We start from the raw sequence: 115,343 nt of genomic DNA, 5'->3' as shown, positions 1-115,343 counted from the left end.
TCATAGATTTCACAATGTCATTGTTCCTGGAAGGCTGCATGATGTTGAAGAAAGGATGCAGCGCGCGGTAAGTATCCCAGAGCGAAAACGTCGTATAGTTGACAAAGCCATCCGCCTGATGTACGCCCTGGTCAAGCCCCTTATATTCCCCGTTCCGGTCAGCATAGACAGTAGGATTGATAAAGGCATGATACATCGCTGTATAAAAATTCACCTTGTCCGGTTCCGACGCATCGATCTTTATCTTTTCCAGTTCCCCGTTCCATTTTGCCTGCGCCTGCGCCTTTACCTGGTCAAAGTTCCAGCCATTGGTTTCTGCACGCAGGTTCTGCAGCGCATTCTCCTGGCTCACCGGGGAGATCGCCATCTTCACACCGATCTTTTCCTGCTCCTCAGTGTCAAAATCAAAATACATCCTGATCTTCTTTCCGGCGATCTCAGGGAAGTTCTTTGTCTGGTCAAACTTTCTCCAGAAGCCCCGGTAAGGCTGTACCCCATCGTAATTTTGCTGTCCGTAACCTTTAAAAGCCTTAGAGAACGACATGGCAAAATAGACCGTACGTGTCCTTGCCCAGCCATTGGTCTGCCGGTAGCCCGTCAGCAGCGTATCGTTCACTACGCGTACATAAGTCCAGACCGTTTTGCCATCATAATTATAAATGCCCGACATCAGGTCCAGGATAATGTGTGACTGATCAGATTTCGGAAAAGTATAACGGTGCACGCCCACCCTGTCTGTCGCAGTCAGTTCTGCGGTAATATTGTCATCATCCAGTTTTACCTTATAGTAACCCGCCTCCACCAGTTCATTCGCGTGTGAAAAAGCCGACCGGAAACCCGACCTCGGGTTGTCCGCCGTTCCGGGGTTCAGCTGCAGTTTTCCCTGTGTCGGCATCACCAGGAAATCTCCGAGGTCAGAATGCCCTGTCCCGCTGAAATGCGTATGGCTGAAACCTACGATGGTCTTGTCCTCATATTTATAGCCGGCGCAATATTTATATACATCCCCATTGTATTTTCCACCGACTTCATAGGGAATCGTATCTGTATCCGGGCTCAGCTGTACAGCCCCAAACGGCACTGTAGCGCCCGGGAAAGTATGTCCCATTTTCTCCGTACCAATGATCGGCTTCACATACTTTGCCAGTCCGGGTGCAGCACCTGCACGACCGACAGCGGCGTGGATATCTGCACCATCGTTTTTGTTCCCGGCTTTTTTCTGGGCAAAGACAATCCCCGGCCCCATGACCAGGCCGTATAACAGTATTTTTTTCATCATTTTCTCCGTAAAGACAAGTTGTTCAGAATTAGTTAGTTTAATGTTCGGTTTTATCCTGATACCTCATCGCTTCATCAGCTGGCACCATGCCGCTAAATGTAGGAAAAATAAGCTTAAAACAACAGCATTACCCGATTGAAAAACTGCATTCCCGATGTTGCTAATACGTTTGATCTATACCAGGCAAGCAGAGTTCGACCGTACAGGTCCAGGTACCGCCAGATAAGTATTACAAGCCCCTGACCCCTTCTTTCCGGACATCCCGCTAAAAAACGTACCTTTGCAGTAAAATTTTCATTAAAAAGATTAATCGCCGGGCCTTGAACCCGCGGCAGCATTAACAACATGAGTAAACACGGAAGAATTCTGGTCGCCATGAGCGGCGGCGTAGACAGTTCGGTAGCATCGGTCATGCTCCACGAACAAGGTTATGAAGTAATCGGTCTCACCATGAAGACCTGGGACTATTCTACCTCCGGCAGCAACAGCAAAGAGACCGGCTGCTGCAGCCTGGACAGCATCAACGATGCACGTGCCCTGGCCGTAGGTTATGGCTTTCCCCATTATATTCTGGACATCCGCGACGAGTTCGGCGATTTCGTGATCGACAACTTCGTGGACGAATACCTCGCGGGACGTACACCCAATCCCTGTGTGCTCTGCAATACCCACATCAAATGGGAAGCCTTGCTCAAAAGAGCCAACAAACTTGACTGCGAGTTCATTGCCACGGGACATTATGCCAATATCCGCCTCCAGGACAATGGCCGCTATGTCATTTCCAAAGGCAAGGACGAAAACAAAGACCAGAGCTATGTACTCTGGGGTGTTTCCCAGGAAAACCTGGCCCGTACTCAATTTCCCTTAGGCTCCTTCACCAAGGCCGAGATCAGGCAGATGGCCCTCGATATGGGCCAGGAAGAACTCGCCAGGAAAAGCGAGAGCTACGAGATCTGTTTCGTACCCGACAACGATTACCGTGCTTTCCTGCGGCATAAGGTCGAAGACCTCGATGAGCGCATTGGCCCCGGAAACTTTATCCTGAGCAACGGTATGGTCGTCGGCCAGCACAACGGCTATCCTTATTATACCATCGGCCAGCGCCGCGGGCTGGGCATCGCTTTAGGCGAGCCCATGTTCGTGACCCGCATCCTGCCCGAAAGCAATACCGTCGTGCTCGGCCGGGCCGATGAACTGGAAAGCAGCGAAGCCATGGTCCGCAACCTCAACCTGGTCAAATATGAAAGCATCCATGAACCGATGGATAATGTCGTTACCAAGATCAGGTACAAAGACGCAGGCACTCTGAGTACCATTGTACAGGAAAAAGACCAAATGCGGATCGTATTTGACCACAGTGTTTCGGCGATTGCGCCGGGACAGTCTGCCGTTTTCTACGAAGGCAGCGACCTCCTTGGCGGCGGTTTCCTGTGTTAGCTATCCGTTAGTGATTAAATAAGGCGCAGCAAACTTCACGTGGCTGCGCCTTTTCTTTTCAAAGTAATAATCGATCCGGCCCAGGTTGATCCCTGCAAATCCTGCCTGATTGATCGTCGTCACACCCCCAGCCAGGTTTTTTACATCCTCCGGCACCTCCATAAACGTATGCGTATGCCCGCCGATGATCAGATCGATATTGCGGTTACCTGCGGCCAGCACCTGGTCGGAAACCTTCTTATTCTCATAGCTGTAGCCGAGGTGTGACAGGCACACTACCAGGTCGCAGTCCAGTTCGTTTCTCAGCAGATCTGCTGTTTTATTGGCGGTTTTCAACGGGTCGAGATATTGCGTAGCCCCGAAATTGACATCCGCAACGAGGCCCTTCAGCTCAATACCAATTCCGAACACCCCGATCCTCATCCCACCTTTCCTGAACACCTGGTATGGCAAGGTTGCGCCCTTCATTAAGGTGTCTGAAAAGTCATAGTTGGTACACAGGATGGGAAACCCCGCGTGCGGCAGCTGCTTGTGAAAACCCTCAAGGCCATTGTCAAAATCATGGTTGCCCATTGTCGCTGCATCATAGCCCATGGCCGTCATCAGCTTCATTTCCACTTCGCCTCCGTACAGGTTAAAATATGGCGTGCCCTGGAAGATATCCCCTGCATCCAGCAACAGTACATGCTGCTCTTCCGCTCGGATCCTGCCGATCAGCGCCGCCCTGCGCGCCGCCCCACCCAGTCCCTGGTATTTTGAACCGTCCATTGGAAAGGGCTCCACCCTGCTGTGCGTGTCGTTCGTATGCAAAATGGTCAGTTTCACCAGCCCGCCGTCTTTCAGCGCTGCCCTGGCGTCAAAGCCCGTTGCACCGGATATGCCGAAACCCAGGGCTGCGCCTGTGGCCTGCCGGATGAAATTTCTCCTGCTCTCCTTAAACTTGTGGCACTTATCCATATTTGTACTGCTATAATTTCACAATCCTGCCATCAAGTGATGAACTTAACAATTTTCCCTGTGCCTCCATTTCCCTCACATAGCCCATCAAGGCGTCACGTATCTTTAAACCCAGAGATTTACGATCTTTAATGTCCTTAAAAACAGGAACTTTATCCCCTCCACCTCCAATATAATCTGAAGTAAGCACGCGGTAGGTCTTTGCAGGATCTATCTCCTGTCCGTTCACCTTTGCCGTGATCAGTTTCCTGTCCTTTATTTTCAGCTGCAACCCCGTAACGGGCTGACCATTCGTAGCGGCTACAAAATCCAGCAGCTCCCTCACCTGCTGTCCACTCAGCTGATAGACCACGACCTCATTCTCAAAAGGCATCAGCTCAAAAATATTCGATACGGTCACATTACCTTCCGGCAGATCAACCCTCAGGCCACCCTTGGTTGAAGGAATACCGAAATCAATCGATGGATCAACCTTCTTTGCCTCGAGCATCACCGCATCCGCAAAGAAATTGCTCAACAAGCTTTCCGGCAAAGTATCGCTGCTCTTCTTAGACATCAATATTGCCGAATGGCCGATCACCTGGCTCATCTCCGCTTCCATCTTCGCCTTATACGGCAGGTATGCCTTGATGACAGTACTGTCTGCGCCGGTTTTCTGATCTATGACATATTCCTTCCGGTTGCTTTTGCTGAGCTGATAACCTGTCGAACAACCCAGGGAGGTCATCAGCAACAACCCGGCCGGCAACCAGTTTATAAACCATATGCGTTTGTAAAAAAACATCATCATAAAAAAAGGAGGCTGAGCCTCCCTTCCCGTTAAAGATTCTTAACAATGCTTTCGTCAAGCGGTTTTACTGCTGAACGGTACCTGTGTTCCAGCTGACCCTTTTCATTGATCAGGAATTTTTCGAAGTTCCACTGGATATCACCGGTGAAGTCAGGGTTTTCGGCCGAAGTAAGGAACTTAAATAATGGAGTTATATCCGCTCCCTTGACACTGCTCTTCTCTGCCATCAGAAAAGTCACGTTGTACTTGCCGGTGCAGAATTCCTTGATCTCGCTGTTGGTCGCCAGTTCCTGCCCGCCGAAATTTCCGGCAGGAAAACCGATCAGCACTACTTCCTTGCCATATTTCTTATGCAGTTTTTCAAGCTCTTCGTATTGTGGCGTAAATCCACATTTTGAAGCGGTATTGACGATCAGTATTTTCTTGCCCTTGAACTTAGAGAGTTTGATTTGTTTGCCATCAATGGTTTTGAAGGAAAAATCATAAACGCTTTTTGCCGGCGGTGTAAAGAACAGGCTCAGCAGGATAAGTAGTGTAGTCATGGTTTTATATTTATTATTCTTTACGAAGTTACGTACAATTTGGTTGTCTTAATGCAATATTTACAGGAGACTTCGGTCTGGTCTATCACCCGTTTTTGGACTGGTATCCGACTGGTATTGGTCTGGTATCGGACTGGTCACCATCTGGTCAGACCAGTATAAAAGCAGTTTAAAGGCGGTTTTGATACAGGGAGAGATCAGCTTCAATACCGGTCGTAGCCTGGTGGTAAATGGAATAATTAGCTTACCTTTGGCGCTCATCTAAAAACAATACCTATGGGAAAATTCAGTTTCGGACCTTATGGGTCCTTCTCCGGTAAGCTCGGAAATATTGTGAGCTACCTTTGGCGGGGCATCAATGTCAACCGCATCAGGCCCAGAAAAAGCAGTAAAAAGGCGACGGAGCCGCAGCTGGCTTCGCGGAAAAAGTTCAGCATGGCGCAGAAATTTGTGGCACCCCTGAAAGATTATGTAAGCGTAGCCTTCCATCCGGAAACCAGGGGGCAGGCCCGCATCCCGCAGAATGCGGCCAGCAAGTTGTTTCGCCAACATGCCATTTATGGTGAATATCCTGATTTCCAGGTAGACTGGAGCAAAGTCATGATGAGCAAGGGCAGACTGTCGGTGCCGGCGGATACTTCAGTATCCTTGCAGGGAAACGTCCTGACCTTCAACTGGAAAAGTGATCTGGGCAACCGCAGGCAATCGAAGACAGACCAGGTCATGATGGTGGCTTACTTTCCGGACACGTTAAGCGCGGAGTTCGACGTATGTGGGGCCATGAGGTATACAGGTACCGATACCCTGGAGATCTGGCCACAGGACAAGGACAGGGTCGCCGAAACCTACCTGGCCTTTATCAGTTATGACCGCCAGGAAGTTTCCGACAGCGTCTACTGTGGACAGGTCGTGTTATAGCAACGTATCATTGCAAGGGTACCGGTTATAAAATCCGTTTTTGCTATTCCTGGCTAAAGGCGTAAAGTTAAAGGGATTAGCTGAATGTAAAGCGGGCCGGCTTCATCGACTTTGACATAAAATGAAGGGTGGATTTTGATATTAGTGTCAATAATAGCTTTATTTGCAGAAAAACAAGACTTGAATGCCGAAGAACTTACTCATTGTCGAATCTCCCGCTAAAGCAAAAACCATCGAAGGATACCTGGGTAAGGATTTCCTGGTCAAGTCCAGTTACGGACACATCCGTGACCTGGTTAAGGGCGATATGGGAATAGATATCGGTAATAACTTTGCGCAGACCTATGAGGTGCCCGCCGATAAGAAACAGGTGGTGGCCGAACTGAAGAAACTGGCGAAGGACGCGGAGATGGTCTGGCTCGCATCCGATGAGGACCGCGAAGGAGAAGCCATTTCCTGGCACCTGTATGAGACGCTGGGGCTGAAGGAAAACAAGACCAGAAGGATCGTTTTCCATGAGATCACGAAACCGGCCATTCTTAAGGCAATTGAGACACCGCGGGGTATCGACTATAACCTGGTCTATGCGCAGCAGGCGCGCCGGGTACTGGACCGGCTGGTTGGTTTTGAACTTTCGCCCGTGCTGTGGAAGAAGGTGAAACCTTCCCTTTCTGCGGGCCGGGTACAATCGGTGGCGGTCAGGCTCATTGTAGACCGGGAACGTGAAGTGAACGGCTTCAATACCACCGCGGCATTCAAGATCACTGCGGTATTTTCTACGGGAAAGGGCCGTGAGCTGGTGCGTGCGGAACTCCCTCAGCGTTTTGAAAAAGAAGCAGACGCCGAGACTTTTCTGAAAGATTGCAGCAGCGCTGCCTTTTCGGTGGCTGCTCTGGAAACCAAACCTGCGAAACGTAACCCTGCAGCGCCTTTTACTACTTCCACCTTGCAGCAGGAGGCTTCCCGCAAGCTGGGTTATTCGGTGTCGAGAACGATGCAGATCGCGCAGCGCTTATATGAAAGCGGAAAGATCACGTATATGAGAACCGATTCGGTGAACTTGTCGGAGACGGCCCTTCAGGGTGCGGCGGCGGAGATCCGTTCTTCCTATGGCGAGAAATACCACCAGAGAAGGGTATACAAAACCAAATCTGCAGGCGCGCAGGAAGCGCACGAGGCGATCAGGCCGACTTATTTCAACCAGCATTCGGTGACCGGTGACAGCTCCGAGCAAAGGCTTTATGACCTGATCTGGAAGCGGGCCATTGCATCGCAGATGAGCGAGGCACTGTTTGAGAAGACGACCGCCCAGATCTCGGCCAGCACACGCAGCGAGCGGCTGGTGGCCGAAGGTGAGGTATTGAAGTTTGACGGTTTTCTCAAGGTCTACCTGGAGTCTTCCGACGAAGAAGATACGGACGATCCGGAAAACAACAACATGCTGCCGCCGCTGGAACGCGGCCAGGCCCTGCAGCTCAATGAAATGAATGCTACGGAACGCTTTTCAAGGCCTCCGGCAAGATATACCGAGGCCAGCCTCGTTAAAAAACTCGAAGAACTGGGCATCGGCCGTCCTTCTACCTATGCACCGACCATCTCGACCATCCAGAATCGCGGTTACGTGGTTAAGGAAGACCGCGATGGCCGCCAGCGTTCCTATACCTGTTATGCGCTCAAGAACGGCGAGGTGAAGAAACAGGTAAAATCGGAAGTGACGGGCGCGGAAAAGGGCAAGCTCTTCCCTACCGATATCGGTGAGGTGGTCAATGATTTCCTGGTAGAACACTTTAAAGGAATTGTGGACTTCAACTTCACGGCCAACGTAGAGAAGGAATTTGATGAGATCGCTCAGGGGCTCCAGGAATGGACCAAGATGCTCCATTCTTTTTACAAGCCTTTCCATGTGGAGGTAGAGACGACACTGGAAACTGCAGACCGTGCCAACGGAGAAAGATTGCTGGGAACAGATCCGGTATCGGGTAAGAACGTTTATGTGAAGATTGGCCGTTTCGGGCCGCTGGTACAGATCGGCAATAATGATGACGAGGAAAAGCCGAAATACGCGAGCCTGACCAAGTCGCAGACAGTTGCCGGGATCACCCTGGAGCAGGCACTGGAGCTGTTTAAGCTGCCTTTCACGCTGGAGGACTACCAGGGCAGGGAGGTTTCGGTCGGGGTCGGTCGTTTCGGTCCTTATGTGAAATGGGGCGATGTGTATATCTCTGTACCCAAGAACGAAGATCCTTTGTCGGTAGACCAGGAACGCGCACAGCAGATCATTGATGAAAAGATCGCTGCCGATGCGCCTGTCGCCCATTATGAGGGACTGCCGGTCACCAAAGGTACCGGTCGTTTCGGTCCGTTCATTAAATGGAATGACCTGTTCATCAATGTGCCGAAGGCTTATAACTTCAATCAGCTCAGCGAGCGTGACGTCGAGGAACTGATCCTGAAAAAGCTCGACAAGGAGGCAAACCGCTTTATCCAGCAGTGGCCGGAAGAAAAGATTGCGATCGAAAACGGGCGCTGGGGTCCCTTCATCCGTTTTGGAAAGGAAATGCTGAAACTGAGGAAAAACCCGGCTACCAACGATAAGTATACGGGTGAGGAACTTGCGGCAATTTCGCTTGACGAGGTAAAAAAGCTCATCATAGAACAGGTGCCGGACGCTTTTACACCAAAGACAAAGAAGCCGGCAGCTAAGAAAACGGCTTCCGGTAAGGCAGGAACAGGGGTAAAAAAGACTGCGGCAAAAGCAAAGAAGTAAATGAAGAAGGACCTTCCTGAAAATATTGTAGAGGACATTGCCATTTGTGTGGCGCTGGAGGGTGAGACTCCCGAGAATAAGAACTGGACGGTCTACCTGGTCAACCTGAAACAGGTGACGCTGGATAATGTCATGGTCAGTTCCAAGGGCTACGGCGAGAAAGACGGTAAGCAGGTAAAGACCTCTGTCCTCAGGCATTTCATCGGTGAGGTGAAGCCGCGCAGCTATGCCGGTGTGGAGGCGATCGATACCCAGGTGTTTGGCCTGACCAATGAATACTGGCTCAGCTATTATATCGGGGGTACAATCTATGACAAGAAGTTTATCTTTCTGCCGGAAAGTATTGTCGATAATAACCTGATCCATATTCCGGTGCTCGACAAACCAGGTGTGATGATCTGCTGACCGCGCTGTTGATAACATTTTCCTGCTACTGAAGGAATTTATAAAGGATTGTCATTAATTTACGCTACTATCTTAATGAAAACAGCAAACTATGACATCCCCATCCTCTGGCAAAAAAGCACTTACCGGTATTGTCGCCGCTGTGCTGGTCCTGGCTGTGGCCTTTGGCGCTTTCTTCTTTTTCCGCAAGCACAGACAGCGGGAAGATCAGCAGAAATACAGTAAATACATTGAGGCCTTTACTTCGGGCACTGTCTCCAAAAAGAGCTTTATCCGTGTGCAGCTGGCCGGGCAGGTAAAGACCGTGAATGATATCGGCGTGGCTGACCAGCGGGACCTGTTCCACTTCTCTCCTTCAGTAAAAGGCAAAACCTTCTGGGTCGATGCGCACACCGTAGAATTCAGGCCGGATGCGCAGCTGGAACCTGGCGAAGCATATGAGGTAAGTTTTGACCTGGGCAAAGTGACCGAGACCGAGGAAGGACTGGAAGCATTTGATTTTGATTTCCGGGTCATCCGGCCTGGGCTGAGCCTCTCCCATCACGGACTGGTATCGCAGAACAATACCTCGATGGATTACATGAAGCTTTCCGGGGAGATCAGCACTTCCGATGAGGAAAGCCCTGAGGCAATTGAAAAGACACTGAAACTTGATTTTCCGCAGGACCTGAAACTACGCTGGCAGCACAGCCCGGCGACACATATCTCTGTATTTACCATCGACAGTATACGCAAGGGAAATAAGGCCGCCCAGCTGAAACTGAACTGGTCTGGAGATGCGATCGGTGCAGATGCGAAAGGCGAAAAGGAACTGGAAGTGCCCGCACTGGGTGTATTTAAGGTGCTTGACATCAGAGCGGTACAGGAACAGGACGATCATGCACTGGTGCAGTTTTCTGAACCGGTCGGCCTGACCCAGGATCTCTCGGGCCTGCTGTCCCTGGGAGGCATTACCGATCTGCGGTTTACCACAGAGGGCAGCCAGGTGAAAATTTATGCACCGGTAAAGCTCGAGGGAAATTATACGCTCACGGTGAATGCGGGTGTGGAGAACATGAATGGGCGAAAGATGGCTTCCGGGAAAACGGCCGGCATTACCTTCGAAAACAAACTGCCGTCTGTGACCATTTCCGGCAGCGGTACGATATTGCCCAACTCGGGCAGACTGGTGCTTCCCTTTGAGGCGGTGAACCTGAAAGCAGTGGATGTGACCGTGATAAGGATCTATGAAAACAATGTACGCCAGTTCTTTCAGGTGAACGGTTATAAGGATGGTTATGAACTAAGACGTGTGGCCAGACCGGTGGTGCAGAAGACCATCCGCCTGGACGAAGATAAGGCGCTGGACCTGCACCGGAAGAACCGCTTTACGCTGGACCTGGACAAACTGCTGAAATCAGAACCGGGGGCGATCTACAGGGTGACCATTGGTTTCCGGCGTGCTTATCATATGTTTCACTGCGGAGGGGACGCTTCGGGTGCTGTCGAAACCGGTGAGGAAAACCATGGCTATGGTGAGCAGATCGATGAAGACGACGATTTCTGGAACCGCTATGGCGGGTATTATCCGGATGATTACCGCTGGGAGGACCGGGACGATCCCTGTACTCCTTCCTATTACACCAGTGACAAATGGGCCAGCCGCAACCTGATGGCCTCTAACCTGGGGCTTGTCGCTAAACGCGGCAATGACAACAGCATGCTGGTTGTCACGACAGACCTGCTGACGGCTAAGCCGCTGGGCGGCGTGACCGTTGAGTTGCAGGATTATCAGGGACAAGTATTAGAAACGGTCAGGACAGATGCAGACGGCCTGGTCACCTTTGAATTGAAACGCAAGCCTTTCCTGCTGATCGCCAGGAACGGAGACGACCGGGGATATCTGAAACTGGACGATGGCAATTCGCTGCCGCTGAGCCGCTTTGATGTGGCAGGAGATGTAGTGCAAAATGGTCTTAAAGGCTTCATTTATGGTGAACGTGGGGTCTGGAGGCCAGGAGATTCACTGTATCTTTCCTTTATCCTGGAAGATAAGCTGAAGCAGCTGCCGGGAAATTACCCCGTTACCTTTGAGTTGTATAACCCGCAGGGGCAATTGATCAGACGGAGCATCAATGGCAAGCCGCTGAATGGCTTTTACGCGTTCCGAACGGCTACAGAGCGGACCTCTCCGACCGGCAACTGGCTGGCTAAGGTAAAGGCGGGCGGTGCAGTGTTCAGCAAGACGATTAAGATCGAAACAGTGATGCCCAACAGGCTGAAGATCAATTTTGATGTGGGCAGTGCCGGCTACCTGGGCACTGGTGGTGCTGGTTATGCTACCCTTTCGGCTGCCTGGCTGTTCGGTGCCCCGGGCAAGAACCTGAGGGCCAAGGTAGATGTAAACCTGAACCCGATGAAGACGACTTTTAAGGGTTTCAGCGACTATGTATTTGACAATCCCACAGTCTCCTTCCATGCGCAGCTCAGGACCATATTCGAAGGAAGTCTCAATGATGAGGGCAAGGCTAAAGTAAATACCTCGCTGGACGGCAATCAGTCTGCGCCCGGTATGCTTAAGGCTAATTTTACAACGAAGGTATTTGAGGCGGGCGGCAATTTCAGTATCGATAATTTCAGCATTCCTTATCATGTGTATCATGACTACTATGGCATCAGGACACCGGAAGGCGAAAAGCTGAGCGGAATGCTCGTGACCGGTAAGAACCACCAGGTAGACATCGTGAACGTGGACCGGAACGGCAGGCTGCTGGACGGCAATAAGGAAATAGCCATAGAACTTTATAAGGTACAATGGCGCTGGTGGTGGGAACAGGATGATGAATATACCTTCGCGAACTTCACCCAGAACTCGTATAACAAGCTGGTGAAAAAGGAACTGCTAAGGCTGGTTGGCGGCAGGGGAAAATGGACGCTGCGCATCGACGAACCGGAGTGGGGCCGTTACCTGGTGCTGGTACGCGACCTGAATGGCGGGCATGTGACCGGAAAGGCAGTTTATGTGGACTGGCCGGGATGGGCGCAGCGGGAACAGGCCAATAACCCGACGGAGGCTTCAATGCTGTCCTTTACCAGCAACAAACCAAAATACCATGTGGGCGAAGAAGTGGTGCTGACGATTCCTTCCGGTAAGGATGGCCGGGCGCTGATCTCTGTAGAGAACGGTAGCCGGGTGCTGAAAACTTTCTGGACCGGGACCCAGGCTGGACAGACGCAGTTCCGCTTTAAGGCAGAGAAGGAAATGGCACCCAATGTTTTTGTGAACGTGACGTTGCTGCAGCCGCATGCGCAGACAGTGAATGACCTGCCGATCCGGATGTACGGGGCCATTCCGTTACTGGTGGAAGATGCGCAGACCGTACTCAAACCAGTGATCAATATGGCAGATAAACTCAGACCGGAAACGGAAAACACGGTAACCGTGTCTGAACAGTCGGGAAGGGCGATGACCTATACCCTGGCAATGGTAGATGAAGGATTACTGGATCTTACCCGGTTTAAAACGCCTGATCCTCATTCAGTTTTCTATGCAAAGGAAGGACTTGGCGTGAAGACCTGGGACTTGTTTGATTATGTGCTTGGTGCATGGGGCGGCAACCTTGAGCGGATATTGAGCATCGGCGGTGACGGTTCGGTGAACCGCAACCTCAATCCGGCCAAGGCCAACCGTTTTGTACCGGTGGTGAAATATATGGGGCCTTTTACCTTGGGTAAGGGTGAAAGGAAAACACACCGTTTTAAGCTGCCGCAATATATAGGCGCAGTACGGGTGATGGTGGTGGCTGGCCAGGACGGCGCTTACGGGGCTACTGAAAAGTCGGTACAGGTGAAAAAGCCGCTGATGCTGCTGGCGACGTTGCCAAGGGTGATCGGGCCGGGCGAGACTTTTACCCTGCCGGCTACGGTGTTTGCGACGGAACCTAACCTGAAACAGGTGAGCCTGCAGTTGCAGGCGCAGGGACTGGAAGTAACGGGTGGTGCCGGCAGACAGCTCCGTTTCGGACAGCCGGGTGAACAGCAGGCTTATTTTGAACTGAGGGCTCCTGAACGTACGGGTGTGGCGAAGATCAGGCTGATGGCACAAAGTGGCGCTGAGAAGGCCGTGTATGATGTGGAACTGGATATCAGGAATCCCAATCCTTATATAACGAATGTGATGTCTTCCGTGATTCGGCCTGGTGACAGCTGGAGCACAGCTTATGCGCCCATCGGTATGGCTGGCAGCAATTCGGCTACGCTGGAGGTTTCGGCCATTCCGCCTGTAGACCTGAAGAAACGGTTGGGTTACCTGCTCCGGTACCCTCACGGTTGTGTGGAACAGACCACTTCTTCGGTATTTCCGCAACTGTTTCTGGGCAGCCTGACCGCACTTACAGAACAGCAGAAAGCAGAAACGGAAAGGAACATTAAGGCGGGCATCAACAGGTTACGTGGCTTCCAGACACCGGATGGCGGACTCTCCTATTGGCCCGGTGAGGGGGCTGCTGACGAATGGGGCAGCAATTATGCAGGTCATTTCCTCATTGAGGCGCAGCGGGCAGGTTACAGCCTGCCGGTAGGTATGGCCGAAGAACTGCTTCGTTACCTGAAGGCAAAGGCTTCGTCCTGGGTGCCGAACAGCAATAATTTTTATGGCGGAGATCTTTCGCAGGCCTACCGCCTGTATGTACTGGCACTGACCAAACGTCCGGATATGGCGGCCATGAACCGGCTAAGGGCTTTTGAGTATTTGTCGGTGGCAGCCAGGTGGCGTCTGGCAGCAGCTTATCAGCTGGCCGGGCAGAGCAGTGCCGCGGCAGGCCTGGTGAACGGTTTGCCGGTTGAAGTTAAGGCTTACCATCAGCTGGGCGGCACCTATGGCTCCGATTTCCGTGACCAGGCCATGATGCTGGAAACCATGACAATGATGAAGCGTACGGCTGCTGCTGCCCAGCTGCTGCAGACTGTTGCGTCCAGGCTGGGCCGGGATGAATGGTACAGTACGCAGGAAACGGCATATGCCCTGCTTGCGGTGGCGAAGTTCTGCGGACAAACACGCAATGGCCCTGCATTGAAATATGAATTCCTGGCAGACGGTAAAAAAGGAAAGGTGAATACTTCCCAGTATATCCAGAGCATGGCACTTGGCTTCAATGGAGGTATTTCTTTACGCAATACCAGCGAACGCGTATTGTTCGCAAGGCTGATCGTACAGGGGCAGCCATCTGCCGGCCAGAATGATTTCCTGCCTGCGAATACCGGCTTGCTGGAGATGAGTATTGTTTATAAGTTACTGAACGGCAAGCCAGTTGACCCCGTTCGGTTAAAGCAGGGCACGGACTTTTATGCAGAGGTAACGGTGAAGAACCCGGGCCGTGCCGGCAGTTACGAGCAGATGGCACTGACCCAGATCTTCCCTTCCGGATGGGAGATCATCAATACGCGGCTGAACGACAATGAAAGCATCCTGGCAGCCTCTCCCTATACCTACCGGGACATCAGGGACGACCGGGTATTTACTTATTTTAACCTGAGGGAACATGAGACGGTCGTTTATAAGGTATTGCTGAACGCTGCCTACCTCGGCAGGTATTATCTGTCGGCGGTACAGTGCGAGGCGATGTATAATAACAATATCAGTGCGACGGAAGGCGGAAAGTGGGTACAGGTGATCAGGTAAAGGAGCCGCTGTATGATCTGCAGCGGATGAAAAGATTGGTCATTTCAGATCTGTTCTGCCTGCTGCTGTTGCTTGTTTTCCTGCTGGCACTGCCCGGACGCCTGTTTGTGAGCCCTACTTCTTTTGTACTTGAGGCCAGTGACGGACAATTGCTGGGCGCGGCGATTGCAGCTGACGGACAGTGGCGGTTTCCCCCAAGTGGGAAGGTGCCTGATAAATTCGGGAAATGCATCATCGCCTTTGAGGACAAGCGATTTTATCACCATCCGGGTATTGACCTGCTGGCCATGGGCCGGGCGATGCGGCAGAACTGGCGGGCGGGCAGTGTGGTCAGTGGAGGCAGTACGCTGAGCATGCAGGTGATCCGGCTGTCGCGCAGAAAGGGCCGTACCCTTTGGCAGAAACTGACGGAAGTGCTGCTGGCGCTTAGGCTGGAGGCCGGGCACACGAAGGCGGAGATTTTACAGCTGTATGCCGCAAATGCCCCTTTTGGCAGCAATGTTGTCGGACTTGATGCAGCTGCCTGGCGTTATTACGGCAGGTCACCGGAAAGTTTGTCCTGGGGAGAAATGGCAACATTGGCGGTCTTGCCGAACAGTCCTTCGCTGGTGCATCCGGGGAAAAATTCTCCGCAGCTGGTTCGCAAACGAAATGACCTGCTGGATAAAATGGCTGCGCTGGGTATGATTGACAGGGAGACAGCCAGCTTATCGAAGCTGGAACCCTTACCGGGCAAGCCACTGGAGCTGCCCCGGCATGCCCCTCACCTGCTGAACCGTTTCCGTTCGGAATACCTTCATTCGGAAAGGAACGGCAATGCGGCGACGACCAGGTTGAGGACAAGTGTTGATTATACCCTGCAACTGAGGGTCAATGCGCTGCTGAGCCGTTACCACAACCGTTACCGCGCCAATGACATCAATAACATCGCAGCACTGGTGCTGGATGTACAGCAAGGATCGGTAAAGGCCTATGCAGGCAATATCTTTCATCCGGAGAACCGGGAACTGGAGAGTCATGTCGATATGATCAGGGCACCAAGGAGCCCAGGAAGTACCCTGAAACCCTTACTGTATGCAAGCATGCTCAACGATGGATTTATCATGCCCAGGACGCTGATCGCCGATGTGCCTACTCAGATCGGGGGTTATTCGCCGCAGAACTATGATCTCGGTTATGACGGGGCGATCCCTGCTGACCAGGCGCTGAGCCGCTCGCTCAATATACCGGCGGTGAAAATGTTGCAGCAGTACCGCTATCCCCGGTTTTATGAGAAGCTGAAACAATTGGGTTTCAGTACATTGAATCGTCCTGCTGACCATTATGGCCTCTCGCTGGTTTTAGGTGGCTGTGAGGTGACCATGTGGGACCTTGCCTCGGCCTACATGGGGCTGGCCAGGTCACTGAACCATTTCAATCATTACGGTGGCCGTTATAACCCGCATGATTATGCGCATCCGGATTACCGGGATAAGCACCGGGATACCCGGTTTGACCGCTTCGAGACTACTCCTGATGCCCGGTTGGACCATGGATCCGTCTGGAATATGTTCAATGCAATGGAAGAGGTGATGCGGCCCGGCGAGGAAGGATTGTGGGAACAGTTTTCATCTTCTGAGCGCCTGGCCTGGAAAACAGGCACAAGCTTTGGCTTCCGTGATGCCTGGGCAGTGGGTGTGACGCCAAAGTATGTGGTCTGTATTTGGGTAGGGAACGCCGATGGTGAAGGAAGGCCCGGGCTTACCGGCATCGATGCGGCAGCGCCGGTATTGTTTGATGTGTTCAGGTTGCTGCCCTCAGGGAAATGGTTCGTGACCCCAAAACATCAGCTGAAAACCATGGAGGTATGCCGGCAGAGTGGTTATAAGGCTGGCGAGTATTGTGAGGACCGGGTACGCCAGCTGGTGCCGCCAAACGCAGACCGGACGGGCCTTTGCCCCTATCATAAACTGGTTTTCCTGGATTCGGAGGGTATGTTCAGGGTGACGGACCAATGTGAACAGCCTTCCCGGATGCAGCGCAGAGCCTGGTTTGTACTGCCGCCGGCAATGGAATACTATTACCGTATCCGGAACAGTAATTACCGGCCCCTGCCCGATTTCAAACCGGGTTGTGGGGACCCGGGCAATGGCGGTGTCATGGAAATGATCTATCCAAGAAACGGGGCAAAGGTGTACATTCCGCTGGAACTGGACGGAAGCCGGGGTAAAGTGGTGTTCAATGCCAGTCACAGAAAGGCAGGTATACGGGTATTCTGGCATATAGACGATGCTTATGTGGGCTCAACACAATACGAACATCAGATGGCATTGAGTCCGGCTCCCGGCAGGCACACGATGACCCTGGTAGACGAGGATGGCGAAAGGCTGGTGCAGGTATTTACAGTGCTGGACAGGTAATCAGGGCTTATTCAGTAATTTTCGCGTGATGGCACCCATGGTAATCAGGTATTGCGCAGCGATATAATTGCCTGTAATGAACAGTCCCGCTTCAGGGAAGGGATCGCTGAATTGATGAACAGCCAGTAAGGCAGCAGCAACAGCAAAGCAGCTCGCTCCCGCCAGGACAAAACCTAAGCTTTTGCGGTTGACACGCTGATTGCGAAATGCAGCCATCATGACCATCATGGTCATAACGAGACTATACCCAAGTACGGGCAGGCGCATGGCACCCAAGTGCGGCCTGAGGTAGAAATAGAAACCGGTGCATAACACCCCGCAGATCAGGATCGCTATCCTTGCTCCTCTTTTGTCGAGCTCAGGTGCAGATTTAAAATCCAGGTAAAACGCACTGATGTAGCACAGGTGACAGATCAGAAAAGCGGAAAAGCCATAAACCAATGACGTATTGCCGGGTTGCAGCAGGAAAATATCACCGGCCAGGGCAAATAACAGCCCGGCGAAGATGCGTTTGTGGAATTTGCCGCTAAGCCTGGTGCTGAAATACAATACCAGAAGCAGCAGAATGGGAACCAGCGGCCTGGTCGTCTGCTTCAACCGGATGAGTTGCTGGTATTCGGCCAGCAGCTGCAGGAAAAATACCGAGGCGTACAGGAACTGGAACTTAAGGTGTCGCTTCATGCCTGACAAGTTTCAAGGTGCCAATATAACCCTTTTCGCCATAAAATGCATGTCACGCATGACCAGGCATTTTGACATATTAACAGGTGATGGTTGCACGTGTTTGTCATAGAAATGTTTTTATTATGCGGATCGAAAACATTTAGGCAATCGCTATCGTTATAGGTTCAGTTTGTTTGGTTTAGGTTGGTCTGTGGTGGACCAACCATCTATATACGGGGACGGACCTGATGGTTTGTCCCCGTTTCTTTTGGCTATCAATACTGATCATACAGGTAGGTGTTATATAAGTTTATTGTAATTTTTATACTGGAAATTAATATATTCAATCCTGCTTCCTTTTCAAAGTTTTGTTTTGTGTGGTGAGGATACTAGATTTGGAAAGTTTTATTTATTGGCATAAATGTTGATTTTTAAAATCATCTAAATACTTACATACTAGAATGCGCAAAAAATTACAGGATAGAATAGCAGCCTTTCAGGATGCTAATGCGATCAAGGAAAAAGGGATTTATCCTTATTTCCGGGCGATCGAATCGGGCCAGGACACAGAAGTGATGATTAACGGGAAGCGGGTGCTGATGTTTGGTTCGAACTCCTATCTTGGCCTTACCAACCACCCTAAAATTAAAGAAGCTGCTAAGGCTGCAATAGAAAAATACGGCACTGGCTGTGCAGGTTCAAGGTTTCTGAATGGTACACTGGATATTCACATTGAGGCGGAACGGAGACTTGCGGATTATGTGGGCAAAGAAGCGACGGTGTTGTTCAGTACGGGGTTCCAGGTAAACCTTGGCGTGATCTCCTGTCTGCTCGACAGGAATGATTACCTGATCCTGGATGAGTATGACCATGCTTCGATCATTGATGGCAGCAGGCTTTCGTTTTCGAGAAGTATCAAATATGCGCATAATGATATGGAAGACCTGCGTAAGAAAATCAGCAGGCTGCCTGAGGATGCCGGTAAACTGATCGTCGCCGACGGAATATTCAGTATGGAGGGTGACCTGGTAAATTTGCCGGAGATCGTAAAGATCGCTGATGAATTCGGGGCGAACATTATGATGGACGACGCGCACAGCCTTGGTGTAATCGGTGAGCGCGGTTCCGGAACGGCTTCTCACTTTGGCCTGACCGACAAGGTAGACCTGATCATGGGTACCTTCAGTAAATCGCTGGCCTCACTAGGGGGATTCATTGCCGCAAACGAGGAAACGATCGAGTTTATCAAACACAGGGCAAGATCGCTGATGTTCAGCGCAAGCATGCCCCCGGCAGCGGTGGCCAGTGTGATCGCCGCACTGGATATCATTGAATCTGAACCGGAGCGTATTGATCAGCTCTGGGCAAATACCAATTATGCAAAGAAATTATTGCTGGACGCAGGTTTTGATATAGGCCATACCGACAGCCCGATCATCCCGATTTACATCCGTGACAACGATAAGACTTTCCTGATCACTAATGAGTTGAGCAACAACGGTATTTTTGTGAACCCGGTAGTTTCCCCGGCAGTACCTTCCGACGCTTCACTGATCCGGTTTTCGCTGATGGCGACGCATACCTTTGCGCAGATCGAGGAAGCAGTGGAAAAAATAGCGGCAGCGGCTAAGGTGATACAGGTTAAAACCTTTCCGATAGCTATATGAGAAACATCGTTGCCGTAAGCACCAAGAAACAGCTGGCCGATTTTATTGATTTTCCGCACGAACTTTATAAAGACGATCTGAATTATGTTCCCGAGTTGTTTATCGCTCAGCGGGACTTGCTGACCACCCACCCTTTCCATAAACATTCTTCTCTTCAATGCTTCCTGTTGTATGACGAAGGCAGGATCATCGGACGTATTGCGGCGATACTGAACAACACGCACAACCGGGTGAACCTGGCAAGCGATGGTTTTTTCGGTTTTTTTGACTGCATCAACGACCAGAATGCTGCGGATCTCCTTATCGGGATTGCGGTGAACTGGCTGAAGGAACGTGGTGTGAAGGACAAGCTCATGGGCCCGGTGAATTTTTCGACCAATGAGAGCTGCGGATTGCTCGTAGAAGGTTTTGATATGCCACCGGTGGTAATGATGCCTTATAATGCCGCTTACTACCCTGCCCTGCTGGAAGGTACCGGCCTGGCCAAGAAGGTAGACCTGCTGGCCTGGAGATTTACCGGAAAGAATTACGACGACCGTTCGGTAAGGTTGATGGACCGTCTGGAAGAAAGGCTGAAGCGATCGGATATCGTGATCCGAAAGATCAATATGAAACGTTTTAAGGAAGAAGCCGATAAGCTTCGTGAAGTGTATAATAAAGCCTGGGACAAGAACATGGGCTTTGTACCACTGAACGATGAAGAGTTTGATTATCAGGCTAAAGACCTGAAGCTGGTCCTGGACCCGGATTTCTGCCTGGTCGCCGAGCAGGACGGTAAACTGGTTGGTTTCGGTGCGGCGATCCCGGATATGAACCAGATCCAGAAGACGATTAAAAAGGGACGTTTGCTGCCTACCGGTATCTTTAAGCTGTTGTTTGGCAAGAGCAAGATTAAGGGCATCAGGATATTGCTGCTTGGGGTAATTGACGGTTACCGTAAGATGGGTATTGAAGCTTGTATCTATGCGCGAATTATCAAGGCTTATCAGCAAAAAGGAATGACTTATGCGGAGGCCAGCTGGACGCTGGAGCACAACGATATGGTGAACAATGCGATTAAGGCCATTAACGGGGAAGTTTACAAACGATATCGCATTTACGAGAAGCAGATATGAGTGAGCGGGTACTGATCACGGGGGCTACAGGCTTCGTGGGGTATCACCTGGTTGCTGAGGCTTTGGCTGCCGGGCTCGAGGTCTTCGCTGCTGTGCGCGAACATACGGACAGAACGCATTTGCAGCAATTTGACATCCGGTACGTTTACGCGGATTATACTTCGGCAGCATCCTTACAGCTGCTTCTGGAAGAACACCGTATTGATTATGTGGTGCATGCCGCCGGAATTACCAAAGCGAAGACACCCGCAGAATATAACCTCGTTAATGCAGATTTCAGTCGTAACCTGGGTGAAGCCGCGCTCAGGGTTAATTTAAAAAAATTCGTATTTGTGAGCAGTCTTGCGGCGCTTGGTCCCCTGGATGGGCTTGAGGGTGAACTTACCGAAGTGAGTATGGCAAAACCTGTGACGGCTTACGGAGCCAGCAAACTGCTTGCGGAGCGGTACCTGAGCGGGATCAGGGGTTTGCCACTGGTCATTATCCGCCCGACTGCTGTTTATGGCCCCAGGGAAAAAGATATCTTCATTTTATTTAAGAGCATAAGCCGGGGCGTGGAACCTTATATTGGTAATTTCCGGCAGCAGCTGAGCTTCGTTTATGTAACTGACCTGGCGGGGACCATCATCAGGGCGCTGTTTAAGGGGGTTCCTGGACGTGCCTATAATATCTCCGACGGAAAGGCATATGACCGCTATGCACTCGGGGCTTTGGCCAGAAAGGCGCTGAAGAAACGGACGCTTAAGTTCCATCTGCCGGTGGGATTGGTTAGCATGATTGCCGGGCTGATGGATAAACTCTATGCGCACCGGAAAGCCACCCCTGCCCTTAACCGGGAAAAGATGGCTGAGCTGACTGCGGTGAACTGGGCATGCAGTATTCGGGCAGCGGAACGCGATCTGGCTTACCATCCTGCATTTGACCTGGAAAAGGGTATCGCGGAGACGATCCGCTGGTACCGCGAAAATGAATGGATATAACGTTTTTTCGCGCAATCGTTTTCGTAATTTTTCAAGGGTAAATGGTTCTCTTGTAGGTTGATTGTACCCTAAGAAAGGTATATTTAACTATTGGTTCTTGTTTAGACGGGACCACTTGAGACCAGATATGAAACACAAGGTTTTGATTTTCACTTGCTGTGCGCTGTTGTCTGCAGCCGCACAGTCCCAGACCGTAAAACTCATCCGGGACGATGCCGGTAAAAAGGTGGACATTCTTGTTGGAGGCAAACCGTTCACCAGCTTTATTTACCCCGATGATCTGGAAAAGCCCGTCTTATACCCGATCAGGGCAGCGAACGGTACATTCGTGACCAGGGGATTTCCGATCGTTCCCCGGGATGGTGAACGTAATGATCATCCTCACCATATCGGACTCTGGCTTAACTATGAAAGTGTAAACGGATTGGACTTCTGGAATAATTCTTATGCGATTCCGGCAGCAAATAAGGCCCGTTATGGCTGGATCAGGAAGGTGCGGGTGGCAAAGGTGACTGAGGGCAAGCAGGGCCGCCTGGACTACAGTGCCAGTTGGGAAAACCAGGCAGGAAAAGCCTTATTAAGCGAACATACGTATTTTATTTTCAGCGGAAAGGGCAACAGCCGGACAATAGACCGGGTGACCACGCTGAGGGCTCAGCAGGATTCGGTATTTTTCAAAGATATTAAAGACGGCATGCTTGGTCTCAGGGTAACGAAAGAACTTGAAATGCCTTCTGATAAGGTAGAGGAATTTGTAGATAGCCAGGGTAATGTCACCAAAGTTTCTGCATCGGGTAACGGTGCCAACGGAAGCTATCTGACCAGCACGGGAAGGCGCGGTAATGATGCATGGGGAACTCGCGGTACATGGTGTCTGCTTGCGGCAAAGAAGGAAGGAGTGCCTTTGTCTGTTGCGATGATCGACTATCCGGAAAATCCGGGATATCCCACTTACTGGCATGCCCGTGACTATGGATTGTTTGCAGCAAACCCGCTGGGACAGGCCATTTTCAGTAACGGCAGGGAGAAATTGAACCTGAAGCTGGCCCCTGGCCAGTCCGTAACATTTAAATACAGGATACTGGTGACTTCCGGAGCGGAAGTTACGGCTGAACAGCTGGACAGAGAGGCCGCTGAATTTGGCAAACAATGAGACTAACAAAAAACAATACAAACGGAGCAATGAAAAAAAATCAACTATTGGTATTGGCGGCCCTGTTGTTCGGATCGGTTTCCGGTACACAGGCCCAGGGGGGGAAATGGCAGCAATTGTTTAACGGTAAAGACCTTAATGGCTGGAAGCAGCTGAACGGCAAGGCTAAATATGAAGTGGTGAACGGAGAGATCGTGGGCACTACGGTATCAAACACGCCCAACTCCTTCCTCGCTACAGAGAAAGACTATGGCGATTTTATCCTGGAAGTGGAACTGCTTGTAGACAATTCGATGAATTCAGGTATCCAGATCAGGAGTCAGAGCAGTCAGGATTACCAGAACGGCCGTGTACATGGATACCAGGTAGAAGTTGATCCCTCAGACCGTAAATGGAGCGGCGGAATCTATGATGAGGCGCGTCGTGGCTGGCTCTATCCTCTGGAGATCAACCCTAAGGGGCAGGCCGCTTTTAAAAGGGGCGAATGGAATAAATACAGGATAGAATGTATCGGAAGCTCAATCAGGACCTGGATAAACGGTATACCGACAGCTAGCCTGATCGATAACCTTACCCCTTCCGGGTTTATCGCGTTACAGGTGCACGGCATAGGCAGCAATGACCAGCCGGGAAAACAGATCCGCTGGAGGAACATCCGTATCCAGACCACAAACCTTAAACCTTCCAAGGCTGATGATACTTATGTGGTGAACCTGGTTCCTAATGATCTTTCTGCCCAGGAGAAGGCACAGGGTTATTCGTTGTTATGGGACGGTAAGACCACTAAGGGCTGGATTGGTGCATACAAGGATAAATTTCCTGAAAAAGGCTGGGAAATCAGCAATGGAGAACTCAGTGTAGATAAAGCCAATGGTGGTGAATCTACCAATGGAGGCGACATTGTAACTGAGAAGGAATACGGGGCGTTTGAACTGAAGTTTGATTTCCGGTTAACGGAAGGTGCGAACAGTGGTGTAAAATATTTTGTGACCTTATCAGAAGGTAACAAGGGATCGGCAATCGGTCCGGAATATCAGATATTAGATGATGTGCGCCATCCGGATGCCAAACTGGGAAAGAATGGCAACCGTACCCTGGCTTCTTTGTATGACCTGATTGCGAGCAAGAAAATACCGGCTTCCCAGAAGAAGATAGGTGAATGGAATCAAGGATTGATCAGGGTATACCCCGACAACCGAATTGAATATTGGCTCAATGGCTTCAAGGTAGTAGAATACACCCGTGGTTCGCAGGAGTTCCTTGACCTGGTTGCGGGCAGCAAGTATAAAGACTGGAAGAATTTCGGAATGGCGCCAAAAGGACATATCCTGTTGCAGGACCATGGTGACAGGGTGTCTTTCAGGAGCATTAAGATAAAAGAACTCAAATAATCCAAATCGTACAGATCATGCAGGAATCAAGAAGGAAATTTATAAAGCAGGCGGCAATAGCCACCGCCGGTGTTTATACCGGTGCAATGGGCTTCAGTGCAAAAAGCTATGGTAAGATCATCGGGGCCAATGACCGGGTACGTGTAGGTATCGTCGGTTTTTCTGACCGTTTCAAAGATGCCCTGCTACCCAGTTTCATGAACCATCATAAGGAAATGAATTTTGATGTGGTCGCACTTTCGGATCTCTGGCGCCTGAGACGTGAGGAAGGTACCGGAGTACTGAAGTCAAAATTCGGGCATGATATTACGGCATGCCGTAACAATGATGAACTTTACGGGCTTAAGGACATTGATGCAGTCATCATCAGTTCGCCGGATTTTGCACATGCCCTGCATACTGCAGAGGCGGTGAACAACAAATGTGATGTGTATTGTGAGAAGCCATTTGCGGAGACTATGGCCGATGCACGTATGGCACTGAAAGCCGTTAAGGCTTCGAAGCAGATCGTGCAGATCGGTTCTCAGAGACGCAGTGGTGACAACTACCACGCAGCCGAAAAATTCATTAAGGATGGTAAGTTCGGAAACATTACGATGGTAGAGCTGAGCTGGAACGTAAACCAGCCGGGCCGCTGGCGAAGACCCGCACTTGTGGAGAAGCTGAAACAACAGGATACCGACTGGAAACGCTTTCTGCTGAACCGGCCCTTCGAAGAATGGGATCCGAGAAAATACCTGGAGTTCCGTTTGTTCTGGCCTTTTTCATCAGGAATGCCGGGCCAGTGGATGTCTCATCAGATTGATACCGTACACTGGTTTACAGGCCTTAAACATCCACGCAGTGTAGTTGCTAACGGCGGTATCTACCAATGGAAGGATGGCAGACGCAACTGGGATACAACGACTGCCGTATTTGATTATGGAAAAGAAAATGACCCGTCGAACGGCTTCCAGGTCGTGTTCACCTCAAGGATGCACAATGGTGACGAAAACCCGGCTGAAATCTATTATTCTAACGGCGGAGAGCTGAACCTGATCACCAATACCGTATCTCCAAGGGGCGGGCTTACCGCTGGTGCTGCAAAGGCGATGAACATGCAGCCGAATCTGTTGCCTGAACTGAAGCTGACCGACCTGGTTGAGAAAGTAGCCGCTTCTGCAAATACCGGTGGGGACAAGCTGACCTCTGCCCATATGAGAAACTGGATGGAATGTGTGCGCAGCCGCAAGGAGACACATGCTCCCGTTGAAGCGGGATATTACCACTCGATTGCGAATATAATGACGAACGCTTCGGTGAGGACCGGCCAGAAGGCGACCTTTGACGAAAAGACCCAGGAGGTGATGGTGGGCGGCAAGGTATTCAAGTATTGAACAGAGATTCTAAGCGGATCACAATAAGAAGGCCGGCCTGAATATCAGACCGGCCTTCTTATTTACCATATTACAGGGTTTTCTTCTGGTTTACCAGAATACCGTATAAAGTGCAACAAGCATCAATATGATGATCAGCGATCCGGCCGCAAATGAGCTGGATACATTGAACATTTTGGTGTCTACCTCCAGGCCTTTGGGTACAATCCCCTTTCTGTTCTCGGCAGTACTGATGAAATACATGCCAACGATGCAGATCACGAATACGATCAGCATCCTGTCCATGAACGGAATTTCATAGATACCGCTGGAATTGGCTACTGCCCATCCGTAATCGTACAGGAAGGAAAGGTCTATCCAACCGGGAAGGAACTTAAGTACTACTGAGGCGATGAAACCGCCTATGGTAGCAAACAGGGCCGCGTTTGAGGTTGTTTTCTTCCAGAAGAAACCCAGGATGAACATGGCGAAGATACCAGGTGAAACGAAACCTGTGTACTCCTGGATGTACTGGAAGCCTTGCTTGCCCTCACCCATGAGCGCGTCGCCGATAGCCAGTGACAGCAAAACGGCCAGCAGCATAGACACGATAACGGTAACCTTACCTACATTGACAAGGTTCTTCTCTCCTGCCTCGCGGTTCATGGCTTTTTTATAGATATCCAGCGTGAATATCGTTGCGATACTGTTGGCCTTTCCAGCCAGAGAGGCTACGATGGCCGCAGTCAGCGCAGCAAAGGAAAGTCCTTTCAGGCCAACTGGCAACAGACCTAATAAAGCAGGATATGCCTTGTTGGGATCCTGTACGCCTGAAGAAGTAAGCAGACTGTCCGGGCTGATCGCCGGAATGTTCTCTTTAATAATATAATAAACGGCAATACCGGGGATCACGACGATGATCGGCATCAGCATTTTCAGGAATGCGGCAAAGAGCAGGCCTGAGCGCGCCACGGGAAGTGATGCGCCTAAGGCCCTTTGGGTAATGTACTGGTTACAGCCCCAGTAGTTCAGGTTGGCGATCCACATACCGCCGATCAGTACGCTGAGACCGGGAAGGTCGATATAGTTGGGATTATCCTTTTTAAAGATCAGGTGGAAGTGCTCGGATGCGCCGCTGGTCAGCGTCGCGAAGCCTTTCATGACGCCTTGCTGACCTGAAATGATGTTCAGCGCAATATAGCTGGCGACCAGTCCGCCCAGTACCAGGAAAAACACCTGGATGACATCGGTATATCCGATAACCTTCATACCACCCAGTGTAATGACGATCGCAAACACTGCCAGGCCGAGGATACATACCGTAATATCGATACCTGAAATGCCGCTGATGGCAAGTGCACCGAGGTACAGGATGGACATCAGGTTGACCACGATATACAATGCCAGCCAGAAAATGGCCATGATCATGGCTACGGTACTGTTGTAGCGTTCGTTAAGGAACTGCGGCATGGTAAAGATCTTGTTTTTCAGGTATACCGGCATGAAAAACACGGCGACAATGATCAGTGTAGCTGCTGCCATCCATTCGTAGGCGGAAATGGCAAGTCCAAGTTTAAAACCCGAGCCGCTCATCCCGATCATCTGTTCGGCAGAGATATTGGAAGCGATAAGGGAGGCGCCGATGGCCCACCAGGTCAGAGAGCCTTCTGCCAGGAAATAATCTTTTGAGTCGCTGGTTGCCGACTTTTTCTTGTAGTAGATCCAGAAACCGTAGGTAGCTACGATTATAAAGTATACGAAGAATACAATGTAATCGTAAGAATGAAGTGTACTCATTTTATATAAAAAGGTTTATTTGATTAAGGCGGTTAAAGTAAAAAAAAAATGGGATAATCTATGAAAGACTATCCCATTTTATTTGAAGCAATAACTGCATTCTTATTTTGCCAGGGAGTTGATCCAGGCCGCGATCTTAAGGCCGTCAGCCTTGGTGACCTGAGGCATTGGCGGCATTTCTGTCGCGTAACCAGGCCAGTTCTGAGGCTGAGGATTGTGGATCAGCGAAACAATCTTTTCCGGAGTGTACTTGCGTTTGGCAACGTCTGCAAAAGCAGGGCCGATCTGACGCTTGGTCGGATTATGGCATGCTGTACAGGTATAACTGGTCAGCAAGCCCTTTACCTGTGCATACGTAGGTGCAGCGGTAGTGATCGTCTTTTCTTTCGCATCGTCAGCAGCTCCTCCGTTGGGATCGTCAGGATTAGCTTTCGCAACAGTCTTTCCTTTGGTAGCAGTGGTGCTTGCTTTAGGTTTAAGGCCTGAGTTCCTGGTGCTTACTTCGCTCATGGAAAGCTTGCTGCCGGTAGGAATGCTGTTTAGCGTGTAATAACCGATCGGATGCATCAGGGAAGAAGCACCGTCCTGGTCAGTTACGCCATCGGCAGTAATGGTATGGATGTAATATTGACGCAGACCATCAACCACTAACCTTGCACGCAGTCCGTCAGCAGACAACTTTACCCCTTTTACCTTCAGCGTCTCCTTGTTAACGGGAGGCGATCCGTAAACCGGATGGTATTTATAGAGATAGCTTTCGACGTTATAGGATGCCAGGTCTTCAGCTGACTTTTTGTCGACAGGTTTGGTAAATTCGATCTCGAATCCATCAGGCATAGCCCTGATTGCACGCATTTCGAAAGGTACTTTGCTGTTGTCATAAACCATACGTTCCAAACCTTCGTTGGCATCACCTGCAGAACCCCATCCGCGGTTGGTCTCACCCACGAACAGTGAACCGTCCTGGCCCCATGCCATACGGAGTACACCAGAACGGAAGCCACTTCTGAAGAGGAAGGATGCTCCTTGCTCAACGCCATTGACGGTCTCCATGAATACCCTTGAAATGATGCTCATTCCCTGATCGCCGATAAGCAGCTGGCCGGAAAACGGACCAAATGCCCCTTCGGGAATCTTTACAGGCTCAGATGTAGAGATGCCCAGGATACCATAAGGCAGCCATACAGAAGGTAATCTTAGCTCAGGAAAATCTTTCTTCATCTGGAACAGCATCTTGAACTCTTCATCGACGCGGTTTTCCGGTTTGATTGCCCTTCCGTTGGCATCGACGTTCCTTCTCTCGTCAATCTTAGACCTGAACTGCTCTTCAGTAAGTTTCACCGGAGAGTCTGAACGACCGGTCCAGCGGAGTCCTGCCGGGTGGCCGATAAAGTCTCCTTTTTCTACTCTCCAGATGGCTCCTGAACCAACCCAGTCACCCTGATTATCGGTATAGTATAACTTTCCGTCGATAACTGCAGGACCGGCGGGTGAACGCATTCCGGTAGCCCATGGTCTCATGATGCCATCTTCAGTGATGTTCATGGCCCATCCGCGCATAGGAACGCGGCTTTCTCCGCGATACCACATCTCGTCGCCGAATGCTACGTTACCGGTTACGAAAAACGAACCATCGGGTGCAATCTTGGGACCAAAGCTATACTCGTGATAGTGCCCGCTCAGCGGCCAGGCATAAACTGTTTCGTAAACATCTGCCTTGCCGTCTCCGTTCTTGTCGATCAGCTTGGTCAGTTCTCCCCTTTGCGCGCAATACAGGGCGCCGTCTTTATAGGCAAGCCCCAGGATCTCATGAAGACCTGAAGCGAATTTGCGGACATAAGGCCTGCTGCTGGTCGGGTTCTCTATAATATATACCTCACCGCGTCGTGTGGAAACGCCCAGGTCTCCGTTTGGCATGGTAACAAGGCCACCCACTTCCAGGATCGGTCCCTCGGGCACACGTACCTTCACGACTTTATAAAAATCTTCCTCTTTAGGCGTCTGCTGGGCAAAACCCGCAGAAAAACTAAAGCTTAAAGCCAGCATTGCCAGCGTTTTAAAAGTATGTTTCATTGTCTGACTTCTCTTAGAATAATATTGAATAATTTAACTTGCCACGAACCAGGACTACCAGTTCCTTTCCGCCATTGGCATCCCTGATCACAGGTTTGTCTTTGGCATCGTCAAATTTTATGTAATAAGATTGACCGTCCAACAAATAAAGGCCCTTTCCTGCTTCAGTAATATCACTTGCAGTGGCTACCAGTGCATAAACATTATCTACTGGTTTTTCAAGGCTGATCTCCCTGGTCAGGCCTTGTCCGTTTGCCACAGGTTTGATGGCGTCGGTTACTTTGGTGCCGTAGATGTTATAAACGAAGGTAGGACGGTTTGCACCATCAATGGTATATCCTTTTGTCCTGAAACCGGTACCTGTGGTATCGGCTATCCAGGCCGCTTTTGCGTCTGTAAGTTTGGCCAGGGCAGGAACAGGTTTTCTGCTGAAAGTAACTACAGCTCCTCTTGGTCTTGAAGTTCCGTTGCCCCTGTCGTGCCACATAGGTGTAGCATCAATGAAGTCGCCGTGCCATCCCTGAAACAGTAAGCCGTTATCCAGGTCGTAGCTGTAATGTATTTCTTCCGGGCTGGCTACTGAGATGGCATGAACTACCCTCGGACCACCGTTTATATCAACGAAACTACGGATCAGCGGGGTATTCAGCGGGTCGATATAGATCGGGTCGGTGTTGTCTCCGCCTCTGCGTGCCGTTGCATTGGCAGGCAGCTTGGATATTTTGATATTCCTGAAAGCTACAGCGCCGTGATCTCCCTGTAAACGGAGTGGTGCCAGTGCTTTTTCAGGGCCTGCTGCCCCTCTGGTAGCACCAAAAAGCTCTACGTCATCATGGATCAGTACACCATTGAGCTCTATTCCGATCATCCTGGCGTTTTCAGTTTTTTTACCTGAGGCATCAAACTTAGGGGCCTGGAAAGCAATTCTGATATGCTGCCAGGTACCGGGAGCCTTACCTGCGTTCTGGCGCGGTGCATGGCCTTCATAACCCTGCATTCCCGCTGGCCTTGAATCGTCCCAGCGCGGATAGATACCGCCGAGATTACTTGAGGTCAGGTTTTTCATGCCCCATACGTCTTCCAGCTGGATCTCGTAATTGCCCTGAAGATAGATTCCTGAATTGGCGCCTTTGGCCAGCAGGAAATCGAGTTCAAGGACGATGTCACCATGTTCTGCTACGGTGAACAGGTCTGTTCCATGGTCTTTCTTCCCGACCTGGTTGACCAGGACTCCTGTACCTTTGGTTACGATGAGCTTGTTCTGCTCATTTAAGTCTGCCGTTACACCACCGGCGATCGACCATGACTTTCCCGGGTCTTTAAATCCCGAAAGGTCACTCAGGCCGATTTCTGACTTGTCAGTCAATTGCTGACCAGCCACAAGTGTAGTCCCCAACAGCCAGACAAATGCCGTTGTTCCAAACCTTAAGTAATTAAGTTTCATGTTGTGGTTTTTTGGTTATTAAAAGTTTAAAAGTAAACAATTCCCGTTTGATTAAAAGGAATCGCAAAATAATGATTTTGTTACAATAAACAATAGCGCTGTTAATGAATAAAATACGCTTAATGAATTTGCTAAAACTATTTACCCGAAAGTATTTAAAATAATACCGAGAAATCGATTGCAAAGGTGTATTTTTGATTTCGCACATGCATTAAAAACCAAATACAGCACGCAAAATCAAAACACCTAAATGAAGACTTCATTAATAGTATTGCTTTCGGGTATCGCCTTAAGTGCGGTGATCCCGTTTTCACAAAACAAAATGGCAGAAACCCGTTCAGCTGCTTCACAGGGACAAAGGCAGACGGTGTTGCGCATCGACACCCCCGACCAGGACCGGTTCGTAAAAGTGGATCTGGTACATGGTCAGTTTACGGAGCCGACCGAGCTTGCTGTTCTTCCGAACCTCGATATCCTGGTATCTCAGCGCAGGGGAGAATTTATGCTTTATAAGAATGCCACAAAGACACTGACGGAAGCAGGAAAACTTGATGTTTATTCCAAGACCCATACGGAAGGTGTAAACGCGGAAGAGGGTTTACTCGGAATTGCCGCGGACCCAAACTTCGCAAAGAATCAGTACATCTATGCACTTTACAGCCCTGTGGGAAAATCTGTGAACCGGCTGTCGCGGTTTAAACTGGTCAACGACAAGATCACGACTGCGACAGAAAAAGTGATCCTGGAATTTTATTCCCAGCGTGAGATCTGCTGCCATACCGGCGGATCTATAGCTTTCGGACCTGGCGGCCTGCTTTATGTTTCGACAGGAGATAACTCTACACCGTTTGACGCGCCTAACCAGCAATATGTGAACAAAGGATATGCTCCGCTGGACAATCGCGAGGGCCTTCATCAATATGATGCACGGAGATCGGCAGGAAACACCAACGACCTCCGGGGAAAGATACTCAGGATCAAGGTCAATGAAGACGGAACCTATGATATTCCTGAAGGTAACCTCTTTCCTAAGGGAACTGAAAAAACCCGCCCTGAGATCTTTGTGATGGGCAACAGGAACCCCTATCGTATTTCTGTAGACCAGAGGACCGGCTTTCTTTACTGGGGCGAAGTTGGGCCGGATGCCAATAATGACGATCCTAACCGTGGGCCGAGAGGTTATGACGAGGTCAACCAGGCTAAGAAGGCTGGTTTCTTCGGCTGGCCGCTGTTTATCGGTAACAATTATCCTTACAAAGCCTATGATTATACAAACGGCACCAGCGGAGCACCTTTTGATCCTGCTGCAGGCATTAATAACTCGCCTAACAACACGGGGCTTGCTACGCTTCCTCCTGCCCAGCCGGCTTTTATCTGGTATCCTTATGGTGAATCTAAGGAATTTCCGCAGGTCGGTGCTGGTGGCCGTACCGCAATGGCGGGCCCGGTTTACTATACTAAGCCGGGAGCATCTCCCTACCCTGCCTATTATAATGGCAAACTGTTGATCTACGAATGGATCAGGGGCTGGGTAAAAGCGGTAACTATGGATGCGAATGGCGATTATAAAAGTATGGAGCCTTTTATGGCAAATGTTCCGCTGAACGCGCCTATAGACATGGAACAGGGTCCGGACGGTAAGCTTTATATCCTGGAGTATGGTAAGGGCTGGTTCTCAAAAAATCCGGATGCCGGCCTGGTAAGGATAGATTACCTGGAGGGTAACCGTCCACCGATCGTAAAAAAACTTAACATAGAAAATGCCAGCGGTTTGCTGCCTTATAAAATGACTGCAAAGGTAGAGGCAACAGATCCTGACGGTGATGCGCTGACCTATATCTGGAGCCTTGGAGCGGGTCTTAAAAAGACAACCACCACGCCGGTGCTGCAGCATACTTTCACCAAGGCAGGCAATTATGCTGTCAGCGTACTGGTAGTGGACAAAAATAGGGCTTCTTCAAAGAGCCAGACGATCAATGTTTCTGCCGGCAATGCGCAACCTAAGGTAGATATTGTACTGAGTGGCAACAAAACGTTCTATTTTCCAGGTAAACCGGTAAATTACCATGTACAGGTGACAGATCCTGGTGCTACAGTGAATAAAACACGCATATATGTATCCAGCAGTTATCAGGAAGGATTAGACCTGGCGGGCGCAAAACTTGGCCATCAGGAAGCTGCACAGACCATGGTCGGAAAAGCCCTGATGCAAAAAAGTGATTGCAGTACCTGTCATAAGGTGGACGCTAAATCCATAGGTCCGATGTTTAAGCTGGTCTCTTCAAAATACCAGTCTAAAGCGGATGCACCGTCCTATCTGGCCGGTAAGATCCTTAAGGGCAGCAGCGGTGTATGGGGCGAAGTAGCGATGCCTGCACACCCGACGATGAAGGAGTCGGAAGCCAGGCAGATCGCAGAATGGATTCTGTCGCTGAGTGCAACCTCTTCCGCCGGACCGTCATTGCCTGCAACAGGTAAAATTGTCCCTCCTGCGGAAGTCAATAAAAAACAATCGGCACTTAGCCTTAAGGCTTCTTACGCAGATGCCGGATCAGCTGGAGTGAAACCACTTTCAGGCAATGACGCCATTGCTCTGCGTAGCAATGAAATTGATGCGAAGGACATAAAGGATGTGGCTGAGTTTGCGCGCAGGGACAATAACGGGAACCAGCTACTGGTACTTCCGCAAAAGAACGGATGGATTAAGCTAAGCCAGATTGACCTGACGGATATTTCCGCTATCCAACTGGTGCTTACCGGTAATGCTGCTTACAGCATCGAGGTACATGTTGACGGCCAGGATGGCAGGTTACTGGGTTCAGCCGCAAACAGCAGTGCTGATATTGCGCTGGCCGCCGTAACAGATGGCAAGCTCCATGACTTATACATTGTCTTTAAGAATACGGCAGATGAGGCGAAGGACAGACCGTCGCTGAGCAAAGTGATCGTAAAGGCAAAATAGTACTGCTCATCATGTCAGTTCAGAGAAGCCCGCCGGAATATGGCGGGCTTCTTTATTTCAGCGTTTTGCCGCCTACGTTGACGACGGCACCGACAGTAAAGATGGAATTGCCGGCATTCATATATTTGCGGCTGTTCAGCCCGAAGTTTCCGCTGGTGGTATATTGAAGCTGGATCTGGTCTGAGAGTTTCATCCTGGTAAAGAATACGGGTTCGAGGAATACATTTCCTTCACGCAGCTGGCCGATGTCATTGATCATGAAGGTTTTCATTTCTACAGAGCTGATGCGTAATGCCGTGCCATAACTGATCGGAAAATTGCGCCCGAAAAGTTTCAGGTTATCTGATTTTCTTGAACTGTAGTTTACCTGGAAAAAGGTTTTGCTGTAAGTCACTTTTTGCAGGTCTGATCCTGTCAATATATTCTGGTCATCGTAATGGCGAAAGACACGGTCTGTGCTGCCGCCGCCGTAACCAGCATATACTTCGATGATCCGGTTGTCGTCCGGACCAAAAGTGTTGAAATAACCACCTCCGACTTCCAGCAGATTATGCTTATAGTCTTTTTTCTCCCATTCCCTTTTCATATGGCTTCCGCCAAAGATTACGCCAAAGTGATCGGCGACGGCATAGGCGCCGTTAAGGCTGGCATTGCCGCGTAGTGAGATGTGTGCTCCCCCGCTGAGCTCGCCCCGCTGGCTCAGCATAGGCGTATTGGGTACATTGGGCATGTACATGCTTGAACAGGAATTCAGGAGAACAGGCAGAAGGATAAATGCGGCTAGCTGGCTTTTGGTCATAAATACTTGGTGTTTTGACGAGCAGTTCTGAACAAATTTAACGCCAAGATCAGTTTATATTGATTAAGCGACTATTCCTAATAAGCAATTAATTTAATCTTTCAAAAACAATACTGGCCTGAAATGGTTTTAATGGTGTATATGCCGAATAAGAATAAGACCATTATTGTATCTAACCGCCTCCCAGTCAAGATTTCAGAACAAAACGGAGCGTATGTTTTAAGGCCCAGCGAAGGCGGGCTCGCTACAGGGCTCGGGTCCGTATATAAAACAGGTGACAATATCTGGATCGGATGGCCTGGAATAGAGGTCCCGCCCGAGCGTCAGAAGGAGGTTTCGAAAAAACTGGCTGCCTTTAACCTTATCCCTGTATTTCTCAGCACTGAAGAGATCAACCTGTATTATGAGGGTTTTTCCAATGAAGTGCTATGGCCTGTTTTTCACTACCTGGTCACTTATGCAAATTTTGAGCAAAGTTACTGGGATACTTACCAGCGGGTAAACGGGAAGTTTCGGGACGCGGTCGTACAAAACCTTAGGGATGGTGATACCATATGGATACAGGATTACCAGTTACTTTCGCTCCCGGGAATGATCCGGACCGAACGTCCGGCCGTCACGATTGGTTTTTTTCAGCATATCCCCTTCCCCTCCTATGAGGTTTTCAGACTGATCCCCTGGCGTGAAGAGTTGATCCAGGGTATGCTTGGCGCGGATCTGCTGGGTTTTCATACTTTTGATGACGTCCGGCACTTCCTGAGTGCCGCCTCTCGCTTGTCTTCCGGGAAAATGGCAGATAATGTGATTATTCACAAGAACAGACATATTGTGGTAGAGGCTTTTCCTATGGGTATAGACCATGAAAAATTTGAACAGCTTACGCTGCATCCAAAGGTAGCCCGTTACTCTGCTGCATTCAAGGAAAGCCAGAAGGACCTTAAGATTATCCTGACGATAGACCGGCTTGATTACAGTAAGGGTATCCTTCAGCGTCTTCAGGCAATGGAACTGCTGCTGCAAATGCATCCGGAATATCTGGAAAAGGTGGTGTTATATATGATCGTCGTTCCTTCAAGGGATACGGTACCCCAGTATAAGGAACTCCGGGACAGAATAGACCAGTTGGTAGGCAATATCAACGCCAGGTTCAGGACGATGAACTGGGTGCCTATCCATTATTTCTACAAGTCCTTTTCTGTAGAGTTCCTGTCCGCGTTGTACAGCACTTCGGACATCTGTCTCGTAACACCGATGCGGGACGGAATGAACCTGGTCAGCAAGGAATATGTTGCGTCAAGGACCAATAACGATGGTGTGTTGATCCTCAGCGAAATGGCCGGGGCGTCAAAGGAACTGAACGATGCACTGATCGTTAATCCAAACAACATAGGTGATATGATGCGTGCAATGGTGCAGGCTATCAATATGCCTTTTGAAGAACAAGTTGCCCGTATGAGCAGTATGCGTCATATTGTGCGGAAATTCAACATTAACCTGTGGGTAAAGAACTTTATGGATAAACTTGGGGAGGTAAAGGAGTTACAGCAGTCGTTGCTTACGCGTCATGCTGCCCAGCCAGTCCGCGAGCAGATCGCCAGGCAATACGCCGCGTCCCGCGACCGGTTTATTTTCCTGGATTATGATGGCACTTTAGTGGGGTTTAAGGGAGACATCGACAAGGCAGCCCCTGACGATGACCTTTATGACATCATTCATAAAATGACCGCGGATACAGCCAATCATGTGGTCATCATCAGCGGACGGAACTACCAGACGCTTGAAAAGTGGTTCGGGCACTGTAACCTGGGTTTGATCGCCGAGCATGGCGCATGGCAGAAAAGGTCCGGACAGGAATGGAAATCGGTTCCCCTGCTTACGGATAAATGGAAGCAGGAAGTCAGGTCTGTCCTTGAGGTCTATACGGATCGCACGCCGGGATCTTTCATAGAGGAAAAGAGCTTTTCGCTGGTGTGGCATTACAGGAAAGCGGAAAAAGGACTTGGTGAATTCCGCGCCGGAGAAATTGTCAATCATTTGCGCATGTTTGTAGCAGACAAAGGGCTGCAGATCATGGAGGGCAATAAAGTGATCGAGTTTAAGAATGTTGAAGTGAATAAGGGAAAAGCAGCCTTAAACTGGCTGCATGGCCACCATCCTGGTTTTATCATCGCTTTTGGCGACGACCATACCGATGAAGATATTTTCAAGTCACTTCCGGAAAGTGCCTACACCATCAAGGTAGGTGGCAATATGTCTGCCGCACGTTATTACCTGCGCGATTTCCGCGAGGTCAGGGACATGCTGATGATGCTGGTCCAGTATGAAGCAAGTCCGATGCCAGGTGACAAATCTGGTCGTAAGCCTGTGGAAAAGCAGCAGCGATCGCTGCTGCGCAGGTTTTTTTCATCGTTTGGCAGGAACGGCAACTGACTTTGCTTTAGAGAAAGATTGGCCGGTCGAGTTTAATGGCAATGCGGTGCGCAGCGTTCATCAGCCCTACATGGCTGTAAGCCTGGGGAAAATTGCCCCACTGGCTGCCATCTTTCTCATCAACATCCTCACTGAACAGCAACAGGTGGTTAGCGTAACCGATAATGGACTCAAATTCCCGGATCGCATCGTCCAGCCTGCCCACACAGGCCAGTGCTTCTACGTACCAGAATGCACAGATGAGGAAGGTAGTCTTTGGCCTGCCGAAGTCATCTGTATGCAGGTAGCGGTAAAATAAGCCATTTTCAGCTTTGAGTTCCTTTTCGAGTGCAGTGAGGTGGTCTCTAGCTTTTTCGGAGGCCGGATCCAGGTAGTTCATGAGAATGAGTTGTAACGTGCTTGCATCCAGATGCGGACTACCTGCTGCATGTGTGTATACTTTACGCACAGGATCATAACAGTCTTCAATATGCTTTGCCGCTTTGTTGATGAGGATAGTGGCGCGCTCTTCGTATACTGCATTCCCGATGGTCTTTGCCATTTTCAGTGCGGCATTTGCCCCTGCCCACTGGAAAAGGTTGGTATAGCAGTGGGTGTGCGCGATATTCCGGAATTCCCAAAGGCCGGCATCCTTCTCGTCGATTGTCCGCTCGATCTTGCTGAGCAGGTAGTCCAGCCAGGTAGCGGAATCCTGTCTTTCCCTAAAGATGAAACGGTGATCGGTATAAAGCGGCAGCATAGAAACGAGTACCTGACCATAAATGTCATTCTGAATGTGTTCGTAGGCCTGGTTACCAATGCGTACTGGCGTATTGTTCTGATAACCGGAAATGTGTTTCAGGACGCGTTCGGTCAGAATGCGCTCACCGGCGATACCGAAAAGCGGTTGATACCGTTTGTCGTCCCTGAAGGAAATGTCGGTAATGTAGCCAAAGTACTTTTCCATTTCTTCAAAATGGCCGATATGGTTCAATGCTGTTATTACATAATAGGTATCGCGCATCCAGCAATAACGATAATCCCAGTTCCGTTTGCTGCCTGGTGATTCGGGCAGACTGGTTGTACTGGCAGCGATGATCGCGCCGGTATCCTCGAACTGATGGATTTTCAGCACGAGTGCTGAACGAATGACCAGGTGCTGGTAAAAACCTGCAATGTTCGAATGCTTGATCCATCGTCTCCAGTAACGTATGGTTTCTGAAAGAAAGCGCTCAGCCGTACTGTTGATCGGCGCATTCAGCTCATGTCCGTAGGTCATGATCAGGTATTTTGTTTCGTTCAGGGCGAAGTACCTGTCATCTTCTATATAACTCAGTGGAATATTGGTACTGAGCTGCATGTTTTCGGCACAGCCGGTATACAGGATATGGTTGCTGCCCCGGTGTCCACGCTGATGGCTTTCACCATAATTACACACCGGTTTACAGATAACCCTGACTCTTGGATTGCCTTCCAGAGGTTCCACTTTCCGGATGAGCATAAGGGGTTTGAAATAACGTTCGTGATGATAAAAGCGCGGTGCGAAATCTGTTACACGGTATTTTCCTTCGGGATTGGTGACTTCTGTCACCATGATATTGGTATTTTCAAGGTAATACTGCCGGGAGGTGAATTCGCCGTGAGGTTTGATGGAGAACTCCCCTCCTTTTTCCTGATCAAGCAGCCCGCCGAAGACGAAACTGCTGTCGAAACGTGGCCAGCAAAGCCAGTCTATATTTGTATTCTTATTGATGTGTGCGAGGTAGGCACAATTGCCGATGATACCTGTCTGATAGGTATGTCTCTCTGTCATATGAAGCTTGGATTGGTATTGGGAACATAACACCTATCCGCCCGTTTTTGTTCTGAAAAGACAAACGGTAAAGGTTAATCGCTAAAGAAGGTTGAGCCTTTCGCTGATCCTGAACAGTATAGGAAGATTAAAGCGGTAGGTCCCGCTGAGCCATTCTCTGACAACAGACAGGTCTTCACCCATTAGTTCTGCAAACTGGGCTTTGCTGAGATTGCGTGCCCTTAGCACTGACTTAATGGCTTCTGCCATTTCTATTGATTTTGTTAATTCCTTCATATCTTTCAGGACACTTGTAATATACCCTGTAAAGCAGGTTCTGTGCCATCCGGTAAAAATGGGCGTTCTAGTCCATTGAGCCATATCAGTGCTGTTGGCGTAATTTCCTTGGGGAAAAATCTCATCAGTTTACCGCCGGATGCTGTGGATTTTATTACTATCTTGTATCTGACCAGTGTACCACGATATGAAAATGTTTCAGCAAAGAATTAAGCTGCGTGAAAGACGGCGCGGATTTCATCTCATCACTGAAGAGGTACTGAAGGCTCTCCCGCAGATCAGGGAAATCAGGACAGGTATTTTTCAGGTATTTATCCAGCATACTTCGGCAAGTCTTACCATCAATGAAAATGCAGACCCGACTGTACGTCAGGATTTCGAAATGTATTTTAATAAATCGGTGAGGGAAAATGATCCGGATTATGTGCATGACTATGAGGGCGCAGACGATATGCCAGCGCATCTGAAGGCTTCCATTTTAGGCACCTCTGTTCTTATTCCTGTCAATGAGGGACGGCTTGCATTGGGGGTATGGCAGGGCATCTATCTCTGCGAGCACCGTAACCGGGGCGGGGAACGCAACCTGGTAATTACAGCCTGGGGAAACTGAAAAACAAACAAAATATTTATGAATCAAGAACGTATCTCCAGAAAGCAGTTTGTCTGTCTTACCGCAATGGCTGCTGCCACTGTGCCTTTTAAGGGTATGGCATCTCTGATACCGGATGAAGAACTTGGCAGAAATCCATTGCAGGCAGGCCCCAGCATCAACATTTTTTCCAAACACCTGCATTGGCTGGGTTATCAGGAAATGGCTGCGCTGGCAAAAGATATGGGATATGAAGGTATCGACCTTACAGTAAGGCCACAAGGACACGTACTACCTGAAAAAGTTAAACAGGATCTTCCAAAGGCGGTGGATATTATCCGGAACGCTGGTCTCGGGGTTTACACGATCACAACGGACATCGGTAAGGCAAAAGACCGGTATACGGAAGATATCCTGAAAACTGCGGCATCGCTGGGGATACCGAATTACCGGATGGGATGGTACAGTTACAGTGGCCGGGGAATTGTCAGAGACCTGGAAATATTCAAAAGGGATTTGAGGGAACTCGCGCAACTGAACAGGAAATATGGTATCCATGGTGACTACGAAAATCATACAGGAAGGTTCGGCGGACCGGTATGGGACCTATGGATGGTGCTTAAGGATCTGGATCCCAGGTGGTCAGGTATACAGTTTGACATCCGGCATGCGAGTGTGGACGGCGCCGAGGCCTGGCCGGTCAATCTGGACCTGATCTGCAGCTATCTTGGCTCTGTAACCGTAAAAGATTACCACTGGACGCAAAAAAACGGCAAATGGCTGACACAGAATGTACCACTCGGACAAGGCATGATAGACTATCCGCATTACTTTAAATTGTTAAAGGATTATGGTTTTAATAAACCCGTTTCCCAGCATTTTGAATATCCGCTTGGAGGAGCTGATGCTGGCGCCAGCCAGCTCAGCATATCCAGAGAGGAAGTCATCAGTCATATCCGTGAAGATTTAAAGACCCTGAAAGCGATGATGGCGGCTTCAGGACTGCGCTGATCCTATTTTAACTGTTCAAACAGAAATACACCTTTTTTGTTGACGACCACGATATCCGGTAACTTGTCTTTATTGATGTCTGTCACGATAGTCTGCAATCCATTTCCGGAATCTGAATCAATCAGGTGTGGTGTCCATGACGGTGTCCTGCCTGGTTTATATTCGAGCCAGTACAATACCGCGGGTTCACGTTCTCCGGGATCATGTCCCTGATGTGCCCAGAACCGCTTTCCGGTGACGAGGTCCGGATTGCCGTCTTTGTTCATGTCGACCAGACCAAGACCGTGGGTTTGTGAGAAGGTTTTCAGGATATCATGATGTTTCCAGCTTATATTTCCCTGGCCGTCTGTGACCTGTTCGTGCCACCAGATGCCATAGTTGTGTGCAGATGCACTGATGACATCCATATCACCATCCTTATCCAGGTCCATTACGTACATCTGAGAGGCATCATCGCCTAAATCAGCCTCATGCCATTCCCAGTTTGACTGCCTGGGATCAGCAGGTGATTCCCACCATCCTGTCCTGATGATCACGTCTTTACGTCCGTCTTTGTTCATATCCCCAAACCCAAGACCATGGGTAAACTGATGTGTGCCCCTGTCCTTTACATCACTGATCACATGTACCGTCCAGGCGGTATCCCCTTTTTTCTTTGGCGACTCCAGCCAGACCATCCGGTTTCCCTTGGAATCGTTGCACAGCAGATCCGTCCTGCCGTCGCCGTCCACATCCACAAATGCAGGAGATTCATTACCTACCGATGAGTATAACGGATAGGCCTTCCAGTGCCCACCTTCTTTTCCCGGATTCTGATACCAGACAGCGGCTTCACCCGGAAAATCTACCCGGATATAATCTACCCATCCATCCTGGTCTATATCCATGGCATGGTTCAGAAAGGAATCGCTGTAACCCGTATTCCAGTCAAACTTCCCTGGCGTATAAATTTCATGCCTGGTCCATTTGGGTGCTTCGTACCAGAATGCACCTGCTATGATATCGGGACGGCCGTCTTTGTTGATGTCTGCTACTGCAGCTCCTTCTGAAAAGAACTCGGTGCTAATCACTGTCTTCCTGAACTTCAGTTCCTTGGATTTCTGTGCATTTGCCATGTCGCTATGGAAGGTCAGGCCTGCCAGAAATGCTATTGTTATTGTATGGTATTTCATCTTCATTGTTTTTATTGAGATTCTCGTTATAAGTTGTTTTGTTTATTCTTTTGTGGCCAAAAGGAATTTGAGCAGTGCGTCAAAGTCTTTCCTGGCGATCGTATTTCTGAACTGGTCTGGCATCAGCGTGTATTTTGAGGGAATACGCTGTTTGATATCGGCTTTGGCTACTGTGAATTCCTGTCCTCCGGGATTTGCAAACACAAGCACTTCTCCTTCTTCGCGCCGGTAGAGACCGGAAAGCGTTCTGCCATCTTTCAACGTGATGTTATACGTGCGAAAAGCTTGTGAAATGTTCCGGTTGGGATCAAGTATCTTTTCGGTGAGTGCCTTTTGTCCCCAGTTGCCTATACCATCCAATTGCGGTCCGATCATTCCGCCATTGCCCTTTATCTGATGGCACATACTGCAATTCTGCATAAAAATCGCCTTTCCTTCTTCTGCTGTTACCGATCCGGGATCAAAACTGTTCAGTCTGGCTTCGATCAGTTGTTTTCTTGCCTCGCTTTCAGAAGCTCTGCCGGCGGATAACTTTTCCAGGATTTTTTGTTGCCCAGGCCCGATATTCATATTCAGGCGTTCCTTTACAGCCACTTCAGATAACAGCTCGAATGGTATATCTCCCTGTTGTACTGACTGAAGCAGCAGGCCTATCCCCTGTTCCGAACCGGCCATAATGGAAGCAATGGTGAGCTGCAGGCTCCGCTGGCTGCCGGCCAGGCCCTTTTGCAAGGCGGTGAACTTGTTTGCCGAGCTGCTCTGGCCCAGTACCTGTGCCATTTTTTCTTTAATTAGCTGGCTTTCGTTGAGATCTGTAAGGATGTCTTCCACTAATCTGCTGTTTCCGGCTGCGTGGATAGACAATAAGGCTGAGGCAGCAGCAGTCCTGATCCGGTAATCTGTACGTTTAGTGAGCAATAGCTTTTTTAGTGCAGGCTCAAGTGTGTTTACACGATAAATACCTGCAATTTCCGCTGCGCGAGTATAACGTTCAGCCTGCGCTGCCAGCCCTGCATCTGGCAAACGCAGGACTTCAGGTTTCAGACCTCCGATACCTACAGATCCCGTCTTTGTGCTGTCGGTAACCTCTATATAGCCCGCTTGTCCGGCATATGTCCTGAGGTCAAAGGGGACCTGCTGCATCAGATCCTTCATTTTCATCGGCTTTTTAAAGGCAGAACGATATTCTGCGATCACCTGGCCCGATTTTGCCAAACGGATACGGACCGTATTTTTCGATATACCCATTTTTTGTTCTGTATTGTGTACATCGTTATCGAAAACACTGATTTCGAGAGATGAGGGGAGCTTGAATACCGGGGAAACAAGCGTACCTATCGGCGTATACCAGTTGTGTTCACTCCAGATTACCCTGAGCCTTGGCAGCTCACCGACGATCTGCCGGTCGATGACTTCCCATGGATTTTCAGGGTCTCCGGTCTCTGCCAGCGGGCGGTTATACCATACCGAGACGGGATCTATATAGCCGTTATCTTCAGGACCAGCCTGTAATCCTTTTAATGCGCTTTCGGCTAGGCTGATCCCCCATTCCCGCATTGCAGGGACTTCTCCCGCTCCTCTTTGCCTGAGCCCCTGTTCAATAGTAGTATATAATTCATATTGTGCGTTTACGTCTCCGGTGAACTTCTGACGAATGTAGCTGACTGAACGGCTTAGCTGTTCTGGTCTGATATAACGGCCAATATATTCAAGACTCGCAAGCAGGTCCGAATTCGGTACTTCATATTTTTCCAGATATTTCATGGCAAACCCGGCAGCCACGGAAGACGGTACGTCACGTATTACCTTCATCAGTACACCGGCCTGGGCAGGCTGCCAGTCAAGCACCGATATTTTCTGCATGACCTGCTGGTCCCGGAGATGATCGCGTAATGCCAGTAAAACGGTGTACTTCAGGTGTGTATCCGTAGTTAGCGAATTGTTGTATAATTTCAGCAAGGCTGGTACACTGACAGCATCAGGATTTTTTCCAAGTACTTCTGCGGCAACACGGCGTACGTGTACATTTGGATCTGAGAGCGCGCCTAAAACCAGCGTTCTTTGCGCTGAACTGACCTGGTTTTGCTCGGAAAGTATTCTGCAGGCATGTACTCTGAGCAGTGCGCTGCTATCCCTTAATGCTTTGTCCAGCAAAGTTTCTTCCAGGGCATCGAGTCTGTATAAAGCCCATAATGCCTGTACCCGCGCCTTTTCACCAGCACCCGAACCAGCTAATTTCCGCAGTGGGTCTATTGCGGATTTTCCATACCGTTGTACCAGCTGATTTGCTATAGCCATCCTGATGTTCAGCTGCGGATAGTTCAGATTACGGATAAGGTCTTTCAGGCTGGCGCTCGCCCAATCTTTTGGTTTTCTGTTTTTATGTTTCTGGTCGCCTACATAGGCAATTCTCCAGATACGCCCGCTCTGCCTGTCACGCAAAGGGTGATTTAACGGCACTTCATAATGGCCGATAATCCTGTTGTAGAAATCTGCTACATACAGGGCGCCATCGGGGCCTTCTTTAATGGATACCGGTCTGAACCAGGGATCGGCACTAATGAGGAAATCTTCTTGTCTTTGTGCCTCTGGAGAAGACCCGCTAAATGACATCGTGTTACGGTTGATGCGACAAGTTACCACATCGCCATTATAAAAGCAGTTCCGGTACGCTTCAGGAAATTGTTCGCCCAGGTAATAATCAAGGCCGGAAAGTGCTGTAGATCCAAGTTCATAACTCATCATTTCCGGAGCGTATCCCATTGCAGGGCTCTTCTTGCCGAAGTGAGGATATTCTCCGCCCCTGATCAGCTGATAGATTGGCTTGGAATGGCAGTCTACTGAATAAAGGTATCCCCATTCGTCAAATGTATAGCCGAATGGATTTACCCTTCCGTACGAAGTCTGCTCGATCCGGCTTCCGTCTTCTCTGAAGCGAAAAGTATTGCCAGAGACCATTTTAATGGAATCGCGGTCTGTTCCTGCAACGACAGAGGTGTTTGTAAATCCGTGACAGGCATAGATCCAGCCGTCAAATCCCCTGATGAAATTATTAACCATACCATGCGTGTCCTGGTAACCGAACTCACCCAGGATTACTTTACGGTCGTCTGACCGGCCATCTCCATCCTTATCGGTAAAGCGGTATATATTCGGGATGCTGAAAGCGATCGCACCCTGCTGAACGGGTATGATTCCTATAGGGATGTTTAATTCAGTTGCAAATGGTGTAAATTTATCGGCACGCCCATCACCATCTGTGTCTTCAAGTATGGTAATCCGGTCGTTCCCCTTCATTGGTGCAGCGGCCATCGGATATTCGGAAGACTGGGTAACCCAAAGACGACCTTTCTCATCAAAATCCATATTGATAGGCTTACCGATCTCGGGTTCAGCTGCATAAAGTGTGATCTCAAAACCTGGAGGAAGTTTAAACCCGGCCTGTTCCTGTTGCGGAGTTTGAAATTCGGTAGTACGGATATGATCTGCAAATTTCTCGGGTCCCGGATAGGGTATCGGCGGCAGGTTGCTGAGACTTGCCTTTACCTGTTTTTTTTTAGATATGTTACAGCCCGGACTACCCAGTATAGATGAGCAGAGCAGCAGCGGCAAGATACTTAACCTGTTTAGTTTTATCATGTGGTCAAATCCCCTTAGGAGTCTGGTTGTTTAATGACCGGTAAGGGCCAGGTGTACATTTGGTGTTATTCATATGAAATTACAAAAAAAGAAATAATGGAGGAAGAAAAAAGAAATCGATTGCATCGTTTATTAAAACAGTGAAAACTTGTTACTTTAGTAAACGTATCAGTCCATATGCTAGAACTAGAACAGGAAAGAAAAAAAATCAGGGAGAATCCTGATCTTCAGGCTATCTACAACCGGTATAGCGGTATGTTGCTGGGTTACCTGACGGAGATTGTAAAGGATAACCGGAAAGCTGAGGACCACCTGGTAAATATATTTTCTGAGATTTCGAAACTTCCGCCGCAGCAAATCCAGCAGCTTTTTAACTGGAACCGCCTGCGCAGGTTTACCCTTCTTCAGCTTCCTCCTCAGAATACCATATTATCCGGACGCGGAGGAGTACACGCTGTACTTTCTAATGAACAGCAATATGTATTTGACAGTGTTTATTACAGTAATTTGTCCCTGGCAGAAATCGCAGAGCGGATTGGTCAACGTGAAGAAACTGTGAGGAAGATCTTAAAAGAGGCTTTTAACTTAATGAAAGGCAAAAGTGAATATTAAGGACTACCTGGAGAGCGGCACACTGGAAGCCTTTGTGCTGGGCTCGGCGTCTGCAGCCGAAGCAGATGAATTGCAACAGCTTAAAGTAAAGCATCCGGAAATAGGGTATGCACTGGATGCCATTGAGGCTGATTTGGAAATGATCGCGCAGCATATGGCCATTATGCCTCCCCCAGGCATGCTGGAACGTATAGAGGACCGTATCCATGAACTTAAAAGGCATCCTGTTGCGGAACGTCTTCCAGATCAACTGAGAGATCACGGACAAAGGAGCGAAAAAGACAAGGGGCAATACATAGAGGTAGAAGGTGCCTCCAGCCACATGCGTATCCATAAAATATGGAGATGGATATTTGCTGCTGTCTTTATCCTGGGTAAGATCTTTCTTGGATTTGCTATATACTTCTATCTGGAGAACCGCCAGGCCCGTGAGGAGGTAAAAGAGTTAAAAAGGGAAATCAGGCAACACCATACGATTATCGGCCAGCAATAAAGTATTCAGAATATCAGTGGTTTAAAACCAAATGACGTTAGTCATTGTTAATAAAACATAGTTTTTTAACCACAATTTTAAACCCAATACAAATGAAAAACTTTCTTACGCTTGCCATACTTGGGGCTGCCTTACTGATGTCCTCATGCAACAACAAAAAAAACGGCAGTATTGCCTCTGCTAAACTTTTTACTACGGCAGATAATAAGGAGATCGGGCATGCCAAGTTTTATGATGCCGGAGATGGTAAAATTAAAATGGATCTTGAAATTGACTTTCCTACAAGAGCAGACAGTACAGTCGCCGTGCATTTTCATGAACACGGTGATTGCAGCAATATGGGAGAAAATACGCATGGGCATTGGAATCCTACTAACGAAAATCATGGTAAATGGGGTTCTGCAGCTTACCACTCAGGTGACATTGGTAATATTCAGTTGGACGGAAAAGGCCATGGCAGCGTAAGTGTAACTACCGACCGCTGGAGCATTGAAGCAGATCATATCGACAATATCATTGGCAGAGGTATTATCGTACATGGTGGTACGGACGATTACAGTACCCAACCCAGTGGTAATTCCGGCCCTCGCGTAGGTTGTGGTGTGATTACTAAAGATGAACAGAAGTAACCCTTCCTACGGAAAAATGAGTTTTTTACAAACCTTTAAAATTTCGTCTTGTTGTCTTTAATACATCAAAACCTATAACCATGGAAAACAACAAAGCAAATGCAGACATCTTAAATGATCTCGTTCAGATCAACAATGACAGAATTGCAGGTTACGAAAAAGCGCTTAAAGAGTTAAGGCAGGAAGACGATGATTTAAGGCCCTTATTCCTGGAAATGATTGCCCAAAGCCATAGGTTGAAGTCTGCACTGGTGCAGGAAATACAAGTGAACGGTGAAGACGCCAGCCAGGGTACAACGACTTACGGGAAGATATACAGGGGATGGATGGACTTAAAAGCAATTTTTACGGGACATGACAAGGAAACCGTACTCAATAATTGTGAGTTCGGAGAAGATGCTGCTCAAAAAGCCTATCAGATGGCTTTGGATGAAGACACGCTTAGCGCAAATCTGAGGTCATTGATCTCGTACCAGAAATTTGAGCTGAAAGGATCGCACGATGAGATTAAAGCACTGAGAGACCAGGTGGCTCAACACTGATTGAATTGATTTTTTAATGAAAAGCCTGGAATATCAATCTTCCAGGCTTTTGTATGAATAGACATTTCTTATTTTCCTGTTAAAATAACGTCCTTTAGATATCGATGCCCCTAACGACAGATAGACATCCTGCGGTACGTCTATGTACCTGTAAGTTTTACCTGACCGGAATATCACTGTAAGCCACCTGCGGTCGGCATCATAAAAAAACTTATCAATGACAGTCGATGGCATAATTAGACTTCTGGAGAGATAACAAAATGCCGGTGAAATTGTTATGCTATTAAACAGGTAAGCGGTAATATTATGAAAACTCATATTAAGGTAGGTTTGATTTGCGCTGTGATGCTGCTGTTGTTACAATCTTGCGGAAGTACCAGGCTGGTATCGTCCTGGACAGCCCCGGGAACGGCAGAGCAACATTTTGACAAAGTTCTGGTTGTGGGACTGATGGGTAGCAAGGACAGAATGCTAAGAGAAAATGTAGAAAAGATCATCGTGCAGCACCTTCGCAACAAGGGCATTAATGCAGGTTCAGCATTTGAAGAGTACGGGCCTAAGACATTTGAAGGAAAAAACGAGACATCTGCCGTTAAAGAGCTGAGGGATAAAGGATATGATGGCGCCATTACAGTCGCACTTCTAGATAAGAAGAAGGAAAGGAATTACAATCCAGGTGGCGTAGGTTTTTATCCAATGCCTTATCCTTACCGCTTCTGGGGGTATTACAATCATATGTATGGTCGCATTTATGAACCGGGTTATTATACCGTAACCAATAGTTTTATGCTGGAGGCGAGTTTGTATGACCTGAAGAATGACAAGCTCCTGTATTCGGCACAAACGAGATCTGTAAACCCGGCAAGTCCGCAATCGCTTGCTTCGGAATTTTCAAGTAAGATATTTGAAAATATGAGTAAGAGCCGGGTCATTAAATAGCTGATATGAGAGTTTTCCCTATAATATTTAAAGCAGGTTGTGTAGAATTAGATGCGATTGTTACGGTGTCTGACAATGAGCAGCGTTTCAAAGTAGAAATGGTAACAGGAGAACCTGACCCTATTATTCTGAAGCGTACTGAAAATTCATGGATCATTGAAAATTATGGCGGCCGAACTTTCTCCGGAGAGGTTTTTCAGGATATTGAAAAAAAAATAGAAGCCTTTCTGGCTTCTATCCGCTAACTTGTGTTTGGGTATGATGATATGATCAGAATTCAGTTGCGAATTCCTTAGTATATACTTTGAGGTTTTTTTTCAGTATGCCCCTGGCAATATGTATACGTGTTTTTACTGTACCAATTGGAATATTCAGCATGTCGGCAATTTCATGATACTTAAAACCTTCGAAATATTTCACGAAAGGTGTGAGATATTCAGGCTGTAGTTTTTTCATTGCGTTCTGTATATCTTCCCGTACAAATTTATTTTCACCCGTATTTCCTGTAGCACTGGTTTGCAACTGGGCAGCGGGAATATCATCATGGATGGTAATAAGCGAGCGGGTTTTTACCGCCCTGCGATAGCCATTGATAAATGTGTTCTTCATGATGGTATAGAGCCATCCTCGAAAGTTAGTTCCTTCCTTAAACTGCTCAGAATAGCGCATGGCCTTAAGTAAGGTGTCCTGTACCAGATCATTGGCATCTTCGTAATCCTGCGTAAACTTATAGGCAAAAGTTTCCAGGGCAGATTGATTGCTGCTGAGTTGTTGGTTGAAATCGATTGTGTTCATAATAGGGATTTTGGGGAGTTTTTTGTTACTACTTTAAAATCTGCAAGCAGATCTGTATTCAGCATCAAAAATCCGTCAAAACACGTACCAAAAACCTGTCTGCAAGTAACCTAACTAATTGAGGGAAAAGATATTCCCTTGATCTTCCTGAACATCTCCACCGCATAAATATCGGTCATTCCGGAGACGAAATCCAAAATGGTCTGTATTTTCGAGTAACTATCTGAATTGCCTGTAAGAAACTGCTGAGGGATGAGTTCTATAAGTTTTTTATGATATTTTGAGGTATTTTCCAGGTATGCAGGGATAAATTCTTCCAGTAAGCCTCCCATAACTTTATAACCTGCCACTTCAATCTGTACGACAGACGAGTAATTATATATTTTCTTTACCGAGATATCGGCTATTTTTTTCATTACGGAAAGAAAAGGGTCCTCAATCGAATCCATCAATGAGGCATTGAAAGTTCCATTCAGCAGATCATGCTGTTTGGTATAAAAGACATTTGCACACTGGCTGATCAGTGTGCTGATGGCTTTGGCACGCATCAGCGTAATTCTGGCATCGGCATCTTCTATTGCGGAAAGCCGGTCTGACATATTGGTGTCATTACACAGGGGCAGCAACAACTCCTCGATCTCTGCATAGGTCAGGATTTTCAGCCTGTGCGCATCTTCCAGATCAATGATATTATAACAAATATCATCTGCCGCCTCTACCAGGTAGACAAGCGGGTGACGTTTATAAACCAAGGGGGATTCCTGCTGTCTGATGAGACCCAGTTCTGTGGCTACTTTTTCAAAACCTGCCTGCTCTGACTGAAAAAAGCCATATTTCTTAGTGAAGATATTACTTTTATCGTGACCCGCCGGAGATGCACAGGGATATTTTGCAATTGCCGCAAGCGTAGCATAAGTTAATGCAAATCCGCCGGTACCTTTTCCGGCAAATGGGTGGGTAAGGATGCGCAGCGCATTGGCATTTCCTTCAAAATGGGTTAGATCTTCCCATTGATGCGGACTGACTTGTTTCTGGTAACTTTTGCCGTCTCCATTTATAAAGTAATGGGAAATGGCAGACTCACCTGAGTGACCGAAAGCAGGGTTGCCGAGGTCATGGGCCAAGCAGGCAGATGCGACAATGTTCCCAGTCTCACTCATTAGAGGAAAGTCATCGTCTATCTGTTTGTAATGATCTTTCATCCTGTTATAAAAAAGCGTACCGAGCGATCTGCCCACACTGGCCACTTCAAGGCTGTGCGTAAGCCGGTTATGTACAAAAATGCTTCCCGGAAGTGGAAATACCTGAGTTTTGTTCTGTAGCCTGCGAAAAGGGGATGAAAAGATGATGCGGTCGTAATCTCGCTGAAACTCGGACCTGGCCTCCTGCTGGTTACCCGAAAACCGTGCTTCGTTACCCCATCGCTTAGCGGATAACAATTGTACCCAATTCATAGACATATGTTTTAATACCGATGCGAAAATAGGTTATTTCCTGAAAATGCGAATTGTTATCTGAAAGTCATATAACTTAGTGTATTTTGTACACTATATAAAAACATATATATTTGTATGTCTTCTTAAAGAAGCAGACAATTAAATAAGAATTTCAAAGCGATCGAAAATTGGTACAGAGATTGCTATAAAGAGAAAAACCGTTCATACAGGTTTATATTTGGTTAGAAAAGGGTAGTGTCCGGATGGAGCAGCCCTTTTTTTATATACAGCAATTTGGTTCTATATTGGTTAGTCTGTGATTAAATAAAGGGAGCAGAATAGATTCCGGCCCCCTCTATAATCATCCCTATTGTTAACGATGACAAAGATATAACTATCAATTAATTAAGCAAAAATATCTTTACATTTTTTATAGCTTGTCTAGTCAACTGGAGATTTCTGAAGAAAGCGGAAGGTCTCGCTTTTAGCTGCCAGGCTATCTGAAAATACCATCTCCGTAATTGCTGTTAACCTCGGAGAGATCTTTTCCCGGCTCTGGTGTGTATGAAAGACGTATTGATATTTGCCATTCTTATCTAAAAACAAGTCTCCGTGGCCAGTACCATTATGAGATAATGTTCCTCTGCTGATGAGAGGATTACCTGAAAATTTCTTCCATGGGCCTGTAGGAGATGACGATGTGGCATATCCTACGGCATAGTCTTTATTCCGGAAATCATTGGCGGAATAGATCAGGTAATAGATATTTTTTTGTTTAATGACTGTAGGGCCTTCTGTTACAGGCCATGAAGTATGCGCCGTATTTTCCCATGGCTGGTCTCCGTAAAGACATTGTCTTGCTGAGCCGGGAATAATATCTGAGAGATCGGGCTTCATTTCAGCAACATAAATGCGGTTACCTTCTTTAAGACGCACGTGATACAGGTAAATTTTTCCGTCGGTATCAAAAAAAATAAAAGGATCAATCTGTTTACCTTCTCCTGAAAGCGGCTTAAGTACATGTTGCCGGAACGGACCGGCAGGGCTGCTGCCTTTTGCTATTGCTATTTGTTCATCCGCAGTATAAGCCATATAGTAGCTTCCTCTGTGACGGAAAACCTGGGGTGCCCAGAAACCGGCTTCGCCAAAGGATTCTCCTTTCTTCAAAGCTAGCCCCTCTTTCGCAGAAGTGGGAATATGCCACCTTTTAAGATCTTTCGACTGGTAAACCGGAAAGCCTGCGCTGCTCCCTGTACCGTAAAGGTAATATTGGCCATTATCCACAAAGATAGTTGGATCTGCAAGGGTAATCACTGGTTGCTGCTGCCATTGAAAATAATGCCAGAGACCTATTCCAAGGCTTGCCATGCTTAATAATAATGCTCTCAAGATATTGATCAGGTTTGTGTAATGCCAATATCGGAAATTCAGCAGCAACCGGAAAATCTATTTTGATGAAATGCCTGTATCTTCAGGGTATTCAAGACGTGTTCTCGGCAGACTTTCGGGATGATGGGTACGTATATAAGTGATCATGTGCTCTCTTACATCACAGCGAAGGTCAAAAGCTGCTGATGAACTTCGGGCACTCATCAGAAACCTGAGTTCGATACATTGGACTTTATTATCGGTGACCTGCACTACACATACCCTTTTGTCCCATAATTTATGATTTTGAACAAAACGGGAAAACTCTTCGCGTATCACGCTTACCGGAGTGTTGTAATCCAGGTACAGAAAAACAGTACCCAGTAATTGTGCGGAGACCCGTGTCCAGTTTTGGAAAGGCTTCTCTATAAAATAAGTAATTGGCAATATCAGTCTGCGTTCGTCCCATATACTCACGACTACATAGGTAAGCGTAATCTCTTCTATCCTGCCCCATTCTCCTTCGACAATGACTACATCGTCTATACGTATAGGTTGGGTAAAGGCGATCTGAAAACCTGCGAGCAGGTTACCCAGTGATTTTTGTGCGGCAAAACCGATAATAATACTGCCAATACCTACACCGGTCAGCAAGCCCGCTCCTATTTTGCGCATACTTTCAAAACTGAGCAGGACTATAGCGGCAGTAATGATCACAATCAGCGAGATGGCAAATTTACGGATGAACTGTAGCTGTGTCCTCACTTTACGTTCCTTCAGATTGTCTGCCTTGCTCAGGTCGTACTTATGATAAAAGTAGTCTTCCATTACTTTAATGGTGCGTATCAGCAAAAAGGCCACCAGGACAGCCATTAATATCTCTTCGAGTTTTTCGGCAGACCGGTAATAAATGGGCTGAAGCTTCATGAAGGGTATCACTGCATTGAGACAAAGCAGGGGTATCAGAAAGTTGACTGGTCCGCGCAGGTGTTTTACAATGGCATTAATGACAAACGTGAGCCAGAACCTCGAAAAGAATATAAAGATCTTGCGGATAATAAAGCTTAGGAGCAGGCCTATGCATATAGCAGCTGCAAACAGTAATAAATTATAGGTAATAACCGGAAAGCGTTCGAGTAGTTTATCAAAATCCATTGCTGATCTGCTAGTATCTTGATTTCAACAAAGGAACAGGCAAAAGGTTTAGGTATTTGAATTTGGGACGCTTTCTGTAACACGGCTGGTTCCAAAACTATTCGAATACCACCGTCTTATTTCCGTATACAAAAACTCTGTCTGCCAATACAAGACGCAATGCCGCAGCCAGTACGGCAGTCTCGATTTCCTTGCCTGCCCTGACCATGTCTGAAACGGTATGTGAATGGTTTACAGGAATGATCTGCTGCGCGATAATAGGTCCTTCATCAAGGTCATCGGTTACGAAATGGGCTGTAGCACCAATTAATTTAACCCCGCGTTCGAATGCCTTTCGGTACGGGTTGGCACCAACAAAGGCAGGTAAAAAAGAATGGTGTATGTTGATGATCTTATGAGGGAACCCGGAAATAAAACGTGGTGAAAGGATGCGCATGAACTTTGCCAGAACGATAAAGTCCGGTGCGTAGCGAGCTAACAGATCCATCACCTCGTGTTCGGCGGCGTTTTGCCGGTTGTCGTAAGGTACGTGATGAAAGGGCACTTCAAAACGTTCGCATAGTCTTTTTAATATTTCATGGTTACCAATTACGCAACTTACGGTAGCGCCCAGTGTACCAAATTCATTCCTTACGAGTATGTCTGAAAGACAATGGTATTCCCTGGTCACCAGTACCGCAATTTTTTTGTCGGGTACGGGGTTTACGTGTACTTCCGCACCCTGTGGCAGTATCGCAATCAATTGGCGGGTCAGTTCTGTCTCATTTCCGTTGCCATCTACCTCAAGGCGCATGAAAAAACGTAATGCTGTCCTGTCTACATGTTCGCGCATGGAAACAATGTTCAGGCCGGCCTGGGATAAGAGTCTGGAAATGCTGGCTACTAAGCCGATCTGGTCTTTACACTGGATAATGATAATCATGCCCTAATGTAAAAAAACTATATATTTGTTAGATCATGAACAGAATAAAATACATTTTACTGTGGGTATGCCTGGCGGGTTGTCTTGCTGCCTGTAAAAAGAACAATGTCATTGAGTTTGACGAGGTTGCGCAATTTCAAAAAGATACGGTACTGATCAGGGAGTATGTCAGGGAAAAGGGGCTAGACATGGTGAAAAACGAAGATTATGGTATATTCTACCAGATCCTTGCTCCCGGAGAGGGGCCTTCCATAGACGGACTTTCAGTAATTACTGCTGATTATGAAGGTAAGATCATGAACGGCGATGTATTTGAGACCGGCACAAATTCAACTTTTCCATTAAAGAATGTGATATCATGCTGGTATTTTGCCCTGCAGCAGGTCAAAAAGGGAGGAAAAATTCGCTTCATTTCTCCCTCTTTTTATGGCTATAAGAATATTGCCAATAATAAGATACCGGCAAACTCCATTCTCGACTTTACAGTAACCGTCACAGACGTTAAATAATTTTACCGGTAATTTTCAACGATTCGCCGTTATTTTAAGGTCGTCCTGCGCTTCATTATCGCAAGAGCCATATTCATTTTTCAATTTTACATCATCAGCTTTTTGATGAGACCCTAAAAAATGAATATGGCTATTTTTAAAACATCTCTGGCAGACAAAAAAGACCTTTCCTTAATAGCGCCTGTATTTAATATTCTTTTTGGTGAAAAGAACTGGCTCTTTGCGTTTGAAAACAAAGTGCTCAGTGTCGTTTCTTCTGTGCCCTGTGTGGAAGTCGTTCGTCATCTCCTTAAAGAGCGGGGCTTTTCATGTGAAGAGATGAATGCCTATGCCCTTGTTTAAATTTCGTCGGGGGAAGGGCTAATTACAGACCAGCCTCCATCGATGACCAGGGTATGCCCAGTAATTTGCCTGGCCTCTTCTGACACCAGGAAAAGTGCGGCGTTCGCAATATCCAGGGCAGTAGCCGGGCGGCCCATTGGCGTAATTTTCGACCATACAGATACATAATTCGGATCGTTCAGCGTACGTTCTGTAAGCGTTGCACCCGGAGCTACCGTATTTACATTGATCTTAAAGGGAGATATATCCAGTACAAGATTGCGGGCCAGCATTTCTATGGCAGCTTTTGTCATGCCATATGCCGCAAGGTCTTTATGTGCCTGATGACCGGTTACCGATGATGTGAATAGCAATGATCCTCCGCGCCCCTGCTTCTTCATTTGGTTTGAAGCAGCCTGTGCCAATAAGAAAGTGCCGGCAATATTTACGTTCAGCACACGGTTCAGAGAGGCTTCCGGATAAGTAAAAAAATCACCAAATAAGGTAATTCCTGAATTTGCAATAGCAATATCCAGTTGTCCGCCCATCCTCAGGGCTTCTCCGATCATATGCTCAATAAAGTCTTTGCTGGCTGAATCACCCGGACAAGCCAGGCAATGCCCTCCCTCAACCCTGATCTTATCGGCCGCGGTTTCGGCCAGATCATTGTCAATATCATTAAGTATAACATTGGCGCCTTTAAGGGCCAGGTTTCTGCATATTTCGAAACCGATGCCCTGACCGGCACCAGTAACAACTGCTGTTTTGTTTTTAAATGCTGTAGCTGACATAGTTTTAAGGTAATAACCAGTTAATGTGAATCTCTCAATACTTCGCTGCCTGAACTTCCTTTCAGGAAGTCGAAATCTGCACCAAGATGGGCTTGCTCGACATGCTGTACATATAATTTGCCATAGCCGCGTTCGATAATGTTTGCGCTGCCCATCAGTTTACCTGCACGCCTTATATTAAGTTCCTCTTCACTAACCAGCAGGTTTAGTTTTCTTGCGGGAACATCCAGCTCAATAAGGTCGCCGTCCCTCACAAATGCAATGGCACCCATTTCTGCAGCTTCAGGAGCAACATGGAGCACTACAGTCCCGAATCCGGTACCACTCATCCTCCCATCCGAGATACGTACCATATCTGTTACCCCCTTATCCAACATTTTTTTTGGTAGACCCATATTACCTACCTCCGGCATTCCCGGATAACCTTTCGGTCCGACATGTTTGAGTACCAGTACGCTGTTTTCATCTACTTCCAGGTTTGGATCATCAATGCGCCTTTTATAATCTTCGATATTTTCAAAAACCACAGCTTTTCCGGTGTGCTGCATTAATTTCGGATCTGCTGCTGATGGTTTTATGATACCAGCTTCGCAAAGGCTACCTTTAAGTACCGCAACTCCTGAATCTAATTTAAAAGGATTTTCAAAATTGGCGATCACCTCCTTATTAAGCACCACGGCACGTTCGATATTTTCGCCGATTGTCCTTCCGTTAACAGTAATACAATCTGTATGTAATTGCCGGCACATCTGTTTCATGACCGCCGGGAGCCCCCCTGCATAATAAAGATCCTCCATGAAGTGTTCTCCTGACGGCTGCAGATTGGCCAGTAAGGGCGTTCCACTGGAATGACGGTCAAAATCGTCAATATTGAGGTTTACACCTATCCTGCCTGCAATGGCCAGCAAATGGATCACAAAATTTGTAGATCCTCCGATCGCAGCATTTACCCGGATGGCGTTTTCAAAGGCCCGCCGGTCAAGAATGGCCGAGGGTCTGAGGTACTCCCCTACCATATCGACAATTCTGCGGCCTGATAACTGGGCAAGTACCTTTCTGCCGGCATCAGCTGCTGGAATGGCAGCATTACCCGGCAGTGAGAGCCCAAGCGACTCGACCATACAAGCCATTGAGGATGCGGTGCCCATTACTGCGCAATGTCCCCTGCTCCTGCACATTCCGGCTTCAGCAAGATTAAATTCCTCTTCAGTCATCAAGCCGGAGCGTACATTCTCGGAGAATTTCCACAAGTCACTGGTACCTACATTTCTGCCTTCATATTTACCCGTAAGCATGGCACCCCCGGAAACTACCAGCGTGGGTATATCCACACTACAGGCACCCATAACCAGTGCGGGAGTAGTTTTATCGCAGCCACACAGCAATACTACGCCATCTAACGGATTTGCTCTGATAGATTCTTCGACATCCATACTGACCAGGTTACGGTAAAGCATTGTGGTCGGTTTCATCAGCGTCTCGCCGAGAGACATTACCGGGAATTCTACGGGGAAACCGCCTGCCTGAAGGATTCCGCGTTTCACAGATTCGGCCAATTCACGGAAATGTGCATTGCATGGTGTTAGTTCTGACCAGGTATTGCATATGCCGATGACGGGTTTTCCCAGAAACTCATCATCTGGTATGCCCTGGTTCTTCATCCATGCCCTGTAGATAAAGCCGTCTTTTCCTTTTTTCCCAAACCATTCCTGGCTTCTCAGTTTCTTTTTCATGATCAATTATATACTTGCTTTGTATGTTGGAATTCCCTTGATTTTAGTTTCTGTGATAAATATATTCCCGCTTTCGGGGTACATGGCCAGCATCTCCGCAGACATTCCTTTTCTTGCGGTGGTAATGACCAACTGATTAAGGTCACTGCCGACGAAACAACATGAAGTAACGTTTGGAGCAGGTATAGCTATAAAGTCATTCATTTTGCCGTTCTCCGGGCTGAACCTGCCAAGGCCATAGCCATTCCATAATGCAATCCAGATAAAACCTTCGCTATCTACAGCCATTCCATCGGGTAAGCCTTTTTCATCAGGAATTTGAATAACCGTATCCCTGGAAATGATGTTTCCCGTAAGCGGGTCTGTATCCAGGGCGTAAACCTCATTCTTTACACTGTCGGTATAATATATTTTACGGTTGTCCGGCGACCAAACGATACCATTAGGAATAGAAATGTCCGTAACCTGTGTCCTTAAGCCACTTTCCCTGTCCAGACAGAAAATGCTTCCTGCCCCTGGTTTGTGATCGAGTTCAGTAGTGCTCACCCATATCCTTCCATGGATATCCGCACCTCCGTCATTGCATCGAAAGCTGGTCCAGTCTGTATCTAACTGTGAGATCCAGGACAAATGTCCATCTGATAGCCTGTACCTTGCGACTCCTCCCTGCATACCTAATATCAGCTCCTCCTTCCCTGAGGGAATGATCAGTGATACCTTATGGCCGGGCTGAAAAATATTTACATCTTTATTTTTAAAAACATACTCGTAAAGAATACCTGTTTCGATATCTGCCCAGAAACACGATTCCCTTTCCTGGTGCCAAACGGGTGCTTCACCCAAAATACAATGGGAGCTATATAAAATGCTTGCCATAACAGATGATCTCGTATTTGGTTTTTTTCAGCCGACCTTCAGGATCAACTTGTAGAGACAAGTTATGATTTAAACTTAAGATACCAAACAGAAACGAGCATTATTTGCAATCTTTCAGTTCAACAACAACCATTACCGGAAAATGATCTGAAGGCAATCGGGCCTCGTATTCCTGGAGACTTACTTCCTTAGGGAAGTTTCCGGAAGTACTGATATTCCTGCCGCCATTCTTCATCGTGCGGTAGCTGTCTGTAAGCACGCCGTAACGTTTTACGACAATACAGGGAGTGTGCAATATATGGTCAATCCTGCTGTTTGTTTTGGTATTGATGTCAAAGTGATTGAAGGTGCCGTTCAAGGCATACTTAAAATGGGCGGTCTCATAGGTATCCTGTAATACGGAACCGGTAAGTATATCATAAATCTCGTTGGTCTGGTCGACATTGAAGTCACCGGTTAGAATGGCGGAATGATCGCCTGCGAGTTCTCCTATTTTAGAAAGTATCAGTTTTGCGCTTTCCCTTCTTGCCACCAGGCCTACATGATCAAAATGGGTATTAAAAAAGAAGAATTTTTTCCCGCTTGCGATGTGCTCAAACTGGCCCCAGCTACAAATTCTTGGCAATGCAGCATCCCAGCCCCTGTTTGGTTTTTCCGGCTTTTCAGAAAGCCAGAAATTGCCACTGCTGATCAGCTTGAACATATTCTTTTTATAAAAGATCGCCGCATGCTCTCCGGCTTCCTTGCCATTGTTTCGGCCTACTCCGACGTAGCTGTATTCAGTAAGCTTACCTGTAAGGTCCAGCAGCTGCTCATGCAGTCCTTCCTGTGTGCCGAAAATATCAAAATCATGAAAGCGGATCAGATCTGCAATAACCGGCATTCTTTGCTCCCAGCCATTCCCTTTTCGTTCATCACCGTTATTTTTATATCTCAGATTAAATGTAGCGATGTTCAGTTGCTGGGCATGGCCGCTTAAGACAAAAAGCGAAAACAGGAAGATGGAAAATAATCTTTTGAACATTGTGGTATCGGGTTATAACTGCAAGATAGATAGAAATAAATCAAAGTGCCGCAGTAATTGTAAAGTCATGGTTACCGGGACCAACGGCAATTTCCGCATACCTGTCACTGGTATGTTGTCTTGCTTTGATCATTTTGCCATTGAGCCTGACTATATTTTTCCCCTCAATTACCGGTAGCGCTACCATTGCAGACGAGTTTGCCGGAACGGTCAGGATAAGACGATAGGCTTCACCGTTTTCTACACGTACCTTAATACTCCCCCGGATAGTAGGTATAAGGGATTCTGCATATTTAAGCACACCTGTCTGAGGCCTGACTGAAAAGATTTGAAAGCCGGGTTTCATGGGCATAACCCCCATGAGCCTGCGGGGTATTATGTTGGCGGGGGCGGCGCCCCATGCATGGTTCCAGTCCTGGTTTGGCTTAAATTTATTGTCCCAGGCTTCAAGGGTAATCGTCGACCCGACCCTGATCATATTGTACCAGCTTCGCTCATCTCTGGAAGTCAGCAGGGACAGTGCAGCGTCTTGTCTGCCCGCATCATATAAGGCATCCATCAGAAACTGAGCACCATAAACACTGCAGGCCATTCCCTTAGAAACGATAAAATCGGCCACAGAATTACGCATTTCTGCCGGGACCAGTCCAAAATGAAGTGCAAACATATTGGCGTGAAGTGAAGCATGGGCCGTGGTATCACCATCTTTGTAAATACCACGGCTTTTGTCAAGAAAATACCGGTTATAGGTCTCCTTAAGCTGCTTGGACAGCTTACTGAACAATAAACGGTCCGGCGTCTTATCCAGTGCTGAGGCTATCTTTTCCATGAGGATCAGTGCCTGGTAATGATAAGCGTTTACGACCGCATTATATTTACAAAAAATAAAGCCATCTGTTTCGGGAACCGGCCAATCAACAATGTCCCTGATTTTACCTTTGAAATGAATGGACTTGGAGAAGTTCTCATCCTGGCCCACAGCAGTACTGATCAGACCCGTACTATCCCTGAGCTGTAATAAGGTACGGCTTTTCAATAAGTCATAGTTCGACTGTAGGACCCTGTTGTCTCCGGTATACAGATAGTCGTTCCAGGCAATAATGGGTGCCTGAAGTATCCATTCAGTAGGCCAGGTCGGGTATTGCAACAGATATTCCAGGCTGCGCCTTGCCATTGAAAATTCACGGTCGGTCCCGTAATGTCCCAGTTGGTTGATCAGGGCATCGGCCTCATAAGGAATACGTTCCCTGTCACCGTCAACATAAATACCTGCAAAGGAAGTGGCTTTCATTGAATACCTGCATAGTTCCCAGATGGCATTTAACAGGGTATCACTGCTTTTGAAATAAGCTGCCTTGTCGTCAAATGGATAGTGTACCATTTGTCTGCTGATGTCTTCTTTTTGAAGATGACCCTTATAACCTCGTATAGAAACGTAGCGAAATGGAAATACCTCTCCTATATATTCCGGCATTTTTATGGCGGCAGGACCTGTATTGCGTTGATCTGGCCTTGTCTTGACTTCATAATCAAACGTACCCTGCTCTAAGGGTAAACGGATTTCCTGAAAACGGATCGTGCCACCTGGATTGGCATGGATCTGCTTTCCTGAAATCACTTCCCCTAGTTGCACCGTGACGGTATCATGACCGGCAGCTGAATACAATTTCAACCGAAGCTGGCTAAACGCGTCACGACCAAAGTCTGCAAGTAGCGTATGGTCATTATTATTTTGAAGACTGACCGGATATTGTGTGGTCTTCTCAAGTTCCTGCCATGCCGCCGCGTACGGTTTTAAGTCAGATGAAGTTTTAAAGGCTACGATATCTGACCAGCCACCCTGACTGGCTGCGCTGGTCATGCTGCGTACCTTCCAATAATAAATCTTATCTGGCTGAAGTGAGGGGCCTGTGTAAGGCACTGCAACAGAATTAGATGAGTGTACCTCTTTACTGTCCCAGATATTTCCATTGTTCTTTTCTATTTCTCCGACAGCATCTGCCACCAGGATACGATAACTTAGCTGGTGTGCGCCCAGCTTAGTCCCAGGTACGGTCCAACTGAAAAATGGGCTGGTGGAATGGATCCGGGGATATTTTGCTGCCTTCTTTTTGCCGGCCAAGGATACTGGCGGTATCAGGTCTGTAAGCAGACCACCCGGACCTTCCTGAGCATCAGCATAATTTATAGCTATGAAAAAAAATGCAATGCAAATTGCCACTGCAAATTTGGTTAAAAAGACGTTCATACGAAGGCAAAATAATAACAATCACTTTAAATCTTCGTATAAACTTCTTTACAATATACACCTTAACTTATTCCTACCCGTGAAAAAAGGCAATAATATCTTTATAGGTCAGGTTACTATAATCGCTGATATATCCGTCGCAGGGAGGCAGCTCATCCGGGGTATGCGAGGTGAGTACACCGATCACCTTCATTCCGGCGTTTATAGCAGCCGAAACGCCGGAAAATGAATCTTCAAATACCACACACTGTCCGGGAGAGACTCCGAGATTCCGGGCCGAGGTCAGGTAAACTTCGGGGTCCGGCTTATGACTTCTGACATTTTCGCTGGCCAGCAGAGAACCTAGCCTGGGTTCTATATGTACCTTACTCAGGATGAGATCAAGATTAGCCTTGGGAGCGGAAGTCGCTACTCCTAACTTTACCTCGTTTTCGTAAAGCGCTTCAACAAATGGGACAAATCCCTTTAAAGGCTCAACATAAGGCTCATAAATTTTTCTGAACAGGCTCTCTTTTTCATCTTCAAGCTTCAGTAGTTCCTCTCCGGTAACAGGCCTTTTTAAAAAATGGCTTAAAATGTAACTGTTGCTTTTGCCAAACATGTGTTCAGCAAATTCCTCGTCAGTAGGATTCAGGTTTCGGGTAGCAAAAAATTCACGGAAGGCAACGGAATGATAAGGATTGGTATGACAGATTACCCCGTCCATATCAAAGATAACAGCTATTTCATTTTTCATCCTCCAAAATTAGCGATTTCAGGCCCAGGGGATTATATCGTTAACGTGATATAAATGTAAAATAATCTTTTTCTATTTTATTGATTTATGCTATATTTGCATCCGTTAAGCGGTTTAATCACTGATTAGCACCATGCCCGGATGGCGAAATTGGTAAACGTTGCGGTCTCAGAAGCCGTTGGAGTAAGATCCTTGAGAGTTCGAGTCTCTCTTCGGGCACCAAATGAGAATTAATCTCAAAAGTATAGGCCTCATCGAAAGCGATGAGGCCTTTTTCTTTGGACTTCTGTGGGGGCTTTTAATTTCATTGTTGACAGCGTATGGTATTGTTCATTCCCGTACATCAGGCGTTCAAAAATGGACAACAAAAGCAAGAGATATAATTTATAATACTGTTTATCAAATAGTTAATTTTACAAAATCAATTGGCATCTGGTTAGTATAAATGGTTTATACATTTATAAAACCTGACGATTATGTTTAAAAATTATGTTTTAACCACACTAAGAACTTTTAAACGGAACAAGTTCTATACGTTGATCAATGTCGCCGGGTTAGCATTGAGCATTGCATGCGCAGTTGTTATCTTTTCATTAATCAGGTATCACCTTAGCTTTGACGGTTTCCATAATGATACCAAACATGTCTACCGGATAACTACAAATCTGAATATTGGTGAAACCAAACACATTACCGGTACGCCTTATCCACTGGCAGATGCTTTCCGTAGTGACTATCCATTCACCGATCTGGTCACCCGTGTTTTTCATGAAGAAAATTTGCTGGTCACGATTAATCCCGGCACAACTGAACAGAAGTTTGAGGAAAAAGTGGCCTTCGCAGATCCTGATTTTTTTAAAATGTTCAATTTTCCCATGTCAATCGGGACGGCTGAGGTTTTAAGCAAGCCCAATTCAGCCATCATTTCCCAAAGACTGGCAAATAAGTATTTTGGTGGGAACAATGCAATTGGAAAAAGCATACGAATCGACGGAAAACTTGAGGCAGTGATAGCTGCAGTGATGAAGGACCTCCCGGTAAATACAGACCGTACCCAGGAAATCTATGTCTCTTTCGCTGATCTGAAAATATTACAGCCATGGCTGACGACTGATAAGTGGACTAGTGTTAATGACAACATGCAGGTGTTTGTTCGGCTTAAACAGGGGGTAACTGCAGAAAAAATAGATGCAGTGTTCCCTGCTTTTATACGGAAGTACTATGCAGAAAAAGATGCAATACAATGGGCGTTCAAGCTCCAGCCACTCGCCGACATTCACCTGGATACTGAATTTGGCGCCTCAGTTGGCAGAGAAAGTTTAGTGGCGCTGGCTTGTATAGGTTTGTTTCTGGTAATGGCAGCCTGCTTCAATTTCATTAACCTGGCTACTGCGCAGGCAATCAGCCGTTCAAAGGAAATTGGGGTGAGAAAAGTACTGGGTGGCACCAGATCGCAGCTATTCTGGCAGTGTATTGTGGAAACAGCAATGATCAGCATTTTAGCATTGATTATAGCATTGGCGTTTGCGGAACTTGTGCTCCCTTTTGTCAACCAGTTATTCCAGGCTAAATTAGATATCAGCTTATTTACAGATTCCTATCTTATCGGTTTCTTGGCCTGTTTATTGGTATTTACGGTCATTTCCTCAGGATGCTATCCTGGTTTGATTCTCTCAGGAATACAACCTGTGCTTGCTTTAAAAGGAAAAATCTCTCATGGCAGTTCTGGATCGATGCCACTCCGTAAAGGATTGGTTGTTACTCAATTTGCTATTTCCCAGCTGCTGATCATCGGTACCATAGTTATTGTGAACCAGATGCATTACGCACAACAGGCTGATGTGGGTTTTATAAAAGATGGCATTGTTATCCTGCCACTGCCAGACTTTCAGGCCTCCAAAATCGGCATTATGAAAACAGAGATGGAAAAAATCAAAGGTGTAAAAGGCCTGACCTATTGTTACGGACCACCAGCTTATGAGGATGCCAATCTGACGAAAATAAGGGTGGGGAACCATTCAGAACCAGAGAAATTCCAGATCTCCTTCAGAGCAGCTGACGCTAATTATGCAAGTGTATTTGGGCTGAAACTCATGGCAGGCAGGAATGTATTTCCTTCAGATACCGTTAAAGAATTCCTGATTAACCAAACTACAGTGAGAATGCTGGGTTTAAAGTCGAATAATGAAGTGTTGGGTAAACAAATTGAAGTCAATGGTTATAAGGGAGAAGTTGTGGGTGTGGTCAAAGATTTTCATAACAAATCTTTTCACGCAGCGATTGAGCCATTAGCATTGACAACCTTCAGGGTCTGGTACAGCAGTTGTGCAGTTAAAGTAGATATGGGCAATTTAAAGGAAACCCTTTTAGCATTAGAACGCACCTGGAAAAAAAGTTATCCAGATCATTTGTACAAACAGGAATTCATGGATGAGCAAATAGCTAAACGCTATGAAAATGATGAGATGATGATGACCCTGATACAGGTTTTCACTTTCATCGCCATATTTATCGGGTGTTTGAGCTTGTATGGCCTGGTATCTTTTATGGCTACCCAGAAGAGGCGTGAGATTGCTGTTCGGAAAGTCCTGGGCGCGAGTGTAAAAAGCATAGTCCTGCTTTTCGTCCGGGAATTCGGATTGCTGATGGTGATTGCATTTATGTTTGCGGCTCCATTGGGATGGTGGGTAATGCAGAACTGGCTGCGGAACTTTGCTTACAGAATTGATCTTGGACCAGGTATATTCTTACTAGCGCTTGGAATTACCTTCTTTGTAGTCGCATTAACAGTAGGCTATAAATCAGTTGTCACTGCATTGGCTGATCCATCTAAGTCACTTCGTGCTGATTAGATAGCCTTTACTTAATGTAATCAATAAATATTTACCGCTTAAGACAACAGGTTCATCTTTCTGCGCTTCAGTGTCTCACCAAGCAATTCTACAAATTCTGCATCTTCAAGTTGTTCTCTGAACTCTGCCAGTTCCTGGGCCGAGGCATTTATAAGTTTATGATACAATAAGTAAAATTCGTACCTGAAAGTATACACATGGTGATAGGCCTGGTTATAATCTGACTTACTGATCTGCACATCCGGGAGGATCAGTTCATTTCTAAAATCAACGTAGAGACTTTTTTCCTTTAAGCCATCTGCACGACCCCACCAGTAATAATGCTCCTTGCCCTTTACAATCCCAGAAACCCCAATAACCAGCATATTGAACATTTCTTTGAGCGTATATTCGTGTTTTGCCTTTCGAAGGTCGAGTATTTCCCTAATGCCCAGCCAAAAAGAAAAAAAATCTTTCAATAAGGAATTGTTTTGCCCGCTGCCAAGCTGAAGATTGTATCCAGTAAAGTTCTTGACGGGGATCGATCTGCTCCTGAACAATAGTAATGTGGCCTTCACGAGTTCCTCTGCTCCTATTACCAGGTGTGCAACCGCATTTGGATACTCATTGATGGTAGCGATCTGATGGGCGACAGAAAAATGCCTTTCAGCATTATCAATTACTGAAGGAAAAACCTCCGCACATTCCTTTGCATTTAAATTCCTGAACCTCTTGTCATGATCCATAATCTTGATGGCAAAGCCCTAATATATAAAAAACCGGCCTGACATCCATCAGGCCGGGCACATAAAAAAACAAGTTATTCTTATTTATAAGAAAACTTAGTGACTTCAGCAGCACCTGCATTACCTCCTGCAGGAGTTACTGTCTTTTTAGACTCTTTTGGATACCCATCATTATTGTAGGTATATTCATAGTTAACAGTTTCTTTCAGGGAGCCGTCAGGTTTTGAAACGGTTTCTTTGGTAATATTGTGTAAGCTTTGCAAAGGAGCAATGGCCATAAATACACTGCCTGCGGCTGCAAGCGGGTTATTTTTGGTATCGTATTCATAAACCGTACTTTCGGAAACCTGCCATTTATTCACAGCCCAAAGTTCCACGGTCAGCTTCTTGATATCTCCGTTGGCATAATACTCATATGAACTCCGGATATAAGGTGTAAGGATTGGGTCTTCACCTTCTTCTTCAGACGGCACAAGAAAACTCATTACAGATTGCTTTACCTTGTTGTTCTCATAAGTATATTCAACCTTACCGCTAGCTTCTTCTCCTCCTGTTGAAGTCAGGATATCAATTTTGGATACGTTATTTCCATTGTAGGTATAGGTCATTTTTGATTCCGGAGTATTTACTTCGGTTACCTTGCTCCCATTGTAGGTAATGGTGTTTACAATTGATTCGCCATCTTCGTTCTCAACGATTTTGATCAGCTTTCCGGCTGCATCGTATTCTAATGTTGAAAATTCATTTGCACCGGTCTCAATTTTGATCAGTTGTGCACCGGAGCCGCCGCCATTGTCCGGCAGATTGTTTTTGTCTTTTTTACACGAAGCGGCCAGTAAAACTACCATGGCCATTAAAAGGGTAAAAGTTTTTCTAAGGGTTTTGTTAGGTGTCATTTTTATATGGTTTTCTTTAAATTAATTCCGGAAGATTTACCTTAAGGCCTGAATCCTGCGCATCAAATACAGGCCTGTTTGTTCCTTCCAATCAGAGACATAGACGCAGCTAATGAAAAAACCGTTACATTAGTTTTTTATCAAACTGATAATCAGCATTATATTTTATAAATATTTTAATTGAGCTATATTTAACTGTTTTTTTTTGCAAAAAATGAAGCCTGTAATCCTCTTTCTTTCTGCATTATTTCTGTCACTAAGCTTACGGCCTCAGGGAAGCGGACCTGCTGGTTTACCGGGCCAGGAAGTCCCGCTCGCTCAAAAGTATCCTGGAGACCAGGGGATAGAAAATGATTCCGATGTACTCTATGCCGAAAAGTTTAATGATGGTATGCGGCATATACTTAATCGTTATTCAGATGTACTTAATCCTGAAGGGATGAGTATTGACAGTATAGATGTTCCGGCGGGAAATACGTTTTCACTGAAGATGACGAACAAAGGTGGAGTGAATGACGGCGGGCATCTTTTCAGGCAGTTTTCACCGGGTATAGATGGGACCGTGTTTATTCGTTATTACGTCAAGTATCCTTCAGATTCAAAGGGTTATATACACCATGAATCGGTATGGATCGGGGGCTATTCACCCGCTACAAGATATCCGAATCCAAGGGCAGGAATATGTGGGCTTGGGGATCAGCGCATTTCCATTGCTTACGAACCTGTCAATGCACCAAATATGGATACTTATCTCTATTGGGGAGACATGAAGGCAGGCGCACGTGGAAGATGCTATGGAAATGATATGATCAATAACAGTCCCTCTGCCCAAAAATTAGAATGGGACAAATGGATCTGTGTCGAATTGATGATCCGGTTAAATACACCTGCAAACGCGTATAACGGGGAACTTAAAGTATGGCATGATGGAAAAGAAATAGGACATTGGGGGCCTGGCTTTCCGAATGGATACTGGGATGCAGACTCATGGATCAATGATGCTGCAGCAAAGCCATTTGAGGGTTTCAGATGGAGAACTGACGATAAGTTAAACCTTAACTACCTCTGGATCGAATTTTATGACGATACGACACCTTCAGGGCAATCGCATCACATCAAATTCTCTAACCTGGTTATATCCAGAAAATATATTGGTCCTATTGCCCGTTAACCAGCAATATCATACCCGTTTATGATCAGGAAGCCAGTTTTTAATATGCTTCTTAATCTGATCTGGAGAAAGGTCTTCTTTCAACACCCGTTGTACCAGTACGGGGAGTTCGTCATCAGGAGCAAACCGGAGCGCTGCAATCTGTCCGAAAGTTAACTGGTCCTCAAGCAGTTCCAGCCTTTGGCCGGTAAGCACGTAATAGCGGTAACGCATTTCCGTAACTACCAGCCGGTTCTGCAATGTAAGTGCGTAATGCTGACGCAACATAAAAGACAACCAGCCAAATAAGAGGAATATAAAAGCAAGGCAATACCATACCGGTGAATTTTCAGCATGATGAAGTGCCCGAAAGACTGAATATATTGTTCCTGCAAGAATAACAGGATAAAACACAAAATGGTGCGGTATATAATAACGCCTGTGGTTATTGTAGTTTTGCATAAATAGGTATCAGGTTAAACACCAGGATCTAAGATACGTTTATTTAAATTAATGCAGTCCTACATACTGCGACATCAATAAAATCATATTCTGTAACAGAAGGCAAAAACTAAAATTATTAGTATTATATTTGCTAATAACTTTAGATATAAATATAATTTCCAGTTCAGTCTATGATTATGGAAGTAAACAGGAAAGCGATCATTCAGCAGTTACAACAACAAATCCTGGTTTTGCAGGGAATGGGGCGACCTTCGTCGGCAGAACCTGACAGTCTTGGGCTGGGAACAATAGAAGCAGCCTTTCCAGGCGGTTGTTTCCCATGTGGACACCTCCATGAATTCATTTGTGGTACTGTTGAAGAAACAGCCGCCGCCGCCGGCTTCATTGCCGGGCTTCTTTCAAGGATAATGAAAGGAAATGCTTGTCTTTGGATCAGCCGTTCAGCGATTGTTTTTCCTTTAGGTATAGGCAGCTTTAATGTTGATCCTGAACGCATTATTTTCGTTCACTCCATCTATGAGAATGAAATTATATGGGCAATGGAGGAAGCACTGAAGTGCAGCGCGCTGTCCGCAGTGATTGCAGAATTACCTGAGATCAGCTTCAACCAGTCAAGAAGACTGCAGCTTGCAGCCGAGAAAAGCAACGTAACAGGGATAATCCTGAGAAATACACCAAAAAATGCCGGTAATACTGCCTGTGCTGCCCGCTGGCAGGTCAGTCATCTGCCTAGTTATACAGAAGATGGCCTGCCTGGCGTAGGTTTCCCCAGCTGGCAGGTAAAGTTATTAAAGGTACGCAACGGCCGCCCGGGCATTTTCAGGATCGTGTGGAATGGAGGTCACTTCCTTGACCTGCCACAACCGCATCACAATTTTGTATTTCAACGTCAGGAGGTGGGGTAAAATGCCGGCAAGATTTGTTTACATATGGTTTCCTGAATTAAAAACAGACTGGCTGATCAGAAGAAGGCCAGAGTTGAAAGACGCCTGCTTTGTGCTTACCATAAAACAGCATGGCCGTATGGTCATTAGTGCAGTCAGTCCTGCTGCGAGGGCCCAGGCCATCCGTACAGGCATGGTGCTTGCGGATGCCAGGACGATAGTACCTGACATACTTTCTTTTGACGATCATCCCGGACGATTTTCAAAACTGCTCGAAAAACTTGCCGAATGGTTTGTCCGTTTCAGCCCGGTTGTAGCGACAGACGGCACGGACGGCCTCATACTGAACAGTGACGGTTGCAGTCATTTGTGGGGTGGAGAAGAAAACTATCTACGCATCATTCTGGAAAAGATACGCAGTATGGGATACCATTGCCGCGGTGCAATTGCCGGTACAATCGGAGCAGCATGGGCAATAGTACATTACACAGACAACGCAGCAATACTCACAGCGCATACCCAACTGGAGCATCTTTTGTCACTGCCGCCTGAAGCCCTAAGGCTGGAACCAGACACTGCACAACGTTTAAATAAACTTGGATTACGGCAAATCGGCCAGTTCATACAGATTCCTCCCCGGGTATTGAGAAGAAGGTTCGGGCCTCACCTGCTGACAAGGATCAGGCAGGCCCTGGGTACAGAAGACGAGCCTTTACATTCAATAATCCCGGTACCTCCTTATGAGGAGCGATTGCCCTGCATAGAACCCTTAATTACCGGCACAGCAATTGAAATTGCCATAAGTCAATTATTGAAAATGATCTGCAGCAGGCTCAGAACAGAAGGGCTTGGCGTCAGGTCTGCAACGCTGACCTGTTACCGGATAGATGGGAAAAAACTATCAGTTACCATTGGTACCAGTCGTAGTTCCTCCAGTGAAGCACACCTGTTCAGGTTGTTTTCGCTGAAGATCCCCACCATTGACCCCGGACTGGGCATTGAACTGTTCAGTATGGAAGCAAATAAGACGGAACCCGTCCGGCTGGCCCAGGAAAAGTTATGGAACCTCAAAGCCGAGCTTCAGGACGAGGGACTCGCCGAACTACTGGACAGACTTACAGGAAAGACCAGTACCATCAGCATCAGGCGCTATCTTCCCCAGGAACATTACTGGCCGGAGCGTTCTGTCAGAACTGCAGAAGAACTGGAAGAATCCTGCAATACTACCTGGAGAACAGATAAATCAAGACCAGTAAGGATATTTGCGAAACCAGAACCAATAGAGGTAAGTGCACCCATCCCCGACTATCCGCCTATGAATTTCAGGTATAAGAATAAGTTGCATCCTGTTGTTAAAGCAGACGGACCCGAACGTATAGAAAGAGAATGGTGGCTCGAGGACGGAGAACACCGAGATTATTACACTGTTGAAGATCATCAGGGACACCGCTACTGGCTTTTCCGGTCGGGCCATTATGATGAAGAGGGTTCTCAGTGGTTTATTCATGGTCTGTTTGCCTGAACAATATGAGTTACGCCGAATTACAGGTTACAAGCAATTTCAGCTTTCTCAGAGGAGCCTCAGGCCCTGAAGAATTGGTTATACAGGCTGCTAAGCTTGGTTATAAGGGTATCGCCATTACAGACGTAAATACGCTCGCGGGCATTGTGCGTGCCCATGTAGCTGCTAAAAAACACCATATAAAATTTATTCCAGGTTGCAGGCTGGAGTTGCAGGATGCCCCTCCTCTACTGGCTTATCCTACCGATCAATCTGCATATTCGCGCCTGTCAAAACTCCTGAGCATAGGAAATCTGCGTACAGAGAAAGGACAATGCCTTTTGTACAGGAACGATGTCTTTCTTCATAAAGAAGGCATAGTCTTTATCGCACTTCTTCCGGCCGTATTGAACAACCGTTTTGATTTCGATCCGGACATCAGGGAAGCACTTGCCGATTATAAAAGCGCCTTCGGAAACAACCTGTATCTTGCCGGTTCACGCAATTACCTGGGTTACGACCAGAAGAGAATGTTCCGTATTTCGAGGTTATCCGAAGAATTAGACATTCCAATAGCAGCAGTAAATGATGTCGTTTATCATGAACCTAAACGTCGTGAGCTTCAGGATATACTTACCTGCGTACGCGAAAAATGTACGATCTATGATGCAGGTTACCTGTTGCATCAGAATGCAGAACGCCATTTAAAGTCTGTTTCCGAAATGCAGCGGCTGTTCTACCTGTTACCGGATGCTATAGAAAATACCATTAAGATCGCAGACCGATGCCAGTTCAGCCTAGATTCACTTAAATACATTTATCCTGAGGAGCTTACTTCGGAGGGCCGCAGTCCAATGGAAGAACTGATCCATTTAACCTGGTTGGGTGCCTGTGAGAAATTTGGTACTGAAATCACAGAGAAAATCAAAGAAACCATAGCGCATGAACTGAAATTTATCCGCGAAAAGAACTACGCCTCTTATTTTCTGACCGTTCATGACCTCGTCCGGTTTGCCCGTTCTCAAAAAATACTTTGTCAGGGCCGGGGTTCAGCGGCAAATTCTGTAGTATGTTTTTGCCTGGGAATCACTTCCGTAAACCCAAAGAAAATCGACCTGCTGTTTGAACGCTTCATTTCCTCGGCACGCAATGAACCTCCGGATATAGATGTTGATTTTGAACATGAACGGCGTGAGGAAGTGATCCAGTATATCTACAATAAATATGGCCGTGACCGCACTGCTATTGTCGCTACAGTGACGCAGCAACGGCAAAAAGGTGCCATACGTGATGTGGGTAAAGCTATGGGTCTTTCCGTAGATACCATCAATAAGATTTCTGCTGCCGTATGGCATTTTTCCGATAATATTTTTGACGGGAAAAGGCTGAAAGAACAGGGACTAAACCCTGAAGATCCGCATTTGCATAAAGTACTGGAACTGACTGCGCAGATGATTGGCTTTCCCAGACAGCTCGGCCAGCATACCGGTGGTTTTGTCATCACGCAGGGTAGGATCACCGATCTCTGCCCCATCCTGAATGCCCGTATGGAAGACCGAACCAATATTGAATGGGATAAGGACGATATCGAAGCACTCGGTTTTCTTAAGGTCGATGTGCTGGCACTGGGTATGCTTACCTGTGTACGGAAAGCCTTTGACCTGGCCAGGGCCCACTATGGCTTAGACCTGAATATGGCCGGGATATTAGGAAAAGAAGAAACGGAAGAAGGTAAGCCTGTATACGACATGATCTGCCGTGCCGATACCATGGGTACCTTTCAAATCGAAAGCAGGGCTCAGATGTCTATGCTTCCCCGTTTGAAGCCAAGAGAATTCTACGACCTCGTCATTGAAGTGGCCATTGTCAGACCAGGGCCGATACAGGGAGATATGGTGCACCCCTATCTGAAGCGTCGTGAAAATCCGGAACTCGTTGATTATCCATCTCCGGAACTCAAAGATATACTTAAAAAAACCTTAGGTGTGCCTTTGTTCCAGGAACAAGCCATGAAGATTGCCATTGATGCAGCAGGTTTTGCACCTGCTGAAGCCGATGAACTGCGGCGAAGTATGGCCACTTTCAAAGCCAAAGGTAAGGTAGAAGAGTTTGAGAGAAAGCTGATCGGGGGCATGTTGAAAAACGGCTACGAGGAAGATTTTGCACGACGGGTCTTCAATCAGCTGAAGGGCTTCGGCAGTTATGGTTTTCCGGAGAGCCATGCCGCCAGCTTTGCACTGCTGGTATATGTATCCTGCTGGTTAAAGCATTATTACCCTGATATTTTTCTTGCAGCACTACTGAACAGTATGCCTATGGGTTTCTACCAGCCTGCTCAGTTGGTAGCTGATGCCAGGGCCCACGGGGTCGAAGTCCGGGAGGCAGATATTAACCTATCCTGCTGGGACAACAAGCTGGAGGAAACACAGCCAGCTAAGCACGCTGTAAGGCTGGGTTTCAGACAAATAAAAGGGTTAAATGAAGCAGAAATGCAGGCGCTTGTTATGGGCCGTAAGAAAGGTTATACTCAGATGTATCAGTTGCTGGATGCGGGTGTCTGCATGGAAGCCCTGGAAAAACTGGCAGACGCAGATACATTCCGTTCATTGGGCATGGACCGGAGACAAGCTTTGTGGGAAGTAGCTGCACTGGGTGACCGTCCGGTCGCTATTTTCAGCGAACAACCTTCTGCAAGCAGTTTTGAAACACAGGTTGAACTTCCGCTCATGACACTGGCAGAACATGTCATACAGGATTATGCATCGACGACCTTGTCCCTGAAGGCACACCCGCTTAGCTTCATACGGGAAAAGTTGATCCTGCTGCAGATTACAAAAGCATCACAGCTGAAAGATATCGCTGATGGAGGCCTGGTAAAAGTTGCAGGTCTTATACTGGTCAGGCAGCGGCCCGGCACTGCTTCGGGCATCTGCTTCATTACGCTGGAAGACGAGAGCGGTTCCTGTAATCTCGTTGTCTTTCAGGAACTATTCGAGAAATACCGGAAAGAAATCCTTCAGTCCCGTTTGCTCATGGCCGAAGGCAGAATGCAGCGCGAAGGACATGTCGTCCATATCATCGTCCAGAGATGCTTCAATTATAACGGACTTTTAAACAGTATAAATGTCTTTCATTCAGGAAGAAACTTTAAATAACGGCACCTGTGTCTGTTAAAATTTGTTAATCGTATACTGGTTTTCGGAATTAACTATATCTTTAGTCCACCAATTAACCACCCGTATGACCAAACACGCGCTCTTCAGCATTATCACCTGTACATTTTTAAGCAGCCAGCTGATGGCCCAGACCGGCAAAATCGACAGCACAGGGTACAGGACACTTCGGATAGATCCTGATGCTGCCCGCGGCGCTTCAGTTTCTCAAATCTTTGATGAGGTAAAATTCATTCCGCTCGAAACTACCAAAGAAAGCATGTTCGGTTCCATTAGTCAGCTTCGTGTTACGGACGACAGGTATATCATCTGGGATTATGATACTAAGTCCATCCTTATCTTTACAAAGGATGGAAAATACAAAGCAAAGATCAATGGCAGTAAGATTGAAAAAGATCCTTCCAGCAAACAAAGCCAGGAATTCTGGGGATTTACGCTTAGAAACGAAAACAACAATCCGGTTATCCAAGTTTCAACGGGTAAAAACATCCATTACTTTGATATTGACGGAAATCTCATCCGTAAGGAGAAATATGAGGAAGGGAAGGTTTATGGTTATCAGCGTCAGTTCAGTGACGGAACTATCGTTGACCAGGGTTATATGGAGAAGCAGGATAAAGACAGCATTTATTATGAAGTCAGCCTTGTGAAAGACAAAAAAAAGATCGCAGGCTATTTCCCCTATTCTCAAAAAAGATATAAAGACGACCAGTTTTACAGTGGCGGTGAATCTGTCACCGACTACGGTGTCAGAGATGAACTCTTTTTTGTCAATTATTATGATTACAACATTTACAGGCTGACCCCTGCCAAGCTATCTCTTTCCTACAGACTTATCTTTCCGGTCAACAATTCATTACCTCCGGATTTTAAGGATAATCCTGTCTACAAGGGAAAACGCGCTGAATACTTTGAGAAGAATCCAAAGGTGTTTTTTGCCATAGGCAATCCTTATCTGATTGGCGACAACCTGTACCTCAAAGGCTCAAACTGGAGTTGGGGAGCCAATTCAAGAAAGGCGTTTATCTATAATCTGAAAAGCAATTTGATCACTTCAATTTCAGACATAGAACCCGACACGCTTTCACAATTCCTGCCGGTTACTGATGCAGGAATGCACTATGATTTCGCCAACAAAGGATTTCTCCTTTTTGATAAAACCTATTTTTATACGAGTTATTCATCACTCGCGTTGTTTTCGTTTAAGGAGCAGAATGAAGGTAAAAACAGAGTATATGATCCTGTACTCAGCAACTATTTTAAAACCCAAAACAAAAAAAGCAATCCCGTTATCATCCAGCTAAAACCCAAGAAAAATTAACTGCTCCATGTTCAAATCCATTTTCCTGACGCTACTGTGCCTGTTGAGCGCATCAGCTTCCATTTGTTACGCTCAGCAAGCCAACACACCGGCAAATCCGGGAAGTGCAAAGGGCATTGTAAGGGATACTGCTCAGAATTACGTACTCAAATCGGCTACTGTATCCATCTACAAAGCTGCTGACAGCACACTGCTCAGCTACCAGGTCACCAATAATTACGGAGAGTTCAGCTTCAGGAATCTTCCGGTCAGCCTGCCTTTGAGACTGGAGATCAGTCACGTCGGCTATATGACTGGCCGAAAAAACTTTACCATACCCGCCAGCAAGAATTTCATTGACCTGGAAACCATTATCGTCAACAGACAGGACATTACCCTGAAAGATGTGGTAATCTCAGTCCCTCCGGTAAGTATTAACGGAGATACACTGGAGTTTAACGCTGCAGCCTTTAAACTGGACACCAACGCTACAGTGGAGGATATGCTCCGGAAGATACCAAATATTACGCTATGGGGGGACGGACTTATTACTGTCAATGGTGCAGAAGTGAAAAGTCTGAAAGTAAACGGGAAGACCTTTTTCGGAGGCGATGCCAAAGTCGCCATTCAGAACATTTCAAAAAATGCGCTTCAAAAGGTACAGGTATACAATACCGTGAAAGATCAGAGCAATCCGCTCGACTCGACTCTTGAAATGAACCTCAAACTTAAAAAGGGCAAGGATATCGGCTTTTTTGGCAAGATCAGCGCAGGCTATGGAACAGATAACCGGTATGAAATGGATGCCAGTATTAACATGTATACCCCTAAAATGCAGCTGGCAGTAATAGGAGCGCTCAATAACATTAATAAGACGCCGAATAGTATCAATTCTCTTATGGCTAACAGTACTTTTAAGGGCGTTGGTACTAATGTGGAGTATCAGCCGGATTTCAGGGCAACGGGACTCAACAGGCCTGGCGCGGCTGGAGCCAGTCTGACCTATAATTTTATAGAAAACCCTACCTATCAGAGAAAGAGTACCTTAAAGTCTAATTATTTCCTGCAGGACAGAAGCAGTGATTTCCTGTCAGAGACCAAAACAACTACCTCTGTCAGCAGCAGTGACAAGATCATCGAAAACAGCAACAGTAGTAATTCGTCTTCAAATACACGCCATCGTTTTGATAACAGCTATGAATATGGGAGTCGTGGGCATGACCTTAATTTTACACAGTCAGTCAATCTGGACCGTGAGGAAAATACGGAACAGAACCTGCGCTCCGCAGAAAATCTCCAGGGAGAACTCACCAGTACTAATAATTCCTCAAACTACAATAAATACAATAACCGAAACTTCAACCTGAAGGGAGATTACAGGTATTCGCCTTATATCATCACATCAAAAACCCGTTTCAGGGGATTATCAGCAATCTATGACTTCTCATTATATGAAAACGAAGGACAGCGCATCAACCGGACTGAATTCAGGTCTCTTACCGATGCAACCGCAAACCGGGTCTTCAACAGGAAATACGACACCAACAGCGATGGCAGCAGACAGGAGATCAACATCACCGTTCCCGACCTTAAAACAATTCTCCTGGGCAATAAACAAATGGCGGGTATCAGTTTTGATGTTACCAATAAACTGGTACTGAAGACAGATAAAAATAACAACAGGGTACAGGACCTGGATACATTGACGAATATCTATCAGGAAAATTCCTACCTGAGCAACCGTATTCAGACCAATGAGATTGAAGAAACACCCGGGCTTAGGATACAGAGGTCGTTCCGTAAAAGCCTTTCCAATCGCTTCTATACCAACCTCACCTTCAGGTTCCATCCCAAAATAATTATGATGGACCAGGATAATAAGTCAGACCGCGCATTTCAGAATATCAGAAGGAACTACCATAAGTTCGTGCCCGATGCCGGAATCGATTACAGCGACAACCAGTATGGAGAATATTACAGATCTGTAAGTCTGAATTATTTTACTACGCTGCGCATTCCAAATATCCAGCAGCTGGCTCCGCTTACAGACAGTACAAACCTGTATTACCTTCAAAGAGGCAACCTTAACCTGCGCGCCGGTGTACAACAGGAGCTCTCCCTCAACCTTAATCATTATGACCAGAGCAATAAGAACAGCCTGAACTTTTATTTTAACGTCAGGGCTGGTCTTGTCAAAGACAACATTGTCGACAGTATTTTTATCGACGCGCAAAACCGACGTACTGTATACCAGATCAATGCAGACGGACACAGGTATATCAATTTCTACGGAGAGGTAAGAAAGGCGTTTAAACTAAAGACATCTGAACTCCAGTTTAGCCTGAACAGCAGCATGAACGCAAACCGGAATCCAGGCTATACCAATAACCAGTTTACCTTTTCAAGCAACCTGAATACCTATAACAATGCAAGTGTCAACTACACATACAAAAGTATCTTTGCATTTGTCCTGGACGAATCATTCAATACCTATTCATCAAAGCAGCAGGAGTTCAATACCGGGTACAGCGGAAAAAATCTTGGCACCAACTTCAGTACCACCTATAATGTGACCAAAAAGTTAACCTTATACAGCAATGTCAGCTTTAACCAGAGTTCCTCCTCCAGTGCAGATAACATCAATTTTACCATCTGGAATGCAAGTGCCATCTACCGGTTCCTTAAAGGCAATAATGCGGAAATCAAGTTTTCCGCACTGGACCTCCTGAGACAGAACAGCAGTGTAATCAACTACGGAAACTCAAACAGCTTTACCATAGGTACTCAGAATGTGCTCAAACAATATTTTATGACAACTATTTCATACTATCCCCGCCAGTTTGGTAAGAAATCAAAACCTGCTTCCAAATAACATAGCCTTCCCCGGGCCTATAAGACCCTATACCCGGGATCGTCGATTACATTCACCTCAATCACCGGGGCTGCATTTCTTAGCAGCAGGCGACAATCGTCACTGAGATGCCTGAGATGAAGTGTCTTTCCGATAGCAGCATACCGCTCCGTCAGCTTATGGATCGCATCGATGCCACTCATATCGAAAATCCGGCTTTGCCTGAAATCGATGATGACGGTCTCAGGATCACCTGCTACATCGAACTTTTCGTTAAAGGCAGCGACCGATCCAAAAAACAGCGGACCGAACAGTTCATAATGCTTAACTCCATTGTCATCAGTATATTTTTTTGCCCTTATACGTTTTGCGCTTTCCCAGGCAAATACCAATGCAGAAATGATCACGCCGATTAATACTGCGAGCGCCAGGTTGTGAAGATAAATGGTTATTGCAGCAACCAGAATACCTATGATGATATCCTGCTTAGGCATTTTATTGATAATCCTGAAACTGGCCCATTCGAATGTTCCTATAGCAACCATGATCATTACACCTGTCAGCGCGGCCATAGGCAGGCGTTCTATTACAGGCGAACCAAAAAGAATAATGAGCAGGATAGTAAAAGCTGCGATAATGCCGGATAACCTCGCCCTGGCTCCGGCAGACAAATTGACCAGCGTCTGTGCAATCATTGGACAGCCTCCCATACCAGATAATAAGCCATTTGCAATATTCGCAGTGCCCTGGGCCAGGCATTCCCTGTTGCCGTTTCCCCTGGATGCGGTGATCTCATCTACTAGATTAAGTGTAAGCAAACCCTCTGTAAGCCCCACTCCTGCCATGATCAGCGCATAAGGAAATACCGTCTGCAGCGTTTGCAGTGTAAAAGGTACCTGAGGGATATGGAAAGGCGGAAAGCCGCCATTGACATCGGCAATATCCTTCACGGTCCGGGTGTCTATATTAAAGATCAGCACCAGCAGGAAAACGACCAGGATGGCTGCAAGCGACGGCGGAATTGCTTTTGTGATCCTGGGAAAGACCAGCACTACAGCAATGGTCAGTAATACAAGACCTGCCATAACAAACAACGGCATACCCGTCATCCAGTGTAATGTACCTGCCTCCGAAATTTTAAACTGCTCCAGTTGGGCAGTGAAGATAACTACTGCCAGGCCGTTAACAAAGCCGTACATTACGGGCTGAGGCACTAAGCGGATGAACTTACCAAGTTTAAAGAGGCCTGCTAAAATCTGGAAAATCCCCGCAAATACGATCGCAGCAAAGACATATTCAATTCCGTGGCTTTTCATCAGGGCAATCAGTACAATCGCAGTTGCGCCCGCCCCGCCGGAAACCAGTCCTGGCCTGCCACCGAGTACAGAAGTAACCAATCCCATTATAAATGCTGCATAAAGGCCTGCAAGCGGTGGAAAACCCGCCAGTATTGCAAAGGACAATGATTCTGGCATCATCGTCATCGCTACGGTAAGTCCGGCCAGGATCTCATTTTTATAATTGATCTTTTGAGTGAAATCAAATAGGTTCAGGTGCGTTTTCATTTTAAAACGCAAAACACGAGATAAAAAGCCGTAGTATCAAATACTTTTCATGTGGACTATGGCCTTCAGATCAAAACCTTCAGTAACGTATTGTTCATCTGAGCCTGTACCAAAACACATATAGGAGGCGATTCCGTCAGGGCTGATCATCATCAGATGGGTATCCAGGCGGCTTTCCGTCATTTCAAACAAGGCGAAATCTGTTGACAACAGGTCAATATATGCCCAGGTCTTACCATCCAATACTACACTGTCAACCAGACTTATACAATCCTGATCCGACATGTGGTCAGCATCTGTATCGCTGTTCAGGGCCACACGGCTCCTGAAATATCCCATTGGCGAATCCCAGTAAGTGTGACAATACACTGAGGTATTCTCCTTAAACGGCTCCAATGCTTCGAGCCGCTTTCTCATAATCACTTTCCAAGCTTCTGTAACGTGCAATAAAGCAAACTCACACCGGTCGGCATCACTTCTTGTTCTTGCCTTCAGCATGACAAAGTCTGTTGGTCTGTTGGCCCTCTTCATCCTTTCGTTTACAATATCTATTTGACTCCCTTAATGAATCCTGTTAATGCTTAGATTAAGAATTCGGGAACTTTAGGCAAAAATTCAGCCAAACAGGAAATTACCGGATGTGACGAATTTCTGTACTCAGGTCCTCCTGTAACGATAAAATAATGTAAGGCCTGCGGTTAACAATAGAATGCACGATGCGACCATGGAAATCTGGTCCCCGATCAGATAAGAAGCAGGTTCAAATTTAAATTCCAGCTGGTGTGAACCAGACGGCAGCTTAGCAGACCTTAACACATAATTTGCCCGGATATAAGGTATTTGCTTTCCGTCCAGATATGCAGTCCAGCCTTTGTCATACCAGATCTCGGAAAATACAGCGAGCGCATCCTTACGGATATGGTAGGTATAAACCAAATGATCAGGATGATAGCTTTTTAATACAATTTCCGCCCCACTGTCCTTTTGAGGAGAAATCGCACTGATTTGTTGTCTGAATTCCTGATCTACTATAGCAACAGTGGCCGGGTCAAATGCAGAAATCGCCTGCATTTCTTCGTCTGCGTTTCGTACGTACCTGATGCTGTCGACAAACCAGGCATTTCCAAGTACGCCTGGCCTCCGAATTGCCCTGGGAGCCGGTGATACTGAGTCTGAGACTATCACATATTTCGTATTCAGCATGTCCAGCACAGGTTCGTTCATCTTCCCGTCGAATTGTATACGAACCAAATCATCGTAACGTCTTAACCTGGCAGAATGCCTTCCCCCTACCGATTTATGCAGATAAGAAGCAGAAGCGTCAAAAAATGGGTTTCCCCGGGTCAGGTCCAATACCCGAAAATCAAGCGCCTTATCTGCCAGTATCGCCTTATCGGCAGCAGTAGGCTGAAAACCCTGTTCCAGCTCCTCTTTATTAAAGAAATTCTTGTCATTGAGATACCTGCGGTCTACCATCCACATATCTGCCAGGATCAGTAACCCCAGTATAATGCCTGTATTCTGGCTGTTCAGCTTTGCTTTCAGCATAAAATAAATCACTGCGAAGCCAAGACCTGCAAAGATCAGTGATCTGAGTGCATCCGCCCTTGCCATAGAAATACGGTCTTCCACCAGGCCATTGCCGATCACGTTAGCCATTGCGGAATTACCTCCGAGTGCCTGGGTCAGGTGCGTGATAAGCTCGTGGTGATCAGCAGCACGAAAATCAAACAGCAGCGTAGGAAGCACTAAAACAATTGCCAGCAGGCCTGCAGTAATATAAAACGAATATAAAAGCTTCTTTATCAGGTCACCGCGTTTCTCTCGTTGTATGATCAGTTCCTGTAACGCCATAAACCCAAGCATTGGAAAAAGGAAGGCGGGTATGGCCAGTGCAAAATCTACCGATCTGAATTTGTTGTACATCGGCACATAATCAAAGAAAAGATCAGAAACCAATGGAAAATTCCTGCCGAAAGACAGGAATATAAACAGAAAGGCCGTAACCGCTATCCACCATTTCAAGCGGTTATTTACAATAAACAGCCCCAGTATGAATAAGAAGATCACTATGGCCCCGAAGTACCAGGAACCCGCAGTACCTGGCTTGTTGCCCCAATAGGGCCTCAGGACTCCAGCTTGTTCCAGCTGACTGGTCAGGTTCGAAGCCTGCACCTCATCAAGGCCGTTTTTGATCAGGCCGGCTTTAACGGCAACCGGGCCATCGGGGAATTTACTACCCGACGCCCTGCCGTAAAGATCAGGTATAAGAAACGTACCCGTCTCGCCAACACCCTGACTGTACTGATAGGCATAACTTCGGTCAAGTCCGGAATCATTCGTAACCCCTTTATCCGAGAGTATTGCCTTTCCCCGGATGGATTCCTGTGCATATTCCCAGGTAGACCATAAAGTCCCTGCATTAATAGCTATGGCAAGTAGTGCAGATGCAACCAGGTAGCTCAGTGACTTCAGAAAACCCGTCATCTCCTTAGCAGTTATCGCATGGTATAATTCGATCAGTACGAGTATCAGGACTGCAATAAACAGGTAGTAAGTCATCTGGATATGGTTTGTCCGGATCTCCAGCGCCAGAAAGAACGCGGTAAGGACACTTCCTATCAGCAGATGCGGTCCTCCCCTGAGTGTAAGCAATATAGCACCGACTATCGGTGCAAAGAACGCCATGGCCATCGCATGGTTGCTATGCCCCGCCAGTATGTAAATGAAGTTGTAGGAACTAAAGGTAAATGCTACCGCTCCGGCAGCAGCAACCCAGGGTTTCAGCCGGAGTACATTTAATAAAAAGTAAGCGCCCAGAAAGAAACAGACAATGATATCGACCGGTTCCGGAAACACGGTCTTTAGTAAATCAATTACATAAGTGGTCATGTTCCCGGGATACTTCGCCCAGATCTGAAAAGCGGGCATCCCACCAAACATGCCGTTTGTCCAGAGCGGTGCCTTGCCCGTCTTAGCCTTCACATTCATGATCTCGCCGGCCATGGCCTTTGCTTCCATCACGTCGCCCTGGAAAAGCACCTTTCCATCCAGCACAGGACTGAAATAGACGAATGACAGCGCTACAAAAAGGCCGCAGATCACGAAATGCAGATAATTGGCAAGGAACCATTTCTTCATAATGTAAATTTTAAAAGCTGACCAAATATAGTCTCATTTAGCATTCTGGTGAATTATAAGCAGACATTCTTTGCCGGTCCCTGATAAAATTGAGACGCATACGCTAAAGCTTGATACAAAAACGCAGCCCGGGCATCTTCAAATCGTGTATTTTTACAGCTTATAACCAAAAATCAAATCATACGGTAAACCAACCTACACACATGATGAAAAAAAACAGTAAACTAATGTTTCTGAGCTTGTTCGCCTGTATTTTCACAGCCGGCCAGACCAATGCGCAGGAACGTAAGGCACCATCCTATCCCCTGATCACCCACAACCCGAATTTCAGCATCTGGTCTAATACCGACAAGCTAAATGCTTCTACCACCACCCACTGGACGGGTGCAGACCATTCGCTGCTCGGCCTCATCAGCGTCGACGGAAATATCTACCGTTTCCTGGGAAAAGAGGAGGCCAGCTATAAGACCATCCTGGAGACTTCCGATGAGAAACCCTATACAGTAGCGTATATCGAAACAGCCCCTCAGGGCGACTGGAAATCAGTAGGTTATACCAATATCGGATGGAAAACCGGTTCGGCTCCCATTGGCGACGATGCAAAACAGGTAAAAACACTATGGAAGTCTGACCATATCTGGGTAAGACGTAATTTCAATATTACCAACCCGGCCAGCATTAACGAATTGCTGCTAAAAATGAACCACGACGACAATGTAGAAGTATACCTGAATGGCAAGAAGGTATATGAAAAAGAGGGCTGGACCAGCACATTTCAATATTTTCCGATCAGCAAGGGCGATCTGAAGACCGGGAAAAATACCATAGCCATTCACCTGGCCAATACAGCGGGAGGCAGATACCTGGATTTCGGCCTGGTGGACAAGCAGAAAGACAACGCAGCCAGGATCCAGCTTGCAGAACAAAAAAATGTAGAAGTTACCGCTACTCAGACCGTTTACAACTTTACCTGCGGTAAGGCTGACCTCAAACTGACATTCACGTCTCCTTTAATTATGAGCGATCTGGGCATATTGTCACGTCCTGTTTCTTATATAAGCTACCAGGTGCAGTCTAACGATGCTAAGAGCCATGCAGTAAAAGTATTCCTCAGCGCATCTTCAAACATCGCCGTATACAGGCCGTCGCAGGAGGTCAGTGCACAAAAATATGCGACCGCTAAATTGGCGGTACTGAAGACAGGTACCACAGAACAGCCTGTACTGCAAAAAGGTGCGGACGACATGCGTATTGACTGGGGATATTTTTATGTAGCCGCCCCTAAGTCCAGCAATGCCGTGCAGTTCATTACCCATGGCAACGCAGCTGCTGACGCTTTCAGGAACGGTACTTCTGCTTCTACCGTTTCTAAAGGTAGATCACTGGCTTTAAATACAGTGATCCCTTTTGGCACTGTAGGTAAAACACCGGTAGAGCGCTTTATAGCGCTGGGTTATGACGAGGTGCTTTCTATCCAGTATTTCAAGAGAAACTTAAGGCCGTGGTGGAATACTTCTGGTAAAGAAACAATTGAAGGTCAGCTTACAGCTGCTGCAGACCAGTATAAGGAGATCATGCAGAAATGCGATACCTTCAATAAATCAGTATATGCCGATGCCCTGAGATCAGGTGGGGAAGAATACGCGCACCTTTGCGCACTCGCTTACCGCCAGAGTATCGCAGCACATACTCTGGTAAAAAGCCCTGAAGGTGAAATACTGTGGCTGTCTAAAGAAAACAACAGCGGTGGTTTCATCAACACAGTCGATGTAACTTATCCATCTGCTCCACTTTACCTGATTTATAACCCAAGTCTGCTGCAAGGTATGCTCAATGGCATTTTCTACTTCAGCGAAAGCGGTAAATATCCACACCCATGGGCGGCGCATGACCTGGGTACCTATCCAATTGCCAATGGCCAGACTTATGGCGAACCCATGCCGGTTGAAGAATCAGGTAACATGGTTATACTTACAGCAGCGATCACCAAGGCGCAAGGTAATACCAGCTATGCCAAAAAACACTGGAAAACCCTCACGACATGGACCGATTACCTCGTCAAGGAAGGACTGGACCCTAAGACCCAGTTGTGTACAGACGACTTCGCCGGTCACCTTGCAAGGAATGCAAACTTATCCGTAAAGGCGATTGTTGGTATTGCTTGTTATGCACAGATGGCAGAAACACTGGGTTATACCGAGACTGCGAAAAAATACAGGTCTATAGCTGAGAGCATGGTCCCTAAATGGATAGAAATGGCAGACGCGGGGGATCACTATGCACTCACCTTCGACAATAAGAATACCTGGAGCCAGAAGTACAATCTGGTTTGGGACAAAGTACTTGTTCTCAACCTGTTCCCACAAAAGATCTATGACACCGAGACCAAATACTATCTGACCAAACAGAACAAATTCGGGATACCCCTGGACAGCAGGAAAGCTTATACCAAGAATGACTGGATCTTGTGGACAGCTACCTTTGCCCCTACTGAAGAAGAGTTTAAGGCACTGGTACATCCGGTTTATATCCATGCTATAGAAACTGAATCCCGTGTTCCGCTGAACGACTTTTACGATTCCAAAACCGGTATCCGGGAAAACTTCAAAGGAAGAAGTGTAGTCGGCGGTTTCTATATGAAGCTGTTTAACGACAAACTGAATAAAAAATAAATTAAAAAAGGGCGCCCAAGCGGGCGCCCTTTTTTATTCCGGTAATAGCGGTGTTACTCATCAACTTATCAGTTCCCCGCATAGATCTGGCTGAAACGTTTCAATATCCCTTTCCAGTCCTTACCAAACTGGACGTTCAGCATTCGGCCATTTGGAGCAATGAGAATTTTAGATGGGTAACCGGTAATCTTATAGTCCCGCTGAATCTTATTATCTGATAATGCGACCGGGATCTCATATTTATTTGCCGCCAGGAAACCATTGACCTTGTCTTCAGTATCATAGCAGGCTACACTCAGGAAATTAAGCTCACCATGTTTACCTGCTGCGAGTTCAGTATAAAACTTGTTCACATCTGGTAACTCTTCTCTGCACGGTCCGCACCAAGTACCCCAGAAATCCAGTATCAGCCATTTATTTTTGTACTGAGCAAGTGTATTTTCCTTACCAGAGATATTCTTGAGCTTGAAATCCGGCGCCTGTACCCAGGTATCTATCACATGGTTTATTAAAAAGTCTCTGAAACTTCTTTCTGGAAATTTGGTTTGAAATCTTTTCTGCATTTCCTCCAGGGTTTCAGGACTTGAATTAATCTGTAAGGCAAATAGCTTCATTGCTTCAGTCTCATGGCCACCGTTCAGTAATTTTTCAATATAATCATCTCTGTAGCTCTCCTTGGACTTCAGAAAAACCCTGTCGTAAAAGCTACCATATGCCTTCTCCCAGTTATTTTTTGGTGAATAGTCAGCTGCCTGGGCAAGATATTTCATTGCGTTTACAGAATCCTTTTGAATCAATGAAAGGAACTTCAGATAATATGCATGTGCCAGCAGGTTATGGGCTTCATATTTATCTTCATTTACCACTGAATCTGACGAATACCGGGAAAGTCTGGTAATGGTATTGTCGAGCAAAGTATCGGCTGCCCCTATTCGGTTTACATTCTTCAACAGATTGTATACCAATAAAGCATACCTTCCGCCATTCCCTTCTCTCATTTCCCTGTCACTCATTTTATTGAAGACAGCAGCAGTTTGCAGTTGCAAGGCTTCATTACCCGGGTCAGCCTTGGCCTTAACCCACAGGCTCAATGGTCCGGACTTCTGGCGGTATATCGGATCTTTGTCCGTAACGAACATATTGAGCAGTTCAGCACTTTTCCTATCCTGTTCCTTACGTCCCTCAAAATCGTGCTCCACAATAAAATTTTGTGCAAATGATTGCTGCAACCACTGCGAAAACGTCGGTTTGTCGTAAAGGTAGCGGCTTACCGCATATGCGTCTGCAGCAGTGCCTTTACGCAAGGCTTCTCCAAGTTTATTATGCAAATGACTGTAATGCCCCTTTAGATATGCATTGGGCACCTGCATGAGCGCATCATCGTACACCTGGTAATTATCTCTGCTTCTGGTTTGCTGAATCAGGCTTAATTTGGCTACATTATAAGTAGCATCATTTTTAAATTCAGCATCATAGACACTAAACATCCTGAATATCTTTACCGTATCATATTCGCCGCCTGTCTTCATGCTGTTGCTCCAGTAACTCAGTTGCGCTGCCATATTGGACCAGGCTGTATCCGACCGGGTCTGCGTCTTTGCGCCAGTCAGTTTCTTCATCTGGACGAGCTCGCCTTTTTTCGATCGCTCAATACCATTTTCATCTGTCTGCTTCGCAACAACTTCTGTGATGTCAAGTTCACTGAGCATCAATCCTGTGGCCGGATCAAATGACCGGGTTGTCTTTTTCCTGCGATCATTTTCTTTTTCTTCGGTGACCAGTTTCAGGGTATGGTCCCTGCCCTTTGTCAGATTAAATTTAACACCAGAGTCTTTATCAGTCCAGGTTGCCTGGTTATTATTAAGTTTCCTTTCAGGAAACTGATAAAACAAACCCTGCATATCGGCTATAAAACCCTTATCATAGTTCTGATTAATTTGCTCCCTGATCTCTGGCTGTATATCCCATTTGGCAAGGATCGGGTTCAGTTGCTCCTTCACCCTGGCGACCCCCACCACCTTACCCTTTTTGTCCAGCGTCAGTGTAAACGGCCTGTTAAACATTGCAAGCGGGAACAACACACCACTCGACATGAAGTCTGTTTTCCTGATTGAGTCTGTATTGAGCAGTGTTTTTTTATCATACTCGATCAGCGCCCTCACAATCCTGCATTCCAATACAGTATTACCCTGCTCGTCCCTGCCTAATGATTTAAACACATAAGTTGTCGACTCATCAGACGAGCCGATCAATGTATCAATCTTCCGGCTTGTTATTTCAAAGGATTTGTTTTTAACAATGTTTAGTTGCTGAGCAAAGCATTTTCCTGCAATCAGTACTGCAGTTAAGAGCGTTAAGTAGGTCTTCATCTTTTTTAAATCTGTTAACAATAAGCTCTCCTAATTTATCAAATTTCCAGACAAATCCAATTATGCGCTCAGGGTGCTGTCTCATGAGTGCTGCCGTACCCCTATCCTACTGTCAGATGAAAATAAAATAATAAAAGATATTTTTGTCCTCTATAGAATATTTTAACCTTTGTGTATGAAAAATGACATCGTCCAATTAGAAGACATCCAGCAGCTCGTCGATACTTTTTACGGACGGGTGCAGCAAGATCCGTTCATCGGAGTAATTTTCATGCGCATCATTCAAGACTGGCCAACCCACTTGGCTAAGATGTACACGTTCTGGCAGACGGCCCTCTTGCAGGAACACACTTACCAGGGCAGACCTTTCCCTCCGCATATGAAAATGGACCTTAACCCTGCGCACTTCGATCGCTGGCTTGATATATGGCGTGACACCATAGATACCCTTTTTAAAGGAGAAAAGGCGGAAGAGGCAAAATGGCGGGGACAGGCTATGGCTACTATGTTCCTTTCAAAGATCGAATACTATAAAGGCACAGATAAGCATCCACTGATATGAGCAGAAAAGCAGCAACAGCAACCGTGTTTATCTGGATAGGATTTATCGGGGCCATCAGTTTTATGGAGGCCTGGTTAAAGTTCAGGGCTCCGGGCGTTACCCTGCCCATCGGCCTGAGCATAGGCAGGCTTGTTTTTGCTGCGCTTAACAAAGTAGAATGGGTGTTGCTCTTGGGCATTGGAGCCTCGTTGTTTCCATACCAAACTTCAAAACGCATTAATAGCTTATTTTTAATCGCTGTATTGGTTGTAATTGTACAAACCATATGGCTACTTCCAATACTCGATGAACGTGCACAGTTATACATCACTGGTGCCTCCGTGCGGCCCAGCCATGTTCACTTATATTATGTGATCGGAGAGATCGTTAAAATGATCGCTCTGCTTTCGTTAGGTACGGCGTTATTTAAAAATGCCCACGATTAAACTGCTAAATACCTTTAAAATCAACATGATGAATATCGCGTCACTTTTAGAAGATATCGAATACCTGCAGGATAAACCTGCTGTCAGGGTTCTTTTAAACACCCCCGCTGTAAAGGAAATCAGGATTGCCTTAAAAAAAGACCAGGAAATGAAAGCGCATAAAGCAACTTACCCGATTGTCGTCTCTGTTGTTGAAGGATGTATCGACTTTGGTGTCGGAGAACAAAGGCACCTGCTGGAGAAGGGCATGCTGGTTGCGCTGGATGCAAATGTCTCTCATGATCTTGTTGCGAAAAGGGACAGTATTGTACGTTTATCGCTCAACAAGTATGGCGATTTAGCACGTATAGCACGGTCTAATCCCCAATAGCTATCCATCAGCCAAGTGGCTATCAATTGCTTTGCCTACGCTTATTGCCAGTGCCTCGCTCAATTCCAGCTCAATCTCCTCGTGTTGCCGGTGGGGTTCAAACAGTGGCAGCTCACCCGCAGGGACTTCATCAGGCGCAACAGTTCCCCAGTGGCCCCTGTTTTTTTTTACTGCACCTAAAATACCGCCGTAATAGATCACTTTAAAAGCGTTACTCCCATAAGGCAAAATTGTAAGCGTTACTTCCTCTCCTTGCTCATTGATCCTGATATTGAACGGTTCCATAAATGTCATTTTGATTTTTTCATAACCAAAAAGCTCGCTAAAAGTTTTCCGGGACTTGTTTCGCAATTGGTTATATACTTTAACTGACCAGGTTAAAAAATGTTAATTTATACTTCAGGTTACCGGAAGCGGGCATATTTCCACTATTTTAGGCTTACTTAACCAAAAACACCGTGAAAAAAATTACCGCCCTTATCCTGCACAGGTTTGTCTTCCTGCTTACTTTTTGTTTCGTATTAGGATTTAACAATGGTGCTTATCCCTTCCTGGAATACCTGCAACGTGTCCTCATTCCATTGCTGCATCAGTTTATTCCATGGTTTGCCTGGAAGTTTCTCCAACTTGGTTACCCGATAACGGTATTCACTAACGGCAGCGGTGATACGACCTATGACTATGTCCTGCTGTTTGTCGTAATGCTTACCGCTATTGCGGGCACGGTGGTCTGGTCTGTCCTTGACCGTAAAAGGAAATCCCATGATCAGCTCTTTTACTGGACAACGGTCATTCTCAGGTTTTATGTCGGTTCAATGCTTGTACATTACGGTCTAGCAAAACTAAATAACGGGCAGTTTCCCGGACTTTCGCCCAGAACACTGATGTCCAGCTACGGTGAATCCTCCCCTATGGGCCTGGCCTGGCGCTTCCTTGGGTTTTCGGAAGGTTATAAAACCTTTATGTTCATCGCAGAAATGATGGGCATCCTACTGTTTTTCAGAAGAACAGCAACACTCGGTGCGCTGCTGTGCCTGATGACCAGCCTGAATATCATGATGATTAATTATTGTTTTGATGTTCCGGTAAAGTTGCTCACCACCGCATTGGTCTCTATGTGCCTTATACTGCTTTCTCCAGATATCGTGCGTCTTTTCCGCCTATTCTTCCTTGGTCAGACCATAGCGCTGAATAACCCAAAAGCGCCTGAATTCCGGAAGAGATGGATGAAGATCACTAAACTGGTACTTAAGTATGTCTATATCGCCGTATATATTGCATTACCTTTTTTAATGAGCATAAAAGTAATGGTCAGCGGAGAAGCGCAGGTAAACCGGTCCGCCCTCTATGGCGCTTATGAAATTGAAGGGATAGACTGGAAAGAGCGGCCCGATCCTGATGACGAGGCAGAAGCAAGATCCTGGGAAATGCTTGCCTTTGATGTTAATGACTATGCAGTCGTTAAAGAACAGAACGGAGAAAAGGTATGGCTTACCCACCAGGTAGATACGGTAAAAAAGACGCTCAAGATACAGCCCTCCGTAGATCCGGAGACCAACTACATCTTCACTTATCACCGGCCGGATCATGAACACCTGGTCTTGGATGGGAAACTCTTTGGGAGAAAGGTAACCATACGCCTCCTGTTGAAGAAGTATCAGTTGACAGAAATACCTTTCCGCTGGATCAATGAATATCCCTACAACCGCTAATGCATACAAACCATTTGTGCGGAAGCTTGTTATCAGGTCTAAAGAATTGCAATTATGAATTTTATCAAACAAGCCCTGATAGGCATCGCCATTTACGAGGCCGTCCGGTTGATCACCAGACGCGCATTTACTGTTTATCACGCTGATGAGTTGCCCCGCAGCTTCGTAACGGAACCAGGTGCTGATCCGGAGGCTACTCTTTCTGGTTTACAACATGCGTCCGAAACCGATCCCTGGCAAAACTCTCTTGCAGACGATCAGCTGAGGGCGCCAGATGCCTGAATAAATAATCCTAATATTTATTGAAAATCAAAAAAACATATGATACTGCAATACCTTACAGGGGAATTCGAACATGAAGTAGAAAGTACCCGAAAACTACTGCAGGCCGTTCCTGAAAAAGATCTCGGCTACAGACCCTCTGAAATTTCCTGGACCATGGGTGAACTGGCCCAGCATATTGCTACTATCTATTACTGGTATGCCGGTACCCTGACCCAAGACGTCTATGATATCGCTGCCGATCACCTGGAACGTGGAGCGCCAGGGGACATCACGGCCACGCTCGCACTCTTCGAAAGCAATGTACAAAAAGCAAGGAATGCAATACAATCCCTTACGGAACAGCAGCTGCAGGATAACTGGACCATGAAAGCAGGTGAACATACCATTCTGGGACCTATGCCGAGAGGTATTGTGGCACGTGGCTTTTTGTTCAACCATATTTATCACCATCGCGGCGAACTGATCGTTTACCTGCGGGCAACCGGGAACAAAGTGCCCAGTATGTATGGCCCAACCTATGAGGATAGCAAGAAAAAATCCCAATAGTTAGCACAAACAACACATTTTTTTTAAAAAAATAGCTTAAATGCTATGACTATTAAATTAAATGTGTACTTTGTACACTAAGTATTGGTATTTACTAATTCAAAATCAACATAAAACCATAAAAACTAAATAGTTATGAGTAAGATACGATCTGAAGACCTGGTTTTTGCATCCCCCAGCCCCAGTTATTATGAAGAGGTAAGCATCGGAGATGTAATCTTGTACAGCAAATCACGATTTGAAGCAGGTCTTTCCGTGATATCCGGTTTTGCCGGAAGTTTTGACGACCACTATGCGCAGTTTAAATTAGAGATTGGCAAATATGTCGACTTCGTAGAACGGTATTCCGCAGATGAAGGGTATGGTGGCATCGCGGTTACGAATGTTAAGCGTCCGTTACTGGCTGTTGGCCGTCGTTAGTTACCCGCATTTTCCGGCAACCTGCAGACGGCTAACCACCGTCCCCTACCTGGTTTCCGTCTTAAAACAACTGCATTCCGTCGACGGAGATAGTTTATTCAGCAGGTTTAAGAAAAATTTGCAGTAAAAACTACTGTAATGAAGAACAATCTCCTTAGATCTGCATCGTACCTGATGTGGATGTTTTTACTCGTGATGAGCGCCTGCAAAAAGAGCGGCAATAAAGTCGAAGATCCCTCTGCAAAGCCCGGTAATGATAAACCAGCTCAGCATGCGCCAAAGTTTCCGCACGGTACAGCTACGGGGCCGCAAACTGAAAAACAGATCGGTCCTGAGGGTGGTACCATTGCCTTTCCTGATGGACGGATGAGCATGACCATACCTGCAGGTGCGTTAAGCGGACAGACTACCTTTAAAATAGCGGTAGTCAGCAGTACCCTTCCGGGAACATCCGGCCCGGTGTTCAGACTAAGCCCCGAAAACATCACCTTCCAGAAGCCGGTCGAACTGACATTCAACTACACCGAAGAAGACTTTGCCGGCTCTGCTGAAGATTTTCTGTACCTGGGATATCAGGATGCCGAAGGCTACTGGCACAAAATCCAGAAAACGGAACTGAATAAGCAAAACAATACCCTCAAGGTAAAGACCACACATTTCAGCGATTGGGCAATGCTGCGCGAATTCTTGCTTGAGGTAGATAAAGACCTAGTCAGTGCAGGCGAAAAAGCCAATATAAAGGTAACCTGGCTTGACGTCGACAATGAAGACAACCTTTTTGACCTTCTTCTGCCGGTGACTGAGGTACTCGATGCCAATGTCGTAAACTGGAAGCTGCATGGCGTGGGCAACATTTCCAACAAAAAAAGCCTGGAAGCCATTTATACCGCGCCGGAAACTGTAGATAAGGAAAATGAAGTTACCGTGGAAGTTACACTTAAGGGAGTAATTAATAAGAACGACCCTCGTGAACCCGGTGAAGACGGGATCGTCATCCTTCTGGCGCCTATCAAAATCATGCCTGGCGAATACTTTAACTGGGAAATTTCCGGCGAGAAATTTGCCGGCGCCGGTTATGCCGCTTCGGTAAGTAACGGTCAGATCTTTATCACGGGCATGCACCAGAACGGGTCTGTATCTATCGGCATTAAGTCAATGGAAGCCGGCACCTACAGTTTTGGCCAGGATGAAGAAGGCAAGGGCGGTTTGCTTGTTGTTTACGGCAACAAAGGGTATAGCTCCAGTTACGAAAAATGCGATAGTGGAGAGGACGTCTTCAGCGATGGCTACGTGAATGTAGAATCGATCGGCCAGGTTGGAGGTTTCATTGAAGGAGGCTTCAGCGCTACCCTGTACCATTACGAAAAATGTGAGGTCACCGCGAAAAAAGCGAGGGGCAACTTCAGGATAAGGCGTGCTGGAATGTAAAAGGAGGCGAGCGGAGTCTGAAAAGGAATCCGCGCCATTTTGGAGTAAATACAATCTGCTAAACCTTCCGCTTTTTATTCCGCTTGCCCCACCAGATCAAAAATCCGGAAAGGGGAAGTGATGCGCTGATCAGTGAACCCAGAAAAGCCAGGATCTGCGTGGTGCCGCCATACAGCCTGCCTGTATGGAGTTCCAGGTTCGAATTTCTCCACTTCATTCCCAGCGTCTTCTTTTCGTGGGGCATGGCATCGATTAGATCTCCGGTCCTTCCGTCATAGAAATAATAACTGATGCCGCGCCAGGCATCCCTGTTGCTTGCGATCTTTACGAATGACATGGATACCTTATCCTTCTCCCCTGGTATGCCCAACCCTATTTCCTGCCAGTCACCGTCTAGCTTTTTAAGCAGTCGAAAATGGATGAGGTCAATTTTGTTCAGGGTCGTATCACTGGCAGTAATCTGAGGCAGGGGTCGCGAAAAACCCGACTTGCCTTTATCGCCCAATATCCGGTAAATACCGGTTTCCCACCACTTAAATGACCATACCAGTCCCGTTACCGCTATGATGATGGCTACAGGCAGCATATAAAAACCCAGGGTATTATGCAGATCATAATTGACTCGTTTCCATTTGCCTGTCCATTTGATGGAAAGTCTCTTTTTAAGCTGGTTATATTTTTTGGGCAACCATAGGATAAACCCGGTAATCAGCATGAGCAGGTACAGCAGGACGCAGGTGCCAACCAATGGGCTTCCTACGGGTTTTACCAGAAGTAATTGTCTGTGCAATTGTTCCACAACGTTAAAAAACTCGTAACGGACATCTACAACCCCCAGTACCTGCCCGGTATATTGATTAATATATACCTTATCCATGTACTCAAACTGGCTAAAATAAGACAAGTTAATCTTTTTGCGGTCATTGATCTTGTAACCTGAAAACACATAGGTTCTATTGTCCGCAGCGATCTTGACATTGCTCAGCTCCTTCCCTGTTCCTACCGCTTTCTGTGCATTGGAAAGTAATTCAGAAACCGGCCTTGCGGGGCCGGTTTTCTGTACATAAACGATATCACTGTGCACCATATCATAAATTTCCTCATCCCAGACAAAGATACACCCGGTAATGGACACGATGAATACGATGAGACCCGTGGAGAGCCCGATCCATAAATGCAGCCAGCCTGCGACTTTCCTGAATCTGCGCTTCGCCATTAGAATGAATAGCCGATGGTGAACATATAGTTTTCAGGCTGACCCGGGAACAGGCGCAGGTAATCATATCCGCCGACCCAGTGTTTCTTATTTCCAATATTGTTCGCGTTCAACTGCAGTTGCAGTTTGCCGATGTTATAGAACAGAGCAGCGTTGAACAATGTGAATGATGGGATCGTGATCTGGTCTTCCGGTGAAAACTTAGCATCATAGATCAGGTTGCGCTTATCCATGTAATTGACACCAAGGGCAACACCAAGTCCGCTTACCGGGCCACTGATAAAATTGTACCGTGTCCACAGGTTGGCCGTGTTCTTAGGTGAATTTGGCTTTTGCAGACCTTCTTCGCCCTCGGTTCCGCTTTCAAGAATCTTCGCCCTGTTGTAAGAATAGGACGCAATGACGTTCCAGTTGGGCAGTATCTTACCAGTCACATCAAATTCAAATCCCCGCGATTGTTCATCGCCGACCTGCCTCAACACGTCCGGCACGCCCGGAGTCGCATAGAGGGCACCGGTTTGCTTAATCTGGTAAACAGCTGCGCTGATACTTAACTGATCGCGGAACCAGCTCGTTTTCGCACCGAACTCAGCCATGTTACTCTCCAACGGGTCAAACGGTCCGCCAGCATTCGGGTTGGCTATCGTCGCGGCCGATTGCGGGTTATACCCTTCAACATAGCTGCCATAGACATTAATACTGGGGATAATGCTATAGACTGCCCCGAACCGTGGCAACCAAGCATGAGAGTTGGTCTTCGCTTGCGTCGGCGTCTTGTAATTGGCAAAATCAGTATAATATTCATAACGGACCCCGGCCAGCACTTGCAAGTTCCCGATCTTGAACTGATCCTGGATGTAGCCTGAATTGAGATAGTAATAAGTTGGGGCCACAATGGACTGGGTAAAGAAAAGCTTGCTGTCGTCCTGCATCCTTTGTGACGAAAGCGGGTCACTCAGATTGAAGTGCGGTACGTTGGGTACAGGATTTCCCGCTGCATCCAGTAAATATTTTGACTTATTGGCCGCGACATAGGTAGCGATCGCCCCGTTATTGGCCGCATTGCGGTAACCGCCTGCGGTAAGCTGCGAGCCGCCCACGGGCAACTTTTCACTTCCAAAGTCGTATCCCGCGACGATCTTATGCTCAATGATACCGGTAGTTGGCGTATAGTTGATGTATCCCGAAAAGTTATCGATAAAGCGCTTACGCTTTCTCAATTGTACGATCATACCGGCCATGTTGTTGATCGGTGCACCGTTGGCGTCTACGCCGTAAGCATTGGAGGTACGGTGCTCGTTTAGATCCTCTGAATAACCTGTTTTCAGGTAGGATGCGTTCAGGCTCAGGTTGTCGGCAAGCTTGTGGGATATTGAGAAGGTAGCGTTATAGGTAAGTTCGTTTAAATAGTCATTACTGGTGTTCAACGACAGGGACTGAGGTGTAGAGTTCAGATCAAAACTGCCGAAGATCGGCTGCCCCCTGTCCAAACGGCTTTTCGAATCGGTATATACCAGGTCGAAGTTGATCCTAGTCCTGTCTGAAGGTACAAAGGTCAACGAGGGAGCCAGCACAAAGTTCCGGTCAAACATCAGGTCTCTGAAGGTCTCTGCATTTTCATAACCAAGGTTCAGGCGATAAAGCAGCGAACTGTCCTTTGTTGCGGGGCCGGTGAAATCTGCCAGAGCTCTCAGGATGTTGAAACTTCCCAACGTGAGGTTAACGGATCGCCGAGTTTCATCCAAAGGCTTTTTGGTCACCCTGTTCACAACGCCGCCAGGGCTGGCATTGCCGAAAAGAGCGGACGACGGGCCTTTCAGCACTTCAACCCTTTCCAGGTAATTGGCCAGCGATTGCTTCCAGAAACCGGTGCTTGTCCTCAGGCCGTTGAGCAACTGGGTATTGGTCTGCCCATTCACCCGAAAACCACGAATGGTGAGGTCATCATAAAAGCTGAATTGGTTCACGCCGCTGAAATTCTTCACGACTTCGCCAACCCGCATCAGACCCTGGTCAGCAATAAGTTCTTTACTGGCATAAGAAACGGATTGAGGAATATCTTTAAGTTCATTCTCGATCTTACCAATAAAGGTTGACTTGGTTTTGTAGGTCTTCTCTTTGCGCCCGGTGATTTCAACCTGCTGAAGGTCGCCGCTTGATTGGTTGAGCACAATATTCTCTTCGATGTCACCTCCCCCAAGATCAAGGCTTTTAACAATATCATGAAACCCTACGAAATGTACACGCAAAACGATCTCGCCAGGGTTGACCTGGAGCTTGTAGTTCCCGCGGTTGTTGGTGGATGTAATGGCATTGGTGCCATCAACGCTGACCGTCGCACCGGTTATGGCTTTCCCATTCGCATCCCGAACTGTCCCCTGCAACACTGCCTTCTGCTGTGCAGCGGCATGCCGTGTAAAAAGACCTATAAAAAGAATTAACAAAAGGGATCTGGTAAAAGCTATTCTCATTTCGCATTAAACTTATTTAGACTGATTTTAATTAATACTCCAAAAATAGAGGAAGTTTTTGAAATCAAAAACTTATTTATACAAAATCTAAATAATGACATTCATGCTTGTTTATCTGAATCCCATAATACCTACCACGTGACTGGATTATAGCACGCTATTAACAGCCGGTCAGCATATGTGCTGTATGTCTTCATTTCATACCTGAATACATCGCTCAATCACCCCTGATATTAGCTAGTTAAAATTTCCGAAAAGGTACCACCAATCGGGCAGATTTTGCCTATTTAGTTGGGTTTGCCTAAATGCTTTTGATCAATATCCCCAAGATAGCCGCTGCTGCATGAGGTACGGTTCCTGTAACTTCTTTACATAAATAAGCGCCAGTCCGGTTGCCACAGCGATCAAAGCGGTCGGAATATCGACAATAGAACGGCTGGCAATAACGATCACCGAACCCACCAGCGCACCGATAACAGCCGCGGTGATCCCGTCTACAAAGGCTTTGATGCTGGCATTCTTCGCAATCTTTTTAAAGTAAGGTGCTAGGATGACCGTGAACAGGAAGCATGGCAGAAATGTGGCTAAGGCAGGAGTGGCTGCGCCGGGAAGTCCGCTGACCAGGTACCCGATAAAACCCACCGTGATCACTACCGGGCCCGGCGTGATCATTGCGACTGCCACGGCATCGACAAACTGGTTTTCTGTCAGCCAGTGATATTCGTTGACCACACCACTATGCAAAAAGGGAACAATAGCCAGGCCGCTGCCAAAAACAAATGTGCCCGCTTTTAAAAAGAACAAGCCGATTTCAATAAGCGTGTCTTTAGAATAATCCCAGAACCCGGTGCTGGTCAGCAAAATAGCTGGTGCGGCACTTGGCCTCTTTAGCCAGACAGGCGGTGCTTTAATGGCCATATAAATTAACCCGCAACCGGCAAACAGCAGGATTTGTTCCTGGTGCGTGACCACGGTGATCGCTACCGCAACCAGATAAAAAAGCCACAGCAACCAGTTAGCTTTGATCGCATCCAAGTTGACTTGGCTGACCGATTTGAGCGTCAGTTTATAGGTGCTGATGCTGATAATGCCGATCACCGCTGCCCCGACACCATAAAACACTTCCCGCATCCAGCTGAGGCCGCTGTATTGCTGGTAGATCATACCCAACAGCGTGACCATCACAAACGATGGCAGGACAAAAGCCAAGCCTGCTAATGTTGCACCCAAAAAGCCGTAATGAACAAAGCCGATATAGATACCCAGTTGCGCGGCCAACGGGCCGGGTGCCAATTGGGCCAATGCGATACCCACTTTATATTCTTCCTCTGTCAGCGATTGTTTCTGCTCTACCAAGTCGCGGTGCATATAGCCGACTAAGGCGACCGGTCCCCCGAAACCCCAGGTGCCCAGCTTCAGAAAGTAGAGGGTCAGTTGCCGTAATGTATATTTCTTATTTTCCATAATCAGAATGCGATACCGAACTGGAAGCCTATACCGAACGATGTTGGTTTATCATTACCGAAACGCAGCGGCAGGGGAACTGCAGCAAACAGGCTGCTGCTTTTACCCTTGATCATGGTTTTATTCAATACGGGTGTCAGGCCATAACGGCCCGAAGTTTCAAAAGCGGCACGGCCGGCAAAAGTCCAGTCTTTACCTAAAGCTACCAGAACACCAGGATGAAAAGTGAAGTTGGTCATTTTACTGGTGTTGGCGTCAGCCCGCACCGTGGGTACAAACTCAGCTGAAAAACCAATGCACTGAATTTCCAGATATTGATACCGACCGGCAGGCCTACGGCATAATAGTTTTTAAAGTTAGTTTCGGTACCGGCACTGCTGAAGGTAACGACAGGATGCAGGATACCCACATAGCCTGCAATTTTCGGATAGGTGCTTTGCGCATCAACAGTTAGGGAAGCGAAAAGCGCGAGGAAGAATAATAGACGTAGTTCCATGCAACAATATTAGCCGTACCCAGAAATACAAAATAGAATATTCTTAACTAATTTGTATCCATTTTACTTCGCCGCAGATTTTTTGGGGCTATTAAACGAAGGGCCACTCCTTGGTGGCCCTTACCTTTGATCTTGGGAAATCAGCTGATCTCTATTTGACGGCTTATGGTTTTTGCTTCTTCCAGTTTTGGAATATCAATAGCCAAAACACCATCGTTATAAGTCGCCTGAATGCCGTTTTCATCAGCGCTTTCCGGCAGGGTAAACGAGCGGACAAAAGAACTGTAGCTGTATTCGCGTTTAGCATAGTTTCTGTCTTCGTGTTTGTCCTCTTTTTGCTGCTCCACGGAAATACTTAAGACATGACGTTCAAGACTTAACTTGAAATCTTCCTTTTTAAGTCCCGGAGCGGCCAGTTCTACATGGTAATGGTCTGCACTTTCACTGATATTGGCAGCGGGCACTCTTGCAACCATACGGTCTGAAAAGAAAGTATCGTTGAAGATGGAATCGAAAACTTCATTAAAGCCTGGCATTAACGAGCTTCTCCTGTTGTCTGGATTAAATTTAACCAATGTCATGGGTTTTTCTCCTTAATTTAATTTAACGATTAAAACTTATTATTAATTAAACTCAAAACTTACGTTCGATGGAAATATTACAAGTCCTGTGCCACCAGGTTTCAGGTGGTTCTACACTGAAAAAATTGCATAAGTGCTGTAAATTTAACATTTGCTAACTGTCAAAAATTCATATCCGGAAGATGGTTTCCGGCCACATTATCCACCCTTAAGGGTATGTTGGAAGGTTTTTTAACGATACTCCCGAAATATTATTTTATAAAATAAAAGGAATAAAAATAAATATTTCATAAAATCAAAATTTTTAGTATCTTTGCCCATATTAAATAAAATAAAATGCAACAAGGAACAGTAAAATTTTTCAATGAGACAAAAGGTTTTGGATTTATCGTGCCAGCAAATGGTGACGCCGAAATTTTTGTCCATGTATCTGGCTTAATTGACAGTATTCGCGAGAATGATTCAGTAAGCTACGATATCGAGCAGGGCAAGAAAGGCCTGAATGCAATTAATGTTAAAATCAGCTAATTAGATTTCCTTCATAAATTGGTAAGACATCCATCTGAACGAGGTGGATGTTTTTTTTTATTCAAGTTAAGCCAAAATTATTAGTAATAGTGATGGAGTTGACACCTCTGGGCCGCTCTCATGTGGTTTGGAACCGGGCTGGGAATAAAAAAGTAGTCCTGCATCCGCAGGACTAACATATCCGGCTATCTGTCATAAGCCGGGTCAAATTCTACAATCCATTCAATGCCGTATTTATCTCTGAGCATTCCTGCGTAGCTGCCCCAGGGTGTATCACCGATGTCGCCTTCGACTTCACCATCCACTGACAAGTCGTTAAATATGTTGCTGGCTTCTTCGCGGCTTTCGGCACTAACCACAATTTTCGACCTGTTTTCGCGCTCGTTTACCTTGCCCATAAATTCGGGCACATCGTTAGCGATCAATACATTGTGTTTGCCGATTGGCAAAGCGATATACATGATTTTATTAGCTTCACTTTCTGGAACCTCAAATTCTGGGCTGGCCAAGTCTTTGAAACGGATGATTTTGCTGAACTCGCCGCCAAAGACTGATCTGTAAAAAATAAATGCTGTTTCGGCGTTGCCGTTGAAGTTGATCCATGGATTGATTGTTCTCATAATTATTTTTTTAGTATCTACTTATCAAAGGTAAGTGATGACATGAAATTCAATGAGGGTTGTTCGCGACAAAAAAAGGGATATTTAAACCAGGAACACTGCGCTGCAAAAAAGTATTCTCATCTTTTGCTGCCTGCTTCATCTTTTAGACGATCTGAGGTCTATTTCATTGCCTTGGTCGACCAAAAGGAACCTGTATACACAAAAACAAGTTTGCAGTTGAAGGCCGCTACCTACATGATATATATCCCTGCCGGAATATCCCCTGGCTCACTTAAAGTAACTGATATATCCATCCTCTCCGACCATTGTAATTGCTCTGGTAGTTCCTGATCACAAAATTCAATATGAATTACTCTCCTTCTCTTATTATTGGTCGTCCTGCTGGAACTGTGCATTAATAAAGGCTTCATAATCATAACCCCGCCCTTAGGGACAGCACAAATGACTTCTGTATCTTTACTTATATCATCCAGACGTTGGATACCATCAAGGTGTGATCCGGGAATTACTCTCAGCGCTCCGTTGTGTTCATTTGTATCATCGAGGTGAATTCGTGCCGTGAAGCACTTATGAAGTATAGGTAATGGTGGCTGTACCGCAAATTGCCCCTGTTTTACGGTCCAGTTACAGAAGCCCTCAACGTTAATACGCTTGTCCACCGAGATTGTTAGGTCCTGATGATAGGATACAAACCAGTTTGATTGTTCCGGCTTGTCAAAATAGATGGTTTTTCAATGGATCGCGAAGCCGTCTTGTTCAATCTGCTGCCTATATGAGTTCATCGAGGCAAAGATGGAAAAGTTGGAACACTAATCAAACACCGCAATTTTCGTGATGGCCGATAGGGTCGCGCCGGTATTGTCGATCTCGACAAGTTTGTCATTTCTCCAGTAGCAGGCGAATGAGCCTTGAGACCCACCAACGTACACATTATTTCCGTTAGTGGCAACCAATGTAGCTAAGCCGTAAGGTTGACCAGCTTTTCCGGGCAGGTCAAACTTCTTGGAAATAACTTTATTGGTTTTGTCGTCAAATTCAAGTGTGACGTAAGCACACTTATTCACCCCATTTTCATAGTATGGCAGGTAAACTTTCTGGTTGACGTAGGTACCTTCATTGATGTGATAATTCACTTCCGGCATATCTGCCTTATACGTTTTTATAGTATGGTCGATGAGGTTGATTGCGACGTAAAATAAGCCCGTTATTGGTGTGCCTTCCTTTTTGCTGGCAATGATAACGATCAGATTGTCGTCGTCTCTGGCAAAGATATTTTCGATGTCGATATAGATATAGCCGGGTATTTCAAGCTTGTACTCATTTATCAATTGATTCTCCCTGAAAACTTGCAGGAAAGTGGTCTTCGTTTCGGGACTTAGTGCTTTACAGACGATCAGGCCTTTTTCGGTACCACAGTATCGTCCGTAGCCATTACCATTGGGTGTTTGTGCCAACGGGTGGTAAGTTTGCTTTCCGGTGTTGCCGTCGACTTTGTAGTAATAGGATTTGGCCCGTTGACCGGGCACGCCCCCAAGTGCGACAATATAAGTGTCGCCCTTATAGGTGATACTACCCTGCGCCCACTCTACATAGCGGGGATCATGTTGACGTCCGGTGGACTCGGCAAAGGGTGTGCTTTGCTGTAAAAACTGGCATAAGCGGGAGCCGTTGCCATCTTTTACTTCATTGCCATAAAAAACGATTCCCTTCGCTATTCCGCCAGGAGAAACCACGGACTTTTCGTAGAAGCCTGTCACGATCAGGCCATCATGCTTGTAGGCAACGATGTTGGTATCGCGGGTTTTTCCATTCCATACCGTAACGACTCCATTGGAGTTCGGCGTCCAGATTTGACCAAACAACAAAGGGTCTTTCGGCGGCGTGATTACTTCCTGATTATCTGGCGTATCCTGGTGATCTTTTTTACAGCTGGCTATGGATAGCGCAATCACTGCAAGCAAACAGAGCTTTTTCATTTTGATAACATATGGTTTGCCTAATCTTTTAATACCACTGCAGCCTTTACATTCAATTTTAGCTCGACGTCAGGAAGCAGGTAAAGTGGTTTTGATGGATCATTGTAACTGGTCATTCCCCATGTTAAACGGTTAATCTTGAAGGCGGCTGTAGTGAACAGGCTGTCTTGGGTGATGGTGATCTTAGCCGGAAAACTAATCTCATGTGTCTGCCCGATCATGGAGAAATCGCCGGTGATCCTGTAATTATAGCCAGCGGTGGTCAGTGTATCTGCTTTATCAAGCGCCTTTGCTGTTTTCAGCTTAAATTCAGCATTCGGGTGCAGCGCGACATTGAAAAAATCGGGGCTTTTCAAATGATTCAGCAGTTCAGTTTTTGCCGGATCAGGCAAATCATAATTTTTGATGCTAGAGATGGGAATGATAAAATTTCCTGCTGACACGATTCCGCTTTGGGTTTGTAAATTACCGGTTACCTCAAAAGCGCCAGTGTGAAAATGGTCACTGGCGACACCTTTCCATTCCACCACCGATGTTTCAGTGTTGATAAGATAGGATGCATCGTCATTATTTTCCTTTTCGCAGGCGGTCAGGGTAGCTATGCATGCGATAGCCATCAGTGTTTGATTAAATTTCATAGATGTATTGAATTACGTTTCCGCAAATTTCGGTTTCAGACGGCCGTCGTCTTTGTAAAAATCCGACATGGGGATGCTGAAAAGCATTTGCCACCTGAAACGAGGTATTCACTCCTGTCACGCTTATGAAATGCAGACGGAGAAATTCCGCTAACTTGTTTGAAGTCTTTTGAGAAATGTGCCGGATCGAAATAACCTAATTGGTAACCGAGTGCCGAGAGGTGTTGTGAAGGATTGTGCTCCAGGGCGTTTAATGCGGTATTTATACGGATAAACTTGCTGATGGTCTTGGGTGAAAGGCCGACACGGGAGTGGAAAACGCGTTCCAGTTGCCTGGCACTGATGCCTAGGGAATGTTCCAGGTCTGCCAACTTACAGTTACCTCGGGTTTGATTCAGTTGCCTGAGGGTGTAGTGTACATAGTTGGCCTGGAGGTTTTCTGATAATAGTTGAGATTGGAAAAACCGGTTCAGTAATGCACACCGGGCGTAGTCGCTTTCGGCAGCGTGTAGTTGCTCATTAAGCAAATGGGCTTCCGGACCCCAGAATTCTCCAAGACAGGTACTCGGGGTATCTGTAAGCTCGGCAAGTGACAAAGTAAGAAATTGCTGAGCGCCTCCTGTCCTGAACTGCACTTTTGCCAGGCGTGTATGACCTGAAAACTTTAACCACAGCGGCTTTGTAAGTTGCCCAACCAAAAAGGCACCGGATGTTTCTTCCATTTGCTCTCCGGCACTCAACGGGCTATATTGGTGATTGTCGCCATAAAGAAAAAGCGCAGAAACCTGGCCAAACGGAATGAGCCGCCATAATGCCGGCATTGCGGACGTCGTTCGCCAGTCAATGTCAACAAACATATAGTTGTCGATGTAAGGCTGTAAAACGGCAGAGGGGCTGTAGCAATTTACATGCATTATGCAAAGCAACCCGAAACTGAGAAATAATTAAAGATCTGTCGACAGACAGCTGATTTTATCGCCAGATAACCGATTGCATCATATTGCTAGCGTTTTAAAGCAAGCTGCCGGAAGTTTAAATGTTTACGGGTTTCAGTCGTGAAACTGTTGACTACAGTTTGTTTGATCAGCGCTAATGCTTGTCATACGCAGACAATTCATTTCGCATTATTTCAGGAAGATACCCCAAGTCGATCAGTTGCGACGGATGTTCAATGATCTTGGTGTTGCCATGTTGCATCAGTACGACCTTTGTTGCGAGGTCCAGAACGTTACAATAATCATGGTCTGTGATGATAAAGCCTTTATCCGGATGCTGACGGATGATTTCTTTCATTCGCTCACAATACAGGGGCGACAGTCCGTTAAATGGCTCGTCCAACAATAAGTATTTTGCGCCTGAATAAATGATTAGAAGTGTTTCGATGACACGCTTTTCACCTCCGGATAAGTCTTGCGCCTTTCTCTTGAGAAACGGTTCTATATAAACATTGTCTTTTAATCGTCTCGCTTCGTCTTTCAGGCAGAAAGAGTCGATGATCTTTTCAAGACGTACATGTACGGGTAAATAACTATCCTGCGGCAGGTAGCTGATGAAGCCCTTAGAATCATGTAACGAAGTGATACGCTTACCGGCTGCAAGCACATATTTGTAGTCTGCAGCAAGTGCGCCGAAGATGATTTTCAATAAGGTAGACTTGCCCGATCCGTTTCTGCCCAGAAGACCTACAACTTCACCTGATGCGCAGGAAATGAACACATCATTCAATATCTGCTTTCCGGCAAAAGCCTTCCTTATACTGTCGGCATGTAATCCGTTCATATTATCACCAAGATTAAACAGAGGATTAAACTGAATATGAAGGTACTAATCCATAACGCGAGTTTGCTCAGCCCTGCATTGTGATAAAACATATATTCATTCGGCTTACTCAGGTCGTAAAACAAGTAGTGAAAGGTTGGTAATATAATAACAATGGTCATTCCCGCACCGACACATATCTGATTGAGCCGCATATATAAAAATGAGAGCAGGAACGATAAGGTTAACGCTGGCAAAATGAGTTTCTGATGAAACAGCCAAAAAATCCGAAGAAGCTGAATATAGGTGATCATCTAACAATAATAGCGACAGGTAAAATTTGGACCAATAAAAGACAAATCTATATTTTTTCAGGAATCCTTCGAATTAGAAAACCCTCCGCTTCCGATTCTGTTATGATGTAAACTAAGCTACACTATGAAAACAAAAAGCGGATCTGAGCCGAAGCTCAGTACGAAGACCAGCATCGCTGAAGAGCCTGCGCTGAAAGAATTGTTCATTGATGGTATCAAGGATTTGTACTGGGCCGAGAATCACCTGTTGAAGGTGCTCCCTAAAATGCAAAAATCCGCCACTTCAGCGGAACTTGCCGGCGCAATCGGAAAGCACCTGGATGAAACCAGAGGACAGGTCGCCAGACTTGAGCAGATATTTACGCTGCTTGATGAAAAGGCTCAGGCTAAAAAATGTGATGCAATGGAAGGACTGGCCAAAGAGGGTGAAAGCATCCTTGAAAGCACCGAGTCAGGAACAGCGACCAGGGATGTAGGCATCATACTCGCCAGCCAGAAAGTAGAACATTATGAGATCGCCTCCTACGGTGGGCTGGCGCAGCTGGCCACTACCTTGGGGCTTAGTGAAGTTTCAGCCTTATTGGTACAAACCCTGGAAGAAGAAAAAAGAGCAGATATTACCTTAAGCAAAATTGCTGAGGCAAACATTAATCAGCAGGCATCAACAGAATCATAAACACATGGCGACTAAAAAACCATCACCTAAGAAAGGTACCGAGGCGGCTATTGACCGCAAGGAGGTATTGCAGCAGGAAACCGCGAAGACCACTTCCCTGCTGCCCCATACTGCCGATGCCGCCGGCGAACAGATGACAACCAATCATGGTGTAAAGATTAACGACGACCAGAATTCACTCAAAGCAGGTGACCGGGGTGCAACCCTATTGGAAGACTTTATATTACGGGAAAAGATCACGCACTTTGACCATGAACGTATCCCTGAACGGGTCGTACATGCAAGGGGATCGGGTGCGCACGGTGTATTCCAATTGTATGAGTCGCAAGCTCCATATACCAAAGCAGCCTTTCTGAATGATACAAAAACCGAGACACCCGTCTTTGTACGCTTTTCGACAGTCGCAGGGTCCAGGGGCTCTACCGATCTGGCGAGAGACGTAAGAGGCTTTGCTATAAAATTTTACACGGAGGAAGGTAACTTTGACCTGGTAGGCAATAATATGCCGGTTTTTTTCATCCAGGATGCGATGAAATTTCCTGACCTTGTACACGCGGTGAAACCCGAGCCGGAGAATGAGATCCCTCAGGCAGCTTCTGCCCACGACACCTTTTGGGATTTCATCTCACTGATGCCGGAATCTGCACATATGGTCATGTGGCTGATGAGTGACCGCGCAATACCCAGGAGCTATCGGATGATGGAAGGCTTTGGTGTGCACACTTTCAGACTGATCAATGCTGAAGGCAAATCGAGTTTTGTCAAATTCCATCTGAAACCGCTGCTTGGTGTACACGCTGTGGCCTGGGATGAGGCCCAAAATATATCCGGAAAAGATCCGGATTTCCACCGTCGAGATCTGTGGGATGCCATTGAATCGGGTGCATACCCCGAATGGGAGCTTGGCTTACAGATCGTGCCGGAAGAAGATGAATTTAAGTTTGATTTCGATCTTCTTGATCCAACGAAGATCATTCCGGAAGAGCTGGTACCGGTCCAGCCTGTTGGCAAGCTGACGCTGAACCGTAACCCGGATAATTTCTTCGCGGAAACCGAACAGGTCGCTTTCCATGTTGGCCATATCGTACCGGGGATAGACTTCACCAATGATCCGCTGATGCAGGGAAGGCTGTTCTCTTATACCGATACGCAACTGATCCGGCTTGGTGGTCCAAATTTTCAGGAAATACCGATCAACAGACCACTGGTCCCTGTACATAACAACCAGCGGGACGGTTTCATGCGCCAAACCGTGAACAGGGGCAAATCCAGCTATAACCCGAACAGCCTGGGCAACAACGATCCTCAGCAGGTTAAGGCGGCAGACGGAGGTTTCACTTCCTATAACGAGCGCATCGATGCGAGAAAGGTACGTGCCCGCAGTAACAGCTTCCGGGACCATTTTAGCCAGGCCAGGCTCTTTTTTAACAGTCAGTCTGACCCCGAGAAAAACCATATGGCCGAGGCCCTGATATTTGAACTGGGAAAAGTAAAGACAGTGGCCATCCGTCAAAGGATGCTGGGCATTTTAAAGCAGATTGATGACAGTCTCGCTACACAGGTAGCTTACGGGCTCGGACTAAGTATTCCCAATGATCTGGCTCGGCCATTGAACCACAGCATACCGGCAGACGGTAAACCGGAAGATCATGAGCCCATCCAGATGAAAAGTGCACTGGCAGCCTCTAAGGCTTTGAGCATGGCCCATACCAGAAAGGAGTCTATCTTAACCCGGAAGATCGCCATTCTTGTTGCAGACGGGGTGGATGCAGTTTCAGTCAAGGCTGTTAAATCAGTTCTTGAGGCTCAGGGTGCAGTTGCAGAGCTGATCGCGCCCAGGCTGGGTAACGTTATAGCTGCCGATGACACCGTATTCATGGCAGACCATAGCTTTCTTACAGCCGCTTCAGTATTATTTGACGCAGTATACGTACCCGGTGGCACCAACAGTGTCGCCAGCCTGGAGGCAGAACCCAATGCTGTACATTTCCTGAATGAAGCTTTCAAGCATTGTAAAGCGATCGCTGCAGATGAACAGGCGATACAAGTATTGGAAGCCACTTACTTCTACAAAAAATTACCAGAGGAATATAATGAGGAAACAGCACTGGCTGAAGGTATTATCATTGGCCCTGACCCGGTTAAAACTGCAAAAATCTTTGCGAAGGCAATTGCTATGCACCGGTTTTGGGAGCGAGAAAAGCCGAGAATGATACCTGCATAAAAAAGCGCCTTGACGGAATGTCAAGGCGCTTTTTTTAAGCTTATCTTTAGCTTGCTGCCTGCAAAATTGATATGGCCTCTGTATTTCCCTGTTGTGCTGCAAGGTCATATACGGACATTCCGCGATGGTCAACCAGATCGGTTTTAGCACCTGCCTGAAGTAAAAGCCTGAGAAGCTCGTGTCTGCCGAACATAGCTGCAAACATCAGCGCGGTACCTCCGTTGCCATGCTGCCTGTCCAAATCAGCACCTTTCCTGATCAGCAGTTCGGCAATTTGCGGATAGCCCTTAAAGGAAACGCCCATCAGCGCAGTGTTGCCTCCATAGTCAACAGCATTAACATCAGATCCGTGGCCGATCAGGAATTCCGCTGCAGCATACTGATTATTATAGCAGGCAATGATCAAAGGTGTATAACCTTTTTCATCCTGTAAGTTAATGTCAACTCCCCTGTCGATCAGCTCCTGAAGGACTTCAATATTTCCTACCCTTGCCGCATGAATGATAACTTGCGTAAAATTTTCCATATTAAATCATAAGTGCCTGTAATGTGCAATACCTTCGGTGTTAACACTGCATTTATCAAGTTGTTTTGGCTGGCGATCGTTTTCTCTGCCAGAGGAATGTCACCGCGGCAGGCTAAACCAGAAGGTACTTCCCTTACCAAGCTCGCTTTCGGCACCTATCTTACCACCGTGCCGCTGGATGATCTCTGCGCTGATATACAGGCCGAGTCCCAGTCCGGATGCCTGATGAATGGTTTCCTCTACACGATAAAAGCGTTCAAACAAATTCTTTAAACGGTTGGGTGGAATACCCTGGCCATAGTCTGTAACCGACACTCTTAGATGACCGTCCTGCTGCTCTGCCCGAACTTCTATAACTAAGGAATCTGGAGCATATTTGATGGCATTGGTAAGGAAATTGGTAACGACCTGCGCGATCTGATGCTCATCCGCAAAGACTTCCAGATCGATGTCTCCGCTGATCCGGACTTCCTGTCTGCTCGCAAACTCGATAGGGCTGGCACAACTGGTCAGAAGTTCTCCAAGGATGAATTTTGTTTTGTTAAGTTTCAGTTGTTGCTGCTGTAGCCTGCTGACATTTAGCAAGTCATCAATCAGGGCACTCACCTGGTCTACGCTTTTTCCGGCTTGTAACAAAAGTTTGGGAACAAGCGGGTTTGCCGACTGGATGTCGTATTTATTTAGTAATTGTATCGCTGCCTTCAAACTGGTGATAGGCGTCTTCAGTTCATGACTGGCGATGCTGATGAAATCATCTTTTTGTTTTTGAAGTTCTTTCTGACTGGTAATATCTATACACACGCCTGCATGGCCGCTGAAATGCTGGTCACTGTTAACCTGAGGCTTTCCCCTTGTGGAAAACCACCTGAGGCATCCTGCAGCGTCGATAGTCCGGTACTCTGCTTCAAAAGCCTGTTCCTTATTTAAGGCATTCAGGTAGATTTCTGTGATACGCTGCAAATCTTCAGGATGTACTATCTCCAGCCAGCTGACCTTCCTGCTTTTTTCCAGGGTAAGTCCGGTCCAGTCCGTCCAAGTCTGGTTCACATAAGTAAGACTGCCTGTTTGATCGGCCAGCCATAACGCCGTAGGTGCTGCCGAGGTCACGTTCCTTAGCATTTGTTCGCTGTCGGCAAGGGCCTTCTTAGCGGCTAGTTCTGGCCTCAGGTCACGCATGATTGCCCCTATTCCTATCGGTTTTCCGGATAGCGGATCATCGATCCGTATAGTATAATTCAGAACGGGAAATACTTCCTTAGTTTGCAGGTGCCGTACTTGCATAACACCATCCCACTTGCCCTGGCTCATCACAGAAGACAGTACCTGTTCCTGAACATAAATAAAGTCTTCCGGCGTATGAAGTTCGGAAATCGGAGTTTCCTGTACCTCCAGATCGCTCGTAAAACCAAGCAGCTTTTTACCAGCTTCATTGATATAGCTGTTTTTTCCGTCTAGCTCCAGGAGCGCCATGAGGTCGACACTGTTGTCGGCTAACGCCTTAAGTTTGCGCTGGATTTCTTTATCATGGCGATGTTCTGTAAAATCAAATACAGTTCCGATGATGCGTACAGGTTGTCCTAGCTGGTTGTGCAATACCTTACCTTCCACCCTGGCCCATATAATGCCGCCGTCTGGTCTGACCAGCCTGGCTTCGTAGAATAGCTGCCCATTTTGCATGGCACGTTCCATAGCGCGCTCGCGAATACTTTTGTCTTCTTCATGTATGGCATTTTCATAGTCTGCTAAAGCTGCTGTTTCCGGGAAACCAAAAATCTTATCCATACGTCCTGAAGTGACGATCATGCGCTTCTGAAGATCTACATCGAACGTACCGAGATTTACAGCATCAGCAGCTAAAAGCAGGCGCTCCTCTGAATCCTCAAGTTCTGCGAGCGATTTCTCGAGCGCTTCTCTGACCACAAACATTTCATCATTTGTAGCTCTTAGTTCTTCACTACCGGCCTCCAGCTCTTCGTTTAACGAAAGGTATTCTTCATTGAGTGCACTGAGTTCTTCATTAGTAGCGGCCAGTTCCTCGATCGTTTGCTCCAGTTCAAAGACGGCTTTTACACGTGCGGTGATATCGACAGCAGTGCTTACCACACCATAGACTAACCCTTCGCGGTCACATAGGGGCTTAAAAGAATAGTCGAAATAAATCGGTTCAGGTTTCCCTTTAATCAATGTCATCTCCTGGCCCTCAGGATTACGACATTGGTCCCCGGTCTGGTAAACCCTCGTCAGAAATTCTGAAAAACCATTACGGCCGGCATCTGGAACGGCCTCAAGTAAGGGTTTACCAATTACCGTGGCATCTTTATTCCAGATCGCAAGCATCTGTTGGTTTACAGCTTCAATAATATGATCAGGACCTGTAAACACACAAGCTGCAATCGGCAAGGTGTTTACCATGGTTTGTTGGGCGTACGGGCTGAGCATCCTGCTAAAAATATGGAGGAAATATACTAAAATAGATAGACAATTTCTGTATGTAGGTTATGGTCTGTTCCTACATTAGCTCAATTACAGGGATCTCGTAAAGATGTGCTATTTGCAATAGCATTAAATAATCGATATCTGTATCGGCATGTTCCCATTTCAGGTACTTTTGCAGAGGAATCTGGAGCCATTCTGCAACTTGTTTCTGGGTCCAGCCCTTTAGGATTCTTAAATTCCTTAGATTGAGTGCGATAACGGTTATTTTGAGATTGTGGTCATATTCAGTTCTGTCTACGATCTCCTCAACTACTTTATCCAGTTCATATGCTGCATGTTTAAGATCGCCTGCAAATTCAGTTTTCTCATTTGAGGACAGTGTTTCTTCTGACATTAAGGATGCCAGGCCGATGATCCTGGCTAAGGGCCCCCGGACCTTGTGGGACTGTATCCAGGAGATTTGTCTTAGCCGATTATTCTGGGCCTCTATTTCCTTCATCTGTTTGATCTGGTCGGTAATGTCCTGCATAGAACCGATCATCCTGACGGCCTCTTCCTCTTTGTTGAATATAATAAAAGCCCTGTCCAGTACATTTTTATATTCGCCGTCTGCGCACTGGAACCGGTAACTCACCTTAAGCCGCTGTTTTTTCTTTTCTATCAGCCGGTTCATCTGACTTGTCACGAGTTCCAGATCATCCGGATGGACCTTACTCATCCACCAGGCCTCGCTATACGTGGTCTGCCGGTATCCAAAGATGCCCCTGATGCCCTGGTTCCAGACTATAGTTCCTGAAACGATATCCCAGTCCCAGATGGCATCACTGGTTGCTTTGGATACAATATCAAACCTCGCTATGCTTTCTGCCATTGAATTCTCGGCCATTACCTCCTTGGTCCGGTCTATTGCCATGACCAGCCGGGCGTTATATCCCTCAAAGCTGATGGAATTGCCTTCGACAAGGGCATAAATGAGCTCGCCGTCTTTCTTTTTATGCCGTACATAGCTTTTGCTATGGGCTCCGGCTTTTACATCCTCTGTCAGGATGCGTTCCAATGAAGGGATGTCTTCAGGTAGTCGGATGTCCCTGATGTTCATGTTCAGGAATTCCTCACGCTGATATCCGTACTGACTGACTGCAGCTTCATTGACATCAAGGAAACGGCCGGTATCCAGATCATATACCCATTGTGGTACAGGACTGAAATTGAACAGTTCACTGTATTTCTGTTTCTCTTGATTTAAAAGCTCAAGTGCTTTCTTACGTTCGGTGATGTCCTTAAAATAAACCGAAAGCCCCTGACCGGATGGAAAAGCAGCAACTTCTACCCAAAGGTCTTTCGGTGGAAAATATTCTTCAAAACGCACAGAGACGTTTTCTTTAACGGCCCTGTGGTACTCGCTGTAAAATCTTAAGGGAATCGCCTCCCTGAACACCTGCCATAAGTTCTGGCCGATAATCTCTGTACGGGAAAGCGAAAGAAGCCGCTCTGCTTCCTTATTGAAATAGGTTACTATCCAATCCTGATCGACCTCAAAAAAGCCGTCTGTAAAGCTCTCCAGAATATTGGATATCCTTTTCTGGTATTCGCGTAACTGCAGCTTATAGTTCCGTTCATCCGCGTCTGAGTGGTTCCCTAAAGATTTATCTGCATGCATAGGGTAAGTAAAATTGCCGTCTAAAAATACAACCAAAAATACTTACGTATGTTTGTTTTTTAAATAAAGTAACCTTTGGGCTGTGGTAACAGGTATATCACGCAAGCGTACAGGTATCTGCCTTAGGAGTATCCGCTGAAAAAATTAAGCATGGTTTGCAACGCATTTGTGGAATGCATCCTTTCTCCATTTTCAAGCGATTCCCGTGCAATGGCCGCGGCTCTTTCACGCATGTTTACTTCGTAATGGGAAATGGCCTCCAATGTACTATGGTATACTCCGGAAGTCAGGCATTCGCTGAGTTCAAGGGCATCGAGCATGGCCATATTTACGCCTTCGCCGGCAAAAGGAGGCATAACATGAGCTGCGTCACCGATCAGTGTGAGATTCGGCTGCGCTTTCCAGGTCTGATCGAATGGAATGCAATAGATCGGACGGGGAATCATCGGCATTTCGCTATTTTCAAAAAGTTCATACCAGATATCGCTCCATTCATGGTAAGTCGTCTTAAACCAGGCCATCAACTGTCCGCGGTCGGCAAAATTCAGACCGGACGACGCAGCCCAGTCCTTTTCGACCTTGAGGCTTGCGTAAAAGCCAATTTCTCCGTTACCCTTCTGGCCGATCAGCAGGTTCCTTTCGTTTCCGAAGGCCATGATCTTTCCGCCCCTTAGCAGGGCATCAACTTGAGGAGTAGCCTCCTTTGCATTGCAGATCAGGCCTTCGAGCATGGTGATGCCAGAATAAAAGGGCTTACTGTCTGTAACATATGGACGGACCTTGGAATTCGCGCCATCGCCGGCAATGACCAGGTCCGAATAGACAGATCTACCATTCTTAAAATGTAGCAGCCAGCCCTCATACTCAGGATCCATGCCCAGGAAATGACTATCCCAAACCACTGTTTCGGATGCCAGGGATTCCAGCAATATCTTCCTCAGTGCGCCGCGGTCGATCTCCGGGCGGAAATGTGTATGTCCAAAGTTTTCCGCAGGCTTATCATCATGATCACTGAAAAATATCTCGGCCAGTTCATTGGTAATGACTTCACGGTCTGCACCTACCATATAATTCTGTTTGAAGGCTTCCAGCAGACCGGCCTTGCGTAAGGCCGACAGGCCTGACTCCTCATGCAGATCCAGAGGAGCGCCCTGCACGCGGGCATCTTTATTCAAGTCCCGTTCATATACCTTAACGTCCAGACCTTTCAGTTGTAAAAGCCTGGCAAGGGTAAGTCCCCCTGGGCCACCACCCACAATGGCGATTTGTTTGTTCTGTAATTCCATGTTTTCAATTTTTGATTGATCACACAAAATTATTGCTGCTTCAGAACGGATAATAGTATAAATCGGTCGTTTTCGTTTTTGGAGAGTTCTTTAGGCACGACACCAGAAAACTTCCTGATCTTTTTAATAAAATGGCTTTGATCAGCAAAGTTTAGTTCGGGAAACAGCTTACCCTGGCAAATATGTTCAAGCGAAGTCCTGAACCGCAGAATGTCGCAATAGGATTTAAGCGAGAGCCCCAGCTGCGCGGCGAAATACCGGTTGATCTGCCTGCTGCTCCAGGAAACGCTTTTTGAAAGTTCCTTTACGCTCAGTTCGCCTTTAGATGTATAGATCAGGTTGAAAAGTCTGCGTTTACGCTCATCCATTTCCACGGGCAGGCGGTCTGAGATTTTTTGAATTGCCCATTTATGGAAGGTATCAAAATCTTTCAGGTCTTCGTCCCTAAAACCCCAAAAGTCGTCAGGAAGACCGATCGCACTATTTAAAAAACCGGCAATAGGTGTCTGAAGAATATATTCGACGGCAAGCGGCTTGAAGCTGATCGTATAGGCAAGGATTTTGGCTGGGATAATTCTTTGTTCAGCC

The 115,343-nt window shown here is 46.8% G+C and carries 93 protein-coding genes and 1 tRNA gene (2 of these 94 cut by a window edge); 44 read left to right on the top strand and 50 right to left on the bottom strand.

What is annotated here, in order from left to right; translation table 11 throughout:
- A protein-coding gene (locus P2W84_RS17820; RefSeq protein WP_276091521.1) for a GH92 family glycosyl hydrolase crosses the window boundary here: on the bottom strand, nucleotides 1-1,279 show its 5' portion. The gene continues 1,073 nt to the left of window position 1, outside the view; the window shows 1,279 of its 2,352 coding nt (coding positions 1-1,279); the start codon lies at nucleotides 1,277-1,279; the stop codon falls past the left edge of the window.
- A 345-nt stretch (nucleotides 1,280-1,624) separates the two neighbouring features.
- Between P2W84_RS17820 and mnmA the strand changes: the two genes are divergently transcribed.
- On the top strand, nucleotides 1,625-2,716 hold the full coding sequence (mnmA, locus tag P2W84_RS17815) for a tRNA 2-thiouridine(34) synthase MnmA (protein ID WP_276091520.1): 1,092 nt from the start codon (nucleotides 1,625-1,627) through the stop codon (nucleotides 2,714-2,716).
- On the opposite strand, the gene P2W84_RS17810 is transcribed toward mnmA, so the two are convergent.
- Genes P2W84_RS17810 through P2W84_RS17800 form a run of 3 tightly spaced genes read right to left on the bottom strand, consistent with a single transcriptional unit; the run spans nucleotide 2,717 to nucleotide 5,005 of the window.
- The gene (locus P2W84_RS17810; RefSeq protein ID WP_276091519.1) at nucleotides 2,717-3,673 is read right to left on the bottom strand and encodes a metallophosphatase; all 957 of its coding nucleotides are present in this window, start codon (nucleotides 3,671-3,673) and stop codon (nucleotides 2,717-2,719) included.
- Nucleotides 3,674-3,683: 10 nt separating this feature from the next.
- Nucleotides 3,684-4,463, bottom strand: a complete 780-nt coding sequence (locus tag P2W84_RS17805; RefSeq protein ID WP_276091518.1) for a 5'-nucleotidase — start codon at nucleotides 4,461-4,463, stop codon at nucleotides 3,684-3,686.
- Nucleotides 4,464-4,492: 29 nt separating this feature from the next.
- The gene (locus P2W84_RS17800) at nucleotides 4,493-5,005 is read right to left on the bottom strand and encodes a glutathione peroxidase (protein WP_276091517.1); all 513 of its coding nucleotides are present in this window, start codon (nucleotides 5,003-5,005) and stop codon (nucleotides 4,493-4,495) included.
- A 276-nt stretch (nucleotides 5,006-5,281) separates the two neighbouring features.
- Between P2W84_RS17800 and P2W84_RS17795 the strand changes: the two genes are divergently transcribed.
- From P2W84_RS17795 to pbpC, 5 genes are all read left to right on the top strand, one after another.
- The gene (locus P2W84_RS17795) at nucleotides 5,282-5,923 is read left to right on the top strand and encodes a DUF6266 family protein (protein ID WP_276091516.1); all 642 of its coding nucleotides are present in this window, start codon (nucleotides 5,282-5,284) and stop codon (nucleotides 5,921-5,923) included.
- Between the two features lie 184 nt (nucleotides 5,924-6,107).
- A complete protein-coding gene (gene topA / locus P2W84_RS17790) occupies nucleotides 6,108-8,690 on the top strand; it encodes a type I DNA topoisomerase (protein ID WP_276091515.1) in 2,583 nt (860 codons plus the stop codon).
- Nucleotides 8,691-9,095 (top strand): hypothetical protein, encoded by a 405-nt coding sequence (locus P2W84_RS17785; protein WP_276091514.1) that lies wholly within the window; start codon nucleotides 8,691-8,693, stop codon nucleotides 9,093-9,095. It begins immediately after the preceding gene.
- Nucleotides 9,096-9,186: 91 nt separating this feature from the next.
- Nucleotides 9,187-14,754, top strand: a complete 5,568-nt coding sequence (locus P2W84_RS17780; protein WP_276091513.1) for an MG2 domain-containing protein — start codon at nucleotides 9,187-9,189, stop codon at nucleotides 14,752-14,754.
- 26 nt (nucleotides 14,755-14,780) lie between these two features.
- A complete protein-coding gene (pbpC, locus tag P2W84_RS17775; protein WP_276091512.1) occupies nucleotides 14,781-17,153 on the top strand; it encodes a penicillin-binding protein 1C in 2,373 nt (790 codons plus the stop codon).
- Here pbpC and P2W84_RS17770 read toward each other — a convergent pair whose 3' ends face one another.
- On the bottom strand, nucleotides 17,154-17,834 hold the full coding sequence (locus P2W84_RS17770; RefSeq protein WP_276091511.1) for a lysoplasmalogenase: 681 nt from the start codon (nucleotides 17,832-17,834) through the stop codon (nucleotides 17,154-17,156).
- A 443-nt stretch (nucleotides 17,835-18,277) separates the two neighbouring features.
- Between P2W84_RS17770 and P2W84_RS17765 the strand changes: the two genes are divergently transcribed.
- From P2W84_RS17765 to P2W84_RS17740, 6 genes are all read left to right on the top strand, one after another.
- Nucleotides 18,278-19,483 (top strand): pyridoxal phosphate-dependent aminotransferase family protein, encoded by a 1,206-nt coding sequence (locus P2W84_RS17765; protein ID WP_276091510.1) that lies wholly within the window; start codon nucleotides 18,278-18,280, stop codon nucleotides 19,481-19,483.
- A complete protein-coding gene (locus P2W84_RS17760) occupies nucleotides 19,480-20,598 on the top strand; it encodes a hypothetical protein (protein ID WP_276091509.1) in 1,119 nt (372 codons plus the stop codon). The genes P2W84_RS17765 and P2W84_RS17760 overlap by 4 nt, the downstream gene beginning before the upstream one ends.
- Nucleotides 20,595-21,578 (top strand): NAD(P)-dependent oxidoreductase, encoded by a 984-nt coding sequence (locus P2W84_RS17755; RefSeq protein WP_276091508.1) that lies wholly within the window; start codon nucleotides 20,595-20,597, stop codon nucleotides 21,576-21,578. Before P2W84_RS17760 ends, P2W84_RS17755 begins: the two co-directional genes overlap by 4 nt.
- 127 nt (nucleotides 21,579-21,705) lie before the next feature.
- Entirely contained in the window at nucleotides 21,706-22,731 is a 1,026-nt protein-coding gene (locus tag P2W84_RS17750) for a PmoA family protein (RefSeq protein WP_276091507.1), read from the top strand.
- A 29-nt stretch (nucleotides 22,732-22,760) separates the two neighbouring features.
- On the top strand, nucleotides 22,761-24,122 hold the full coding sequence (locus P2W84_RS17745; protein ID WP_276091506.1) for a DUF1080 domain-containing protein: 1,362 nt from the start codon (nucleotides 22,761-22,763) through the stop codon (nucleotides 24,120-24,122).
- A gap of 17 nt (nucleotides 24,123-24,139) precedes the next feature.
- Nucleotides 24,140-25,498 (top strand): Gfo/Idh/MocA family oxidoreductase, encoded by a 1,359-nt coding sequence (locus P2W84_RS17740; protein WP_276091505.1) that lies wholly within the window; start codon nucleotides 24,140-24,142, stop codon nucleotides 25,496-25,498.
- Nucleotides 25,499-25,588: 90 nt separating this feature from the next.
- Here the strand turns inward: P2W84_RS17740 and P2W84_RS17735 are convergent, their stop codons facing one another.
- From P2W84_RS17735 to P2W84_RS17725, 3 genes are all read right to left on the bottom strand, one after another.
- A complete protein-coding gene (locus P2W84_RS17735) occupies nucleotides 25,589-27,274 on the bottom strand; it encodes a sodium/sugar symporter (RefSeq protein WP_276091504.1) in 1,686 nt (561 codons plus the stop codon).
- 102 nt (nucleotides 27,275-27,376) lie between these two features.
- Complete coding sequence (locus P2W84_RS17730; protein WP_276091503.1) at nucleotides 27,377-29,347, bottom strand: hypothetical protein; 1,971 nt, start codon at nucleotides 29,345-29,347, stop codon at nucleotides 27,377-27,379.
- A 13-nt stretch (nucleotides 29,348-29,360) separates the two neighbouring features.
- Nucleotides 29,361-30,791, bottom strand: a complete 1,431-nt coding sequence (locus P2W84_RS17725; protein ID WP_276091502.1) for a DUF1080 domain-containing protein — start codon at nucleotides 30,789-30,791, stop codon at nucleotides 29,361-29,363.
- Nucleotides 30,792-31,041: 250 nt separating this feature from the next.
- On the opposite strand from P2W84_RS17725, the gene P2W84_RS17720 reads away from it, so the two are divergent.
- On the top strand, nucleotides 31,042-33,753 hold the full coding sequence (locus P2W84_RS17720; RefSeq protein WP_276091501.1) for a PQQ-dependent sugar dehydrogenase: 2,712 nt from the start codon (nucleotides 31,042-31,044) through the stop codon (nucleotides 33,751-33,753).
- 52 nt (nucleotides 33,754-33,805) lie between these two features.
- Here P2W84_RS17720 and P2W84_RS17715 read toward each other — a convergent pair whose 3' ends face one another.
- Complete coding sequence (locus P2W84_RS17715) at nucleotides 33,806-34,552, bottom strand: hypothetical protein (RefSeq protein ID WP_276091500.1); 747 nt, start codon at nucleotides 34,550-34,552, stop codon at nucleotides 33,806-33,808.
- Nucleotides 34,553-34,693: 141 nt separating this feature from the next.
- On the opposite strand from P2W84_RS17715, the gene P2W84_RS17710 reads away from it, so the two are divergent.
- Entirely contained in the window at nucleotides 34,694-36,982 is a 2,289-nt protein-coding gene (locus P2W84_RS17710; RefSeq protein WP_276091499.1) for a bifunctional alpha,alpha-trehalose-phosphate synthase (UDP-forming)/trehalose-phosphatase, read from the top strand.
- Between the two features lie 7 nt (nucleotides 36,983-36,989).
- Here the strand turns inward: P2W84_RS17710 and P2W84_RS17705 are convergent, their stop codons facing one another.
- Both P2W84_RS17705 and P2W84_RS17700 read right to left on the bottom strand, forming a co-directional pair.
- Complete coding sequence (locus tag P2W84_RS17705) at nucleotides 36,990-38,774, bottom strand: glycoside hydrolase family 15 protein (RefSeq protein ID WP_276091498.1); 1,785 nt, start codon at nucleotides 38,772-38,774, stop codon at nucleotides 36,990-36,992.
- 81 nt (nucleotides 38,775-38,855) lie between these two features.
- Nucleotides 38,856-39,050, bottom strand: coding sequence for a helix-turn-helix transcriptional regulator (locus P2W84_RS17700; protein ID WP_276091497.1), 195 nt, complete (start codon nucleotides 39,048-39,050; stop codon nucleotides 38,856-38,858).
- A 193-nt stretch (nucleotides 39,051-39,243) separates the two neighbouring features.
- On the opposite strand from P2W84_RS17700, the gene P2W84_RS17695 reads away from it, so the two are divergent.
- Both P2W84_RS17695 and P2W84_RS17690 read left to right on the top strand, forming a co-directional pair.
- The gene (locus tag P2W84_RS17695) at nucleotides 39,244-39,660 is read left to right on the top strand and encodes a secondary thiamine-phosphate synthase enzyme YjbQ (protein ID WP_346348973.1); all 417 of its coding nucleotides are present in this window, start codon (nucleotides 39,244-39,246) and stop codon (nucleotides 39,658-39,660) included.
- Between the two features lie 18 nt (nucleotides 39,661-39,678).
- Entirely contained in the window at nucleotides 39,679-40,650 is a 972-nt protein-coding gene (locus tag P2W84_RS17690) for a sugar phosphate isomerase/epimerase family protein (protein WP_276091495.1), read from the top strand.
- Between the two features lie 2 nt (nucleotides 40,651-40,652).
- On the opposite strand, the gene P2W84_RS17685 is transcribed toward P2W84_RS17690, so the two are convergent.
- Together P2W84_RS17685 and P2W84_RS17680 are read right to left on the bottom strand one after the other, a co-directional pair.
- The gene (locus P2W84_RS17685) at nucleotides 40,653-41,822 is read right to left on the bottom strand and encodes a VCBS repeat-containing protein (RefSeq protein ID WP_276091494.1); all 1,170 of its coding nucleotides are present in this window, start codon (nucleotides 41,820-41,822) and stop codon (nucleotides 40,653-40,655) included.
- A gap of 42 nt (nucleotides 41,823-41,864) precedes the next feature.
- A complete protein-coding gene (locus P2W84_RS17680) occupies nucleotides 41,865-45,461 on the bottom strand; it encodes a PVC-type heme-binding CxxCH protein (RefSeq protein WP_276091493.1) in 3,597 nt (1,198 codons plus the stop codon).
- Nucleotides 45,462-45,638: 177 nt separating this feature from the next.
- On the opposite strand from P2W84_RS17680, the gene P2W84_RS17675 reads away from it, so the two are divergent.
- The 4 genes from P2W84_RS17675 to P2W84_RS17660 all read left to right on the top strand — a co-directional run bounded on the left by P2W84_RS17675 (nucleotide 45,639) and on the right by P2W84_RS17660 (nucleotide 47,737).
- Nucleotides 45,639-46,073 carry a sigma factor-like helix-turn-helix DNA-binding protein gene (locus tag P2W84_RS17675; RefSeq protein WP_276091492.1) on the top strand — a complete coding sequence of 145 codons (435 nt, stop codon included), beginning with the start codon at nucleotides 45,639-45,641 and terminating at the stop codon, nucleotides 46,071-46,073.
- Entirely contained in the window at nucleotides 46,063-46,566 is a 504-nt protein-coding gene (locus tag P2W84_RS17670; RefSeq protein ID WP_276091491.1) for a hypothetical protein, read from the top strand. Before P2W84_RS17675 ends, P2W84_RS17670 begins: the two co-directional genes overlap by 11 nt.
- 92 nt (nucleotides 46,567-46,658) lie before the next feature.
- Nucleotides 46,659-47,195, top strand: coding sequence for a superoxide dismutase family protein (locus tag P2W84_RS17665; RefSeq protein WP_276091490.1), 537 nt, complete (start codon nucleotides 46,659-46,661; stop codon nucleotides 47,193-47,195).
- Nucleotides 47,196-47,275: 80 nt separating this feature from the next.
- Nucleotides 47,276-47,737 (top strand): PA2169 family four-helix-bundle protein, encoded by a 462-nt coding sequence (locus tag P2W84_RS17660; RefSeq protein ID WP_276091489.1) that lies wholly within the window; start codon nucleotides 47,276-47,278, stop codon nucleotides 47,735-47,737.
- 33 nt (nucleotides 47,738-47,770) lie between these two features.
- Here the strand turns inward: P2W84_RS17660 and P2W84_RS17655 are convergent, their stop codons facing one another.
- Complete coding sequence (locus P2W84_RS17655) at nucleotides 47,771-47,971, bottom strand: KTSC domain-containing protein (RefSeq protein WP_276091488.1); 201 nt, start codon at nucleotides 47,969-47,971, stop codon at nucleotides 47,771-47,773.
- 72 nt (nucleotides 47,972-48,043) lie between these two features.
- Between P2W84_RS17655 and P2W84_RS17650 the strand changes: the two genes are divergently transcribed.
- Nucleotides 48,044-48,676, top strand: coding sequence for a hypothetical protein (locus P2W84_RS17650; protein WP_276091487.1), 633 nt, complete (start codon nucleotides 48,044-48,046; stop codon nucleotides 48,674-48,676).
- A 5-nt stretch (nucleotides 48,677-48,681) separates the two neighbouring features.
- Nucleotides 48,682-48,921, top strand: a complete 240-nt coding sequence (locus P2W84_RS17645; RefSeq protein WP_276091486.1) for a hypothetical protein — start codon at nucleotides 48,682-48,684, stop codon at nucleotides 48,919-48,921.
- Between the two features lie 25 nt (nucleotides 48,922-48,946).
- On the opposite strand, the gene P2W84_RS17640 is transcribed toward P2W84_RS17645, so the two are convergent.
- From P2W84_RS17640 to purU, 5 genes are all read right to left on the bottom strand, one after another.
- Nucleotides 48,947-49,471: an RNA polymerase sigma factor gene (locus P2W84_RS17640; RefSeq protein ID WP_276091485.1), complete on the bottom strand. Its 525-nt coding sequence runs from the start codon at nucleotides 49,469-49,471 to the stop codon at nucleotides 48,947-48,949.
- Between the two features lie 110 nt (nucleotides 49,472-49,581).
- Nucleotides 49,582-50,925, bottom strand: a complete 1,344-nt coding sequence (locus tag P2W84_RS17635; protein WP_276091484.1) for a deoxyguanosinetriphosphate triphosphohydrolase — start codon at nucleotides 50,923-50,925, stop codon at nucleotides 49,582-49,584.
- 423 nt (nucleotides 50,926-51,348) lie between these two features.
- Nucleotides 51,349-52,296: a glycoside hydrolase family 43 protein gene (locus P2W84_RS17630; RefSeq protein ID WP_276091483.1), complete on the bottom strand. Its 948-nt coding sequence runs from the start codon at nucleotides 52,294-52,296 to the stop codon at nucleotides 51,349-51,351.
- A gap of 57 nt (nucleotides 52,297-52,353) precedes the next feature.
- Nucleotides 52,354-53,430, bottom strand: coding sequence for a mechanosensitive ion channel domain-containing protein (locus P2W84_RS17625; RefSeq protein ID WP_276091482.1), 1,077 nt, complete (start codon nucleotides 53,428-53,430; stop codon nucleotides 52,354-52,356).
- Nucleotides 53,431-53,527: 97 nt separating this feature from the next.
- Entirely contained in the window at nucleotides 53,528-54,352 is an 825-nt protein-coding gene (gene purU / locus P2W84_RS17620) for a formyltetrahydrofolate deformylase (RefSeq protein WP_276091481.1), read from the bottom strand.
- 35 nt (nucleotides 54,353-54,387) lie between these two features.
- Here purU and P2W84_RS17615 point away from each other — a divergent pair, with 35 nt between their 5' ends.
- Together P2W84_RS17615 and P2W84_RS17610 are read left to right on the top strand one after the other, a co-directional pair.
- Nucleotides 54,388-54,861, top strand: a complete 474-nt coding sequence (locus tag P2W84_RS17615; protein WP_276091480.1) for an FKBP-type peptidyl-prolyl cis-trans isomerase — start codon at nucleotides 54,388-54,390, stop codon at nucleotides 54,859-54,861.
- A gap of 126 nt (nucleotides 54,862-54,987) precedes the next feature.
- A complete protein-coding gene (locus P2W84_RS17610) occupies nucleotides 54,988-55,203 on the top strand; it encodes a hypothetical protein (protein ID WP_276091479.1) in 216 nt (71 codons plus the stop codon).
- On the opposite strand, the gene P2W84_RS17605 is transcribed toward P2W84_RS17610, so the two are convergent.
- The 6 genes from P2W84_RS17605 to P2W84_RS17580 form a co-directional block, all read right to left on the bottom strand.
- Complete coding sequence (locus tag P2W84_RS17605) at nucleotides 55,200-55,973, bottom strand: SDR family oxidoreductase (RefSeq protein WP_276091478.1); 774 nt, start codon at nucleotides 55,971-55,973, stop codon at nucleotides 55,200-55,202. The genes P2W84_RS17610 and P2W84_RS17605 overlap by 4 nt on opposite strands.
- 20 nt (nucleotides 55,974-55,993) lie before the next feature.
- On the bottom strand, nucleotides 55,994-57,706 hold the full coding sequence (locus P2W84_RS17600; RefSeq protein ID WP_276091477.1) for an IlvD/Edd family dehydratase: 1,713 nt from the start codon (nucleotides 57,704-57,706) through the stop codon (nucleotides 55,994-55,996).
- Between the two features lie 6 nt (nucleotides 57,707-57,712).
- Nucleotides 57,713-58,582, bottom strand: coding sequence for an SMP-30/gluconolactonase/LRE family protein (locus P2W84_RS17595; protein WP_276091476.1), 870 nt, complete (start codon nucleotides 58,580-58,582; stop codon nucleotides 57,713-57,715).
- 100 nt (nucleotides 58,583-58,682) lie between these two features.
- Nucleotides 58,683-59,606 (bottom strand): endonuclease/exonuclease/phosphatase family protein, encoded by a 924-nt coding sequence (locus tag P2W84_RS17590; RefSeq protein WP_276091475.1) that lies wholly within the window; start codon nucleotides 59,604-59,606, stop codon nucleotides 58,683-58,685.
- Nucleotides 59,607-59,646: 40 nt separating this feature from the next.
- On the bottom strand, nucleotides 59,647-61,854 hold the full coding sequence (locus P2W84_RS17585) for an alpha-L-rhamnosidase C-terminal domain-containing protein (RefSeq protein WP_276091474.1): 2,208 nt from the start codon (nucleotides 61,852-61,854) through the stop codon (nucleotides 59,647-59,649).
- Nucleotides 61,855-61,927: 73 nt separating this feature from the next.
- Nucleotides 61,928-62,590, bottom strand: a complete 663-nt coding sequence (locus P2W84_RS17580) for an HAD family phosphatase (RefSeq protein WP_276091473.1) — start codon at nucleotides 62,588-62,590, stop codon at nucleotides 61,928-61,930.
- A 135-nt stretch (nucleotides 62,591-62,725) separates the two neighbouring features.
- Here P2W84_RS17580 and P2W84_RS17575 point away from each other — a divergent pair.
- Together P2W84_RS17575 and P2W84_RS17570 are read left to right on the top strand one after the other, a co-directional pair.
- Nucleotides 62,726-62,812: transfer RNA gene (locus P2W84_RS17575), tRNA-Leu, on the top strand.
- A gap of 254 nt (nucleotides 62,813-63,066) precedes the next feature.
- Nucleotides 63,067-65,442: an ABC transporter permease gene (locus tag P2W84_RS17570; protein ID WP_276091472.1), complete on the top strand. Its 2,376-nt coding sequence runs from the start codon at nucleotides 63,067-63,069 to the stop codon at nucleotides 65,440-65,442.
- 38 nt (nucleotides 65,443-65,480) lie between these two features.
- Here the strand turns inward: P2W84_RS17570 and P2W84_RS17565 are convergent, their stop codons facing one another.
- Nucleotides 65,481-66,167, bottom strand: coding sequence for a hypothetical protein (locus P2W84_RS17565; protein ID WP_276091471.1), 687 nt, complete (start codon nucleotides 66,165-66,167; stop codon nucleotides 65,481-65,483).
- Nucleotides 66,168-66,247: 80 nt separating this feature from the next.
- Complete coding sequence (locus tag P2W84_RS17560) at nucleotides 66,248-67,063, bottom strand: hypothetical protein (RefSeq protein ID WP_276091470.1); 816 nt, start codon at nucleotides 67,061-67,063, stop codon at nucleotides 66,248-66,250.
- A 214-nt stretch (nucleotides 67,064-67,277) separates the two neighbouring features.
- Between P2W84_RS17560 and P2W84_RS17555 the strand changes: the two genes are divergently transcribed.
- Nucleotides 67,278-68,234 carry a hypothetical protein gene (locus P2W84_RS17555; RefSeq protein WP_276091469.1) on the top strand — a complete coding sequence of 319 codons (957 nt, stop codon included), beginning with the start codon at nucleotides 67,278-67,280 and terminating at the stop codon, nucleotides 68,232-68,234.
- Between the two features lie 9 nt (nucleotides 68,235-68,243).
- Here P2W84_RS17555 and P2W84_RS17550 read toward each other — a convergent pair whose 3' ends face one another.
- Entirely contained in the window at nucleotides 68,244-68,675 is a 432-nt protein-coding gene (locus P2W84_RS17550; protein WP_276091468.1) for a DUF6526 family protein, read from the bottom strand.
- A 173-nt stretch (nucleotides 68,676-68,848) separates the two neighbouring features.
- Here P2W84_RS17550 and P2W84_RS17545 point away from each other — a divergent pair, with 173 nt between their 5' ends.
- The 5 genes from P2W84_RS17545 (at nucleotide 68,849) to P2W84_RS17525 (ending at nucleotide 78,408) form a co-directional block, all read left to right on the top strand.
- Complete coding sequence (locus P2W84_RS17545; protein ID WP_276091467.1) at nucleotides 68,849-69,583, top strand: Error-prone repair protein ImuA; 735 nt, start codon at nucleotides 68,849-68,851, stop codon at nucleotides 69,581-69,583.
- A gap of 1 nt (nucleotide 69,584) precedes the next feature.
- Nucleotides 69,585-71,084 carry a DNA polymerase Y family protein gene (locus P2W84_RS17540; protein WP_276091466.1) on the top strand — a complete coding sequence of 500 codons (1,500 nt, stop codon included), beginning with the start codon at nucleotides 69,585-69,587 and terminating at the stop codon, nucleotides 71,082-71,084.
- A gap of 5 nt (nucleotides 71,085-71,089) precedes the next feature.
- Nucleotides 71,090-74,218: an error-prone DNA polymerase gene (locus P2W84_RS17535; protein ID WP_276091465.1), complete on the top strand. Its 3,129-nt coding sequence runs from the start codon at nucleotides 71,090-71,092 to the stop codon at nucleotides 74,216-74,218.
- An 85-nt stretch (nucleotides 74,219-74,303) separates the two neighbouring features.
- Nucleotides 74,304-75,557, top strand: coding sequence for a 6-bladed beta-propeller (locus P2W84_RS17530; RefSeq protein ID WP_276091464.1), 1,254 nt, complete (start codon nucleotides 74,304-74,306; stop codon nucleotides 75,555-75,557).
- Between the two features lie 7 nt (nucleotides 75,558-75,564).
- A complete protein-coding gene (locus tag P2W84_RS17525; protein ID WP_276091463.1) occupies nucleotides 75,565-78,408 on the top strand; it encodes a TonB-dependent receptor in 2,844 nt (947 codons plus the stop codon).
- A 17-nt stretch (nucleotides 78,409-78,425) separates the two neighbouring features.
- Here the strand turns inward: P2W84_RS17525 and P2W84_RS17520 are convergent, their stop codons facing one another.
- From P2W84_RS17520 to P2W84_RS17510, 3 genes are all read right to left on the bottom strand, one after another.
- Nucleotides 78,426-79,952: a SulP family inorganic anion transporter gene (locus tag P2W84_RS17520; protein ID WP_276091462.1), complete on the bottom strand. Its 1,527-nt coding sequence runs from the start codon at nucleotides 79,950-79,952 to the stop codon at nucleotides 78,426-78,428.
- 36 nt (nucleotides 79,953-79,988) lie between these two features.
- Nucleotides 79,989-80,483 carry a hypothetical protein gene (locus P2W84_RS17515; RefSeq protein ID WP_276091461.1) on the bottom strand — a complete coding sequence of 165 codons (495 nt, stop codon included), beginning with the start codon at nucleotides 80,481-80,483 and terminating at the stop codon, nucleotides 79,989-79,991.
- Between the two features lie 126 nt (nucleotides 80,484-80,609).
- Complete coding sequence (locus tag P2W84_RS17510; protein ID WP_276091460.1) at nucleotides 80,610-83,093, bottom strand: YfhO family protein; 2,484 nt, start codon at nucleotides 83,091-83,093, stop codon at nucleotides 80,610-80,612.
- A gap of 203 nt (nucleotides 83,094-83,296) precedes the next feature.
- Between P2W84_RS17510 and P2W84_RS17505 the strand changes: the two genes are divergently transcribed.
- Entirely contained in the window at nucleotides 83,297-85,765 is a 2,469-nt protein-coding gene (locus P2W84_RS17505; RefSeq protein ID WP_346348971.1) for a DUF4965 domain-containing protein, read from the top strand.
- Between the two features lie 68 nt (nucleotides 85,766-85,833).
- On the opposite strand, the gene P2W84_RS17500 is transcribed toward P2W84_RS17505, so the two are convergent.
- Nucleotides 85,834-88,134, bottom strand: a complete 2,301-nt coding sequence (locus P2W84_RS17500) for a redoxin domain-containing protein (RefSeq protein ID WP_276091459.1) — start codon at nucleotides 88,132-88,134, stop codon at nucleotides 85,834-85,836.
- A 175-nt stretch (nucleotides 88,135-88,309) separates the two neighbouring features.
- On the opposite strand from P2W84_RS17500, the gene P2W84_RS17495 reads away from it, so the two are divergent.
- The 3 genes from P2W84_RS17495 to P2W84_RS17485 are packed head-to-tail and all read left to right on the top strand — an operon-like array spanning nucleotide 88,310 to nucleotide 89,491.
- On the top strand, nucleotides 88,310-88,696 hold the full coding sequence (locus tag P2W84_RS17495) for a group III truncated hemoglobin (RefSeq protein WP_276091458.1): 387 nt from the start codon (nucleotides 88,310-88,312) through the stop codon (nucleotides 88,694-88,696).
- Nucleotides 88,693-89,121, top strand: a complete 429-nt coding sequence (locus P2W84_RS17490) for a hypothetical protein (RefSeq protein ID WP_276091457.1) — start codon at nucleotides 88,693-88,695, stop codon at nucleotides 89,119-89,121. Before P2W84_RS17495 ends, P2W84_RS17490 begins: the two co-directional genes overlap by 4 nt.
- A 25-nt stretch (nucleotides 89,122-89,146) precedes the next feature.
- A complete protein-coding gene (locus P2W84_RS17485; protein ID WP_276091456.1) occupies nucleotides 89,147-89,491 on the top strand; it encodes a cupin in 345 nt (114 codons plus the stop codon).
- Here P2W84_RS17485 and P2W84_RS17480 read toward each other — a convergent pair whose 3' ends face one another.
- Nucleotides 89,492-89,776 carry a hypothetical protein gene (locus tag P2W84_RS17480; RefSeq protein WP_276091455.1) on the bottom strand — a complete coding sequence of 95 codons (285 nt, stop codon included), beginning with the start codon at nucleotides 89,774-89,776 and terminating at the stop codon, nucleotides 89,492-89,494.
- 173 nt (nucleotides 89,777-89,949) lie between these two features.
- Here P2W84_RS17480 and P2W84_RS17475 point away from each other — a divergent pair, with 173 nt between their 5' ends.
- The 5 genes from P2W84_RS17475 to P2W84_RS17455 all read left to right on the top strand — a co-directional run bounded on the left by P2W84_RS17475 (nucleotide 89,950) and on the right by P2W84_RS17455 (nucleotide 93,882).
- A complete protein-coding gene (locus P2W84_RS17475; protein WP_276091454.1) occupies nucleotides 89,950-91,203 on the top strand; it encodes a hypothetical protein in 1,254 nt (417 codons plus the stop codon).
- A 54-nt stretch (nucleotides 91,204-91,257) separates the two neighbouring features.
- Complete coding sequence (locus P2W84_RS17470) at nucleotides 91,258-91,485, top strand: hypothetical protein (RefSeq protein ID WP_276091453.1); 228 nt, start codon at nucleotides 91,258-91,260, stop codon at nucleotides 91,483-91,485.
- Nucleotides 91,486-91,524: 39 nt separating this feature from the next.
- Nucleotides 91,525-92,034 carry a DinB family protein gene (locus P2W84_RS17465; RefSeq protein WP_276091452.1) on the top strand — a complete coding sequence of 170 codons (510 nt, stop codon included), beginning with the start codon at nucleotides 91,525-91,527 and terminating at the stop codon, nucleotides 92,032-92,034.
- Nucleotides 92,035-92,169: 135 nt separating this feature from the next.
- A complete protein-coding gene (locus tag P2W84_RS17460; RefSeq protein WP_276091451.1) occupies nucleotides 92,170-92,454 on the top strand; it encodes a hypothetical protein in 285 nt (94 codons plus the stop codon).
- 138 nt (nucleotides 92,455-92,592) lie between these two features.
- Nucleotides 92,593-93,882, top strand: coding sequence for a DUF6252 family protein (locus tag P2W84_RS17455; RefSeq protein ID WP_276091450.1), 1,290 nt, complete (start codon nucleotides 92,593-92,595; stop codon nucleotides 93,880-93,882).
- 58 nt (nucleotides 93,883-93,940) lie between these two features.
- Here the strand turns inward: P2W84_RS17455 and P2W84_RS17450 are convergent, their stop codons facing one another.
- From P2W84_RS17450 to P2W84_RS17425, 6 genes are all read right to left on the bottom strand, one after another.
- A complete protein-coding gene (locus P2W84_RS17450; protein WP_276091449.1) occupies nucleotides 93,941-95,098 on the bottom strand; it encodes a PepSY-associated TM helix domain-containing protein in 1,158 nt (385 codons plus the stop codon).
- On the bottom strand, nucleotides 95,098-97,569 hold the full coding sequence (locus P2W84_RS17445) for a TonB-dependent receptor (RefSeq protein WP_276091448.1): 2,472 nt from the start codon (nucleotides 97,567-97,569) through the stop codon (nucleotides 95,098-95,100). Before P2W84_RS17445 ends, P2W84_RS17450 begins: the two co-directional genes overlap by 1 nt.
- A gap of 315 nt (nucleotides 97,570-97,884) precedes the next feature.
- Nucleotides 97,885-99,033 carry a chromate transporter gene (locus tag P2W84_RS17440; protein ID WP_276091447.1) on the bottom strand — a complete coding sequence of 383 codons (1,149 nt, stop codon included), beginning with the start codon at nucleotides 99,031-99,033 and terminating at the stop codon, nucleotides 97,885-97,887.
- 2 nt (nucleotides 99,034-99,035) lie between these two features.
- Complete coding sequence (locus P2W84_RS17435; RefSeq protein ID WP_276091446.1) at nucleotides 99,036-99,272, bottom strand: hypothetical protein; 237 nt, start codon at nucleotides 99,270-99,272, stop codon at nucleotides 99,036-99,038.
- Entirely contained in the window at nucleotides 99,269-99,529 is a 261-nt protein-coding gene (locus tag P2W84_RS17430; protein WP_276091445.1) for a hypothetical protein, read from the bottom strand. Before P2W84_RS17430 ends, P2W84_RS17435 begins: the two co-directional genes overlap by 4 nt.
- Before the next feature lie 140 nt (nucleotides 99,530-99,669).
- Complete coding sequence (locus P2W84_RS17425) at nucleotides 99,670-100,110, bottom strand: Hsp20/alpha crystallin family protein (RefSeq protein ID WP_276091444.1); 441 nt, start codon at nucleotides 100,108-100,110, stop codon at nucleotides 99,670-99,672.
- Nucleotides 100,111-100,446: 336 nt separating this feature from the next.
- On the opposite strand from P2W84_RS17425, the gene P2W84_RS17420 reads away from it, so the two are divergent.
- Nucleotides 100,447-100,638, top strand: a complete 192-nt coding sequence (locus P2W84_RS17420) for a cold shock domain-containing protein (protein ID WP_276091443.1) — start codon at nucleotides 100,447-100,449, stop codon at nucleotides 100,636-100,638.
- Between the two features lie 185 nt (nucleotides 100,639-100,823).
- Here P2W84_RS17420 and P2W84_RS17415 read toward each other — a convergent pair whose 3' ends face one another.
- The 6 genes from P2W84_RS17415 to P2W84_RS17390 all read right to left on the bottom strand — a co-directional run bounded on the left by P2W84_RS17415 (nucleotide 100,824) and on the right by P2W84_RS17390 (nucleotide 105,654).
- The gene (locus P2W84_RS17415) at nucleotides 100,824-101,258 is read right to left on the bottom strand and encodes a VOC family protein (protein WP_276091442.1); all 435 of its coding nucleotides are present in this window, start codon (nucleotides 101,256-101,258) and stop codon (nucleotides 100,824-100,826) included.
- Nucleotides 101,259-101,491: 233 nt separating this feature from the next.
- Entirely contained in the window at nucleotides 101,492-101,986 is a 495-nt protein-coding gene (locus P2W84_RS17410; protein ID WP_346348972.1) for a phytanoyl-CoA dioxygenase family protein, read from the bottom strand.
- Between the two features lie 84 nt (nucleotides 101,987-102,070).
- Nucleotides 102,071-103,237 (bottom strand): hypothetical protein, encoded by a 1,167-nt coding sequence (locus P2W84_RS17405; RefSeq protein WP_276091440.1) that lies wholly within the window; start codon nucleotides 103,235-103,237, stop codon nucleotides 102,071-102,073.
- 20 nt (nucleotides 103,238-103,257) lie between these two features.
- Complete coding sequence (locus P2W84_RS17400; RefSeq protein ID WP_276091439.1) at nucleotides 103,258-103,875, bottom strand: YceI family protein; 618 nt, start codon at nucleotides 103,873-103,875, stop codon at nucleotides 103,258-103,260.
- Between the two features lie 35 nt (nucleotides 103,876-103,910).
- A complete protein-coding gene (locus P2W84_RS17395; RefSeq protein WP_346348970.1) occupies nucleotides 103,911-104,789 on the bottom strand; it encodes a helix-turn-helix domain-containing protein in 879 nt (292 codons plus the stop codon).
- 175 nt (nucleotides 104,790-104,964) lie between these two features.
- Entirely contained in the window at nucleotides 104,965-105,654 is a 690-nt protein-coding gene (locus P2W84_RS17390; RefSeq protein WP_276091437.1) for an ATP-binding cassette domain-containing protein, read from the bottom strand.
- 417 nt (nucleotides 105,655-106,071) lie between these two features.
- Between P2W84_RS17390 and P2W84_RS17385 the strand changes: the two genes are divergently transcribed.
- Together P2W84_RS17385 and P2W84_RS17380 are read left to right on the top strand one after the other, a co-directional pair.
- Complete coding sequence (locus P2W84_RS17385; RefSeq protein WP_276091436.1) at nucleotides 106,072-106,623, top strand: ferritin-like domain-containing protein; 552 nt, start codon at nucleotides 106,072-106,074, stop codon at nucleotides 106,621-106,623.
- A 4-nt stretch (nucleotides 106,624-106,627) separates the two neighbouring features.
- Nucleotides 106,628-108,847 carry a catalase gene (locus tag P2W84_RS17380; RefSeq protein ID WP_276091435.1) on the top strand — a complete coding sequence of 740 codons (2,220 nt, stop codon included), beginning with the start codon at nucleotides 106,628-106,630 and terminating at the stop codon, nucleotides 108,845-108,847.
- Nucleotides 108,848-108,893: 46 nt separating this feature from the next.
- Here P2W84_RS17380 and P2W84_RS17375 read toward each other — a convergent pair whose 3' ends face one another.
- From P2W84_RS17375 to P2W84_RS17355, 5 genes are all read right to left on the bottom strand, one after another.
- Nucleotides 108,894-109,373, bottom strand: coding sequence for an ankyrin repeat domain-containing protein (locus P2W84_RS17375; protein ID WP_276091434.1), 480 nt, complete (start codon nucleotides 109,371-109,373; stop codon nucleotides 108,894-108,896).
- Between the two features lie 99 nt (nucleotides 109,374-109,472).
- Nucleotides 109,473-111,785, bottom strand: coding sequence for a PAS domain S-box protein (locus tag P2W84_RS17370; protein ID WP_276091433.1), 2,313 nt, complete (start codon nucleotides 111,783-111,785; stop codon nucleotides 109,473-109,475).
- Nucleotides 111,786-111,882: 97 nt separating this feature from the next.
- On the bottom strand, nucleotides 111,883-113,469 hold the full coding sequence (locus P2W84_RS17365) for a PAS domain S-box protein (protein WP_276091432.1): 1,587 nt from the start codon (nucleotides 113,467-113,469) through the stop codon (nucleotides 111,883-111,885).
- 122 nt (nucleotides 113,470-113,591) lie between these two features.
- Nucleotides 113,592-114,755: an NAD(P)/FAD-dependent oxidoreductase gene (locus P2W84_RS17360; RefSeq protein ID WP_276091431.1), complete on the bottom strand. Its 1,164-nt coding sequence runs from the start codon at nucleotides 114,753-114,755 to the stop codon at nucleotides 113,592-113,594.
- Between the two features lie 29 nt (nucleotides 114,756-114,784).
- Nucleotides 114,785-115,343, bottom strand: the 3' portion of a protein-coding gene (locus P2W84_RS17355; protein ID WP_276091430.1) for an AraC family transcriptional regulator. 197 nt of this gene lie beyond the right edge of the window; only the last 559 of its 756 coding nucleotides appear in the window; the start codon falls outside the window, past its right edge — the gene reads right to left on this strand; its stop codon occupies nucleotides 114,785-114,787.

The sequence above is a fragment of the Pedobacter sp. JY14-1 genome (genome assembly GCF_029269825.1).
Taxonomy (GTDB): domain Bacteria; phylum Bacteroidota; class Bacteroidia; order Sphingobacteriales; family Sphingobacteriaceae; genus Pedobacter.
The sequence above is the reverse complement of the archived record's forward strand: the minus strand, read 5'-3'. Positions and strand labels throughout refer to the sequence as shown.

What these genes read in the sequence shown, in the direction of transcription:
- P2W84_RS17810 (WP_276091519.1), bottom strand. Translation starts at nt 3,673, where the DNA reads ATGGATAAGTGCCACAAGTTTAAGGAGAGCAGGAGAAATTTCATCCGG.
- P2W84_RS17535 (WP_276091465.1), top strand. Translation starts at nt 71,090, where the DNA reads ATGAGTTACGCCGAATTACAGGTTACAAGCAATTTCAGCTTTCTCAGA.
- P2W84_RS17580 (WP_276091473.1), bottom strand. Translation starts at nt 62,590, where the DNA reads ATGAAAAATGAAATAGCTGTTATCTTTGATATGGACGGGGTAATCTGT.
- P2W84_RS17435 (WP_276091446.1), bottom strand. Translation starts at nt 99,272, where the DNA reads ATGACCAACTTCACTTTTCATCCTGGTGTTCTGGTAGCTTTAGGTAAA.
- P2W84_RS17640 (WP_276091485.1), bottom strand. Translation starts at nt 49,471, where the DNA reads ATGAACACAATCGATTTCAACCAACAACTCAGCAGCAATCAATCTGCC.
- purU (WP_276091481.1), bottom strand. Translation starts at nt 54,352, where the DNA reads ATGATTATCATTATCCAGTGTAAAGACCAGATCGGCTTAGTAGCCAGC.
- P2W84_RS17385 (WP_276091436.1), top strand. Translation starts at nt 106,072, where the DNA reads ATGAAAACAAAAAGCGGATCTGAGCCGAAGCTCAGTACGAAGACCAGC.
- P2W84_RS17450 (WP_276091449.1), bottom strand. Translation starts at nt 95,098, where the DNA reads ATGGCGAAGCGCAGATTCAGGAAAGTCGCAGGCTGGCTGCATTTATGG.
- P2W84_RS17480 (WP_276091455.1), bottom strand. Translation starts at nt 89,776, where the DNA reads ATGGAACCGTTCAATATCAGGATCAATGAGCAAGGAGAGGAAGTAACG.
- P2W84_RS17795 (WP_276091516.1), top strand. Translation starts at nt 5,282, where the DNA reads ATGGGAAAATTCAGTTTCGGACCTTATGGGTCCTTCTCCGGTAAGCTC.
- P2W84_RS17470 (WP_276091453.1), top strand. Translation starts at nt 91,258, where the DNA reads ATGAATTTTATCAAACAAGCCCTGATAGGCATCGCCATTTACGAGGCC.
- P2W84_RS17655 (WP_276091488.1), bottom strand. Translation starts at nt 47,971, where the DNA reads ATGCCATCGACTGTCATTGATAAGTTTTTTTATGATGCCGACCGCAGG.
- P2W84_RS17530 (WP_276091464.1), top strand. Translation starts at nt 74,304, where the DNA reads ATGACCAAACACGCGCTCTTCAGCATTATCACCTGTACATTTTTAAGC.
- P2W84_RS17445 (WP_276091448.1), bottom strand. Translation starts at nt 97,569, where the DNA reads ATGAGAATAGCTTTTACCAGATCCCTTTTGTTAATTCTTTTTATAGGT.
- P2W84_RS17610 (WP_276091479.1), top strand. Translation starts at nt 54,988, where the DNA reads ATGGCTATTTTTAAAACATCTCTGGCAGACAAAAAAGACCTTTCCTTA.
- P2W84_RS17555 (WP_276091469.1), top strand. Translation starts at nt 67,278, where the DNA reads ATGAAGCCTGTAATCCTCTTTCTTTCTGCATTATTTCTGTCACTAAGC.
- P2W84_RS17685 (WP_276091494.1), bottom strand. Translation starts at nt 41,822, where the DNA reads ATGAAATACCATACAATAACAATAGCATTTCTGGCAGGCCTGACCTTC.
- mnmA (WP_276091520.1), top strand. Translation starts at nt 1,625, where the DNA reads ATGAGTAAACACGGAAGAATTCTGGTCGCCATGAGCGGCGGCGTAGAC.
- P2W84_RS17390 (WP_276091437.1), bottom strand. Translation starts at nt 105,654, where the DNA reads ATGAACGGATTACATGCCGACAGTATAAGGAAGGCTTTTGCCGGAAAG.
- P2W84_RS17395 (WP_346348970.1), bottom strand. Translation starts at nt 104,789, where the DNA reads ATGCATGTAAATTGCTACAGCCCCTCTGCCGTTTTACAGCCTTACATC.
- P2W84_RS17370 (WP_276091433.1), bottom strand. Translation starts at nt 111,785, where the DNA reads ATGGTAAACACCTTGCCGATTGCAGCTTGTGTGTTTACAGGTCCTGAT.
- P2W84_RS17650 (WP_276091487.1), top strand. Translation starts at nt 48,044, where the DNA reads ATGAAAACTCATATTAAGGTAGGTTTGATTTGCGCTGTGATGCTGCTG.
- P2W84_RS17510 (WP_276091460.1), bottom strand. Translation starts at nt 83,093, where the DNA reads ATGAAGAAATGGTTCCTTGCCAATTATCTGCATTTCGTGATCTGCGGC.
- P2W84_RS17430 (WP_276091445.1), bottom strand. Translation starts at nt 99,529, where the DNA reads ATGGAACTACGTCTATTATTCTTCCTCGCGCTTTTCGCTTCCCTAACT.
- P2W84_RS17730 (WP_276091503.1), bottom strand. Translation starts at nt 29,347, where the DNA reads ATGAAACATACTTTTAAAACGCTGGCAATGCTGGCTTTAAGCTTTAGT.
- P2W84_RS17505 (WP_346348971.1), top strand. Translation starts at nt 83,297, where the DNA reads ATGATGAAAAAAAACAGTAAACTAATGTTTCTGAGCTTGTTCGCCTGT.
- P2W84_RS17565 (WP_276091471.1), bottom strand. Translation starts at nt 66,167, where the DNA reads ATGGATCATGACAAGAGGTTCAGGAATTTAAATGCAAAGGAATGTGCG.
- P2W84_RS17365 (WP_276091432.1), bottom strand. Translation starts at nt 113,469, where the DNA reads ATGCATGCAGATAAATCTTTAGGGAACCACTCAGACGCGGATGAACGG.
- P2W84_RS17560 (WP_276091470.1), bottom strand. Translation starts at nt 67,063, where the DNA reads ATGACACCTAACAAAACCCTTAGAAAAACTTTTACCCTTTTAATGGCC.
- P2W84_RS17415 (WP_276091442.1), bottom strand. Translation starts at nt 101,258, where the DNA reads ATGAGAACAATCAATCCATGGATCAACTTCAACGGCAACGCCGAAACA.
- P2W84_RS17585 (WP_276091474.1), bottom strand. Translation starts at nt 61,854, where the DNA reads ATGAACGTCTTTTTAACCAAATTTGCAGTGGCAATTTGCATTGCATTT.
- P2W84_RS17705 (WP_276091498.1), bottom strand. Translation starts at nt 38,774, where the DNA reads ATGACAGAGAGACATACCTATCAGACAGGTATCATCGGCAATTGTGCC.
- P2W84_RS17750 (WP_276091507.1), top strand. Translation starts at nt 21,706, where the DNA reads ATGAAACACAAGGTTTTGATTTTCACTTGCTGTGCGCTGTTGTCTGCA.
- P2W84_RS17660 (WP_276091489.1), top strand. Translation starts at nt 47,276, where the DNA reads ATGGAAAACAACAAAGCAAATGCAGACATCTTAAATGATCTCGTTCAG.
- P2W84_RS17570 (WP_276091472.1), top strand. Translation starts at nt 63,067, where the DNA reads ATGTTTAAAAATTATGTTTTAACCACACTAAGAACTTTTAAACGGAAC.
- P2W84_RS17465 (WP_276091452.1), top strand. Translation starts at nt 91,525, where the DNA reads ATGATACTGCAATACCTTACAGGGGAATTCGAACATGAAGTAGAAAGT.
- P2W84_RS17360 (WP_276091431.1), bottom strand. Translation starts at nt 114,755, where the DNA reads ATGGAATTACAGAACAAACAAATCGCCATTGTGGGTGGTGGCCCAGGG.
- P2W84_RS17720 (WP_276091501.1), top strand. Translation starts at nt 31,042, where the DNA reads ATGAAGACTTCATTAATAGTATTGCTTTCGGGTATCGCCTTAAGTGCG.
- P2W84_RS17460 (WP_276091451.1), top strand. Translation starts at nt 92,170, where the DNA reads ATGAGTAAGATACGATCTGAAGACCTGGTTTTTGCATCCCCCAGCCCC.
- P2W84_RS17420 (WP_276091443.1), top strand. Translation starts at nt 100,447, where the DNA reads ATGCAACAAGGAACAGTAAAATTTTTCAATGAGACAAAAGGTTTTGGA.
- P2W84_RS17680 (WP_276091493.1), bottom strand. Translation starts at nt 45,461, where the DNA reads ATGATAAAACTAAACAGGTTAAGTATCTTGCCGCTGCTGCTCTGCTCA.
- P2W84_RS17545 (WP_276091467.1), top strand. Translation starts at nt 68,849, where the DNA reads ATGATTATGGAAGTAAACAGGAAAGCGATCATTCAGCAGTTACAACAA.
- P2W84_RS17675 (WP_276091492.1), top strand. Translation starts at nt 45,639, where the DNA reads ATGCTAGAACTAGAACAGGAAAGAAAAAAAATCAGGGAGAATCCTGAT.
- P2W84_RS17615 (WP_276091480.1), top strand. Translation starts at nt 54,388, where the DNA reads ATGAACAGAATAAAATACATTTTACTGTGGGTATGCCTGGCGGGTTGT.
- P2W84_RS17725 (WP_276091502.1), bottom strand. Translation starts at nt 30,791, where the DNA reads ATGAAACTTAATTACTTAAGGTTTGGAACAACGGCATTTGTCTGGCTG.
- P2W84_RS17590 (WP_276091475.1), bottom strand. Translation starts at nt 59,606, where the DNA reads ATGTTCAAAAGATTATTTTCCATCTTCCTGTTTTCGCTTTTTGTCTTA.
- P2W84_RS17765 (WP_276091510.1), top strand. Translation starts at nt 18,278, where the DNA reads ATGCGCAAAAAATTACAGGATAGAATAGCAGCCTTTCAGGATGCTAAT.
- P2W84_RS17490 (WP_276091457.1), top strand. Translation starts at nt 88,693, where the DNA reads ATGAGCAGAAAAGCAGCAACAGCAACCGTGTTTATCTGGATAGGATTT.
- P2W84_RS17495 (WP_276091458.1), top strand. Translation starts at nt 88,310, where the DNA reads ATGAAAAATGACATCGTCCAATTAGAAGACATCCAGCAGCTCGTCGAT.
- P2W84_RS17595 (WP_276091476.1), bottom strand. Translation starts at nt 58,582, where the DNA reads ATGGCAAGCATTTTATATAGCTCCCATTGTATTTTGGGTGAAGCACCC.
- P2W84_RS17550 (WP_276091468.1), bottom strand. Translation starts at nt 68,675, where the DNA reads ATGCAAAACTACAATAACCACAGGCGTTATTATATACCGCACCATTTT.
- P2W84_RS17635 (WP_276091484.1), bottom strand. Translation starts at nt 50,925, where the DNA reads ATGAATTGGGTACAATTGTTATCCGCTAAGCGATGGGGTAACGAAGCA.
- P2W84_RS17715 (WP_276091500.1), bottom strand. Translation starts at nt 34,552, where the DNA reads ATGACCAAAAGCCAGCTAGCCGCATTTATCCTTCTGCCTGTTCTCCTG.
- P2W84_RS17700 (WP_276091497.1), bottom strand. Translation starts at nt 39,050, where the DNA reads ATGAAGGAATTAACAAAATCAATAGAAATGGCAGAAGCCATTAAGTCA.
- P2W84_RS17525 (WP_276091463.1), top strand. Translation starts at nt 75,565, where the DNA reads ATGTTCAAATCCATTTTCCTGACGCTACTGTGCCTGTTGAGCGCATCA.
- P2W84_RS17375 (WP_276091434.1), bottom strand. Translation starts at nt 109,373, where the DNA reads ATGGAAAATTTTACGCAAGTTATCATTCATGCGGCAAGGGTAGGAAAT.
- P2W84_RS17605 (WP_276091478.1), bottom strand. Translation starts at nt 55,973, where the DNA reads ATGTCAGCTACAGCATTTAAAAACAAAACAGCAGTTGTTACTGGTGCC.
- P2W84_RS17645 (WP_276091486.1), top strand. Translation starts at nt 48,682, where the DNA reads ATGAGAGTTTTCCCTATAATATTTAAAGCAGGTTGTGTAGAATTAGAT.
- P2W84_RS17665 (WP_276091490.1), top strand. Translation starts at nt 46,659, where the DNA reads ATGAAAAACTTTCTTACGCTTGCCATACTTGGGGCTGCCTTACTGATG.
- P2W84_RS17500 (WP_276091459.1), bottom strand. Translation starts at nt 88,134, where the DNA reads ATGAAGACCTACTTAACGCTCTTAACTGCAGTACTGATTGCAGGAAAA.
- P2W84_RS17520 (WP_276091462.1), bottom strand. Translation starts at nt 79,952, where the DNA reads ATGAAAACGCACCTGAACCTATTTGATTTCACTCAAAAGATCAATTAT.
- P2W84_RS17770 (WP_276091511.1), bottom strand. Translation starts at nt 17,834, where the DNA reads ATGAAGCGACACCTTAAGTTCCAGTTCCTGTACGCCTCGGTATTTTTC.
- P2W84_RS17600 (WP_276091477.1), bottom strand. Translation starts at nt 57,706, where the DNA reads ATGAAAAAGAAACTGAGAAGCCAGGAATGGTTTGGGAAAAAAGGAAAA.
- pbpC (WP_276091512.1), top strand. Translation starts at nt 14,781, where the DNA reads ATGAAAAGATTGGTCATTTCAGATCTGTTCTGCCTGCTGCTGTTGCTT.
- P2W84_RS17380 (WP_276091435.1), top strand. Translation starts at nt 106,628, where the DNA reads ATGGCGACTAAAAAACCATCACCTAAGAAAGGTACCGAGGCGGCTATT.
- topA (WP_276091515.1), top strand. Translation starts at nt 6,108, where the DNA reads ATGCCGAAGAACTTACTCATTGTCGAATCTCCCGCTAAAGCAAAAACC.
- P2W84_RS17745 (WP_276091506.1), top strand. Translation starts at nt 22,761, where the DNA reads ATGAAAAAAAATCAACTATTGGTATTGGCGGCCCTGTTGTTCGGATCG.
- P2W84_RS17710 (WP_276091499.1), top strand. Translation starts at nt 34,694, where the DNA reads ATGCCGAATAAGAATAAGACCATTATTGTATCTAACCGCCTCCCAGTC.
- P2W84_RS17440 (WP_276091447.1), bottom strand. Translation starts at nt 99,033, where the DNA reads ATGGAAAATAAGAAATATACATTACGGCAACTGACCCTCTACTTTCTG.
- P2W84_RS17455 (WP_276091450.1), top strand. Translation starts at nt 92,593, where the DNA reads ATGAAGAACAATCTCCTTAGATCTGCATCGTACCTGATGTGGATGTTT.
- P2W84_RS17785 (WP_276091514.1), top strand. Translation starts at nt 8,691, where the DNA reads ATGAAGAAGGACCTTCCTGAAAATATTGTAGAGGACATTGCCATTTGT.
- P2W84_RS17540 (WP_276091466.1), top strand. Translation starts at nt 69,585, where the DNA reads ATGCCGGCAAGATTTGTTTACATATGGTTTCCTGAATTAAAAACAGAC.
- P2W84_RS17735 (WP_276091504.1), bottom strand. Translation starts at nt 27,274, where the DNA reads ATGAGTACACTTCATTCTTACGATTACATTGTATTCTTCGTATACTTT.
- P2W84_RS17755 (WP_276091508.1), top strand. Translation starts at nt 20,595, where the DNA reads ATGAGTGAGCGGGTACTGATCACGGGGGCTACAGGCTTCGTGGGGTAT.
- P2W84_RS17485 (WP_276091456.1), top strand. Translation starts at nt 89,147, where the DNA reads ATGATGAATATCGCGTCACTTTTAGAAGATATCGAATACCTGCAGGAT.
- P2W84_RS17780 (WP_276091513.1), top strand. Translation starts at nt 9,187, where the DNA reads ATGACATCCCCATCCTCTGGCAAAAAAGCACTTACCGGTATTGTCGCC.
- P2W84_RS17515 (WP_276091461.1), bottom strand. Translation starts at nt 80,483, where the DNA reads ATGAAGAGGGCCAACAGACCAACAGACTTTGTCATGCTGAAGGCAAGA.
- P2W84_RS17695 (WP_346348973.1), top strand. Translation starts at nt 39,244, where the DNA reads ATGTTTCAGCAAAGAATTAAGCTGCGTGAAAGACGGCGCGGATTTCAT.
- P2W84_RS17405 (WP_276091440.1), bottom strand. Translation starts at nt 103,237, where the DNA reads ATGAAAAAGCTCTGTTTGCTTGCAGTGATTGCGCTATCCATAGCCAGC.
- P2W84_RS17425 (WP_276091444.1), bottom strand. Translation starts at nt 100,110, where the DNA reads ATGACATTGGTTAAATTTAATCCAGACAACAGGAGAAGCTCGTTAATG.
- P2W84_RS17805 (WP_276091518.1), bottom strand. Translation starts at nt 4,463, where the DNA reads ATGATGATGTTTTTTTACAAACGCATATGGTTTATAAACTGGTTGCCG.
- P2W84_RS17740 (WP_276091505.1), top strand. Translation starts at nt 24,140, where the DNA reads ATGCAGGAATCAAGAAGGAAATTTATAAAGCAGGCGGCAATAGCCACC.
- P2W84_RS17760 (WP_276091509.1), top strand. Translation starts at nt 19,480, where the DNA reads ATGAGAAACATCGTTGCCGTAAGCACCAAGAAACAGCTGGCCGATTTT.
- P2W84_RS17400 (WP_276091439.1), bottom strand. Translation starts at nt 103,875, where the DNA reads ATGAAATTTAATCAAACACTGATGGCTATCGCATGCATAGCTACCCTG.
- P2W84_RS17690 (WP_276091495.1), top strand. Translation starts at nt 39,679, where the DNA reads ATGAATCAAGAACGTATCTCCAGAAAGCAGTTTGTCTGTCTTACCGCA.
- P2W84_RS17625 (WP_276091482.1), bottom strand. Translation starts at nt 53,430, where the DNA reads ATGGATTTTGATAAACTACTCGAACGCTTTCCGGTTATTACCTATAAT.
- P2W84_RS17800 (WP_276091517.1), bottom strand. Translation starts at nt 5,005, where the DNA reads ATGACTACACTACTTATCCTGCTGAGCCTGTTCTTTACACCGCCGGCA.